The sequence below is a fragment of the Paenibacillus sp. alder61 genome, from assembly GCF_020179875.1.
Classification (GTDB): domain Bacteria; phylum Bacillota; class Bacilli; order Paenibacillales; family Paenibacillaceae; genus Fontibacillus; species Fontibacillus faecis.
Genome location: NZ_JAIUDG010000024.1, coordinates 1 through 99,290, shown reverse-complemented (window position 1 = coordinate 99,290; position 99,290 = coordinate 1). Strand labels below are relative to the sequence as shown.

Below are 99,290 nucleotides of genomic sequence, written 5' to 3'. Positions count from 1 at the left end.
GCTCCTCAGGTCCGGTTTCATCCAAGCTTCTCGGTGCTGAAAAACCGGATTTTGAGCTTTTTATTGAATGGGTAGCTCAAAATCCGGCTTTTGATCACGAAGTGGTTACTTGCGAAGTCAAGTCGGCGTCGAATCTTGAATTCAACCGGCCCTTCCGGTGCTCAAAATCCGGCTTTATATCGCTTGACAATGATTTGAGGAATATGTTAAAGTATTCAAGTGTGTTGCAATAACTGTTTTGGATTGCAAGCAGAGGCCATGGCTTCTCACCTGTCCAACGATCGTGTTGGCTGGTTTTGATCCAATGATTTATGAATAGACTTATTCATGAAGAATTGACGATCAATTTGGGATGCGGGCGTGGACCTGCATCCCTTTTTATTTTGAGCCATAACCCTCATTAAAGGGACAATAGAATTATTTGGAGGTGGAGAATTATCAGTAAGGAACATTTGATCAACGATGAGATACGGGCCAAAGAGGTACGTTTGGTGGGAGCCAACGGGGAACAGATCGGTATCAAACCGATCCGCGAGGCACTTCAAATGGCCATCGACCTGAATCTGGATCTGGTTAACGTGGCGCCGACGGCCAAGCCTCCGGTATGCCGGATCATGGACTATGGCAAATTCCGTTACGAGCAACAGAAGAAAGAGAAGGAAGCCCGTAAGAATCAGAAGATAGTGGACATCAAGGAAGTATGGTTCCGTGCGAATATCGAAGAACACGACTTCCAGACGAAGCTTCGCAATGTGATCAAATTTTTAAAAGATGGAGACAAGGTAAAATGTTCGGTCCGTTTCCGCGGACGTGAAATTACCCATGCTGACATCGGTAAGAAAATTCTCGATCGCGTCAAAGACGAGGTTGCGGAACTTTCCACGATTGAGCGCCATCCGAAATTGGAAGGCCGCAGCATGATCATGATTTTGGCACCTAAAAACTAAGCGCGAATCCCGGGCTTGACCGGTGAGCCGCGCAGCTCACAAACTTTGAGGGGGAAGTACAATGCCTAAAATGAAAACCCACAGCAGTCTGAAGGACCGCTTCAAAATTACCGGATCCGGTAAAGTAAGACGTTACAAAGCGAACCGCAATCACTTGCTGTCCCATAAGTCCAAACGCGCTAAACGTGTATTGGCAAACAGCCCTGTGGCTTATTCCGGTGACGTTAGCCGTTTGAAGCAACAACTTGCAAACTTGAAGTAATTTTTAACACAACTTATTGGGAGGTTTATTAATATGGCAAGAGTAAAAGGCGGATTCGTCGTTCGTCGTCGTCATAAAAAAGTATTGAAACTGGCTAAAGGTTATTTTGGTTCGAAACACCGCATCTTCAAAACCGCTAACGAGCAAGTGATGAAATCCTTGCTTTACGCATACCGCGACCGTCGCACGAAAAAACGCGACTTCCGCAGACTGTGGATCGTGCGGATCAACGCCGCTGCCCGCATGAACGGATTGTCCTATAGCAAATTGATGCACGGTTTGAAGCTGGCTGAAGTGAACATCAACCGCAAGATGCTTGCGGACCTGGCTGTTAACGATATCAATGCATTTAACTCGTTGGCTAGTGTGGCCAAAGAGAAAATCAACGCCTAATTAAGATGTTGAGACGGCCGTCGTAACTGGTTGAGAAATTACCGGAGACGACGGCCGTTTTGTGTTAAGAAACAGCATTTGGGGAAAAGCTATACATAGATAAAAACGGCCTGACCGAGGCCGGTAATCTTTGATATTTACACATAGCGAACGTTCTGTGGCAGTTATGGCAAAGGTAAGCGCTTCATTTCACAAAAAGGCGAAACTTATTTAACCTTCGGTCATTAAAAGTATGGATTTTACACTAATTTAAAGGTATAATCGGTCTGTACATGAAGCCTAGACAAGGTTAAAAATCATAAGGGGGATTTAACGTCAATGAACAGAGCCTTCAAATTTTCTTTAGTCATGGTCCTCGCGCTGATGATGATTCTGGCGGGATGCGGCAACAAAAAGGAGAACGCGGGCGGCAACGGCGCAGCGTCGAATACGGGAGCCGGCAATACCCAAACGAGCGATGAGGCGAAGAAAGGGGCCGATATCAAGGTAGGTCTTGTTACGGACATTGGCGGCGTAAACGACAAGTCTTTCAACCAATCGTCTTGGGAAGCTCTTGAGGCGCTGAGCAAAGAGCAAGGGATTCAACACAAATACCTGCAAAGTAACAGCAGCGCGGACTACATTCCTAACTTGAACCAGTTCGTGCAAGGCGGTTATAATCTGACATGGGCAATCGGCTTTGACCTTGGCGACGCTTTGAAACAAGTGGCGGACGCGAATCCAAACGCGAACCTGGCGATCATCGACAGCGTGGTTGATGCTCCTAACGTGGAATCCATTACGTTTGCCGAAAACGAAGGGGCCTTTCTGGTCGGCGTAGTCGCAGGGATGACGACAAAAACTAACAAAGTCGGGTTTATCGGCGGGGCCGAAAGTCCGGTAATCAAACGCTTTGAAGTCGGCTTCCAAGCGGGTGTAAAGGCAGTTAACCCTAACGCGGAAGTAATCCCTACTTACGCCGGCGCATATGACAAACCGGATGTAGGGAAATCGCTGGCGAGCCAGCTCTATAACGACGGCGCAGACATTATCTTCCCGGCGGCCGGACAAACCGGTAACGGCGTATTTAACGAAGCGAAAGCTCGCAATAACGCTGGCGGCACCAAAGTTTGGGTTATCGGCGTTGACAAGGACCAATCGCTGGAATTCGGCGACGACGTTACTTTGACTTCCATGATCAAACGGGTGGACGTTGCGGTTAAGAACGTAACTCAACAAGTCATCGACGGAACTTTCAAGGGCGGTACGGTAACTAATCTGACTCTGAAAGATGACGGCGTAGGTCTGCCTGAGACTTCCAAGAAAAATGTGAGCCAGGAAATTCTCGACAAAGTCGAAGAATACAAGCAAAAGATCATCAGCGGCGAAATTACGGTTCCCGCAGAGTAATCAAGCTCTGTAACGGAAGCTGCAATACGGCCGATAGTTTAATATGTACAAGCAGGCAAGGCCAGTGTTATCTTAGCTGGCCTTGTTGTTTGCGTAAATCCCATGATGGTGAGGGTGATTTCATGAGCACTGCGGCTACCGTAGTCGAGTTGAAGCAAATCACAAAATCTTTTCCCGGTGTTGTAGCCAATGATTCAATCAGCCTGACCTTGCGTAAAGGTGAAATCCATGCGCTGCTTGGCGAAAACGGGGCGGGCAAATCCACGTTAATGAACATCCTGTTCGGGCTCTACCAACCCGATCACGGCACGATCGAGATCAATGGGAAGCAGGTCACGATCGATAACCCGAACAAAGCGATCAAACTGGGCATCGGCATGGTGCATCAGCACTTTAAGCTCGTACAGCCTTTTACGGTCACCGAGAACATTATTCTCGGGATGGAACCGAAAAAGGGATTGAATATCGACTATAAATCGGCGTCCGCCCAAGTGGCGAAATTGTCGGAACAATACGGTCTTCAGGTCGATCCGAATGCCAAAATTCAGGATATCTCGGTTGGCATGCAGCAACGGGTCGAAATTATGAAGACCTTGTTTCGCGGCGCGGATATTCTTATATTTGACGAACCGACAGCGGTACTTACGCCGCAAGAAATTGTAGAGTTAATGGCGATTATGAAAAGGCTGGTTGAGGAAGGCAAATCGATCATTCTCATCACGCACAAACTGAAGGAAATCATGGAGATCTCCGACAGGGTGACGATTATTCGCCGGGGAAAAGTCATCGATACGGTCGACACGAACAACACGAACCCGAACGAATTGGCCGCCAAGATGGTGGGACGGGATGTTACGTTCCAAATTGACAAACAGGAGCCGGCTGCCGGAGAACCTGTTCTGCAGTTGAACGAGGTCAAGATGCAAAACAAGGACGGAATTCCGGTGTTGAACGGTCTGAACCTGCAGGTGAGAGCCGGAGAAATCGTCGGGATCGCCGGGGTGGACGGTAACGGACAAACGGAATTGATCGAAGCGATTACGGGGCTCCGCAAAATCAACTCCGGTTCCATCAAGTTATCGGGCAAGGAAATCGCTAATCTGCCCGTACGCAAAATAATCGAAAGCGGGTTGTCCCATATCCCGGAGGACCGGCACAAGCACGGACTGGTGCTCGATTTCTCCATCAGCGAGAACATGGTGCTCGAAACGTACTATAAGCATCCGTACAGCAAAAGCGGATTTATCGATCAGAAGACAGTAGACCGCCATGCCGAAGAGCTGGTGGAGCAGTTCGATGTGCGAACCCCCAGCATTTATACGAAAGCTCGTTCTCTGTCGGGGGGGAATCAGCAGAAAGCGATTATTGCTCGGGAAATAGACAAGAACCCGGATCTGCTGATCGCCGCTCAACCGACCCGTGGACTGGACGTGGGCGCGATCGAGTTCGTTCACCGGCAATTGATCGAACAGCGGGACAAAGGGAAAGCCGTACTGCTAATTTCTTTCGAGCTTGATGAAATTATGAATGTATCGGATCGCATCGCCGTTATTTACGAAGGCAGAATTGTCGGTGAGGTGCGTCCGCAGGACACGAACGATCAGGAGCTCGGACTGATGATGGCCGGTTTCATGGAACAGGGAGGTCAATCGCATGGATAAATTGCGCAAAATATTTTCGCTGGACAGCCTGATCGTTCCGCTTGTGGCCATTTTGCTCGGCCTGCTGGTCGGCGCGGTAGTCATGCTTCTCGGCGGTTACAATCCCCTGGTGGCCTACAGCGCATTGATTCAGCGCGTTGTGGGTAATCCGTATGATTTCGGGGAGACGATTCGTCAAATTACTCCGCTGATCTTTACCGGTCTTGCGGTCGCCTTTGCGTTTCGCTCCGGGATGTTTAATATCGGTGCGGACGGGCAGGTTTTGATCGGGATGACGACCGCCACCTCCGTATCCCTCTTAATGACGGGCGTATCCTCTAATATCGTCGTGCCGCTGGCCGTCATTGCCGGCGGGATCGCGGGCGGACTTTGGGCGGCGATCGCCGGTTATCTGAAGGCCAAGCGCGGCATTAACGAGGTCATCACGACGATTATGCTGAACTGGACGGCTTTATATCTTTCCAATTACGTGATTCGCCATTTCTTCCTGATGAAAGGTCAGAATCGCTCCGAAGATATCGGCGCTTCGGCGGCTATGACATTTTTGGGAGGCATTTTCAACAATGCGCGCGTTCACTGGGGAACGGTCATAGCCCTGCTGGCGGCTGTGTTCTTCTATGTTTATTTGTGGAAAACCAAACAAGGTTATGAAATGCGTGCGGTCGGCTTCAATGCGAACGCAGCGGATTATGCCGGGATGAATGTGGGCCGGAATGTCGTAAAGGCGATGTTCATCAGCGGTGTGTTTGCCGGTTTGGCCGGAACTTTTGAGGTGCTTGGGGTATTCCATTATCAATCCGTGTTCGCGGCATCCCCGGGCTACGGTTTTGACGGCATAGCCGTTGCGCTATTGGGGATGAATCATCCGTTCGGGGTTGTCCTGGCAGGTTCGCTTTACGGCGTGCTTACCTATGGTTCCGCCGGCATGAGCTTTGCCGCGGGGGTTCCGCCGGAATTGATCAAGATCATTATCGGCTCGATCATTTTCTTCATCGCGGCCCAGGGGATTGTAAGGTTTGTGTTGAAACCATTCTACCTCAAGCGCAAGAAAGAGAAGGTGTTGTAATATGGACATTCTTACGCTGCTTGGCCAGTTGTTGAATTCAACCCTTGTATTTTCAACAGCGCTCATATTCGCCGCGCTCGGAGGTATTTTCTCGGAACGGTCGGGCGTAGTAAACATCGGCCTGGAGGGCTTGATGATTTTCGGGGCGTTCGCGGCAGGCGTAGGCACTTATTATGCCCAGGAAGCCGGACTCGGCGGTATGGCCCCTTGGGTCGGTGTAATCGCCGCAGTCGTAGTGGGGATTCTTGGATCCCTCATTCACGCGGTCGCGACCATTACGTTTAAAGCCGATCAAACGATCAGCGGGGTCGTCATCAACTTTTTGGCGGCCGGATTAACGGTTTACATCGTCAAGCTGATTTTTAACGGCTCGGCCGAAACCCCGCTTATTGACGTGTTCGAGAAAAAAGCGATCCCGGTGCTTAGGGACATTCCGATTATCGGGGAAGGTTTTTTTAACTCGTATCCGACGACCTATCTGGCGCTTATCCTAGTCGGTATCGCCTACTATTTGCTGTTCAAAACGCCATTCGGCCTTCGCCTGCGCTCCGTCGGCGAATATCCTGGAGCAGCGGATACGCTAGGGGTAAACGTCTCGCGGATGCGCTATATCGGCGTTATGATCAGCGGTGCGTTGGCGGGGATCGGGGGCGCGACGATCACGCTCACCACGACAAGTACGTTTGCGCATAACACGATCTCGGGCCAAGGCTTTATCGCGATCGCCGCGATGATTTTCGGGAAGTGGAATCCGGTCGGCGCTTTGGGGGCCGCCATGTTTTTCGGATTCTCGCAAGCGATCCGCAACTATGTGCAGTTGTTCGAATGGTCCAGAAGCATTCCGCAGGAATTTATTTTCATGATTCCATACGTGCTGACGATCATCGTCCTGGTGAGTGCGGTGGGCCGTTCTTCGGCGCCGGCGGCATTGGGGACACCTTACGATCCGTCCAAACGATAGAACTTGAAAGAATAACGAAAAAGTGCGAGCCGGTAGGGGGATTTCTCTCCTACGGCCCGCGCTTTTTTTGTTAACGGGCCTATTTCTTATGGTGGAGAAGGCGATGGCGCAGGCGGAAACAAGGCGGGCCGAATATAGTGGTGTGAAGACGAATAGCCGGAATTATGGCTAGGGATCCCACACTGGAGGAGGGTTACCATGAGCAAAAAGGTAACAAGAAAGGACGCCGAAAAGTGGCTCGGCAAGTCGATTATCGCCTATAAAAAGGACGGTGGAATCGTAACGGGCAAGCTGGTCAAAATCAGCGGCAACCGTTTGATCGTGACGCAAAACTCCGGAAAAAAAGTCAAAACCAAAGCGATTATCCCGCTGGTTTTGTTCGATTTGCTCGCCATCGGAGCGTCCCCTTATAACTACGGCGGATATGGAGGTTACGGCCCATACGGACCGGGCCCGTACGGGGCGGGACCTTACGGATATCCTTACGGTGTAAACCCTTATTTTTGGTAAACGGCTAGCGCCGAACAAGCAGTCTTTTCTCCAGCTCAAAGCACGCCGAAGGCTGGATAAAGCGAACCGTACGGTATCCAAGTTTCCGGTAAAACTGATGAGCCCGGGTGTTGTCGCGGTCCACCAAGACTTTGGCCCGGGAACATCCGCGCGAACCGGCGAAATTTTCGGCATGGGCCAGCAGCGCTTTCCCATGCCGTTTGCGCCGGTGCGCGGGAGATACCGCCATCATATCGATATATAAAAGATCGCCGTGCACCATAAAGTGGATGAAGGCTACGGGATCGGATTCGTAACAGGGGGATACTACCAGCGTCACGCCTCTCGCCAGCCGCTTGGGCAGGTCTTTCAGTACGGCGTTTAATTCTTGCGGAGGCAGGTTGGAAAACGGGACAAGCTCCTTATGGATTAATTCGAAAATGACCGGATCATCCTGTTTGGGCCTTCTGTAGCGTATCATCCGCTCTTTTACCTCCTCCTAAGTATTTGTGAATGAAAGACGCGAACCCGAATAAAATTGGGCGCTTTACTCTATCATATGACGTAAGGAGGGCAAAGCGTTCCGGTAAAACCAACCGGATTTCAAGCGACCTCAAGAGCCGGACGTTATTCGTTGTCCGCCACCGACGCCAGGGGTCATTAAAAAACTGGCTCCAAATGGGTATTGACTCGGGATGTAAACTAATCATATAATGTTCCTAAACATTTTAACGATTACTTCAATCGGCAATCGGCGATGATGAGGACGAAGGTTTAAGGGCTCTTTGCTCAGAGAATGGATGGATTTGCTGAGACCATCCTGCATTATTCCCTTAAATGCGAGCTCACCTCGGAGCTGTTTCCCTGAAAAGCTGCAAGCGATCCTAGGTAAAGCTTGCGAACGGCGTATTAGGGGAAATCGTCAGGTCTGCGTTAAAGACCGCGGGTATGGGTTTATTGGGCCTGTACTCGTCAAGGTCCGGTACTGCGAAGAACCGGGTGAACATGGGTGGTACCACGGAAGCTAAACCTTTCGTCCCTCGGAATAGGAGACTATTCCGGCGGACGGAAGGTTTTTTTGTTGCATACAAATCAAAAAAAATCGAATTACCCATTCTTGGAAGGAGGATGACTGATGAGCGCGCAAATTCCAGCAGTGCGGTCTACAGAACAATTACGTGAGAAATGGATGAAACCGGAAGTCATTTCCGGGTCGGAAATCTTGCTTCGCAGTTTGCTTTTGGAAGGTGTCGAGTGCGTCTTCGGTTACCCGGGAGGCGCGGTGTTGTACATTTACGACGCCTTGTACGGTTTTACCGATTTTCATCACCTGCTGACGAGACATGAGCAGGGCGCGATTCATGCGGCAGACGGTTATGCCCGCGCCAGCGGTAAGGTTGGCGTTTGCATCGCCACCTCCGGTCCGGGAGCGACGAATACGGTGACGGGGATCGCGACGGCCTACATGGACTCGGTTCCGCTCGTCGTCATTACAGGCAATGTCGTTTCCAGCCTGATTGGGACCGACGCATTCCAGGAAGCGGACATCACCGGCATAACGATGCCGATTACGAAGCACAGTTACCTGGTAAGAAGTGTGGAGGAGCTGCCGCGGATTATCCACGAGGCGTTCCACATCGCGAATACCGGAAGAAAAGGCCCGGTGCTGATCGACATTCCGAAGGATGTTTCGGCCAATAAAGCCTTGTTCGAACCGGTACAATCCGTGAACCTTCGGGGCTACCATCCCACCGTTGTTCCGAATCGTCTGCAGCTCGACAAGCTTGCCGCAGCGATTCAGGAAGCGGAGCGTCCGGTCATTTTGGCCGGCGGGGGCGTGGTTTACTCGGGCGGTCACGAGGCGCTGTTGGAATTTGTAAACCGAACGGAAATTCCGATTACGACGACATTGCTCGGCCTCGGCGGATTCCCGAGCGGACATGAGCTGTGGATGGGCATGCCGGGGATGCACGGGACTTATACGGCAAACCAGTCGATTCAGCAGGCCGATCTGCTGATCAGCATCGGAGCGAGATTCGACGACCGGGTAACCGGACGGCTGGACGGCTTCGCCCCACATGCGAAAATCGCCCATATCGATATCGATCCGGCGGAAATCGGCAAGAACATAGCCACCGACATTCCGATTGTCGGCGATGTGAAGACGGTGCTGGAAATGCTGAATCCTTTGGTCGGACGGGCGGCAAAAGCGGATGCCTGGAGAGCGAATGTCCAGGAATCCAAAGCGAAGTACCCGTTCCGCTACAAGGATTCCGATACGGTATTAAAACCGCAATGGGTTATTGAGCATCTGAATGAAACGACCCGCGGGGAAGCGATCGTAACGACGGACGTTGGTCAGCATCAAATGTGGACGGCCCAGTATTACAAGTTCAATCAGCCGCGCTCCTGGATTACTTCCGGAGGGTTGGGGACGATGGGCTTCGGATTCCCGTCGGCGATCGGTGCGCAAATGGCCCATCCCGACCGGTTGGTTATCTCAATCAACGGGGACGGCGGGATGCAGATGTGCGCCCAGGAGTTGGCCATCTGCGCGATCAATAACATTCCGGTCAAAATCGTCGTTATCAACAATCAGGTACTCGGAATGGTAAGGCAGTGGCAGGAATTGATCTACGACAACCGGTACAGTCATATCGATTTGGCCGGCAGCCCGGATTTCGTGAAATTGGCGGACGCTTACGGCGTGAAAGGCCTGCGCGCCACCAACAAAGAGGAAGCCAAACAGGCGTGGAAAGAAGCGATGGAAACGCCGGGCCCGGTATTGGTGGAATTTGTGGTTGAAAAGGGAGAAAACGTGTATCCGATGGTACCTCAAGGTTCCACCATTGATCAAATGCTGATGGGGGACGATGAATCATGATAAAGAGCCATGCAATTTCCGTTTTGGTCAATGACCAGCCAGGTGTTCTGCAGCGCGTGTCCGGCCTGTTCGGCCGGCGCGGCTTCAATATCGAGAGCATTACGGTCGGGCAGTCGGAGGAAGAAGGATTGTCCCGGATGATTATCGTCACCCAGGGGGACGACAAAACCTTGGAACAAATCGAGAAACAGCTTTATAAACTGATCGATGTCATCAAGGTTGTAAATCTAAGTTCCAAGCCGATGGTCGCCAGGGAGCTGGCGCTGATCAAGGTAAAGTCGGAACCGGCGGAGCGCCCGGAGATTATGGGCGTTGTGGAAACGTTCCGCGCCGCGGTCGTGGATATCGGAACCAACAGTATGATGGTTCAGGTTGTGGGCGATACGGAGAAAATCGATGCGATGATCGAGCTGCTGCATCCTTACGGGATCCGCGAGCTTTCCCGAACCGGGGTTACGGCTATGATACGAGGAAACGCATAAAGATCAGGCCATACTAGTTTTATCCGATTCATCAACCTTCTCCGACCCGTTGGCGGGGGATTGATGAGGCCCGGGGCATAGCGAATGGAAACCCCTACCGCGAGGTCTCATGAATCACCCGTCAAACAGGCGGAGAACCAAATATAACAGGGACATGCGATACGCATACCCGCAATTTATGGGAGGGCATTAAAAATGGCAGTTACTTTGTACTATGAACAAGATGCAGAACTCAGCGTATTGAAAGGAAAGACCATCGCAATCATCGGATACGGCAGCCAAGGTCATGCCCATGCGCAAAACCTGCGTGAAAGCGGTCTTCAAGTCGTTATCGGCCTTCGTGAAGGCAAATCTTTCAACAAAGCGAAAGAGGACGGATTTGAAGTTCTTTCCGTAGCGGAAGCGACCAAGCGTGCGGATGTCGTACAAATTCTGATGCCGGATGAAACGCAAGCTTCCGTGTACAACAGCGAAATTGCGCCAAACCTGAAAAAAGGCGCAGCTCTGATGTTCGCCCATGGTTTCAACGTACACTTTGGCCAAATCGTTCCGTCTCCGGACAATGATGTGCTTTTGGTTGCGCCTAAGTCCCCGGGTCACATGGTTCGCCGTACTTATGTCGAAGGTTTCGGGGTTCCCGGCTTGATCGCGATCCATCAGGATGCCACAGGTAAGGCGAAAGAAATCGGACTGGCTTATGCCAAAGGCATCGGTTGTACGCGCGCCGGGGTTATCGAAACTTCGTTCCGTGAGGAAACCGAAACCGATTTGTTCGGGGAGCAAGCGGTACTGTGCGGCGGCGTAAGCGCGCTGATCAAAGCGGGTTTTGAAACCTTGACGGAAGCGGGTTATGCTCCGGAAATGGCTTACTTCGAGTGCTTGCACGAGCTGAAGCTGATCGTCGACCTGATCTATGAAGGCGGACTGGCAACGATGCGCGACTCGATTTCCAACACCGCGGAATATGGCGACTATGTAACAGGCCCTCGCGTAGTCACCGAGGAAACGAAGAAGGCGATGAAAGAAGTGCTTGCCGACATTCAACAAGGCAAATTCGCCCGCGACTTCATCCTGGAAAATCAATCGAACCGTGCTTTCCTTACAGCAACTCGCCGCAACGAAGCCAACCATCCGATCGAAGTTGTCGGCAAAGAGCTGCGCGGCTTGATGCACTGGATCAAGAAATAATAACTTTTTCGCAAGCCATTGCTTTAGAGCATTGCGGAATTAAAGAAATGAATCAGAACCTCCATTGTGGTACGCCGCATTGGAGGTTTTTTCTAGAGGCGTTATTCTTAAGCAGACGGACGTGGTTGCGCTTATCATCTCCCTTTTATAGTTAAAACCTATAACTCTAATAGATTCTATATCTTGGCTAAGCGTAATCAACCTATGATACAACTAAAACAGGAGTTTATTCGAGTGAGTTACCGAAGAAAGGGAGTAATCAACCATGGCAGAAGTTAAAAAAATCGCAGTGATCGCCGGGGACGGAATCGGCCCGGAGGTGGTCGCGGAAGCGGAAAAAGTGCTTAAGCGGACGGAAGAACTGTTTGGATATAGCTTCGAAACGGAACATGCTTTGTTCGGCGGCATCGCCATCGACCAGAAGGGAACGCCCCTTCCGCAGGAAACGCTGGACATTTGCCAAAAGGCCGACGCGGTGCTTTTGGGTGCGGTCGGCGGACCGAAATGGGACAACAATCCGAAGGAGCTTCGGCCCGAAACCGGATTGCTTGGCATCCGCAAAGCGCTGGGCTTGTTCTCGAACCTGCGTCCGGCCGTGGTATTCGATTGCCTGAAGGACGCGTCCACGTTGAAACCGGAAGTGCTTGAAGGGACCGACTTGATCGTTGTCCGCGAGCTGACGGGCGGCATCTACTTCGGCGAAAAATACCGCCGCGATACCGAGCATGGCCAGGAAGCGGTCGACACCTGCGCCTACAATGTGAGCGAAGTGGAGCGCATTGTGCGCCAGGCTTTCGAAATTGCGCAAAAACGCCGCAAAAAGCTGGCGTCCGTGGATAAAGCCAACGTGCTGGAAACTTCCCGATTGTGGCGCGAAGTTGTGAACCGGATCGCGCCGGAATATCCGGATGTAGAGCTGGAACACGTGCTGGTCGACAACTGCGCGATGCAGTTGCTGCGCCGCCCTGCAAGTTTCGACGTTATCGTAACGGAAAACATGTTCGGCGACATTCTGAGCGATGAAGCGGCGATGCTGACCGGGTCGATCGGGATGCTGTCCTCGGCTTCCCTCGGAGAAGGCAGCTTCGGTTTGTACGAGCCGGTACACGGTTCGGCTCCGGACATCGCCGGACAGAACCTCGCCAACCCGATCGCCACGATTCTATCGGTTGCGCTCATGTTCCGGATGACATTCGGCTATGCGGATGCCGCGGATGCGATCGAACGGGCCGTTGCCGATGTGCTGAATGCCGGTCATCGTACCGGAGACATCGCGGTGGACAAGAGCAAAGCGATCGGCACGACCGCCATGGGAGACCTCATTGTCGCCGCAATGAAGAAATAGTTTATAATAATTATAAATAAGAAATGATTACAATCTTGACTTTGAAAATTCCGAATGATACCATTTGAAATGTGGCCAAAAGCCGCAAAATAATCCTGTGATAGAGAGGCCTTTCGGGTTTCTTACATATTATAAAGGAGGATATTTCAAATGGCAGAACGATTGGTGGGAAGACCTGCTCCGGATTTTGACATGGCGATTGTAACGGGCGACGGTCAGGAGTTTGGGCGCAGAAGACTGTCCGATTATCGCGGCAAGTGGCTGGTATTCTTCTTTTATCCGCTCGACTTTACCTTTGTATGCCCGACGGAAATTACCGCTCTCAGCGAAGCTTACGCTCAGTTTAAGGAGCTGGATACGGAAATTTTGGGTGTGAGCATTGACTCCGAACACAGCCATAAGGCTTGGATCAACACACCGAAGGAAAATAACGGTTTGGGAAGATTGAATTTCCCGCTCGCTTCGGATATCACAAAGAGCGTGGCCCGCGACTACGGCGTTCTGATTGAAGAAGAGGGCGTAGCTCTGCGCGGATTGTTCATCATCGATCCGGAAGGCGAACTGAAATATCAAGTAGTGAACCACAATGACGTAGGCCGCAGCGTTGAAGAAACGCTGCGCGTGCTGCAAGCCTTGCAATCCGGCGGATTGTGCCCGATGAACTGGAAACCGGGTGACAAAACGCTTCAAGTTTAATAAGTAAATAGCCGTAAGGCCCCCTGTTGGCAAGTGTCCGCAACAGGGGGCCTTTTGCCCTCGTAATTTGCATTTAGGCAAAAGCAAATTCGCCTTAGGCAGGATTTATAGATCTAGGTCATTTTTCGTATTTTTTATAATCAACGGGTTCATCCTGTTAGCTGTAAAGGAATTTGCGGCCGTTGTCGAGAATAGATATAGGCAATCACAAATTATATCCATGGGACAGTTCGGAAACTTGAACGGGAAAGGGTGTCGGGAAATGAGTTTTTGCTGTGGCGCAAGTATGGTCGGGACCAAAGGAACATTGAAGCACTACCGCACCCAGGTTCATAATGTTCCGCTTCTTTTTTGCCCGGTTTGCCATAGAGTTGAAGTCCACTACAAAGTGGAGAACGAATATGAAGTGCTGGCGGAGTATGCTCACGGGGACGGTCTTTCCGAGATTGATTTCCAGGATTTTATTATGGAAGACGAGGACTCCATTTTTGGAAATTGCGTTAATCGGGAGGATGAAGAACCGATGGATCTCGTGCAGAACCAGATCGACATGGCGCTCGATCTGCTCTCCGTGGCCAAGCAAATCGGTGATGACAAGTGGGAGGATGAACTGAAAAAGCGCCTTGCGGTCATGAGCAGGCGCAGGGCGAGATTACTCCAACAAAATAGCTAGGCCATGAAACAGCTCTCCAATTCGGGGAGCTGTTTCTATTAAGAAGTACGACTTAACCTAAAATCCCCTTTTTTCGACAGGATCTCTGATTGACGATATTTGGAAGTCTTTACTATGATTGATTTAGGCCGTATTACATACGGCGGCCGCAGTTCGAAATTACATACAGGACGAGCTCATGGAATAGGAAACAAGGTGGATAGTTGTAGATTCATACTGTATGACAGGTATGAACATCCGCATAGTGATCGTTCGTTGTTGCAGAGGCAGAAAGATCATTCGGAGAAAAGGGGGAACCGACTTGTTGAGCGAATTCCAGGAGACACTGCTTCAGTCTGTGAAAGCGTATCAATCGACCCAGCTTGTGAAGAACAAGTACGAGAATGTACTCCAGCATCTTGACAGCGGCATTATGCTATTTGACAGCGATGGAGTTTTAACCTTTGTCAATGTTCAAATGGCCAGGCTGCTTGAAATTCCTCGCCATTCGCTTATCGGCTGCAATTTGCTTCAACTGCTCCGCCACCCTCATCTTAGCCGGTTTAAGAAGAAGAAGATCCTTAGACTTTATCGTGAAACCATCTTTTACCGCAAGAAAAATCATGAACTGGTTGATGAATACGGAAGATACTGGCTTACCACGGTGACATACGGAGACCAGATGGACGGCGATTTTTTGCTCAGCGTCAAGGATGTTTCCGACTTCAAACTTATAGAACAGACGGCTTATCAAAATGACAAACTTGCGATGCTGGGGAAAATATCGGCGGCGATCGCTCACGAAATCCGGAACCCGCTGACGGCAATCCGCGGTTTTATTCAACTGCTCCGGCCCCATTTGATTCAATTGGGGAGAGATGAATATGCCCGTATCATTTTGACTGAAATCGACCGGGCCAACGATATTATTTATGAGTTTTTAAACTCGTCCAAGCCCACCGCTCCGCAGAAAACGGTGATGAGCATTACCTCGCTGCTGAAAGAGGTCGTCTTGTTAACGGAAAGCGAGGCGCTGATGAAGGGATGCGAGATCCATCTGAAAGAAGCCGATACCGTCATGAACGTCTCCATTGACGTGAAGCAGATCAAGCAGGTACTGCTCAACATGATCAAAAATGCGATGGATGCCATCGAAGAAGTCGAAGGCGATCATGCGGGTGTGATCGATATCCATGTAAAACCGGAGGGCCGTTACGTCAACGTTACGATTCGCGATAATGGAAATGGGATGGATAAGGCTTTGCTCGCGCGCTTGTTTGATCCTTTCTTTACGACGAAAGAGAAGGGGACGGGCCTTGGGTTGTCGGTCAGCTACCGGATCATAAAGAATCACCGGGGCCACATTCACGTCGATAGTGTTAAGGGAGCCGGGACAGTCTTCGTCATCGCCCTGCCTTTGGTCATATAGTCGGGGCCCGTTGTCATTACGCTATAGATGCAAAAAGTGCTGGCAGCAAAGGATGACGCCTTTGCTGCCAGCACTTTTACTTTTTGGAACTCGGGGAAGGAGGTTCGGCGCATGCCATCGCGCAGGATTTGTTTTGCGCACAGGAAGCGCAAACGCCCTTCCGGCTTTTGCGGACCCCGCGATACAAAGCGATAGCGGCGAGGACAAACACGGTCCCGGCGATCAATATATCAGCCATATTTGGAAGCTCCCTTCAAGACGAATAGGTTGAGCAAGCTTAGATATACGCGTTATTAAAGCTATAGACCGAGCCATATTCCGCCTTGATAAATGATCAAGGCCACAAGATAGGCGAGAGTCAGGGAATAGACGATCGAAAACAGTGTCCATTTCCACGAGGCCGTTTCTTTGCGGAGAACCCCCACCGTGGCTAGGCAAGGCGTATACAGCAGGACGAACGCCATAAAACTGTACGCCTGGAGCGGCGTGAACGCCCCCGCGATTTGCCCTTGCAGCCCGGCCAGATCAGGCACATGATAGATGATATTCATCGTGGAAACGACGACCTCTTTAGCCATAAACCCGGTGATCAGCGCGGCTCCCGACTGCCAAGTGCCGAAGCCCAGCGGTTCCAGGATCCCGGCGAGCAGCCCCCCGACGGCGGCCAGGTAACTGTCGTCCATATCGCTTGCAATGCCCCCGGGTCCCAGGTAGGTCATCAGCCAAATCAGGACGGAACCGCCGAGAATAAAGGTACCCGCCTTACGCAGAAAGCCTTTGCCTTTTTCCCAAGTACTGCGGAAGAGAGTGACGGCCTGGGGCCATCGGTAAGGGGGAAGCTCCACCATAAAAAAGGACTTCTCTCCGCTGAAGATAAACCTGGAAAACAGTTTGGCCAGAAGAAGCGCGAGTACGATCCCCAGGACATAAAGTGAAAGGACGACTAACGCCTGGGACTTCGCAAAAAAGACTCCGGCAAACAGAGCATAGACGGGCAAACGGGCGGAACAGGACATCAATGGCGTCAGCAGCATCGTCAGCAGCCGTTCTTTCGGTTGTTCCAGACTTCGCGAGGCCATGACGGCCGGCACGTTACAGCCAAAGCCGATAATAAACGGAATGAGCGCTTTGCCGTTCAGCCCGACCATCTCCATCAATTTATCCATCATGATGGTGATGCGGGCCATGTATCCCGAGTCCTCAATAAAAGAAATGATCAGGAACATAATAAAAATCTGGGGAATGAAGACCAGCACACCACCCACGCCCCCGATAACTCCATCGATGATGAGCGCACGGGTGAAGTCCGAAGCCCCCACGGCTCCTAGGACCTGGATCGCCAAGCTGCTGACTGGGCCGGAAATAAAGCCTTCTAATATATCCGACAGCGGATTGCCGAGCCAGTCAAACGTAAGCTGAAAGGTCAGATACATGAGCAACAGGAAAAGCGGGACGCCCCAGACCGGATGCGCCGCAATTTTATCCAACTTTTCCGTCAGCGTGTGCGGTTTGGATTGGCTAAAATCGACCGTTTCCCGGCAAATTTGTTGAATCAGCGTTGTACGAACACTCCGGATATACTCTTGCAGCGAGGAATTATCTGTCCCCGTCAAGGATCTAAGCTGTTGTTCCGTCTGATCCCTGATCTTTGAAACGGTTGAGCGTACCCCGGCTTCAAGAAAGGGAGAGGATTCCATGACCACCGGGTTGTTCTCCAATATTTGAAGCGACAGCCAACGGGGGGATAGAGAAGGGAATAACCCGTTTACTTCCCGGGAAATAAGTTCAATCGCTTTTTCGACGACCTCTCCGTAGTCGACTCGGAATCCGGCGTTATCGCGCGCTTCCGCCCGGGACATGGCCAGCAGCAGTTCTTTGCTCCCGGCTCCGGTGCGGGCGATCAGCGGGACGACCTTCGACTGCAGCCGGGCTGCCAGCCTTGAGGTATCGATCGCCAATCCGCGGGATTCGGCCACATCCATCATATTTAAACCGATGATAACAGGCTTTCCGTACTCAAGCAGTTGAAGCGTCAGATACAAATTCCGCTCCAGCTGCGAGGCGTCGACAATGTTGATCAGCAGGGAGGGGGAATCGGTAAGCAAGAATTCGGAAGCTACGCCTTCATCCCGGGATAAAGGGTGGAGCGAATAAATGCCGGGCAAATCGGTCAGTATGCCGCTCTTGTCCTTAAGCCGGCCGACTTTTTTCTCGACCGTAACACCTGACCAATTGCCGACATATTCATAGGAACTTGTAAGCGTATTGAACAGGGATGTTTTTCCGGTATTCGGATTTCCGACCAGGACCGCATCGCTCATGAGACAGCCACCTCGATATGAACCGCGTCTTTCTTGCGGATCCCCAGGAGCTGACCGCTGCACTCCAGCACAACCGGCCCTCCCCACAGACAGTATTGTTTTACCTGAATCGCTGAACCCACCGAAATGCCCAGATCGGCCAGCCGGCGTTTGAGGACGGGATCCATTTGCCCGAAACGACAGATGGTTCCGGACTCCCCCGGCTTTAAATTCAATAAACAACTACGGCAAAAAGCCATTGGGCGTCACACCTTTCTTGCTCGGATATCGATACTGATAATCAATCTCATTTACACTAGGATTATAATATATCATGCCGTAAAAAAAGCCAACTGTGATAAATATCACTCAAAAATACGAAGCCCATTCTTTACTTTTGCTTTTACCTTCAAGTAAGATGGATATTAATACACGCAAGGGAAAGGGATCGGTAAAAGATGAAGACAAATCATTGTAAAATTGTCGATTGCACGATACGCGATGGAGGATTAGTCAACAACTGGGATTTTAGTGTGGAATTCGTTCAAAAATTGTATGCCGGTCTCAATGAGGCGGGCGTGGATTATATGGAAATCGGATATAAAAATTCGCCGAAGCTTCTGAAAGGGGCAGACCAAGCCGGCCCGTGGCGTTTTTTGGACGATGAGTTCCTGAAGCAAGTGATTCCGCAAAAAGGGAAAACGAAGCTTTCCGCCCTTGTGGATATCGGACGAGTGGATGAAAATGACATCCTGCCGCGTACGGAAAGCCTGCTGGATCTCATTCGGGTTGCCTGCTACGTCAAGGACGTGGATAAGGCGCTTAAGCTGGTGCAATTGTTCCACGATCGGGGATACGAGACAACGTTGAATATTATGGCCCTGTCCAACGTGATGGAGCATGAATTGCTCGAAGCTTTCGAATTAATCAAAGAAAGCGTCGTCGACGTCGTGTACATCGTCGATTCTTACGGCAGTCTTGACTATAAGGATATGGAGCATCTCGTGAACAAGTTTAAGACGCATCTGCCGAATAAACGGCTTGGCGTTCATACCCATAACAACATGCAGTTGGCCTTCAGCAACACGCTTGTCGCCGCTGATCTCGGCGTCGAGCTTCTCGATGCTTCGGTGTACGGCATGGGCCGCGCAGCGGGAAATTGCCCGACGGAACTGCTCGTAACGCATCTGAAAAACACCGATTACAAGCTTCGTCCGGTTCTCGAGGTGCTGGAGGAACTGTTGATCCCGCTCCGTGAGAAGGAGGAATGGGGCTATCTGGTTCCCTACATGATTACCGGTACGCTGGATGAACATCCGCGCTCGGCGATGGCGCTTCGGGCTTCGTCGGATAAAGATAAAGTCGTCGAATTTTATGATAAATTGACGACTCCGGAAGTCAGCTTCGAGAAGAAATCATAAACCGCTTTCCCTTAAACCCGGCCTGCCAAGCCGGGGTTTTTTCTATGCCGACACGCGGTCACCGTTTTTATTTATTTCATGCGGAGGCAAGCAGGAAAAGGTCGTTTTTTGTTGAATTGTACTAGTGTCACAGCTTCAAAGATACTTACCTCCGGGGGTTGAACACACAATGGGAATCAGAACAGAGGAGAGGGTAACCGTTATCCAAGGAGTGCTCGGTCTGGGGGTCATGCTGGCGGCTTTTATAACGTCCGCGGGAATTCCGGTGAAGCCGTCCTCCATTGAAGCGTTGAGAACGGTGCAATTGTTATCGGGTCTGATCTGCGGTGCGATATCCTTCGCGATCTTCACCCAAGGCTGGATCATGTTTACCGAGAAGCTATCCAGACAGCGGTTGTATTCGGCGGTGCTTTTCTTTCTATTGGGAGCCCTCGATGTGCTGTATACCGCGGGGATCGGACAAATTCGGCTGTTCGGCCTGGAAACCGGACCGGGCTTGACCGCGGCCCTTTTGATGATCGCCAATGCGGTGTGCCCGATCGGAATGCTGTTTATTTTCTCGGTTCCCGACCGGCAAATTTCGGGCAAACATAAGTTCATCGTACTGCTGGGAACCGCGCTGGTTAGCGCGGCCGGAATTGTATTGCTTTATACATATCAGAAATACCTGCCCGTTTCATGGTTGGAATCGCATCTTCAGGTCCCGGGAAGAATCGCGATATGCATCGCTGTCTTGGGTCTTCACGCGGCCGCAATCACCTCGATCCTTTACCGATATCGTCATGAGCGGCCGCCGGCGGCCATGATGGTCAACCGGGCTTTGATGTTTATGATGATGGGATTTCCGCTGTTGATGTTAGCCGATCCGGCCGAGGTTGGTTACATGCATGCCGTCGGGAGCGTTTATCTTGCCATTTCCTATTATTTCGTTTTAAAAGGGGTCTATCATCTGACGATCGACGAGCCGTTTCGCGTACAGCAGGCGGTGGAAGCGCGCATGGAATATATGGCTTATCATGACGATTTGACGGGCCTGCCGAATCTTCGCCGGTTAAAACAGATGCTGGCTGCGTTGATCGATTCCGATAATAAACACGAACCCGTTCGGGCCGGAGTCGCCGTGATCAACATCAATCGCTTCAAGGCCATTAACGATTCCTTGGGCTACAGCGCCGGAGACCAGCTCCTGAGAGAACTGGGCGACCGCCTGAAGGGACTGCTTCTTTCCGGAGAGGAAGTATTCCGGATGGGGGAAGACGAGTTTGCGGTTCTTTTTTCAGTGCCGGACGGGGTGTCCGGGTTTGAAAAGAGAGCGGAGCAGATGCTGGAATCGGTTAATCCCTCGGTCCGGATCGATGATACGGAATTTCACATCTCGCTCAGCATGGGGTTGTCGCTGTATCCCGAAGACGGCCAATCCGTCGACCAACTGATTCAATACGCCGATATGGCGGTGCATCATGCGAAGGAGCATGATCTCGTCTTTATCCGCTATACCGAGACGATGAAGAAGCGGACCCAATCGAAAGTCGAACTGGAGAATGATATGCGTAAGGCCTTGCTTCGGGGCGAGTTTTTTCTGGAGTATCAGCCTCAATTCAGCTTGAAAACGGGAAAGATGGTCGGGATGGAGGCGCTGGTCCGCTGGAATCACCCCAAACGCGGGCTGATTTCGCCTGGCGAGTTTATCCCGCTGGCCGAGGAATCGGGCCTGATCGTCCCGCTAGGGGAATGGGTGCTGCGAACCGCTTGCCGCGACACGAGAAACTGGCAAATCCAGGGGTATGAGCCGGTGTGCGTATCGGTGAACCTGTCGATGCGCCAATTCCGGCAGTATAATTTGGCCGACAAGGTGGATGCGATTTTGCGGGAAGTCGGGCTGGAGGCCGATTATTTGGAACTGGAAGTGACCGAGAGCATGACCTTCGATATCGAGACGGCGTTAAGCCAACTTCAGAGCCTGAAGCGCCTGGGAGTACATATCAGTATCGATGATTTCGGCACGGGATATAGTTCGCTCAATTATTTGAAAAATTTGCCGATCGACCGGCTTAAGATCGACCGGTCCTTTGTCAAGGAAGTCATGCTCGACGGCAATGATGCGGCGATCGTTTCCACGATCACTACGATGGCTCATCACCTTAAGCTGAAGGTGACGGCGGAAGGCGTCGAAAATGAAGAACAGCTGAACTTTTTGCGGGAGCAAAACTGCCATGAGGGTCAGGGATATCTCTTCAGTCGCCCGGTGCCCGCTGCCGTCCTGGAAAGCCAGTTCCTTAGCCGGTTGGCCGGCTAAGGAACTGGCTTTCGGCTTCCATTTCAAAAAACACTTGCAACCTTTTTTACAAAGTGTTAATATATATTTTGTCTTCGCGAGCGGGTTTACCGTGACGAAGCTTCGGGACGTAGCTCAGCTTGGTAGAGCACCTGGTTTGGGACCAGGGGGTCGCATGTTCGAATCGTGTCGTCCCGACCATTAAAGACTTGTTCATATGCGGGTGTAGTTCAATGGTAGAACTCCAGCCTTCCAAGCTGGTAGCGTGGGTTCGATTCCCATCACCCGCTTAGTTATAAGCAAACAAAAACCCTTGCGCAGCAAGGGTTTTTGTTGTTAGTGGCTTTAGCCAGTTGAGCACGCGAAGCGTGCGAAACAAAAAACACCTGCTATGCGGGTGGTGTAGTGATGCTTGCAGCAAAAAACCTGATGGGGGCGTTAGCATAGGAGTGTTCAAGCTTAGAGTGCTTCCAAACTCCCAACTCCAAAAAGATGCAAATCTGGAGGTATTCTATATGATCAAGGTTGCTGAAGGGGGACTAGTAATAAATAAGCGCACCCATTCAGGGGCAGGCAAAAGCGGCAACGGCATAGTAGCTTGGGTTATTTTACGTGTATGAGGCAGAGCTTGGGGCAAGTTTGATTCGTTTTGGATAAGGCCTCGTCAGTATAAAATTACACGCGTCAATAAACGAATGCGCATCATTTACACGTATACAAAATGTTTGTTGAAAAGTTTTGGAAGTTTGAACATCCGGCCAGCGGTTAATTATGTTCTGAACTCAATCTACATCAGGAGGTAATCGACATGGCCAAAAACAAAATTGTCGGCGTTTTTGCATCCGAACGAGATGCGTCGGAAGCGATTATGGACTTGCGGGGATTGGGGTACAAACCGGAAGAGATTTCGGTCATCGGAAAAAATAAAGAGGATATCCGGGATATTCATGAAGAAACGGGAACAAAAGCGCCCGAAGGAATCGCGGCCGGTGCGGCGACGGGCGGCTTGCTGGGCGGTGTCGCGGGGCTTCTCGCAGGTCTCGGCGCGTTGGCCATTCCCGGCATCGGCCCGATCGTGGCGGCCGGTCCGATCGCCGCGACCTTAACCGGCGCGGCCGTCGGTGCGGGTACCGGCGGATTGGTCGGCGGCCTGGTGGGACTCGGTATTCCGGAAGAAGAAGCCGAGGAATACGATGCTTTTGTAAAACACGGCAGAATTTTGGTTATGGTTGATGCGGACGAGCTTCAGGAGACGCGGGTTTACGGTATTTTCCGCAACCATCATTCCTTGAACGCCCATCATTACCGGGATGCCCAAACAACGGAAACCCGCGAACCCGCGGGTACCTTCTACCAGGAGATCGCCACGCTCGAACGGACTCCGGAGCCGCTTACGGAGGACGCTAGGGAGGAACGGCGCATGCCGCTTCGCGAGGAGCAGCTCGACATTTCCAAGCGCCGCGAGCCTGCGGGCGAAGTGAATTTACGCAAGGAAGTGGTGGAGGAGCAGCAAACGATCGACGTTCCCGTGAGCCGGGAGGAGGTCGTGGTCGAGAAAAAGGTGGTTCCCGAAACAGCGGGCGAAGCGATGGGGGAAGGGCCGATCGGGACCGGCGAGACCATCCGCATTCCGGTTTCGGAGGAACGTGTGGAAGTTACGAAGCGGCCGGTGGTCACCGGTGAGGTTGAGGTTCATAAGCGTGAAGTCCAGGACACGGAACAGGTGCGGGATACTTTGAGACGGGAGGAAGCCCGTTTGGACCGCACCGGGAATCCGCGAGTGACCGGGGATTCGGATCTGGACTAATAAATAGAAAGACGGACGGCCATCAAGGCCGTCCGTTTGCCTTTTAAACGATGGCGTCGCCGGATATAATCTGCTTTACCCGCCCCACCTGACCGTCCTGAAGCCGCACCTTGATTCCGTGAGGGTGACTCTGGGAATTGGTCAAAATATCCTTAACGATGCCGCGTGTCAGCCGGCCTGTCGGCTGGTCCTTTTTCAGAACGATGTCCACGGTGATCCCAGGTGTAATATTTTTGCGTAAGTTACCGTTCATAGCTATCATAGCTCCTTAGATGATTAGAGTTAACCTTCTGGAAGTATACACTCCAGTTTACGATACCATAGGTGGGACCGAAATCCAAAGCGGGGGCATCGGCTTGCCATAAGCGTTAACTTTGCATATAATAGCAGATAAGTCAAAAAGCAAATGCGATGATGGAGAAGAGTAGGCAGAAGCCTCCTTACAGGGAGGAGACGTCGTGGATTGAGAACGTCTCTACGGAAACAGGCTGCCGAAGTTCGCTCCGGAGCAGTTCCTTGAACCGCGCGGAAGCTTGAAGCAGCTTCTATGGCGTGCACTAGAGGATACCGGCCGCGACCCGTTACGTCGATGAAAGTGAGAGTCGATATTCCTCCGGTTACCGCCCGTTTAACGGCGGGAATCATGCGGCGGGAACGAAACTCTAACAAGGGTGGTACCACGGTCTTTTCGTCCCTTTTCGGGAGAAAAGGCTTTTTTGTTTTTCCGTGATGAATCCATCATTCATACAGCTTAAGGAGGATTTGCCGATGAAAGAACGATTGGAAGCACTCAAGCTTGAGGCGCTGGAGGAACTCGGCCGGACGGCCGATGCGGGACAGCTGAATGACCTGCGCGTCAAATATTTGGGCAAAAAAGGGGCGCTGACCGAAATTTTGCGCGGAATGGGCGCGCTTAGTGCCGAGGAACGCCCGGTGATCGGACAGGTCGCCAATGAGGTGCGCGGAGCGATTGAATCGCTGATCGATACGAAGCAGCAGGAATTCCAACGCCAGGAAACCGAACGCCGGCTCGCCGCCGAAAAGGTGGATGTAACGTTGCCCGGACGACCGATGAAACAGGGGGCGGTACATCCGCTGAACCAGGTGATTCAAGAAATTGAGGATATTTTTATCGGAATGGGTTACCGGATCGCGGAAGGACCCGAAGTGGAGACCGATTATTACAACTTTGAGGCGCTGAATTTGCCGAGAAACCATCCGGCCCGGGATATGCAGGATTCCTTTTACCTGACGGAAGAACTGCTGATGCGTACGCAGACCTCTCCGGTGCAAGCCCGCACCATGGAAGCGATGCAAGGCGAAGTGCCGATTAAGGTGATCTGTCCCGGACGCGTTTTCCGCCGCGATGATGACGATGCCACGCACTCCTTCCAGTTCCATCAAATCGAAGGCCTGGTCGTAGGCAAAAGAATCCGGATGAGCGACTTGAAGGGCACGCTTCTGGAATTCACCCGCAAAATGTTCGGCCCCAATACGCAAATTCGTCTGCGTCCGAGCTTCTTCCCTTTCACCGAGCCTAGCGTGGAGGTGGACGTCACTTGCGTGAAATGCGCCGGCAGCGGCTGCAGAGTCTGCAAAAACTCCGGCTGGCTGGAGATTTTGGGCAGCGGTATGGTGCATCCCCGCGTACTGGAGATGGGCGGCTACGATCCGGAAATCTACAGCGGCTTTGCGTTCGGCATGGGCGTCGAGCGGATCGCGATGCTGAAATACGGGGTTGACGACATCCGTCATTTTTATAACAATGATCTGCGCTTCCTGCAGCAGTTCGCCAGAATCTAGCCTCAAGAAGAAGGAAGGAGAACGAATATGAAAGTTTCCGCCGAATGGTTGTCGCAATATGTATCATTGGATCAGGTCGATGTGCTGGAATTGGCTGAGAAAATCACCCGTTCCGGGATCGAGATCGACTCGGTCGAGAACCGCAATAACGGAGTCACCCAGGTCGTGGTCGGCTTTGTCAAGAGCAAGGAAAAGCATCCCGATGCGGATAAGCTGAACGTTTGTCTTGTGGATGCCGGAACGGGCGAGGAACTGCAGATCGTCTGCGGTGCAAAAAACGTGGCGGCCGGTCAAAAGGTGCCCGTTGCCCTGGTGGGCGCGAAGCTTCCCGGCGGCCTGGAGATCAAAAAGGCCAAGCTGCGGGGCGTCGCTTCCATGGGGATGATATGCTCGGCCAAGGAGCTCGGCCTCAATGAAAAGCTGTTGCCGAAGGAGCAGCAGGAAGGCATTCTGGTGCTGCCCGAAGACAGCGAAGTGGGGACGCCGATTACGAAACTGCTGCAGTTGGACGACCAGGTCCTCGACTTCGATTTGACGCCGAACCGTTCCGACTGTCTCAGCATGATCGGCGCGGCTTATGAAGTCGCAGCGATCCTGGGCCGGGAAATCCGGCTTCCCGAACCGGAAAAAGAGCTGGTGGAAACCGCCGAGCCGGCCAGCGGCAAAGTTTCCGTTAGGAACGCTTCCCCTGACCTGTGCAGCCGGTATGCGGTGCGTTATATCTCCAACGTGACGATCGGGGCTTCCCCGCTGTGGATGCAAAACCGGCTGATGGCCGCGGGAATCCGCCCCATCAACAACATCGTCGACATCACGAATTATGTGATGCTGGAATACGGCCAGCCGCTGCACGCCTTCGACGCCGACCGGATTGCCGGAGGGGCCATCGGGGTTCGCACCGCAAAGGCGGGGGAAACCTTGGTGACCCTGGACGGCCAGGAGCGCAAACTTGAGCCGGGAGCCCTGCTGATTGTGGACGGGGAGGACCGTCCGGTCGGGCTCGCGGGCGTCATGGGCGGACTCGATTCCGAAGTGACGGAGAATACGCGGAATATCATCCTGGAATCCGCAAAATTCGACGGGGCGGTTGTGCGGAAGACTTCGCGCCAATTGGGGCTGCGATCCGAAGCTTCGCAGCGCTTTGAGAAGGAAGTGGATCCGGCTCGGGTTCTTCCGGCTCTCCATCGTGCGGCTTCACTGATGGCCCGCTTGGCCGGCGGCCATGTGCTGCAAGGCGTGGTGCAGTCCGTCGTTTCCGAGGAGCAGGAGCGGGTAATCGCCCTTTCCCTGGACAAATTGAACGAATATTTGGGAACGGAAATTTCGACGCTTGAAACGAAGGCGATATTGAGCCGATTGAATTTCGATTTCGCCGAAACGTCGGACCAGGTATTGGAAGTTCGCGTACCAACGCGCCGCGGCGATATTACCCGCGATGTCGACCTGATCGAAGAAGTGGCCCGTTTGTACGGCTACGATCATATTCCGACCACGGCGATTGAGGGACCGACGACGGCGGGCGGCTATACGAAGCCGCAGGCGCTACGTCGCGCGCTGCGCGGTACGCTGGTGCACGGCGGATGGCAGGAAACGATGGGGTACTCTTTTATCCGGGAAGGCGCCTCCCGCAAATTCCCCGAGCTTGGCGAAGGCGGCTTCGAGGTCAAGTTGGCCATGCCGATGAGTGAGGACCGCAGCGTACTGCGGAGCAGTCTGCTGCCGGGATTGCTCGATATGGCGCAGTATAACCGGAACCGCAAGCAGGAGGATCTGGCTTTGTTCGAGATCGGGACCGTTTTCCAGGGCACGGATCCTTCCATGACCGCCCAGCCTCGCGAATTATCCGTGCTCGGGCTGCTGCTGGCCGGCTCCCGCGGTGAAAAACGCTGGAATACCCCGGCCGAGAAGGTCGACTTCTATGATTTGAAGGGCGCGTTGGAAAGCCTGTTTGAATACCTGGGCCTCAACGAACAAGTCTCCTATGCGGCGGATCAGCCGCAGGGCTTCCATCCCGGACGGTCCGCTTCCATTTACCTGAACGGTTCCGGAGGCAACCGGAAGATCGGCACCCTCGGACAGCTTCACCCGGAAGTGCAGTTGGAGATGGATCTGGATGACACCTATGTGGCCGAACTTCTCCTGGAACCGCTGTACGAACAGGCGGGTGAGACGGTTTCCTACCGGGATCTGCCGCGCTTCCCGGCTATGCAGCGGGATATCGCTGTCGTGGTGGATGCCGGGATCGAAGCGGCCTCGCTGATGTCCGCGATTCGCGCGACGGGCGGATCGCTGCTTGAATCCGTCGAGGTTTTCGATGTGTTTACCGGCAGCAAGCTGGGCGAAGGCAAGAAGAGCGTGGCGTTGTCCCTGACTTACCGCGACATGGATCGGACGCTGACCGATGAAGAGGTCGCCGAGGTTCACGGTAAAGTTGTGGAGACGCTGGAGCAAACTTTTGGAGCCGAATTGCGAAAATAGCAGGAATTAAACAGAGTCACATCGAATCATTCCTTATGCAAATATTCGATGTGACTTTTGTTCAAATACAGACATCTGAGATGAAACCCCGACCGAAGGAGGCACTTGGCTGTGAATAACCCTGACCGTATTAGTGTAAATGTGGAAATATACGGCACTTCATATAAAATCGTCGGGAGTAATGCGGAATACACCAAGCAGGTAGCCCGGCGCGTCGACGAGCAGATGCGTTCCATCGCCAAGATGTATTCCCATCTCGATACCCCGCGGCTGGCGGTGCTCGCCGCCGTCCGTATGGCGGAAGAAGCGGTGCGAGCGGAGCAGCTCCAGGACGAACTGGACCGGACATTGCGTGAGAAGGCAAGCCTCGCCCAGGAAATTTCCGTGATGCAGGCGCTCCAGACGAAGCAGGAACATGATTATAAAGAATTGCAGGAGCAGCATCACCAGTTAAAAAGCGATAAGAAACAGCTTGAGGACAAGGCTAGCCGAGCCGAAGCCGGTTTGAAGGAACGCGACGAGGAAATCCGAAAGGCCACGGCCCGGATTCAGGAACTGGAGCGCCAGTTGGCCGAGCAGCGCGGGAGCAACGGGCAGCTTCAAGCGAAGCTGCGCACGGTGGAGCAGGATGCCCGCAAGGCGAAGGAAGAACGGGAGCAGTTGCAGCAGCAGCTCAAGGCGTCCGCGCAGCGGGAAGAGGCCGCCAAAACGGCGGAACAACGGGCGAAAGAGCACGGTATGAAGCTGGAGCAGCAGCTTAAGCTCGCGCATCAGTCGATTCAGGCGGCCGACGCGGAAGCCAAAAAGCATACCCGTTCGCTCCAGGAGGCCCAGGAACGCGAGAACAAGCTTCGCACGGAGCTGACGGCGGCCGTACAGAACGAGAGTTCCTGGCATAAACTGGCGGAGAAGCGAAACGATGAGCTAAGCCGGCTGGAGATCACTCTTTTGGAGGCGGAAGAGCGGACGAATTCGCTGGAGGAACAGCTTCGGACCGTAACCGGGGAACTGGAGGCGGCGAAAGAGCAGAGATTGTCCGAACAGGAGAAATCCGCGCAGCTGGAAGAGGATTTGCAATCTTTGAAGGCCAAGCTTTCGCAGGTTGAAGGCGAACGCCAATCCGCCAAGAAGGCGGCCGAACTGGCCGGCGAGGACAAGCGGCAGCTGGAAGAGGAGAGCAAGCGTCTGCGTTTGCGGCTTGAGGAAAGCGAGCGGGAAATGCAGGAATATGTTGCGCTCGCGGAGGAATTGGAGGAGTCCCGTAAAGCGGCCGAACGGCGCGAAAACGAATGGAGAGAGCAGCTTGCGGCCGCGCAGGGAGAATTGGCGTCCTGGCGGGAAACCGAGGCCGAATTGCAGCGTCAACTGGCGGAATGGCAGCAGGAATGCGCCGCCGGAGGCGAGCGGACGTTGACCCTCTCCGCGGAATACGGCGAGCTTGAGAAACAGAAGGAAGAGATCGCCGCACAGTTGCAGGAGATTACGGACAGTTACGAAATTATCTCCCATGAATATCGCTTGCTTCAGGCCGAGCGCGAAGTGGAACGCGAGAAGGTGCAGCAGCGGGAAGAGGAATACCGCCGCCTGAAAGACGACTACGCCAAGCTGCAGAACGAGTACAACGAATGGATCGAACTGATTGAGCAGGACCAAAATTAGGACAGGTAATGGCAGAGCCCCCGGCTGAAAACGCCGGGGGCTCTGTTTCTGCTATTCCACGATGATTTTGGAGATCATCGAGCCGTGTCCGCTACCGCACATGATAGAACAGGCTACTTCAAACTCTCCCGTTTCCTTCGGGATAATGACGGCTGAATCTTTCTTGCCATCCAGGTGGAGCTTGAGGCCCGGGACAAGAATGCCGTGATTGCCCTCCACATTTTTAAACGTGATTTTGACGGGAACATCTTTCTTAAGGCGATACTCCGCTTGATCAAACTTGTAGTTGGATGCTTCGATCACCAATTCGGCTTCCGGCTTTACATCGCTTGCCGCGCTGCTGTTTCCGGAACCGCTGCCTCCGCCGCAAGCAGCCAACAGGAGAATAAGTACAGAAGAAATTAAAACGGCAACTGTTTTTTTCACGCTAATCCCTCTCTGTATGACGTTTTTTTGACAATATCAAGAATTATTATAGCGTAGATAGACAGGAGGGAGTCGAACAAGATTTGAAGGAATCGTGAATTCGAACACGGGGAAACAGAACAAATCCGTCCGGGGAAGGGGACGGATTTGATTCGTTGGTCTCTATCGGGTTTGACTACTATTATTTTCCGGCGTCAAACGGCGTGGATACCGGAATGAACAGGTCGATGATCCCGATCACCAGCGCGGCCAGCAATGCTCCGATCATCGATACGGAGACGCCGGAGACGATAAACTGGGCCAACCATATCACCAAGGCGCTGGTGATAAAGCCGACGATGCCTCTTCCGAACGGAGTGACCCTTTTACCGAAGATTCCCTCGATCGCCCAGCCCAATAAAGCGATGACGAGCGCAAGGAGCAGGGCGCTGCCGAATCCGCCGATGCTGAATTGCGGAACGATCCAGCCGACAACAAGCAGAACGAGGGCCGAGACGATAAAGCGGACGACATGTCCCAAAAAATTCATGGCACTTGGCCTCCTTCTTCAAAATAACGTGTGATAATCCTCAATTATCTTGTTCCGGTCGGGACATTTTTATGTACGACGCCGGGGAAATGGCGAAAAATGGCCTCATTCGCTATAATGGGATCATAGCCCGAGGGGAGTAGTGAACGTTCTTGGACGAGAAAATTTTAAAAACAATGGAATATCCAAAAATTATAGAGCAATTGGTGAAGTATACGCAGACTCCAATGGGCAGGGAAACGGCGGAGGAATTGTCGCCCGTGACCGGCCTGGAGGATGTAAAGCGGTTGCTGCAGGCCACGGAGGAAGCCTTTACCGTCGACCGGCTCAAAGGTTATCCGGCCTTCGGCGGCATCGTGGATATCGTTCCCGCGGCGAAGCGGGCGCGAATCGGCGGAACGCTGAATCCCCATGAATTGCTCGGCATTGCCACCACGTTGGAAGGGTCTCGCCGAATCAAGCGCTTTTTGGCCAATATGCATGAGGAGCATCCGATTCCGCTTTTGTTTACGCTCAGCGATTCGCTGAGCGAGCAGAAGCCGCTGGAGGAAGCGATCAAACGCTGCATTGACGAAAGCGCGGAAGTGGTGGACTCGGCCAGTGCCGAACTCGCGCAAATCCGCCGCGAATTACGCGGCGGGGAGGTGCGGATCCGCGAGAAATTGGACGCGATGATCCGTTCCTCGAGCGTCGCCAAAATGCTCCAGGATCAATTGATTACCATCCGGGGCGACCGGTTTGTCATTCCGGTCAAGGCGGAATACCGGTCCCATTTCGGCGGGATCGTCCATGACCAGTCGGGCTCCGGAGCGACCTTGTTCATCGAGCCCGAATCGATCGTGGCAATGAACAACAAGCTGCGCGAAACCCGGCTGCGCGAAGAACGCGAGATCGAGGTGATCCTGCAGAAGTTGACCGCCCAGGTCGGAGAGCAGGCCGAACTGCTGCTTTATGACATCGATGTGCTGGCGCAGCTTGATTTTATTTTCGCGAAGGCCCGTCTGGCGCGCGGGATGAAAGCGGTCCTCCCGCGTATGAACGACCGCGGCTTTATGAAGCTGCGGCGGGGAAGGCATCCGCTGATTCCGGCGGAGCAGGTCGTGCCGATCGATGTGGAACTCGGCAACCAGTATTCGACCATCATCGTCACCGGTCCGAACACGGGCGGGAAGACGGTTACATTGAAGACAATCGGCCTGCTCAGCCTGATGGCGATGTCCGGGCTGTTCGTTCCCGCGGAGGAAGGAAGCCAGCTCTGCGTCTTCGATGCGATTTATGCCGACATCGGAGATGAGCAGAGTATCGAGCAGAATTTGAGTACCTTCTCCAGCCACATGACCAACATCATCTCCATTCTGAGCAAAATGACGCCGAAGAGCCTGGTGCTGCTGGATGAAGTCGGCGCGGGCACCGACCCGGCGGAAGGCTCCGCTTTGGCGATCGCCATCCTGGAGCATATCCATGCGTTGGGCTGCCGGATGGTGGCGACGACGCATTACAGTGAGCTGAAGGCCTATGCTTACGAGCGCAAAGGGGTCATCAACGCAAGTATGGAATTCGATGTCAACACGCTGAGTCCGACCTACCGGTTACTGGTCGGAGTTCCGGGTCGAAGCAACGCGTTTGCGATCGCCGAGCGGCTGGGGCTTCCCGGCAGCATTCTGGATTACGCCCGCGGCGAGATCAAGGAAGAGGACCAGCGGGTGGAGCATATGATCGCTTCGCTCGAAGAGAACCGAAACGTGGCCGAGCAGGAGCGGGAATCGGCGGAGAAGCTGCGCAAGGAGCTGGAAGCTCTGAGAAGCCGCCATGCTGCGGAGCTGGAGAAGCTGGAGCAGCAGAAGGACCGCAGGCTGGAAAAAGCCGAGGAAGAAGCTCGGGCGATCGTGGCCAGGGCGCGAAGCGAGGCCGAGAAGATCATCGACGAGCTGCGCAGGCTGGCGATGGAGGAAGGCGCCTCCGTGAAGGAGCATAAACTGATCGCCGCCCGGAAGCAGCTGGACGAGGCCGAACCTCAGCAGCGCAAAAAGGCGGCCGGGCGCAAAGCGGCCAAAGCGCCCCGGCAAATCGAGCCCGGCGATGAAGTTATGGTCTACAGCCTGAACCAAAAAGGGCATGTCGTCGAGCTGGCCGGCACCAAAGAAGCGCTCGTCCAGCTCGGCATTATGAAAATGAAGGTAGCGATCGATGATCTGGAACTGATCGGTTCGCCCGCACCGGCCAAACAGGCGCAGCGCACGGTTGCCAACGTGAAGCGGACGCGGGACGACCAGGTCCGCAGCGAGCTCGATTTGCGCGGATCCAATCTGGAGGAAGCGCTCATTGAAGTCGACCGGTTTATCGATGAAGCGTATTTGGCCAATCTGGGCCAGATCTACATCATTCACGGCAAGGGCACGGGGATTCTGCGCACCGGTATTTCGGATTACCTCCGGAAGCACAAGCATATCAAGAGCTACCGACTTGGAAATTACGGGGAAGGCGGAACCGGTGTGACGGTAGCCGAGCTGAAGTAAACGGGAGGGAAGCGATTTGAAGGAAACCATTGATCCGCTTCTGGAACAGCCGATCGGCCTAATGGCCGGGTATTTTTCGGTAGCGATAGTTGAATTGATCGTATTTCTTTCCTGCTTTGAACTCGTCACAAGGTACCGATGCTGGCATGAAATCAAGCGGGGGAATATGGCGGCTTCACTCGCCACGGGCGGCAAAATTTTCGGGCTTTGCAATATTTTGCAGTATGCGACCGCCCGTCCTACGATTTACGATTTCATGTCGTGGTCCTTTGTTGGAGCCTTTCTCTTGTTTCTGGCGTATGTCATGTTTGAATTTTTAACCCCGGTTTTCCATATCGACAAGGAAATCGCCGCCGGAAATACCGCCGTGGGATTCATTGCGATGGCCGTCTCGGTATCGGTATCCTTTGTGATAGGAGTATGTATAGCATAGGAGGAGAACGGCATGTTGAAGAACCTGGTCAGGGTTTTGTTCGTGGCGGCGATGCTGTTTCTGGCTGCCGGTGTCATTTTTTTGTGGAACGCTTAAAAAAAAACGCTTCGATATTTGGTGTAAAAGAAAGGAGGGGCCGTTCATGGAAACGACGATTTGCCCCTGGTGTCAAACCGAAATCGTGTGGGATGAGGAGCTTGGCCCGGAGGAAGAGTGCCCTTACTGTCATAATGAGTTGAAGGGCTACCGCACGCTTAATATCTCCCTCGGCTCCGCCGAGGAGCTGGAGGAGGAGGTAGAAGCGGACGAGGAGGCGGATACCGATCTCTGGGAAGAGGACGAAGAGAGCCATTTGAACGCGATCCGCCGGCTGGAGTCTTTCGCCGCTGCGGGCGGCGATCTGCTGGCCTATGAATCCGGCGTGGAGAAAATACTGGACGGGCAGGATGAAATTCCGGAGTGCCCGCATTGCCGGGAGTACATGATGTTCGCCGGAACCCAGCCGCTAGGGGCTGACTTTGAACCGGCCGGGCAGGAGGCGGTTGAGCAGCCGCTTGTGGCGGGTACGGCCAAACTCAACGTGTTCGTATGCTCCGCCTGCTTCCATGTGAGCAAATTTTTGTCGGAGGACGACAGAAACGCCTTGATTCGGACGGTGAGTGGCCAATAGAGGACGGCCCAAGGACCTTTTCGCGCATTTCCGGCGAAAAGGTCCTTTTTTGTGTTGGTTCCCTCCCTTTTGGGCATCTTACAGGATACACCTTAACGCTGGAGGAGCACACGCATGAAACGTTCGCTTAACGGCCAATCCCGGCTGCTCTTAGCCGTCAACGGGCTTTTCGTCCTGGCTGGAGCGTTATCGGGAACCTTCCTGAACGTCTATCTTTGGAAGGCCAGACAAGATTTCGCGATGATCGGCTGGTTCACGTTCAGCCAGCAGCTCGCGCTCGGACTGACGTTTTGGATCGCCGGCAAATGGGTGAAAGAGCGGGACAAAATGATTTCGCTCCGGCTCGGCATCGTCGTCTCCGGCCTGTTTTATTTGCTTGTCCTTTGGGCCGGTCCGCATACGGTCAACTACATCTGGCCGCTGGGTTTTCTGTTCGGAATCGGTTCAGGTCTGTTTTGGCTCGCCTTCAATGTCGTTTATTTTGAGGTCACCGATATGGAGACCCGAGATTTATTCAACGGTTGGATCGGCATTTTAGGTTCGGTGATCGGAATTTTGGGTCCATGGGCATCCGGGGGCCTGATTTCCATGTTAAAAGGGGATGTGGGCTATCGGGTCATCTTTACCCTTTCGCTCGTCGTCTACGGGATTGGAATCCTGCTTAGCTTTCGTCTGAAAAAAAGAAAACGGGGCGGCACCTACCGCTGGCTGGACCCCTTTCGCCATTTTCAAAAAAACAGTCCCTGGCGGCAAGCCGTGCCGGCCTCGGCGGCACATGGCCTGCGGGAGGGGGTATTTTCCTTCCTGGTCACTTTGCTGGTCTATATCAGCACCTCCGCGGAATGGAAAGTCGGGCAATTTTCGTTTGTGACTTCCTTGGTCTCCCTGGTCAGCTTCTGGGCGGTTGGAAAATGGTTGAAAATCAGTCACCGTTATTACGGAATGCTGATCGGCGCCTTATTGATAACGGGGGTGATCGGCCCGCTGCTTTGGAAAGTCAACTATTTTACGCTCATGTTGTTCGGGATCGGCACTTCTCTGTTTATGCCGCTGTATTTGCTGCCGGTAACCTCCTCGGTATTCGATTTGATCGGCAAAAACAAGGACAGCGTGGAACATCGGGTGGAACTGGTCGTTTTGCGCGAGCTGAGCATCATGGCCGGCCGGATTGCGGGCACCTTGCTGTTTATCGTTGTTTTCGGGCTGGCCCCCCGTATGACGACCGTCACTTGGCTGATGCTCGGGCTGGGAGCGACGCCCATCCTCAGTTGGATCGCGATCCGCAAATTGATTCGAGAACCGGTCGATGCGGCGTAAAGCAGCTCCTGCCGCTTGTAGCCGGGCTGCACGCTGCGCCGTAAGGGCTATGGTGGAGAAGGCTTGGTGCTTCGTGACAGCGAAAACCAGGCCATATCGGGCCGCGGCTTGCCTGTCAGAGCATCGGCGATCATCCGCGCGGCCATCATAGCGCAAACCGTTCCGTTGCCGCCGTAATTTTCGAGGAAATAGCAATTCGGGTAATCCGGGTGGGTTCCGATATAGGGGAAACCGTCCCGGGTATCGCCAAAGACGGCCCCCCAAGCGTAGGCGGCTTTGAGGCGTTTGGTCCAGGGAAAAAGAGCGTGGATCCGCTCCAAAAGCTTGCCGCTTTGATGAAACTCCCTTCCTTCCTGAAGGGTTCCGCCTTTCAACGGTTCGTCCAGCCCGCCGGCAATAATTCTCCCGTCGGACGTAGTCCTTAAATACAGGTAGGGCCTGGCCGTTTCCCAGATCATGGCTCGTTCATACCAGTCGCCGAGATGATTCGCAGGCTCGGTAACGACCGCATAAGTGGCGACCAGTGAAGCGCCGGGCTCTTTATGGATCATTTGCGTTTCATATCCCGTGGCGAAAATTACATGCCGCGCCCGGATCGTCATTTGACCGGTACGGCAAAGGACCCCGTCCTCTTTAAAATTCCATCCCGTTATGGGAGATTCCTCGAAAATTCGAACGCCGTTCGCCTCCGCCCGGCTTACCAAACTGTGCGTCAGAGCGAATGGATGAATCTCCGCGTCCCCCTGCGTGTAAATGGCGGCGGGCCTGCGGAACGGGAAACGTGCGGCCAAGTCCGCTTCCTCCCACCACTCCACCGAAAACCCGTGCTGTGTCAACGTTTCGTATTCCCGGCGGAGCAAGGCGACCTCCTCTTCCAGGCTGGCCAGGTACAGGCTGCTGCGTTCCTGAAGAGGAAACCCGGGAGCCAGTTCGCGACAGATTTCTTTCAGATCGACCAAGGCTTCCCGGCATAGCCGGTAAAAATGAACGGCCGCTTGTTCGCCGAACGTTTGAATGAGCGAGGTCAGTGTTTTGTCGTTGGCATATTGCAGGATACCGGTGTTCGCCAGCGTGCTGCCCGAGGCGATCCGTTTTTTTTCGACAAGAATGGAGCGAACTCCCCGATTCCCCAGAAGATAAGCGCACAGCGCGCCGCTGATTCCCCCGCCGATAATCAGGCAGTCGCAGGACAGGTTGCGGGTTACCGCCGGATATCGGGGGATTCGCTCCATATTCCGATGCCAATAGAAATGGCCCGTATGTAATTGCATTCGTGGTTCCTCCTCGATTTTGCCTTTCTCCATAAATTCACCGCGATAAGGAAAAATTAACCGGGCTGGAAATCTTCCATGCGACGGACGTTTTTCTTTGCAGGATGCCCAATTTCATGTAATATAAGTATTAAATTTAGATTCCGAGGGCACGAATTTAGGATAGACGGTCATCGGAACAGCGCTGGAGGATGAGGCATGAAACAATTGAGCGAATTGAAGCTGAAAGTGCTGGATCTTCTGAAAGAGGACGCCCGCCGGGATCCGAAACTGCTGGCAACCCTGCTCGGTGTAACCTCCGAAGAGGTTACGGCAGCCATCGCGGAACTGGAAGAGGATCATGTCATTGTAAAATACGCGACCGTCATCAATTCCAGTAAATTGGATGATGAGAAAGTGACGGCGCTGATCGAGGTACAGATTACACCCGAGCGGGGCCGGGGCTTTGAAGCGATTGCGGAACGGGTCTATCTTTTCCCGCAGGTCAAGTCCGTGTATCTCATGTCCGGTGCCTATGACCTGTTGGTCGAAGTCGAGGGACGCAATTTGAAAGAGGTGGCCAGCTTTGTTTCCGACAAGCTGTCTCCGCTGGAATCCGTACTTTCCACAAAAACGCACTTTATTCTTAAAAAATATAAGCAGGACGGCATCATTTTCGAAGACCCTGAAGAAGACCGCCGCCTGATGATCTCTCCGTAAAGGAAGTAATAGTATGAGTGTACAATCACAAGGACAGGCAGAAACGGCCGGCAAATCCATGACATCCTACCTGGCGCCGCGGGTAAGGGAAATTCAGCCTTCGGGCATCCGGCGTTTTTTCGATCTCGCCAGCGGCAATAAGGATATCATTACGCTGGGCGTAGGCGAGCCCGATTTTATCACCCCGTGGCATGTGAGAGAGGCGTGCGTCTACTCCTTGGAACGGGGGTTCACCAGCTATACCAGCAACGCGGGAACTCCTGAACTCCGCGAAGCGATCGCCGAATATTTGTATAACAGCTATTCCGTGAAATATGATCCGAAAGATGAAATTTTGGTAACGGTGGGGGCCAGCGAGGCGATCGATCTCGCTCTTCGCGCTTTAATCGTACCCGGGGACGAGATTCTGGTCCCGGTTCCTTGTTATATCTCCTATTCGCCGATCACCCAGGTCGGAGGCGGGGTTTCCGTGGAAATCGAAACCTTTGCCGAGGACAATTTCAAGCTGAGAGCGGAACAGCTTAAAGCCAAGATTACGCCGAAATCGAAAGTGCTGATCTTGAACTACCCGAGCAATCCGACCGGCGGAATCATGAGTTATGAAGATTGGCTGCCGATTGCCAAGATCGTCGAAGAGAACGACCTGATCGTGATTTCCGATGAAATTTATTCGGAATTGACCTATGGAGAGAAGCATGTCAGCTTCGCCTCCATTCCGGGAATGAAGGACCGGACGATCCTGGTGAACGGCTTCTCCAAAGCCTTTGCCATGACCGGCTGGCGCATGGGTTACGCTTGCGGACACCCCGATCTGATTTACGCCATGTTGAAAATCCACCAATACACCGTCATGTGCGCCCCAGTCATGGGGCAGGTGGCCGCGTTGGAGGCATTGAAAAACGGGCTGCAGGAGAAGGACCATATGGTCGAATCCTATAACCAGCGGAGAAGATTGATCGTGCAGGGGCTTCGGGATATCGGTCTGACCTGCCATGAGCCGCAGGGGGCGTTTTATGCGTTCCCGAGCATCGCATCGACGGGTTTGAGCTCGGATGAATTTGCGACGAAGCTGTTGTTGGAAGCGAAGGTGGCGGCCGTTCCGGGGAATGTGTTCGGTGCGGGAGGCGAAGGCTTCCTCCGCTGCTCGTACGCGACTTCCGTATCGCAGATCAGTGAAGCGCTGCATCGCATGGGCGAGTTTATTCACAAACTGAAACAAGGCTGAGTCGTAGCGAACCTGCCGGAGAAATGGGGCTAATTAACATTTCTTTCATTTTTTAATTGATCCCTGTCCAATTGGCATGGTATAATTTCTTTTTGGAAGAGGTTTAATTTCTCAGGGAGGGATACATTTGGGTTGTGGTGAATACAATATACCCCTTGAAATGGCCGGGATTGTGATCGCTGGAGGCAATCAATCGAACCAATGGATAGACGAAGTCGATCGCAAGGCTTCACCACAAGCAATTTCCTTGGAGGATGAAATCCATTTGCTGCGGAGTAAAATGGAGATGCTTTTTCAGCAGGAGAACTCGTTCACTTCGGATATCGTAATTGAAATCAGCAGCTTGCTGGATTTGAAGATCAATGAGTTTATGAAGATCCGCCGGGAGGGCAGATAGCCGTTTGCAGGCTGGCCGCGAACCGGAACATAGTGATATCCAAATCATACTAAAGAAGATCCTTCAAGGATCTTCTTTTTTAAATTTGTGGTATATTGGAACATAGGAAAAAGGGGGCTATCCATATGGCGATTTACACAAGAACCGGGGATCAGGGGCAAACCTCGGTGATCGGCGGACGGGTTGACAAGGACGATATCCAGGTTGAGGCCTATGGCACGATCGACGAATTGAACAGCTTTGTCGGCTTGGCGGGGAGCTATGCCGATGACACGTTATTTGCCGACTTGAAGCAAGATTTGGAGCAGATTCAGCAGGAATTGTTCGATTGCGGATCCGACCTTGCCTATGCCAAGCTCGGTGAGCGTCCTTATAAGGTCGGAGCCGATTTGGCGGAGCGGCTGGAGTCCTGGATCGATCGTTATCAAGCGGAGAATCCTCCGCTCGAGAAGTTTATTCTGCCGGGCGGGACGGCTTTATCCTCCGCGCTGCACGTATGCAGAACGGTCTGCCGCCGGGCCGAACGGCAAGCGGTGTCGTTGAGCAAGAAAATGGATGTGAACTGGGAAGCGATTAAGTATCTGAACCGCCTCTCGGACTTTTTCTTTGCGGCCGCCCGGACCGCCAATGCCCGCCAGCAGACCCCGGATGTGGAATACGTACGCAGTGCGAAGGTGTTCGGCAGAAAATCATGAGCGCTTACTATAAACCGATTACGTACACCGTGACCGAAAAGGAAGACGGCTGGCTGCTTAAAACCGTCCTGCAGCGGAAGCTCGGCGTTTCCCGCAAGCTGTTGTCGCGCATCAAACTGACGGAGCGCGGCGTCATGCTCAATGGAGAACGGGTTTATATCAGCGTCCCGGTCAAAGCCGGCGATCTGGTCGCCATCTCCCTGGAGCAGGAGGTGTCGGACGATATTTTGCCGCAGCCGATTCCGTTTGACATCGTATTTGAGGATGATGCGCTTCTGATCGTCAACAAGGCGCCCGGCGTGATCGTTCATCCGACCCACGGCCATTATACGGATACGCTGGCGAACGGAGTGGTGTACTATTGGCGGGAAAAAGGGGAGAAGGTCCGCTTTCGCCCCGTTCATCGGCTGGACCAGGAGACCAGCGGACTGGTGGCGATCGCGAAAAACGCCTATATCCATCAGCATATTTCCGAACAGCTCATCGCGGGAAAGGTGACCAAAAAGTATACGGCATTCGTTTACGGATGCCCGCGGCCGGACGAAGGGGTGATCGACGGTCCGATCGATCGGGATCCACAGGAGCCGCATCGCCGTATCGTGACTCCGGCCGGGTATCCGGCGGTGACCTTTTACAAGGTCTCCGAATGCTACGCGCTGGGCGCTATGGTGGACCTTCGCCTTGGCACGGGCAGGACGCATCAGATCCGCGTCCATATGACCTCGATCGGTCATCCCTTGATCGGGGACAAGATGTATACGGGAACCGGCGGCAGGGGCCAACTCCCTGTTGTTCAACCGCCCGGGGATTCCGGGCCGTTCGACGGCGTTATTCAACGTCAGGCCCTTCACGCTTCCGAACTGGGGTTTCGCCATCCCCTTACGGGGGAGGAGCTGCTTTTTCGCGTGCCCCTGCCCGAGGATATGGAGAACTTGCGGCGAAAGCTGCAGGATTTAGATAGTTAAGCAAGCAGGAGGAATCATTCGGATGAAAAAATTGAAGGTTTATCAATACCCGCCCTGCGGCACCTGCCGCAAAGCCGTGAAATGGCTGGAGGGCCAGGGCTATACGTTGGACTCGCGGAACATTAAGGAGACGCCTCCGAACGTGGAAGAATTGGAGGAAATGATTTCGCTGAGCGGTCTGGAATTGAAGAAATTTTTCAATACCAGCGGCGATGTCTACCGTGAAATGGGGCTGAAAGACCGGTTGCCCGCCATGTCGCGGGAAGAGCAGCTGGTCCTGCTCGCCTCGAACGGAATGCTGATCAAACGCCCGCTGGTGACGGACGGCAAGCAGGCGACCGTCGGCTTCAAGGAGGACATGTTCGAGAAGGCATGGGGATAGGCGTAATCATGAGACCAATTTACGAAGAAAGGAAGCGAGCGAAATCATGAACACCGGACAAAGCGGACGGGAGAGCATTCTGCTGGTTGACGGGATGGCCTTGATGTTCCGAGCCTATTATGCTTCGGCGGCCACGGGTTATATCCGGCGCACCAAAGCGGGGCTGCCTACGAATGCGGTTTATGGATTTATGCGGTATTTTTGGGACGCGGTCCAAAAGTTTTCCCCGTCGCATATCGCCTGCTGTTGGGATCTGGGCAGCAAAACGTTCCGGACGGAGCAGTTTGCGGCTTATAAAGGCAACCGCTCGGAGGCGCCGGATGAGCTGATTCCGCAGTTTTCGATCATACGGGACGTTATGGAAAGCTTGGGGATTCCCAATATCAGCAGCCCGGGTTATGAAGCGGACGATTGCATCGGTACGCTGGCCGCCAGGTTCAGCCCGGAGATGGAGGTTCTCATCCTCACGGGGGACCATGACATGCTGCAGTTGGTGAATGAGCGGACAAGCGTCATTATTATGAAAAAGGGCCACGGCAACTATATGGTCTACACGCCGGAAACCCTGATGGAAGAGAAACAACTGGCTCCCCGCCAGATTATAGATTTGAAAGGCCTGATGGGCGATACCAGCGACAATTATCCCGGCGTGCGCGGCATCGGCGAGAAAACCGCGCTGAAGCTTGTCCAGGAGCACGGGTCGGTCGAGGGGATTCTGGCCAACTTGGACGCTTTGTCCAAATCGGTCCGGACCAAGATTGAGAACGACTTGGACATGCTGCATCTGTCAAGACGGCTGGCGGAGATCCGCTGCGATGTGGAATTGGCGTGCGGCGTCGACGAATGCCGCTTTGTCATGAACGCGGCCGCGATCGCTTCCAAATTCGAGGAGCTCGAAATGTCCAGCATCGTTTCGTGGATGGGACTGGCGGCCACGCCATGACCTTGGACAAGTGGCAGACGTTTTTGGATAAATGAAAAGCAGCGATCCTTCCGTACGGAGGGGTCGCTGCTTTTTTACAAAAATAGGAATTGGTGTTGCGTTAGCCCGAAGGGTCTAATGGCCGTAATCGCCTCCCTTTGAAGCCTGGCGGGAGGATAAGGGTCATTTGCGGCCTTATTTTGTCGAATTCGTCCCTTCGCTCAGAAATAGCGGTCTTTTGGGGCCTTATTTTAGGGAAAACCGGGCAGAACCCCTGATTTTTGGACCCGCATCAGTGAAATAAGGCCCTTTTTGGCCGCTATTTTACCCGAAAACGCAAATCGGGTCGAAATAACGGCCCAAAACGCCGCTATTATAACAGGCGGCAAGAACGATTGCGGATGAGGCAGCACCCATATCAGTTTTAATGCAACGCTAGTGCCCCATAAAGTCCGCTATTCCTTCCGCATGAGCCGAATTCCACAAAATCCCGCCGCTTAAGGCGCTTATTCATCTTTATCTGTATGGCTTCAAAGGAAACAGGTCGTTGACGGTGGAGCACAGCATGAGCGTGATTTTTCTATCCATGTATTCATTGAGCTTCACTGTCGTATAAAACCTGGCCGCTTAAAGATAAATCATAACCTTGAAAGGAGCCCAGCTCCTGTCTGAATTCGGGGGATTTGACGGTATCGAGAAACCGCTCGATCCAGGCGGCCGTACTCTCCGTTTTGAGGACAACAAGGTCGTATCTTTCCTGGATTAATGGGATAAATTCGACTTCGCTGATGAGGGATACGGCGTTTTCGATGCCTACGCCGACATCGGCTTGTCCCGCCGCGACTTTGCCGGCCACCGCCAAATGGCTGGTCTCCACATCCTGATATCCATCGATCCCGGCTCGGGATATGCCGTGCAAGCGCAGCTGTTCGTCCAGGAGCACCCGGGCGCCGGAACCGATCTCCCGATTGATCAGCTTGATGTCCTTCCGTCCGAGGTCGCTCCAGGTTTCTAATTGTTTGGGGTTTCCGCGGCGGACGTAAAGACCGGCCTGACGCATCAGCAAATTGACCACGAGGTAAGAATGGCCGGTCAGAATTTTGGTGATATACGGCAAATTGTATTCCCCGGTGTTCCCGTCCAGCAGATGCGTGCTGACGATGTCGCTGTTCCCCTGGTACATGGAGATCAGCCCATCAAGGCTTCCGTCGTGCGAGCGCAGGGGGCGCAGCCCCGGCTGCGTCCGCTCGAGATGCTTGGCCAATAAATCGAGGCTCAGATCCTGGCCGGTAATGACCAGGGTTCCCGGAACCCGCGAAGCGTCCCGGGAAAGGCGCCGGTCCGAAGCCGCCGCCGGCTGCGGCGGAAGGCTCTGGCCGCCGACGGGGAACGGCTCGCTTTGAGGCCCGGAAGGGACAGCCCCGCTTTTGGCTACTCTTTTGTATTGCTCCAAATCATCCGCGTCGATACGCATTTGTTTCCCGACACGGTACGCGGGCAAGCTGCCCTTTTTGATCAGGTCGTAAACCGTTAATTTAGATACTTTCAACAGCTTGGCAACTTCTTCGGCTGTATATGAAATCTCGCTCATTCGGAGACCTCCAATGACGAATTTATGTCTAATTATAACTAGTTATATTCAAATATAACAAAATAGAATAAAATATATTTATCTAATTCTATGGGAGGCATACATAAATGCGGCATTTCTCTGGTTCCCGTTTCCGTGGAAGTACGCTTGTATTTATTTTAATGGTTGTCATCGGACTCCTAACCTCATGCGGCGTACCGTCCGATAAGGCGGCCACACAACAGGCGGCATCCGACTCCGAAACGGCAGCGACCGTTACGCTGACTATTTCGGCGGCGGCCAGTTTAAAAGAGAGTCTGGAGGAGATCGCTCCGCTCTTTGAAAAGGAACAGCGGAATATCCGGCTGACCATGAATTTCGGCGCATCGGGTTCGCTGCAAAAGCAGATCGAGCAGGGAGCGCCCGTGGATCTGTTTCTATCGGCAGGCCAAAAACAGATGACCGCCCTGATGGACAAAGGGCTCATCAAGCCTGAAAGCAAAACGGACCTGTTACGGAACCGGCTTGTTCTGGTTCGGCCAGCCGACGCTACGGGCGAGCTTTCCTCCTTGGCGGATTTGAAAAAAACGGATTTCGGGACGATCGCTCTGGGTGAACCCGAGGTGGTTCCCGCCGGCGCATACACCAAGGAAGCGCTGGAGCATACCGGATTATGGGAGGCGCTTTCGTCCAAAATGATATTCGCCAAAGATGTTACACAGGTGCTCACCTATGTGGAATCGGGAAACGTGGATGCCGGCTTCGTTTATGAGAGCGATGCGAAAGGTTCTTCGAACATCCAAACCGGGCTCGTGGTCGATGAAGAAAGCCACGCTCCTATTCTTTATCCGGCAGGCGTGGTGTCCGCCTCCGAGCATCAAGAGGAAGCCGGCCGGTTCTTGCAATTTCTGCAATCCCGGGAGGCTCGTCAAGTGTTTGTTGACCACGGGTTCACGGTACCGGAGTAAGCGGCATGATGCATGCTTCGTTTTGGTCGCCTGTTCTGCTTTCCCTTAAGGTATCCCTTCTCGCCGGAACCTTGGCCTTTTTGCTTGCCGGATGGTTGGCCTGGCTTATGACGGGACGGAAATTTCGCGGGAAAATTGTGCTTGAAACGATCATTATGCTTCCTATGGTACTGCCGCCTACCGTAGTCGGGTTCCTGCTGCTTATGGCCTTCGGACGCAGGAGCTTTATCGGCCGGTGGTTTGAAGCGCTGTCCGGCCTGCCGATCGTCTTTACTTGGGGGGCCGCCGTCCTGGCGGCCGCCGTCGTTGCTTTCCCGCTGGCGTATCAGTCGGCCAAAGCCGGCTTCGCTTCCATCGATCGGGATCTGCTGGCCGCCGGCCGATCGCTGGGGGCCTCCGAGCCGCAGCTATTGCTCCGGGTCGCTATCCCGCTTGCCGGACGTTCCCTGACAACCGCGTTTGTGCTGTCTTTTACCCGGGCTCTTGGCGAGTTTGGAGCGACGCTGATGCTGGCCGGCAACATTCCCGGAAGAACCCAGACGCTGCCGACGGCCATTTACATGGCTGTGGAGTCGGGCGATACCGGAGCGGCCTGGGCTTGGGCGGGCTGGATGGTGCTGATCTCCTTCCTGCTGCTGGCCTGCTTCGGCCCCCGAACGGAACGGAAGGAATAAGCGGATAAGTAAAGACCGTTAATCCGTAAAATAGGCATCTCCGACAACCTGGTACAAAAAGCTGCGCAGTTCGCCGCCCTCTTCCTCATTCAGGGCGAATACATGCTCCAGGTAACCTTCTTCCTCAAGGTCGTCGGTGCCCAAGATCGCGGTTTTTCCGTTCTGGAGATCGGTCACAAGTTTCTTGCCGTAAAAACGGTTTGTCGTGGTGACAGCCAGGTCAAAACGTTTGAGGGAGTTTCCGATAAAAGTGACAAAACGGGTGGATGTGCTCTCCGTGCTGTCGGATAAAAAGTCCAAATCCTGATTTGATGCGGTCATAAGCTGTGCCTCCTATAAAACGAGTTGTCTCCTGTCATTATAGCGGATATTCGGTCGCTCGTGGAAATGGCGATGAAAATAATCCGGATTGACAATCTCCGAAAAAATGGTACTATTAGTAACAACAGTATACGACTAGAGGAAGCACCTCTCTTGAATCATTCGGGAGAGGTGCTTTTTTTGCGTTTTTGGATTGAAACGCCTGTCGTTGCTGACAGTCGAAGGAGGTAGAAGGGATGCGGATTGTTTTTCTGAACAGCCTGGAGAAGAAGGATGGCGGGGCCACCGCCGGCGATGCCCAGGTATGGATCGGCGAAGAGGACGGGGTTTGGAGGATGGGGTGGAACGAATCGACGGGAGAGGAGGAAAGCGAGACAATTTGGTACGAAGGCGGTTCATGGTCTGAAATGCTCCATATTTATCGGCATAGGCTGGTCATCAAGCTCGGCGAAGGCTACCGTCCGGTGATCGAAGGGATATGGGATGAGAGGGAGGAGTTTCACGGAAGGGGCATGGCCGCGCAGCGGCTGATTTGTTACAGCGAACTTCACGAGAACGAAACGCTGTACAATGAGCTGTGCGGTTGGCGGCGGAAGAAAGCTTCCGCCGAACGCAAGGCCCCCTATCTTATCGCCAGCAACCGGCTGCTTCGCCTGATCAGCGTATTTCGGCCGCATACGGTGGACGAATTACTGCAGCTGCCTGGAGTAGGAGAGAACAAGGCGGCCGAATACGGGACCGAATTGCTTGCGTTAACCGCGGCGCAGGCTGGAGAACGGCCGGGCGAGTTTCCGCTCGATTGGGTGGAACGGGACATCGACGACGATACCTTTCGTTCCTGGATGTATAGGCAGAAGGAAGCTAAATTCCGCATGGAGATGGAGAAATTCAGCCTGCGCCGTCAAGCGCTGGAAGCGATGGCCCAAGGCGGCAATTTGGAAGGAATCTGCGAACGGACAGGTCTCGAACGGAGGGATGCCGTCGAACTGCTCGAGCAATTCGAGAAGGACGGGTACACGACCGAGGCGCTCGTTCAGTTGGAGTTGCAGGACATGCCGGCGGAGGAGAAAAGCTCCATCTGGCAGGCCTTTGAGGAACTCGGGGACGCCTTCCTCAAACCCGTGCTGCAGCGGGCTTACGATCAGGAAACGATAGAGACGGCCAATCTGGATCGGCTTTATGAACGAATCCGCCTGCTCCGCCTTTCCTATCGTCGGCATAAGGATCAGGCGCAGAAAGCCGGATAACTCCTAAATAAACAAAACAGCGCGTTTTCTCCGTTCAGCCTCAAGGGAAGGCGTAGATGGAGAAAAGGCGCTGTATTTTTTAAAAGCCGCGCTTATTGTACTAAATCCAGTCCCGCTTGCGGAACAGATAGAACATGCCTGCGCCGAGGACGATCATGACGCCCAGGACGACATAATATCCGTATTTCCAATGGATTTCGGGCATGTGTTCAAAATTCATCCCGTATATCCCTGTAATCAGGGTCAACGGAATGAAAATCGTGGTGATTGCGGTGAATACGCGCATGATTTCATTGGCCCGGTTGGCGATCGCCGCTTGATAAGCTTCTCGCAAGTTTCCGATCAATTCTCGAAAGGTGTCGAAGTTTTCGGAGATTTTAACGGCATTTTCGTAAATATCGCTGAAATACTTTTGCAGCTGATCGTCGATCAGTCGCAAGTCTTTCTTATTTAAAATATTGATAACTTCCTTTTGAGGGCCAAGCACTTTCTTCAACCACAAAATTTCGCTTCGCAGACCGATGATCTCGTTCAGGTGCGAGCGTTTGGTGTGCATCAATATATCTTCTTCCAGCTTTTCGATTTTGACTTCGATGCGGTCACCGACAATGAAGTAGTTGTCGACCACGAGGTCGATGAGAAAATAAAGAAAGCGGTCGGGTTCGCTGACTTCCTGTTCCCAGAGAATCGGCTTGACGGCCCGCAGTTCGTTAATTTTCTGCTTCGTCACGGTGATGATGTAGTGTCTTCCCAAGAAGATGTTTAGCGCCCGCAGAAAAATTTCCTCATCATCATAACGGATGCTGTTAACTACAATAAAGTAATGGTTGTCGTAGGTTTCGATTTTCGGACGCTGCTCCTCCTCGGTGAGGCAGTCCTCAACGGCAAGATCATGCAGCGAGAACAGCGGTTGAAGCAGCGCCAGGTCATCAACGTCCGCGTCAATCCAGTAGAAGCCTTCCTCAGGCGGGGTTGTCGTGAGTTCCACGTCTTCGACCGGCTTAAATACACCGGCCACCACATGACGGATTTTCATACCAATCACTCCCTTTTCCGGCCTAGGCAGCCGGGATATGCTCATTTTTGGTTTGAGCACAGGAAAGGATCAGCACGGCGAACGCCGAAAAAGGCGTTTTATGAAAACACCGGGAAAAGAAAGTGCCCGTTACCCTCCACGTGGCGCCTGCTGATCGGTTTCCTATGCGGTTGTTTCTTCAGGTCCATGCGCTGCGGACTCGGGTCGCCTTCCATTTCTCGGATTCACCTCTTTATCATGAGTTTATGGGTTGCCTTTTTAGCACTTGTCTAGTATAACGCCGGGGGTTGAAATGTTTCAAGCCAAAAAGTTGTGGATAAAAAATGGCGTACGCCTTGTTAAAAAAGAGAATTCATGTATAATGAAATCAACCTGATTCAATTAGAATTTTAACAACAGAATATTTAGACGATTTTCTTATCAAGAGTAGGTGGAGGGACTGGCCCGATGATACCCGGCAACCGGCGATACGTCGCACGGTGCTAATTCTTGCAGAGCTTGGGAGCATGATGTGATGCTCTTAGGTTTCTGAGAGATGAGAGAGGCGCATTCAGGAATAAATGATGACCTTTCTCTTTGGAGTGAGGTCTTTTTCTTGTTATTGCCCGCTTTCACGAGGTAACCCAGTAAAATCCCCAAAAAAAAGGAGTTGGAATGTAATGCCGATTAAAGTACCGGATCATCTGCCGGCCAAGGAAGTGCTTGCGAACGAGAATATTTTTGTAATGGATGAGAGCCGGGCCTACCAGCAGGACATTCGGCCCCTCAGAATCGCCATTCTGAACCTGATGCCGACGAAAGAAACGACGGAATCGCAAATTTTGCGTTTGCTCGGCAACACGCCGCTCCAGGTGGAGATCGTATTGCTCCACCCCCGTTCCCATATTTCGAAGAATACGTCGGCGGAGCATTTGGAGATGTTCTACAAAACCTTCGACGAGATCAAGAGCCGGCGGTTTGACGGCATGATCGTGACGGGCGCGCCGGTCGAGCAACTGGCTTTTGAAGAAGTCAACTATTGGGAGGAACTGAAAGAGATCTTCGAATGGAGCAAAACGCATGTCACTTCGACCATGCACATCTGTTGGGCTTCCCAGGCCGGTTTATACTACCACTACGGGGTCCGCAAAGTCCCGCTCGAGAAAAAATGCTTCGGCATCTTCTCCCATACCGTCAACAACCCCCGCGTAAAATTAATGCGGGGCTTCGACGAAGTGTTCCAGGTTCCGCATTCCCGTCATACGGACGTATCCCGGGAGGATATCGAGCGGTCCCCGGAGCTCGAGATTTTGGCCGAATCGGAGGAAGCCGGTATCTACCTCGTCGCTTCACGGGACGGGAAGCAAATTTTTGTGACCGGACACTCGGAGTATGATGCGGGTTCCCTGAAGTGGGAATATGATCGTGACGTCGCCAAAGGGCTGGAAATCGAGCTTCCGGTGAACTATTATCCGAACAACGATCCCTCCAAGCCCCCGCGTTCGACTTGGAGAGCGCATGCCAACTTATTATTCTCCAACTGGCTGAACTACTATGTGTATCAGGAAACACCGTATGATATCGATGAAATGGCCGAACTTATATACCATATTTGATTAGTGGAGGGGTACGCAGTGGCAAAAAATAAAAAATGGCATTTGGACAGCAGGCTGGCTCAAATCGGATCGATCGAGGAACCGGTCACCGGAGCGGTTACTTATCCCATCTATCAGGCGACCGCTTTCCGCCATCCCCGGCTCGGGCAGAGTACCGGGTTTGACTATTCGCGGACGAAAAGTCCGACGCGGACCGTGTTGGAAGAGGCCGCGGCCGCCCTGGAAAGCGGAGATGCGGGTTTCGCCTGCAGTTCGGGCATGGCGGCGCTTCAGACGGTTTTCAGCCTGTTCTCGCAAGGGGATCATCTGATCGTCTCCTTGGACTTATACGGCGGAACTTACCGGCTGCTTGAACGGATTCTTTCCCGGTTCGGAATCACATCCTCCTATGTCGATACGAACGATCTGGACGCCTTGGAAAGCGTGCGGAAACCGAACACCAAAGCCGTCTTCATCGAGACGCCGACCAACCCGTTGATGATGGTGACCGATCTTGAAGCCGTAGGGCTGTGGGCCAAGCGCCATGGGCTGCTTACGGTGGTGGACAATACACTGCTGACCCCTTATTTTCAACGTCCGCTGGAACTGGGTGCCGATATCGTCGTACACAGTGCGACGAAATACTTGGGCGGCCATAACGACGTGCTGGCCGGACTGATCGTGACTAAAGGGGAGGAACTCTCCCAGGAAGTCGCCTTTTTGCATAATTCGATCGGGGCGGTGCTGAGCCCCTCCGACTCCTACCAGCTTATGCGCGGCATGAAGACATTGGCACTGCGGATGGAGCGGCATGAAAGCAACGCGCTGGCGATGGCCGAGTTTTTGCTGAAGCATCCGCAAATCGCCGAGGTATTTCATCCCGGTTTGCCCGATCATCCGGGCCATGACATCCAGAAACGGCAGTCCAGCGGTAATACGGGCATCTTTTCCTTTAAGGTTACGGATGCCCGTTATGTGGAACCGGTGCTGCGGAACCTTGAACTGATCGCTTTCGCCGAGAGTTTGGGCGGCGTGGAATCGCTCATGACCTATCCGGCCGTTCAGACGCATGCGGATATTCCGGCCGAAATCCGCGATGCCGTCGGGGTGGATGACCGGCTGCTCCGCTTCTCGGTCGGGATCGAGCACCCCGCCGACTTAATCGAAGATCTGGGCAGAGCCTTGGAAGCGGCCCGCCGCGAAGTGGAAGAGGGGGGCGCGAAATGAACGACCGGAACCGGGAAGAACGGCAATCTCCGAAATTGGACACCCGGCTGATCCATTTTGGCAGCGAGGTGGATCCGGCAACCGGAGCCTCCAGTGTCCCGATTTACCAAGCTTCGACTTTTCATCACCACGATATTTTTAATCCTCCAACGCATGATTACAGCCGGTCGGGCAATCCGACCCGCCAGGCGTTGGAAGATTATATCGCGGTCCTGGAAGGCGGAGTGCGCGGCTTCGCCTTCGCCAGCGGCATGGCCGCCATTTCATCGACCTTCATGCTGTTTTCGGCCGGCGATCACCTCATCGTGACGGAGGATGTTTACGGGGGTACATACCGGCTGCTTACGCAGATATTAAGCCGGATGAACATCGAGACGACCTTCGTCGATATGACGGACCTGGAAGCGGTCAAGGCCGCACTCCAGCCCAATACGAAGGCCGTATATATGGAAACGCCGTCCAATCCGACGCTGAAAATTACCGATATCGGGGCGGTCGCCGAATGGGCGCGGGAGCACGATCTGATCAGCATCGTGGACAATACGTTTATGACGCCGTATTATCAACGCCCGATCGAGCAGGGGGTCGACATCGTGCTGCACAGCGCGACCAAATTTCTCGGCGGGCACAGCGACGTGCTGGCCGGGCTTGCGGTGGCCCGGGACGACGCGTTGGCCGATCGTTTGAAATACGTACAGAACGGCCTCGGCACCGTACTCGGAGCCCAGGAATCCTGGCTGCTTATGCGGGGGATGAAGACGCTGGGGGCTAGAATGGCGCACAGCGAAATCAGCGCCCGCAAGCTGGCGGACTGGCTTGCCCGCCGCCAGGACATCGCGGCCGTTTATTATCCGGGTCTCGCGGAGCATCCCGGCCGTGAAGTCCAGGAAAAGCAGTCCAAAGGTTACGGCGCCGTCGTTTCGTTCGATGTCGGTTCCGGCGACCGGGCCAAACGGGTGCTCAGCCGAGTGAAGCTCCCCCTCGTCGCGGTCAGCCTCGGTGCCGTTGAAAGCATCCTATCCTACCCGGCGATGATGTCGCATGCGTCCATGCCGCCGGAAGTCCGGCTCGAACGCGGGATTACCGACGGTCTGCTGCGCTTCTCCGTAGGCCTGGAGGATATCGGCGATTTGCTCGCCGATTTGGAACAGGCTTTGGAGGCTTAAACGGCAAGGCCGCCGTATTTAAATACCGAGCACGAACAGCACCCGAAATGGATCGGGTGCTGTTTTTATGCGGATGAATATGTTACGATTTGAATATTGAATGTTTTGACATTTTATTGACTTATATATTCAGGAGACGCAAGGAGGCAGCGAAATGACTGCAATCAACCCTATATTAGACAAGGCGTTACGTGGCGAGCGTCTGGATCTTGAAGATACGATCGCATTATTCGAGTCGGAGGAAGTCGAGAAAATCGGCCATGCGGCAAATGTTCTGATGGAGCGTAAGCACCCCGATCCCATTACGACCTTTGTCATCGGACGGAACGTAAACTATACGAATGTCTGTGATGTATACTGCCGGTTTTGTGCGTTTTATCGCCGCCCGGGTTCGGAGGAAGGATATGTCTTGCCGGATGAGGTCATTTTCCAGAAAATCCAGGAAACGATCGATGTCGGCGGCACGGAAATTTTGATGCAGGGCGGAACGAACCCGAATCTGCCGTTCAGTTATTACACGAACCTGCTGCGAGCGATCAAGGAACGGTTCCCGGACATTACGATGCACTCCTTCTCTCCGGCGGAAATCATGAAAATGAAGGAAGTCTCGGAGGGGCTCTCGCTGGAAGAAGTGCTGCGGGAAATCCATGCCGCCGGCCTGGATTCGCTGCCGGGAGGCGGAGCGGAGATACTGGACGACCGCACCCGCCGCAAAATCAGCCGGCTGAAAGGCTCCTGGCGGGATTGGATGGACGTGATGCAGACGGCTCACAAAATCGGGATGAACACAACGGCGACGATGGTCATCGGTTTCGGCGAGTCGATGGAAGAGCGCGCCCTCCACTTGCTGCGCGTCCGGGAAGCACAGGATGAGTGCCTCCAAAACGGCTATCCTTCGGAAGGGTTTCTGGCCTTCATCCCTTGGACGTTCCAGCCGGACAACACGAATCTCAAGGCGGAGCGCCAAACGCCGGAATCCTATTTGAAAACGGTGGCGATCAGCCGCATCGTGCTGGATAACATCAAGAACCTGCAGTCTTCCTGGGTCACGATGGGACCCGAGGTCGGTAAGCTGTCGCTACAGTACGGCTGCAACGATTTCGGCAGCACGATGATCGAGGAAAATGTCGTTTCCTCGGCAGGGGCGACTCATAAGGTGAACATCGAATCGATTCTGTCGATTATCCGCTCTGCCGGCAAGACACCGGCCCAACGGAATACGAAGTACGAAATTTTGCGCGTATTCGATCAAAATTCCAGCATCGAACGCGACTTTATCATGCAGAATTAAAGACTGTTTCTTTTGGCAGTTCTGGCTATCTTTCCATAAGTCCGCCTCGTATATCCGTATCCTTCCCGCCATATACTTTGGGAAGGATACGAAAGGGGGAGGACTTATGGATTTTTTTTCGCTACACATGGCCACCCGCGGTTTACCAACGGAACGACGATTCTTGGATTATATTTGCGATGAGGAGAGTGCGGTACATAAAGGGGCTGCCCGGATAAAGACGCATTATGCTCCCGATGGATCCGGTCTGCTCGTTGTATTGTCGGCAACCGGAAAAGAAGGAACCAATACGGATGAAGTACGGCGTCAAGTTATAGAGGATCTCGCCCGAGGCATTTCCCGTTTTATTGTGGAGGTCAAGGAAGTTGAACTGGCTGGTGAGGAGGCCTCCAAACGGTATCGATTCTCCTCCCGCGAGGAGGAAGAGGCGGTGGCGGGATTTTGCGCCAAAATGCTGTCCGGTGAAGAAGAGGGGGATCGGGCGGCTCAACGGTACAGGATGAACGAGATTCGGACGGCGCTCGCCTCCTACTTGGAGGAAGCGCGCTATTTGGACATCGACGGATTCATCGAGTTTCGCTTAAAAGCTTATAAGGACAAGCTGCGGGAAATGGTGGACCTGGCGATGGAAGAATATCTTCTGGATCAGCAGTATGAGGAATTTATCCACCTGCTGCAGTATTTCGTTCATTTTCAGGAGCCGTTGACCCAGCTCGTTCATCTCATTCACAAGGATGATCAAGAATTCGGGATATATAATGAACAGTTTGCCAAAATAACACCGCCTTCTGTCGGCGGCGTCATTGCTCAAATGGCGGATCAGGAGATGGAGATGGAGGATATGGTCGTCAGCGCTTTAATTTCGTTGTCGCCACAGCGAATACACATTCATACATCCCGTCCGGAAGCCCAGATCATCGCCACGATTACCCGGATTTTCGGAGAGCGGGTACAATTGTGTCTGCAATGCGCGCATTGCATTTCGCTCAGCAAGGAATCCAGGCCGAAGAACCAGGAAACTTCGGGTTCTTGACGTCTCCCGAAGGAAGGCTTATAATTTACAGGTAATTCGATTTGACATTTCATTATGAAGATTCATTTGCAAAAAAGCGTCGACAAAGACATGAACCGAAATGACAGGACATTTCCAGAGAGAGGGAACCCGGCTGAAATTCCCTTGTGCACCGGTTTTGGTTTACCCCTTTGAAGCTGTGGTTTTGAACCTGCCGCATCCGGCAGCATTAGAAATCACCGGGTCATTTCCGTTACCAAATGCTTATTAAGGGCCATTCCGACAATACGGAACGACCGAATAAGGGTGGAACCACGGGTAAATAAATGCTCGTCCCTTTTCAGGGACGGGCTTTTTTTGTTGCCCTAATAGAAATATTATGCTTAAGGAGGATATAAATATGGCAATTCAAGTATCGCTGCCGGACGGTTCCGTCCGGGAATATGCGGAAGGAAGCACACTGGAGGATGTCGCGGCTTCGATCAGCAGCGGCCTGCGCAAAAACGCGGTGGCCGGCAAAATCAACGACAAGGCGGTTGACCTGAACACCAAACTGTCGAATGGGGATAAGGTGGAAATCATTACGCTCGATTCCACAGACGGCCTGGAAATTATGCGTCACAGTACGGCCCACTTGATGGCGCAGGCGGTCAAACGGCTGTTTGGCGGCAAGGAAGTCAAACTCGGCATCGGCCCGGTGATCGAAGACGGCTTCTATTACGACATGGATTTGGAACACCCGTTGAATCCCGAGGACCTGCAAAAGATCGAGAAGGAAATGGAGCGGATTATCGGGGAGAATCTGCCGATTACCCGCCGCGAGGTCAGCCGTGAAGAAGCCGTGGCGATTTTTACCGAGCTGGGCGATCCTTACAAACTGGAGCTAATCCGGGATTTGCCGGAGGACAGCGTTATTTCGATTTATGACCAAGGCGAGTTTTTCGATCTTTGCCGCGGACCTCACGTGCCTTCGACCGGCAAGATCAAAGTGTTCAAGCTGTTGAGCGTAGCCGGCGCGTACTGGCGCGGAAACAGCAACAACAAAATGCTGCAGCGGATTTACGGTACGGCCTTTGTCAAAAAAGCCGAACTGGACCACCACCTGCACATGCTGGAGGAAGCGAAGAAGCGCGATCACCGGAAACTGGGGAAAGAGCTGAACATCTTCACTTTCAACAATTTAGTGGGACAAGGCCTGCCGATCTGGCTGCCGAAAGGGGCGACGCTGCGCCGTACGCTGGAGCGTTACATCGTCGATATCGAGGAACGTCTGGGATATCAGCATGTGTACACGCCGGTGCTGGGGAACGTGGATCTGTACAAAACGTCCGGCCACTGGGAGCACTATCAGGAGGATATGTTCCCGGTCATGGCCATCGACGTTGAAGAATTCGTCCTTCGGCCGATGAACTGTCCTCACCACATGATGGTGTACAAAAGCGACCTGCGCAGCTACCGCGATCTGCCGATCCGCATCGCCGAGCTCGGCATGCAGCACCGCTACGAAATGTCGGGCGCATTGACCGGCCTGCACCGCGTTCGTTCCATGACGCTGAACGACGCCCATATTTTCTGCCGTTTGGATCAAATCAAGGGTGAGTTTAAACGGGTACTGGATCTGATCAGCCAGGTGTACCGCGATTTCGGCATCGAGGAATACCGTTTCCGCTTGTCCTACCGGGATCCGCAGGATACCGAGAAGTACTTCCCGAACGACGAGATGTGGAATACGGCCCAAGGAATGCTGCGTGAAGTCGTAGAGGAAGCGGGCCTGCCGTTCTTCGAGGCGGAAGGAGAAGCCGCATTCTATGGGCCTAAGCTGGACGTGCAGGTCAAGACGGCGCTGGGGAAAGAAGAGACCCTTTCCACCGTGCAAATCGACTTCCTGCTGCCGGAACGCTTCGAGCTTGAATACGTCGGGGACGACGGTCAGAAGCACCGTCCGGTCGTGCTGCACCGCGGGATTCTGGGGACGATGGAGCGGTTCTCCGCGTTCCTGCTGGAGAACTTCGCCGGGAACTTGCCGCTGTGGCTGTCTCCGGTTCAAGCCAAAGTCATTCCGGTTTCGGGCGCTTTTGAAGAGTACGCCCGTGAGGTGGAAGACAAGCTCCGGGCCGGTGGCATTCGTGCGGAGAGCGATTTGCGCAATGAAAAGCTCGGCTATAAAATCCGCGAAGCCCAGCTTGAAAAAATTCCTTATATGTTCGTTGTCGGCGAGAACGAGAAAAGCAGCGGCAGCGTATCCGTCCGCAAGCGCGGAGAAGGCGATCTAGGCGCAAAATCGGTAGACGAGGTGCTCGTTCTACTCCAAGACGAAATCCGCAATCACAAGATTTGAAACGTTTAAGGCTATCGTTTTCAACAAGATAACGAACGTAAATGTATAAACGAAGGCGCATGTGGAAACCCTTCCGAATAAGGGGGAGGTTTTCATATGCGCCGATTTATTTTGTGGCGGAGAACCGTCATAATATTTATAGTTTCGGTTCTCACGATCCAAGGATTAACCATGGAAAGCAAAATTTACGCCAAATCAGCTCAGGCCGCCAAGATGCAGTATGAGCGTTATTTATTCCGGCAATACCAGCGGCATTTCCAGCGGCTGGAGCATTCCGAAATGCGCGGTACACCGGAGAACCTGCTGGTTCAGCAGCGGTCGAAGCGGAGTGAGGAACCCAAAGCGGCCAAAAAGACCGTAAAAACGGTAAAAGTTGTGGCAACCGGGTATACGGCCGGTTATGAGTCCACCGGGAAGCATCCGAACCATCCGCAATACGGAATAACGTATTCCGGCGTCAAAGTGCGCAGGGACAAGGATACCGTCTCGACGATCGCCGCGGATCTGAAAATTTTTCCGCTGGGCACCATTCTCTATATTCCGGGCTACGGTTACGGAGTTGTGGCTGATAAGGGGTCCGCGATCAAAGGCAACAAGATCGACCTTTATTTTGCGACGACCAAGCAGGTGTTCAAGGAATGGGGCAAGAAGGAAGTGGAGGTCCAGGTCATCCGGAAAGGTGACGGCAAGCTGACGGAAGCGATGTTAAACAAGCTGGGCAAAGCGATGGAAGTCAGCAAAGAAATTCCTGAAAATGTATGGGATCAGGCGATTTGATTCACCGCATATTTGCGCCTGCCCGGAAGCATAATACGAAAGGCGGCAAGAGTCGCAACTCGCTGCCGGATAACGTACGTAAGTACGTGTTATGCAAAGGGAGGTGAATCTCATGCCAAATCAAAAAAACAAAGCGGCTTCTCCTGGTTATAAAACGCCAAACGAGAAGTATAATGAAGAGTTCGCTGAAGAATCGATGGCTACGGTTGCCCAAAAAGCAAAAGCTTCCCGTAACGCCGTAACTAACCCGACTGCCGGACAACAAAATCAACAATAAACAAGCGAGGCTGTTCCCAAGGTTTGGGAGCAGCCTCTTTTATGTCCGCCGAGGGTTGGTTAAAAATGGAACCGCCTCGGTCCCGGGACCGAGCCGCATTTCCAACCCGCGGCGCTGTTGTCCGCCCTTTGTTTAAGGTAAACTGAATTTAAACATTGAGCGAAGAACAATTGGAGGGAACTGCACATGCGAAGCGGATTAGGCGGAAGGCTGATCGGTGGATTGGTCTTGATCGGAATCGGAGCCTTGTTTTTATTGAATCAGTTGGGAATTACAGATCTGAGTCTGGGCTATTTGTTTGCGACCTATTGGCCGGTATTTTTGATTCTGGGCGGGATCGCCCAGCTGTCGAACGGAGGGTGGAGGGGCTCCAGCCTGATCGGGAGCGGAATTCTGATCGCGATCGGCGGTTATTTCCTGGCACGTAATATGGGGCTGATCTATTTGTCGCCGGGCGATTTCTTCAAGTTCTTTTTCCCGGTCGCCCTGATTATCGGGGGGATTGCGGTTTTGTTTAAGCCAAGGAGCGAAGCGAAGGACCGGAACCCGGATTTTCCCCCGCCCGCGCCGCCCAGACCGCCCGTACCGCCGCTTCATGACGACTATATTCCGGAAATGGAATCCCCGCTCGATTCGATCTTTGGCGATATGGAAGAGAAGGACCAGCCGAAAGAGACGAAATCGAAAACAAAACCGAAGTCAAAGCATGGCAACAAGCATGATTACGACTATCATTACAACTCCTACGGCATGGGAACGGGAGACGCTTCCGGCAAACGGGAAAAGATCAACAAGTCGGGCTTCATCGGCGACGTTCATCTGGGTCAGGATTATTTCGAGCTGCATCCGACGAATATCTCCCATTTTATCGGCGACACGATTATCGATTTGACGAAGGCGCAAATTCCCTACGGAGAAACAAAGATTAACGTATCCGCTTTTATCGGGGACGTTAAAGTGTTCGTACCCGAGGACATGGATATCGGTATTTCCGCGGAATCCAGCGCATTTATCGGCGATTTGAAAGTGCTGAACGAGAAGCGCGGGGGCTTTATGACCAACGTGCAGGTACGATCGCCGCACTATAGCGAAACCAGCAAGCGCGTCAAGCTCGTGGTCAGCGTATTCATCGGTGACGTGAAAGTGAACATGGTGGGGTAACGCGATGATCGTACAGCGGATTTTGAAAAATACGAAATGGGAACTGCTGCTCTTTTTTCTGATGACGGGCAGCCTGGCGGCGATCGTCCGCTATGTCGGCACTGTAACCGGGGTCATTGTGGTTCTCGAACCCCGGCTATGGCTTTACGACATGGTGGGTGTCGTCGTTTTGACGCTCATTATCGGGTACATCGCCGGAAGGCGTATCCAAGGCCGGATCGACCTGCTGCACTTAAATATGCTCCAAGTGGCCAAGGGCAATTTGTCCGTCCGCATGCCGGAAACGGTGGACCAGACGTTTGCCGGCGCCTATCAGGAATTCAACAATATGATGAATGCGATGGAGAAAAAGCTCCAGTTGCTGCAGCAGCTCGGCGAGAAGGAAGTCATGGAGAAGGAGCAGGCCGCAGAGATGGCTGTGCTGGAGGAGCGGCGGCGGCTGGCCCGCGATTTGCACGATACGGTGAGCCAGCAGCTTTTTGCCATTCACATGGCCGCCTCTTCGCTTCCCAAGGTGTTGGAAAATAACGAGCAGCAGGCTCAAGCCGTAATGGATCAACTGATTCAAATGTCCAATACGGCCCAGAAGCAAATGCGCGCGTTGATCGCGCAACTGCGTCCGATGGAGCTTGTCGGAAAGACCCTTTCGGAGGCGCTGGACGCGTGGTTCCCGGACTACTGCCGCCAGAACGGCTTGAAGGGAATCAAGGATATGGATTTGCAGGGCGATATGTCCGAGGCGAAGGAGCATCAGTTGTTTCTGATTATCCAGGAGGCGATGGCGAATATCGTCAAGCATGCCGGAGCCCAGCTCGTCAGCCTGTCCCTCAGGGAAGGGCCGAGGCAGGTTGTGCTCAGCATCAGCGATGATGGCCAGGGCTTTAGCGGGACCTCCCAAAAACAAGGTTCCTACGGACTGACGACGATGAGGGAGCGGGCCGAAAAACTGGGCGGACAAGTCGAAATCATCAGCAAGCCGGGAGCGGGGACGACGATACGGGTACATATACCAAAGTTTGAGGATGCCAAAGGGGAGAGCGGGAATGAACGGAAAGATCAAAGTGATGATCGTTGACGACCATGACATGGTCAGAATGGGGCTGAAAACTTATTTGATGCTGGATCCGGGTTTTGAGGTGATCGCCGAGGCCGGTAACGGGCAGGAGGCGCTGGACGTGCTGCAGCGGGAGGAGCAGCGACCCGATATTATTTTGATGGATTTGATGATGCCGGTGATGAACGGAGCCGAAGCGACAAAAGAAGTGCTGAGCCGGTTTCCCGGGCTGAAAATCGTCATTTTGACCAGTTTTCTCGAAGACGAGCTTGTGGTTCAAGCCGTGGAGGCCGGAGCCGTCAGTTACGTGCTGAAAACCGTCTCCGCGGAGGAGCTGATCTATGCCCTGCAAGGAGCTTATCGGGGAATGCCGGTGATGACCGGGGATGTTGCCCAAGCTTTGACGCGGGGACTCCGTCAGCGTTCGGTGCAAGGAGACGACTCCGGCTTGACCGAGCGGGAGAAGGAAGTGCTCCTGCTGATTGCGGAAGGCAAGACGAATAAGGACATCGCCGAGGAGCTTCATATCAGCATCAAAACCGTGAAAACGCATGTCAGCAATCTGTTGATGAAATGCGAGCTTGAGGACCGGACACAGCTTGCGATATATGCCCACAGGCAGGGTTGGGTAAACCAATAACTTCCCCGGATTTCCTTCATGGTCGCTTACTCTATCGCTTTTATCTCCTTTTTAATTGTTTTTAATGTACCCTTAAGGTTTATAGTACAAAATAAAGACAAGAAAACAAGAGAACCCCCTGAATACCGGGGGAAGGAGGGGTTAACATCATGGATGAGGAAAAATTCAAACAAGGTCAACCTTTCGGAGGGGACGGCGGTAGCGGTTCAAGCCACAAAGATCATCATACAGACGACAACTCGAATCCATACGGCGGACAGCCGGAAAATGCGGGTTCAACCTATTATTATTCGTACGGCCCCTTTCAATCTTATGGGAAAAACGGGGAGAACGGCAGGGACGCGGGCGAGTATCGCCGCCAGCCGGAGGAAGTGGAGATCATGCGGTCCGAGCCGATCAAGCCGGCTCCACCCATTTACGAGCTCAGCCAAGTTACCGGCAGTCCGCTGGGCGGCGGGTCGAACGCGGAGGGACAATCGGCCGCTCCCGCGGCTAAAAGCACGGGGAACTGGCAGTTTAACAAGCCGCCCAAGCGCTCGTCCTTCAAGTCGGTGATCGCCGGCGCTTTGGCCGGGATGCTGATCATAACGGGGGCCATGGTATTTGCGGATCGCCAGAACCTGTTCACCCCGGGCGCGCCGACGACGACGGCATCCGCACAGGTTAATTCCTCAGGCGGTAATTCCGCACAGGGAGCCGCAAATGGAAGTTCCGCTTCTTCGAAGGCGACGCAGGCGCTCTACCCGATCACCGATCAGGGAGAGGTCACGAATGTGGTCAAGCAGGCGGGACCGGCGGTTGTCAAAATCGAAACGCTCGTCAAGTCCAGCAAACAGGGAACGCGCAGTAATCCGTACAGCAACGATCCGTTCTACCGTTATTTCTTTGGTGACGATTTTTCCGGCGGATCCGAAGATTCCGGCAACGGAGGCTCCTCGTCCGGCTCGGATCAACTCGTCCCTACGGGGATCGGTTCCGGCTTTATTTTCGACAAAACGGGATATATACTGACCAACGAGCATGTTGTGCATAACGCCGATGTGGTACAGGTGACGGTTCAGGGTACGGAGAAGCCCTATGAGGCGAAAGTACTCGGAACGAGCTATGAGCTGGACCTTGCCGTCCTGAAAATTGAAGGAAGCAACTTCCCTTCGATTCCGCTGGGCAACTCCGGCAACACGCAAGTCGGCGAATGGCTGGTCGCGATCGGAAATCCTAAAGGTTTTGACCACACCGTAACGGTAGGGGTGCTCAGCGCGAAGGAACGCGGACCGATCACCATTCCTGGGGAGAATGGGGAGAAGGACCGGGAATACGAGCATTTGCTGCAAACGGACGCCTCGATCAACCCGGGGAATTCCGGAGGTCCGCTGCTGAACTTGAACGGCGAAGTGATCGGCATTAACGTGGCGGTCAGTTCGGATGCCCAAGGGATCGGGTTCGCCATCCCGACCAGCACGATTACGGAAGTGCTCGACAAGCTGAAGAACAATGAGAAGATCCCGCAAAAACCGGTACCGTTTATCGGTGCGACATTGATGACGATGACCGATGAGGTGGCCAAACAAATGGGGACCGATGTGAAAGAAGGCTCGATCGTTTCCGACATCGTGTTTAAGTCCCCGGCTTATAACGCGGATCTTCGTCCCTATGACATTATCACCGGGGCGGACGGCAGTAACTTTGCCACCAAAGAAGGCCTGATCGAGTACATTCAAAAGCAGAAGGTCGGCAATGAAGTCACGTTCCATGTGGTTCGTAACGGCAAGAAGATGGATCTGAAGATCAAGATCGGCGATAAAAATGAATTTGCCGATATCGGGTAACCGAAGGAAAGGCTATAAACAAGTTCAAGACGGCAGGGCGTGTCCCGGCCGTCTTTTATTAAGCCTGATCGAAGAGCTCACGGGATGCGCGAATCCCGGATCTTTTTGCTAAAATAATAGGTAAAACAGTTTTGTCGAAGGAGAGATGACGGTTGAGATCCTCGATTCTGGTCATAGATGACGATGAAAAAATTACCTCCATGCTGCGGCGGGGCCTCGCTTTTGAAGGCTATGACGTCCATACGGCGAGGAACGGAGCGGAAGGGTTGTCGATGGTGATGTCGGCCGACCCCGATTTGATTATCCTGGATGTCATGATGCCGCAAATCGACGGGTTCGAGGTTTGCCGGCGGCTGCGCGAAGGGGGTAGCGGTGTCCCCGTTCTGATGCTTACCGCCAAGGACGAGGTCGAAAACCGCGTCAAAGGCCTGGATACGGGGGCGGACGATTACCTGGTCAAACCCTTTGCTTTGGAAGAACTGCTCGCGCGGGTGCGTGCGCTGCTCAGACGCAGAGAACCGGCGGGCGATACTCCGGAACATCGGCTTGTATTCGAGGATATCGTGATGGACATGGATTCCCGGGAAGTGCTCCGATCCGGGCAACGATTGGAACTGACGGCGAAGGAGTTTGATTTACTGCATCTGTTTATGCAGAATCCGAAGCGCCTGCTGACCCGGGACCTCATCATGGATAAAATTTGGGGATATGACTACAGCGGTGAATCCAATGTGCTGGAGGTATATATAGCCATGCTCAGACAAAAAACGGAGGAGCACGGCGGAAAAAGAATCATTCAGACCATTCGCGGCGCCGGCTACATTCTGAGAGGAGAGTCCTAGAAATGTCGATACGGTGGCGGCTGACAGCTTGGTATACCGGTATTTTGGCCATCACATTAATCCTGTTCAGCACCTTGATTTACTATATTGTGGAGTACAACATTTTTAGCGAGGTCCGGAAAAAGGTCGACGACCAGGCGGATCAAATCCTCAGTTCCCAGAACGTGACCCTCTCTCAAGGATGGGATCTCCAGTTGAACCGGAGCCAGGTGATCAGGCTGGAGGATGCCCGGATATTCTGGCAATTGAACAACTATGTCATGGGCGTGATGCGCCGTTCGCCCGGCCTGCAGGAGCGGGAGATTTCCTTTCCCGTCCCCGACTTGGAGGACATCGGCAAAAATAATGTCTTTCAAAGCATTATTTTAAACGGCAAATCTTATATTCTTTATGAGCGTCCGGTCTATTATGAGAATACGATCATCGGATTGCTTCAGCTTGGCGCCGATACGACCGCGGAAAATCGGATGCTGGCTCAAATGAAGACGGTGCTGTTATTCGGTTCCTTTATCACGCTTGTGGTTGCCAGCACCTTCGGCCTGTTTCTGGCCCGTAAATCGATAGCTCCGATCAGCAAAGTGATCGAGGCCGCCAACGGGATCCAGACGGGCAACGATCTCAGCGTCCGGATCGATTACGACGGGCCAAACGATGAAATCGGGCGTTTAATCGGGACGGTAAACAGCATGCTCGCCCGGACCGAAGGCTTTTATAATGAGTTGAGCGAAGCCTACTCGGCGCAGCGCAGGTTTGTTTCCGATGCGTCCCATGAGCTGCGGACTCCACTTACCACGATTCGCGGCAATGTGGACCTGTTGAAGAAGGTGTGGTCATCCTCCGAGGATACGGGGCGGCAGGGATTGGACGAGGAGTCGCTGCAAAAATTATCGTTGGAGGCGGTCTGCGACATCGCGGATGAGTCCCAGCGGATGAGCAGGCTGGTCAACGACATGTTGTCCTTGGCCCGTGCCGATGCAGGCCAGACCCTCGAGTTGGAACCGCTGCCGCTGCGTCCGCTGGTGGAGGAAGTGATTCGCCGAGCCCAATTTCTGCCGCGCAACGCCGCCTGGCTCCAGGGCGATCTGGACGCGATTGAAGGCGCCTGCGTCCGGGGGAGCAAGGACTATCTGCAGCAAATGCTGTTTATTTTTATCGAGAACGCCTTTAAATACACTCCAGAAGGCAGCGTGAAGATCGATGCGGTTCGGGCGGGCGACCAGGTAGGCATCCGGATTGCCGATACCGGCATCGGCATGGATCGCGGCGAGGTTCCGTTGATCTTCGAACGTTTTTACCGGGCCGACCCCTCCCGCGGGGTAACGCCGGGTACCGGACTAGGCCTGTCGATCGCAAAATGGATCATCGACGAGCATCAAGGATCGGTTGAGGTGATGACCAAGCGCGGCGAAGGCACCACATTTGTGATCTGGCTCCCCGCTGTCTTTAATGCGCTTCCCGAATAGGCTATAATAATAGGGATTCCCTTTAGAGCAAGGAAAACCGGGAACAGAAAGCAGGGAGAGCAAATCATGGAAGTCATTAAAATATCGCCGCGCGGTTATTGTTACGGAGTTGTCGATGCGATGGTGCTGGCCCGGCAGGCGGCCAAGAACCTCGATCTGCCGCGTCCGATTTATATACTTGGCATGATTGTGCACAACAGTCATGTGACCCACTCGTTTGAGGACGAAGGGATTATCACCCTGGATGGCCCGAACCGGATGGACATTTTGCGGCAGGTGGAGAAAGGGACCGTTATTTTCACGGCTCACGGCGTGTCGCCGGAAGTGCGAAAGCTGGCCCGGGACAAAGGGCTGACGACGGTGGACGCGACCTGCCCGGACGTCACCAAGACGCATGTGCTGATCGAAGAAAAGGTGGCGGACGGATACGAGGTCATCTATATCGGGAAGAAGGGGCATCCCGAGCCGGAAGGCGCCGTAGGCGTTGCGCCGGGGAAGGTTCATCTGATCGAGAAAGAAGAGGAAATCGCGGACCTTCAAGTGTCCGCCGACCGCATTGTCATTACGAATCAGACCACGATGAGCCAATGGGATATCAAGCATATTATGAAAAAGCTGCTGGAGAAATTTCCCGGAGCCGAGGTGCATAATGAAATTTGCCTCGCCACCCAGGTACGTCAGGAAGCCGTGGCGGAGCAGGCGGGGCAGGCAGATCTGGTTATTGTCGTCGGGGATCCGCGAAGCAACAACTCCAACCGTTTGGCTCAAGTTTCCGAGGAAATCGCCGGGGTGAAGGCTTACCGGATCGCGGATATTACCGAGTTGAAGACCGAATGGCTGCAAGGGATCCAAAAGGTGGCGGTGACGTCCGGCGCTTCCACGCCGACGCCGATTACGAAGGAGGTCATCGCTTATCTTGAGCAATATGATCCCGAGAATCCGGCGACTTGGGAAATCGTCCGTACGGTCAATATGAAGAAGCTGCTGCCTCCGGTAAAGGAAGGCGTAAAGACGAAATCTTAATCCCTTTGCTCACACAGGTGGAATAGGTTTTCCAACTTTTGCGGGGTCCTTCCGGGAAAGAATTCTGTTATACTCCTCTTAGAAAGGTTACAGAAGTGTAACCAAATGACTTCAGAGGAGATGACATCATGAAATCAAACCGGAAGAACAAACTGTGGATGGCCGGAGGATTAACGGCCGTCCTCGCCGCGGCGCTGATTCTGCCTAACGGAGCTTCGGCTCAATCTTACGGCAATTATACCGTTAATGCACAAAATACAACGACCTGGAAGACTTACTTCTATACGATACCTTGGAACGAATTTTATAAGCAGCCTTCATCCGAACCTCAAACCGCTCAGCCGGCCAATCCGGTACAACCTGCTCAGCCAGCGAAGCCTGTTCAGCCAGTTCAGCCAGTTCAGCCAGCGAAGCCGATTGAGCAGACTCCATCGGTGAAGCCGACGCAGCCGGCGCAGACTCAAAACGGTACGGCTGTGGACAAATCCCAGTTCGCCACCCAGGTGATCACCCTGGTCAACCAGGAACGGGCCAAACAAGGCCTCAAACCGCTGTCCGGGGATGCCGCCTTGAACAAGATGGCATTGGCCAAGGCCCAGGATATGAGCCAAGGCAACTATTTTAGCCATACGTCGCCAACCTACGGTTCGCCGTTTGATATGATGAAGCAGTTCGGCATCAGTTACCGTTATGCGGGCGAGAATATCGCCATGGGCCAGAAAACGCCGGCCGAGGTTGTGAATGCCTGGATGAACAGCGAAGGGCATCGCGCCAACATTTTGAGCCCCAATTTTACGCTGATCGGCGTCGGATACTATAACGGGTACTGGGCGCAGGAGTTTGTAGGGAGATAAGGTTTTAGATAGCGATTGAACAGGAGGACCGAATTCACTTCGGGCCTTCTGTTTTTTTTATAGCGTTAGATAACCAATCCGATTAATTAAAGGTAAAACCCCCCCTGTTAATGTAGCGCTCCTTGCATTTATCCGAGGGGACCAACGGCTGTAACAGCCTCCCATTGAGCTGGACGGGTCAATAAGGGCCATTTGCGGCGCTATTTTGTCGAAATTGTCCTTTCGGTGTGAAATAGAGGTCATTTGAGGCCTTATTTTAGAGAAAGTCGAGCAAAAACGGATTTTTGAGCTCGTGCCACAGAAATAAGGCCGATTTTGGCCGCTATATTACCCGCGAAAGCGAATCAGCGCGAAATAACGGCCCAAAACGCCGCTATTATGACAGGCTGCAAAAGAGATTGCGGGCAGGCAGCACCGGATCAGGTTTAATGCAACGCCAATGCGGCTAAAGCCCCTCTGCGGTCGAACAAGCACCAAAATACCGGGAATAATTCCCTTTATGTTAGGCTGCGGCCCGCTTCGCTCATTCCTGGAACAAAGCATAAATAAGGGCCATCACAAACGCCGCCATTATGCCCAGCAATAGAACGCCGCAGCGGATGATGATCCGTAACCACCACGGCTTCCTTACAATCCATTCATTGACGCGTTCCATGTACAAAGCCCCGCCCGCAATCAACAAGACCAATCCGTTAAAAAAATAATCTCCGAAAGTCCGGGGGTTAGGCGTATAGGAAGCGATTCCGGTCTTGCTTCGCATTACCTCATTTCTTGGAAAAACCGCCATGATGGCCGCCATCAGGATTTGGAGAAGGTAAAAGTAATAACAGACCTGGAGTAATAGTGCCATATTGCCTCCTCGTTTCATGGAATACAGCTGCCCCGCCTCATCTTTTATTTTGCCATGATTGCGGTAAGGGCGCCACAGAAGCTGCTGGGTAAAAGAAAAAGGTTGACGCACAGGAAGCAATCGGGTATAGTTGCTTTAATGGATAAAAGCTTAAAAGCGAACAAGCGTTTAAGCGCGATAGTGATCGCGCTTGATGAATAAGAAAGGATGATTCATTCATGATCGTAATTACGTCCAATCAAACACCCGAGGAGCGGGTGCAGGAAATTATCGCCGTGATTGAGAAGGAAGGACTGCAAACGCACGTCTCCCGCGGCAAGGACCGTACGGTAATCGGACTCATCGGATCGATTGAACCGAAATTGGCCGAACACCTTCGTCAGATGAAAGATGTGGAAAATGTCGTTAAAATATCGAAGTCGTACAAATTGGCCAGCCGGGACTTTCATCCGGAAAATACGGTTATCCGGATCGGTGACGTGCAGATCGGCGGCGGTGATCTCGTTATTATGGGCGGCCCCTGCGCCGTGGAGTCTCCCGAGCAGATCGATGAAATCGCGGGCCTAGTTAAAGCGGCAGGCGGCCAGGTGCTGCGCGGAGGAGCGTTTAAACCGCGTACGGGCCCTTACAGCTTCCAGGGCATCGGTGTAGAAGGCCTTGTCATGATGGCCGAAGCAGGCAAAAAACACGGCCTTCTGACGATCACGGAGGTGATGACGCCGGAATACGTCGACGTGTGTGCCGAATACGCCGATATTTTGCAGGTCGGTACCCGGAATATGCAAAACTTCGATTTGCTGCGCAAGCTCGGCGCTTGCGGCAAGCCGGTGCTGCTGAAACGCGGCTTCAGCGCGACGTACGATGAATTTTTGAATGCCGCCGAGTACATTTTGGCGGGCGGCAACCCGAACGTTATGCTGTGTGAGCGCGGAATCCGCACCTTTGAAACCTACACGCGGAACACGCTCGATCTGTCGGCGATCCCCGTGTTGCAGGGCCTCAGCCATTTGCCGGTGATCTCCGATCCGAGCCACGGCACCGGGCGTCGTGAGCTGGTGGAGCCCATGACCAAGGCATCCGTGGCTGCGGGGGCGGATGGACTCATCATCGAAATGCATACGGATCCCGATAATTCGATGACGGGAGACGGGGTGCAGTCGTTGTTCCCGGATCAGTTTGCAGCCTTGCTGCAGGATTTGGAGAAGCTGGCTCCGCTGGTCGGCAAACGTTTTGATACGCCGAAAGCAGCCCTCCAACGGTAAGAAAGCAAGGGCTTATCCACCCCAAAATCAAGCTCTCCCGTATGGATAACGGGAGGGCTTTTATACTTTTTGTCGTATAATTTGTACTTAGTGTAATAATAGCTGACATGAGATATAAAAATACCTTACATAGCTATTGACGACAAGACGTGTCAGTTCTATAATGACGACAGTATAAACATAAAGGATGAACATTAAACAATATTAAGTGTTTTAATGTTCGTGATTTGGGGAGGAAGTCATTATGTCAGCAGAGTTGGTTATGAAAACAATTCAGGAAAAGCAAATTGAGTGGGTCGATTTTCGTTTTGTTGACTTGTCCGGCCGTTCGCATCATATTACCCTGCCGGCAAAAGAAGTAGACGAGAATACATTTATTAACGGCGTCGCTTTCGACGGATCTTCCATTCCGGGATTCCGTGGAATCGAAGAGTCCGATATGGTTATGATGCCGGACCATGGCGCGGTTTTTGTGGATCCGTTCACGGCGCATCCGACATTGAACGTGTTTTGCGACATCTATACCCCCGACGGTGAAAGATATGAACGAGATCCGCGCAGCATCGCAGTCCGTGCGGAAGAATATTTGAAAGAGAGCGGTGTAGGGACGGCGGCTTTCTTCGCTCCCGAGTCCGAGTTCTTCATTTTCGACGACGTCCGCTATGAGAGCGGAATGAACAAAACCTACTATTCCGTAGACTCGGAAGAAGCGAACTGGAATACGGGCCGCAGCGAGGAAGGCGGCAACCTGGGATACAAGATTCCGGTAAAAGGCGGGTACGTGCCGGTAGCTCCGGCTGACAAGCAGCAGGACATCCGCAGCGAAATGTGCCGGCTTCTGGAAGAGGCGGGCCTCCGCGTCGAGCGCCACCATCACGAAGTGGCTACGGCCGGCCAGGCGGAAATCAACTTCCGTTTCGACACGCTGCTGAAAACCGCCGACAACCTGATGGTCTATAAATACATCGTGCACAACACGGCGATCCAGTTCGGCAAAACGGCGACCTTTATGCCGAAACCGCTGTTCGGCGACAACGGCAGCGGGATGCACGTGCACCAATCGATCTTTGACGGGGATACTCCATTGTTCTACGAAAAAGGCGCATACGCCAACTTGAGCGAAACGGCGCTGCACTATATCGGCGGGATTCTCTACCATGCACCGGCTTTGATCGCGTTCACGAACCCAAGCACGAACTCCTTCAAACGTCTGGTTCCGGGTTATGAAGCTCCGGTCAACCTGGTTTACTCCAAAGGAAACCGTTCGGCGGCTGTGCGGATTCCGGTTGCGGCGGTTACCCCGAAAGGATGCCGGATCGAATTCCGTACGCCGGACTCGACCGCGAATCCGTACCTGGCCTTCTCCGCGATGCTGATGGCCGGCCTCGACGGAATCAAGCGTAAAATCGATCCGAGAAAAGAAGGCTACGGTCCTTTCGACAAGAACATTTATGAGCTTTCGAATGAGGAAAAAGCGGAAATCCGCAGTGTTCCGGGGTCTCTCGACGAGGCGCTCAGCGCCCTGGAGAACGACTACGAGTTCCTGACCGAAGGCGGCGTGTTCACGAAAGCTTTCATCGACAACTTCATTGAATTGAAACGCGCTGAGGCAAGATCCGTGGCAATCCGGGTTCATCCTTACGAATTCGGTCTCTACTACGATCTGTAAAAATAACAAAGCAACGGCTGGACGGGAACCTCGGTTCCTTTCCAGCCGTTTTTTTGGGCATAAAGAAGGACACTCCCGCTTAGATGCAGGGGTGTCCTATTATAGTGCTTAAACAGTGATCTTGCTCCCGCAAGATTCGCGAATGACCAGTTCGGGTTCGACCACGACGTTGCTGGTTTCCGACTGGGAGTTGATGAGGTCGAACAGCAGGGACGCGGCCAGACGGCCGATTTTGTCCTTGTTCTGACGGATTGTTGAGAGAGCCGGGGTTGTGTACTTGCAGGCTTCGATATCATCGCAGCCGATGATGGCGATATCTTGGGGAATTTGAAACCCGCGTTCCCTCAAGGCTTTCATCGCACCGATAGCCAGCAGATCCGAAGCCGCAAATATAGCGCGCGGCAGGTTCGCACCCGAGTCGATCATTCGGCTTACGGCTTCATAGCCGCTCTCCTCGAAAAAGTTCTCCCCGTTCACGAACCAGTTCTCCGTAATCGGAAGCCCGAAGCTTTCGATCGCGTCCTTGTAGCCCTTCTCACGCATATTCGAGATATCCGATTCGGAAGTGCTTCCGATATAGCCAAGCTCGCGGTACCCCTGCAGATAAAAATGCTCGACGACTTTGTAAGACATTTTATAATTGTCGGACATAATATAACCGGAACTTTTGCCCTTTAATTCGATATCGACGCCGATGCAGGGGATTTCGCTGTGATCCAGTTCGCTGATGGACGGCTCGACCTGCTGGCCGGTTACGATGATGCAGCCGTCTACGTGAAAATGGCGGCATCTGGCCAAATAATCGCCATCGATGGCATGGGACTTCTCATTCGAGAAGAACAGCAAATCGTAGCCCAGGAAACCCATCTGCTTCTTAAAAGCGTTCAACACCTCGACGAAGAAAGGATGCGTAAAGTCGATGTTCAATTTTCCTGCGAAAATGACCCCGATCAAATTTGATTTCTTGGTGGCTAATGTTTTCGCGGAATTTGAGGGAACATAGCCGGTTTGTTTCATAATTTCGAGGACTTTCGTCTTAGTTTCTTCGGAAATATCGCTATAATTATTAATGATTTTGGATACGGTGGATACGGAGACGCCCGCCATTTCCGCAATCGTTTTAATATTGATCGTCAAAAAGAAAGCCCCCTTCGTTTAAAACGATTTCTCAACATCGTCGTTTTCCTGGTTTTCAAACAGCGAAACGACTTTCGTAAAATAAGTTTACATTCTTCACCTTCATCAAGTCAATGAAAAATGTCGGACAGAAGGGGGTGAAAAAACAGCACTTTATGTAGGATTATTGCGGAATTAGAGCATCCGTCTCCTCATGTCGCAAGCGGAATCCTATTGTTTAAAGCGGCGAAAAAATCCTCTTTACAAACTTCGTTTTTGATGTAATAATGTGTTTTGACGAAACCGCTTTCGGAAAGGTGACGAAGAATTCGCTTCGATAGAGCGAAATTTACGAAAATTTAGCGAAAGATCTTTTCGAAAACGTGGCCCGTCGAACTATTTACCATTATTAGGGGGTAACAACATGGTCAAGAGAATTTCAGCCTTGGTACTTGCGGGTGCTCTTACGCTTAGCCTCGCGGCTTGCGGCGGCGGCAACAAAGGCGGCAACGCGGCGCCGGCGGGTGAAAGCGGTGGCAATGCCGCAACCGGGGAGAAGAAAGTGATCAAGATTCTCCATTGGAAACAAGAGAACATCAACAAGGCAATGGAAGAAATCAACAAGAAATTCGAAGAAAAGTATCCGGAGTATAAAGTGGAATACACGACCACCGGGCCGGACGACGAATATAAACAAGCGCAAAGAGCGCGGATTACGGCTAACGACGTAGATATTTTGGCCGACCTTTCGGGGATGAGACTTTCGCCTCAAGAATGGACTCCAGGAGCGAAAACGCCGGACTGGCAGCAATGGATCGACGCGGGCCTGATCGCGGATCTGTCCGACCAGCCGTTCGTGAAAAACTGGAACGCCAACGACATTGAAAAAGCCGGTACATACAACGGCAAAGTGTACGCGATTCCTACCGGTAAAGTGGCGATGTCCGGTTTGTTCTACAACAAGCAAATTTTTGAAGAAAACGGACTGAGCGTGCCTAAAACCTGGTCCGAATTCATCAAACTTAACGATGCTTTGAAAGCGAAAGGCATCACGCCGATCGCGGTTGCAGGTAAAGACGTATGGCCGTTGAAGCTGCCGGTATTCGCGCTTCAGTCGAAAATTCTGGGCGGCGGCAACCAGCAAAAATGGATCGAAGGCGTTTGGAAAGGCGAAACCGCGTTTAACGACGCTGAAGCGATCGAAGTGCTGGAAAAAGCAAAAACGATTCAAGACAACTACATGATCGACGGATTCATGGGTATCGACTACGCTTCCGTTCCATCCATCTTCGCGGCCGGTAAAACGGCGATGCTGGCTGACGGATCGTGGGACGCTCCGACGATTGCGACAGCGAATCCGGATCTGAAATTCGGATACTTCCCGCTTCCGGCTACTGAAGACGCCGCGAAAAACGCTTCGTTCGTAGGGAAGTACGATGTGACCTGGTATGCCGCGGAGAAAGGCCCGAACAAAGAGGGCGCGCTCAAATGGCTGGAGTTCTTCTCCGAGCCTGAGAACTACACGACATTCGTCAAAGCCGCAGGGTTCATTCCTACCCAGGACAACATCTCTACGGACAGCGAGTTCATCGACAAAGAGCTGACTCCTTACCTCGGCGACTTTGAATTGGCTTATGAAATCATGATGATCAACCGCGAAAACGTGGGCGAACATTTGGCTGCCGAAGGTGTCCACACGGAATACCTGGCACCGGGCGGACAATTCAAGACCGCTAAAGAACTGGCTGACGTACAACAAAAAGAATGGGAAGCCGCAGCTCCAAAATAATGTAGAGAGAAAATTATAAAGACCATACTGCCCTCGGGGTCTGCGTAGGCAGACCCCGATAATTATTTGATTTGGACCTGCGAGGTGAGAGAGATGTATCCATTTGGCAAAGGCTTTTCGCGATATTTACCTTATTTATTGCTTCTGATTCCTATGGCTTTGTATCTGATTTTCTATTTCGGACCTTCCGTCATGACCGTTATTTACTCCTTTACGGACGTGAAAAATGTTCCGGGAAGCTCCATGAATTTTGTAGGCCTGGACAACTATCATGATTTATTCTACTCCGGAAACTCTGGAGAACGCTGGCGCTCCATTTTAAATACATTAATCTTCATGTTTGTCGTGACGATCGTTCAGAACGGGGTCGCCTTGTTTGTCGCCGTACTGATTAACCAACGGCTACGCGGGGATTACTTCTACCGCGCCGTCTTTTTCCTCCCGGTCGTCCTGGGGGTGGCCGTTGTCGCTCTGATCTGGAGCATGATGTTCGATCCGATGAGCGGACCGGTCAACATGCTGTACGACAAGCTGTTCGGCTATAAGGATATGTTTTTTGCCAGCTTTACGCATGCGTTCGGTTACATCATCTTCGTACAAATCTGGATGTACATGGGCTATTCCATGCTGATCTTCCTGGCGGGGCTGCAATCCGTGCCGAAAGACTTGTATGAAGCGGGACACATCGACGGAACCAACAAATGGCAGGCTTTCCGCCATATCACGTTCCCGTTGATCGCTCCGTCCTTCACCGTGAATATGCTGCTTTCGATTATCGGCGCGATGTCGACCTTCGATATTATCCTGGCTACGACCGACGGTAAATTCAACACCAGAACGATGGCCTATGACGTGTATAAAGAAACGTTCCGCGGAAGCCTGGAGATGGGCTTGCCTTCGGCCTTGTCCGTCGTGCAGTTCCTGATTATCCTGGTGTTCGTCATCGTGGCTGTCAAACAGACGCGTAAGAGAGAGGTGGAATATTAATTATGAAAAATTCCAAATCGTTTACGATTCTCTCATATACCGTCATCGCCGTTCTTTTGGTGCTCTATGTGGTTCCTTTGATTTTGGTGCTGAACGTATCCATCAAATCGTATCCCGAGTACTTGATGAATCCGATCGGGATCGTAAAAGAAGCTCAATGGGAAAACTACGTCACCGCTTGGACGGAAGGCAACTTCGCCAATTACTTCCTGAACAGTGTGCTCTACACAGGGATCGCGACCGTTCTGACGATCATCGTCTCCGTCATGGGCGCCTTCCCGGTTGCGCGCGGTTATGTGAAATGGAGCGGGTTTATCTATCTGTTCTTCCTGCTCTCGCAGTTCCTGCCGAATCCGATGGTCGCCCAGTACAAGCTGATGCTTTCGCTGCGGGAGAGCCTGAGTTTCTTCGGTTATGATACGAAGCTTGGCTATATTATCCTGAAAACCTCGGGAACCGGCGTCGTATTTATGATGTTCGTCGGATATATCAAGGCGATCAGCCGGGAGCTGGACGAAGCCGCGGGGATCGATGGATCGGGTTATTTTCGCTATTTGTTCCAAATGATCATGCCGCTCATGAAGCCGGTCATCGCGACGGGCGTTATCTTGACGGCGATCGGGATTTGGAACGACTTCGTCGGACCGATTATGTACCTTCCGAGTAAGGCGAACTATCCGATCACCTTCGGCCTGAAGGAGTTTAAGGGGCAATACGGCAACAACTGGCCGCTTCTGGCCTGCGGCATTTCGATCGTAGCCGCTCCGCTGATCCTTCTTTATACGTTCATTCAAAAATACCTCGTTGACGGTGCTCTTGCGGGTGCCGTGAAGTCCTAAACAACTCATAAGGAATCCCGTGTACCTTCGGGGAGCGGGATTCATTTATGCCAATTTACAGGATTTTGACTAGAGAAAAATAAAGAGAGAGGGAGAAAGGGAAGATGACATACGAAAGTTGGAAGTTTCTTGGCAAGAACGGCGAGTTCCGGTTGGAGCAGCCGGAAAAGAGCAGTTTTTTATATTTTCCTCTGGTAAACGAAGCGGGCATGATGTCCGCGATCACGCCAAACCTGCATGGAGAAATGACGTCAAGCCATAATACATTTCTGATGGAACCGGTTTCGGTGATGGATCTCCACAATTCCAAGGCATCACGGAATTTCTGGGTTCATATCGAAGGTGCCGGGGCTTGGTCGGCCAGCGGCAATTCGGCGAAACAAAATGCCGAGCTGTTCTCGAACGGCAAAGAAAACAGCGCGGTGGAAGCCGGGTTCCTCTGGCATAAAGTGATCCGCGAGAATGCGGAAACGGGGCTGCGTGCGGAAACGGTCAATTTTGTCCCGGTTACGGAAGATAAAATCGAGCTTATGAAAGTGACGCTGACGAATACGGGCAAGAGCGTGCTTCGACTGACGCCGACAGCGGCGGTACCGATCTACGGGCGTTCGGCCGACGATCTTCGCGACCATCGTCATGTGACATCCCTGCTTCACCGGGTGTTCACCTCGGATCACGGGATCGAGGTTCAGCCTGCGCTGTCCTTCGATGAGCGCGGACACCGGGTGAATAAGGTAACTTACAGCGTGTTCGGATCCGGTGCGGCGGGGGAAGCTCCCGTCGGGTTCTTTCCGGAAACCGAAGTGTTCGCCGGAGAAGGCGGAGCCTTGGATTGGCCGGAAGCGGTGGTGGCCAATCTGGAACCGACCGTGCAATCCGGCGCGTCCCTGGAAGGCTACGAAGCGATCGGCGCTCTTCGTTTTGCCCCGATTCAACTGGAAGCGGGACAATCCGCGTCTTATATCGTAGCCATGCTGATTACGGACGATCGGACCCGCCCGCAGCAAATCGCGGAGCGTTATTTGTCCGCGGCCCGGTTTGACAGTCTCCTCGCGGACAATCAGCGTTACTGGCAAGAGAAGCTCGACACCGTGTCCTTCCATTCCGGCGATACCGAGCAGGACTTGTGGATGAAATGGGTCACGCTGCAGCCGATTTTGCGCCGTCTCTACGGCAACTCCTTCCTGCCATACCACGATTATGGCCGGGGCGGACGCGGCTGGCGGGATTTGTGGCAGGATTGCCTGGCGCTGATGGTCATGGAGCCGGCGGAAGTAAGACATCTGCTGCTTAACAACTATGCGGGCGTACGGATCGACGGAAGCAACGCGACCATCATCGGAACGAAACCCGGTGAATTCGTCGCCGACCGCAACAACATCCCGCGCGTCTGGATGGACCATGGCGCATGGCCGCTTCTGACGACGCTGCTGTATATCCATCAAAGCGGCGACCTGGAGCTGCTCCTGCAGCCGCAGACCTATTTCCGGGACGTATTCGTGAAGCGGTGCAAGGACCGGGACCTGAACTGGACTCCGGAGCAAGGCAACAAGCTGTTGACCAAGGAAGGAAAGGTCTACGAGGGCTCCATCCTGGAGCATATTTTGCTGCAAAATATGACGACTTTCTTCCATGTCGGCGAGAACGGCAACATCCTGCTTGAAGGAGCGGATTGGAACGACGGCCTGGATCTCGCGCCGAACCGCGGCGAAAGCGTTGCGTTTACCGCTTTTTATGCGAGCAACCTGCTGGAGCTCTCCAATCTGCTGCTTGCCCTGCGGGAGAAGAAAGGTCTGGCGTCGCTGGAAGTCGCCGAGGAAATGGCGGTCCTGTTCGATACCCTCACGGCGCCGGTCTCCTACGACAGCATTGCGGATAAACGCGCCCTGCTGGGCCGTTATTACGATGCGATCGTACCGACCGTTTCCGGCGTGAAGGTGAAGCTGGATCTTGAGCAAGCGGCCGAGGACTTAAAGCGCAAAGCCGAGTGGATGATCGGGCACCTGCGCAAAAACGAATGGATTAAGAGCCAGGAAGGCTACGAATGGTTCAACGGATATTACAACGATCACGCCGAACGGGTGGAAGGCGATCATCCGCAAGGGGTCCGCATGACGCTTACCGGCCAAGTCTTCAGCATTATGGGCGGCGTCGCGACCGAGGAGCAGGTCGGCAAAATAACCGCAGCCGTCGATCGATACTTGAAAGACGAGCGGATCGGCTACCGGCTGAATTCCCGCTTTGGCGGAATTCAACAGGATTTGGGCCGCGCGTTCGGGTTTGCGTTCGGTCACAAAGAAAACGGCGCGATGTTCAGCCATATGACCGTGATGTACGCCAACGCGTTGTATAAACGAGGCTTTGTGAAAGAAGGCTTCGAAGTTTTGGACTCCATTTACCGCTTGTCCGTCGATTTCGGGAAGAGCCGGATGTACCCGGGAATTCCGGAATACATTAACGAGAAAGGCCGCGGCATGTACCCATACTTGACGGGTTCGGCGAGCTGGCTGCTGCTGACCCAATTGACGGAAGTATTCGGCGTAAAAGGGGTGTACGGCGATCTGATGCTCGAGCCGAAGCTGGTGAAGCCGCAGTTCGACCAGGACGGCAAAGCATCGGTGGAGACGCTGTTTGCGGACCGGATGTTCCGTATTGTTTACAGCAACCCGGAAGGCGCCGACTTCGGCGGCTACCGCATCAAGGGCGTGACGTTGAACGGACAACCGGCGGCGTGCGATCTGAGCGGGAACGGGTGCCTGATCAGCCGCTCGGTACTGGAAGCTCTGCCGAAGGACGGGGTTCATCAGCTCGAAGTTCTGTTGGGCTAATCCGCGGCTGTCGGAATCCGAATCGTACTTGAAGAAAGAAAACCCTGCCGCTTAATCTCTTAAGCCAGGGTTTTCTATTTATATGAAGGGATGCATGACCTCTATGGCATATCAACTAAAGAATGAACATTTAAGCGTCGAAATTGCCGAACCGGGGATGTATCGCGGTTCACGTTTTGATTGGACCGGTTTTATAACGGGGATTATCCTGCTCGACGGAAATCATACCTTCTGCGTTCCGGAAAGTCTGATTCCCGGACAGGGAACCGGAGGCGCCGGATTATGCAACGAGTTCGGAATCGAAACCGCCCTGGGCTATGACGATATCGGTCCGGGCGGGCATTTCCCCAAACTGGGGGTCGGATTGCTGACCCGGCTTGATGATCGAAAGTACGAGTTCTTCCGGGAGTATCCGATACACCCCTTTAAGGTAAGCGTTGTCCGTGAAAATGAAGCCAGTCTGACCTTCCACAGCTTCCCCGAGGATTGCAACGGCTTTGCCGCCAGCTTATCCAAACGGATTTCCGTTGCCGGAAACCGGCTTGAGGTGGAATATCATCTGCGGAATACGGGGATAAAGGAATTGTCGACCGAGGAGTACTGCCACAACTTCCTTGGCATCGACGATCATTTCATCGGAACGGATTACGTGCTGCGTTTCCCGTTTGAATTATCCCCAACGGCGGACGAGGAAAAGACGCTGTCAGGCTTGAGCTTCAATCGGGGGGAAGTCCGTTTTGCGGACCGGCCGACCGTGCCGTTTTATTTCCGCCTCCCCGGCTTCGATGGCGGACAGTATCCCTGGATCTGGGAGCTTCTTCATGAGCCGAGCGGCGCGGGCGTCAGGGAACTCAGCCAATTCCCCGTTTCGAAGGCGGCGGTATGGGGGGAAGGGCACGTCGTTTCGCCCGAAATATTCATCAAGATCGAGTTGGCGCCGGGAGAAGAGAAGCGGTGGGCACGGAGCTACGAATTTTTTGTAAAATGAGCCTACTTTTCTTTTGTCAAATAAAGCGTTAATGTGTCAATTCTGTAAACTGTGGATTTTGACGAAATATCAGCTTGCTGGAAAAAAGAATAGTTGCTATGATAGTCCTTATCAAACTTCGAACCTGACTAGAGATGGAAGAGAAAGGATGGGGAGTAATGAGCAAGAGAGCTTACAACTTCAATGCCGGACCGGCAGCGCTGCCGCTGGCCGTACTGGAACGCGCCCAGGCGGAATTCGTCGATTTTAAGGGGACGGGAATGTCCATTATGGAGATGTCCCACCGCGGTAAAGTGTACGAGGAGGTTCATAACGAAGCGGCCAGCCGCCTGTTGAACCTGCTGGGGAACCCGGGAGGGTATAAAGTGCTGTTCCTGCAAGGCGGGGCGACGACCCAATTCGCGATGCTCCCGATGAACCTGCTGACCGAAGGCAAGAAAGCCGGTTACGTCAAAACGGGCAGCTGGGCGAATAAGGCGATCAAAGAGGCCAAGCTGATCGGTGAAACGTTCGTGGCCGCTTCTTCCGAGGAGGACAAGTATATGTCCATACCGGATCTGGGCAACCTGGTGCTCCCCGAGAACACGGCTTACCTGCATGTGACCTCGAACGAAACGATCGAAGGCACCCAGTTCCAAAGCTTCCCGGATACCGGCAGCGTACCGCTTGTGGCGGACATGTCCAGCGACATTTTATGCCGCCCGTTTGACTTGACGCAATTCGGACTCATCTATGCGGGCGCCCAGAAGAATCTGGGACCTTCCGGCGTCACGGTAGTCATCGCCAGAGAAGAACTGCTGCAAAATTCGCCGGCTCATTTACCGAGCTATTTCCGCTATGATACGCATGCGGAGAACAACTCTCTTTACAATACACCGCCATCCTTCGGGATTTATATGGTGAACGAAGTACTGAAGTGGATCGAGGAGCAAGGGGCCTTGGAAGGGATCGAAGCGAAGAACCGGGAGAAGGCGAACCTGCTGTACCAGGCGATCGACAACAGCGGCGGTTTCTATCGCGGCGCGGCGAAGGCGTCGGACCGCTCGCTGATGAACGTCACCTTCCGCCTCACTTCCGAAGAGCTTGAGAAACAGTTTATCAAGCAATCGGAGCAAGAAGGTTTCGTCGGGCTCAAGGGCCATCGCAGCGTAGGCGGACTTCGTGCTTCCATCTATAACGCAGTACCTTATGACAGCGTGAAGGCGCTGGTAGACTTCATGGGCGAGTTCCAGAAGGCGAACGGCTAAGGACCACGGGCTCGTACCCAATATACGAACCAAGAAACGGCGGCAGAGGAACCCTCTGTCCGCTGTTTTTTATTTGTGGCTTTAGCCAGTTGAACTCGCGAAGCGTGCGAAACAAAAAAACAACTGATGGTTCGTTATCATAGGAGTGTTCAAGCTACAATGTGTAATGAAAGGAAAAGGTGGCTTAATGGTTAATGGAAGTGATATGTCACCTACAAAGGGCGCCTAGTGTGCTTCCAAGCTTCCAACTCCAATAAAGATGCAAATCTGCAGGTATTTAAGCCGATTCCCGAGAGAATGCGAAAAAAGATGCAAATCTGCAGGCATTTCCAGCGACTTTAGAGAAACGAGCCGGTTTCGTCGAAAATTCCTGCAGATTTGCAGGGATTTTGAAATTTTGGGTCCCGAACAAGAAAAAACATGCACATATGCAGGAATTTTATGTTATCAAGGTTGTCTAAAGGGGTACTAGCAATAATCGCACCCCTTCAGGGGGAGGCAAAAGCGGCAACGGCGCATAGTACCTTGAACGAAGTGAAAGCTAGCGCTTTTAGACGCGAGCCGGTAATAAAGTCTTATAGCCTAAGAGCAAACCACCCGTTTGACGGTGGGTATGATTTGTGGTGTCGCTGCGGGACAGAGAAATCGAAAAACTGGTATAATATTTAGATAGCTATTCCGTACGGCTCGGCCGGACGGCGAAAAAAAACGACTCGAGGTGTTTGACAAAATGGCTTTGCATATCGTGCTGGTGGAACCGGAAATTCCGGCCAACACCGGAAACATTGCAAGAACTTGCGCGGCAACGGGCATCCATCTTCATCTGGTGCGACCGCTCGGTTTTCGGACCGATGACGCTACGTTGAAGCGGGCGGGTTTGGATTACTGGTATGCGGTGAATATCGAGTACCATGATTCTTTCCGCGAGGTAGAGGAGAAGTACAGCGGCAGCCGGTTTTTCTTTGCGACGACGAAGGCCCGGAAACGCTACACGGATTTCAAGTTTCAGGACGGCGATTTTTTCGTGTTCGGCAAGGAGACGAAAGGCCTGCCCCCGGAAATTCTGGAGGCTCATCCGGACACATTGATGCGGATGCCGATGACGGATAAGGTCAGATCGCTCAATCTGTCCAATTCGGCGGCGATCATCGTATATGAAGCGCTGCGGCAGCTTGATTTTCCCGGAATGGAATAGGTGGAGAGTCACAAGCATAAACCATAGGAAGAAGGAATCAGCATGCCTCAATTGAAAACGGAAAAAGAAAAGATGCTTGCCGGAGAGTGGTATGATGCGAGCGACGCGGAGCTTACGGCGGATAGACAGAGAGCCCGTCAATTGACGCGCCTGTATAACCACACGACGGAGGAGGAGCGGGAGAAGCGGACCGCCATCCTCAAGGAACTGTTCGGTTCCACAGGAGAGCATATTTATATCGAACCTACATTTCGCTGCGACTACGGATCAAACATCCATGTAGGAAATAACTTCTTCGCCAATTTCGATTGCGTCATTCTCGATATTTGCGAAGTGCGTATCGGGGACTATTGTTTTATGGCGCCCGGCGTGCATATTTACACGGCCGCCCATCCGCTGAATCCGGCGGAACGCAATTCGGGAGCGGAATTCGGCAAGCCCGTGACGATCGGCGACAACGTTTGGATCGGCGGCCGGGCGGTGATCGTTCCGGGGGTAACGATCGGAAATAATGTCGTTATCGCCGCCGGAGCGGTCGTAACGAAGGATGTTCCCGACGGCGCGGTAGTCGGCGGAAATCCAGCCAAAATAATAAAATACGTCGAGATGTAGGAGAACAGCAGGAATCCTGAAAAAAATAGCGAAATAAATAGGCATAGGTATTTGGTTCTATTTTTACATATTATTTTTTTCAGGAGAGGTGTACGTTTTATGAAACCTGCTGGTGTGGTCCGAAAAGTGGATCAGCTGGGAAGAATCGTTCTGCCCAAATCGTTGCGAAAGAGATATCAAATGAATGAAGGGGACCCTGTCGAGATTTTGGTGCAGGGCGATCATATTATCCTCGAAAGATATCGCCCCAAATGCGTGTTCTGCGGTTCTATGGAACAAGTGAGCGATTTCAGAGAGCGTTGCATTTGCAACCAATGTCTGATTGAAATGAACCGATTGACCTAGCCCGACGGGCGCCGGCGCGACCGCCGGGACGCAAGTACCTTCGGTTTAGCGTCGGTCAACTCTAGGCCTGCAAATAAATAAGCCTCCCGGAGGGGAAGCTCATTTATTTACAGGCCTTTTGTTTTGTCGTCGTTGTAAGACGCGGTCAGGATGCCGCACAGGAACATGGCAAACACGAGTGTGATAATCCAGAATGTCAGCGAGAAAGTCAAGGTGAACACCTCCATGTCACGGATAATTCCTGCTTACATTATACCCGTCCCTTGCGCAAAAATAAATCTTAATATGATTTATTTCATTGACAAGAGAGAGGTTGCTTTATTTGAAAAATAAAAAGTGCGTAGGCACGGGACGAAGCTGTCCATCCGACGGGTGGTTGATGACCTCCCCGTTGACCACGAGGGAGGAGGAGCCGCCTCCATCCAGGTTATAGGCGTCTTGGACGCCCATGTTTAGCAGTTTATTTTGCAGCTCGGTCAGCGTCGCTCCGGAACTTCCGTTCTCGTCGCGTCCGTCGATGACGAGGATAATCAATTGATCGTCCTTGTAGTTCCCGATAATGGTTCGGGGAGCGCGCAGCGGAGAGGTCAGCCATTTTGACGGAATGGTTGTCTTTACTCCGTTATTCAGCAGCACCGGCACAAAGGATGCGCCGAAGGAGGGCTGCAGCCGGTCCAGGTCCGCTTTGTTCCGGAACTTCCCGCCGATCAGCTTGCCCGAACGGTTCAAACCGACGAAGAACAGGTCTTTATAGGAAGGTTCAAAGCCGGTTACATATTTGCCTTCCACTACGGTCGTGCTGAGCGGATAGCGTTTCCCTTGGGAATCGGCGAATCCGCCGGCGTTGATCCCGGCGACTGCCCCGTGGCGCTGTGCGGCTTTGAGCGTCGTTTCCGCCCCGCCGAGGATGTCCTTGCCCAGCGTCATCTTCATGGCGTCCGGCGATTTCAGCTTGACCTTCATCGCGTAGCCCTTGTAAGTTCCGGGGTTGACCTTATACAGCTCGATCCGGATTTTGTCGCTCTGAATCGTCTGGAAGGGAGTCCCCAGCTTCAACGTGATTCTCCGGTTGTAGATCTGTTCCGGCCGTTTGGCTGAAGTTTGGGCCGTATTGACGATGGACGACATGGTGGACGTCGTTTTCCGGTAAAGCTCGGCGGTCTTCTTGAGCGAAGAAGACGTAAGTCTTGCCGCGCTTTCGGCCTCGTCCAGCTTCTTGCCGATTTCGCCGGTTACCCGGGGAATGTCGGAAGCTGGTGCGAACGGGACCTTCTCCTCTTGCCAACTCAGGGCGGAGCCGCTGACGAACATGGCGATCAAAAGACCGATCAACGGACCCGTCGCAAGCAGAAAAAAACGGTTGATTCGTTTAATCGGTGTAATCATTTCAGCAAATCCATCTTCTTTTGCAGCTCGGCGAGCTGTTTTTTGACTTCGTTCAATTGCGTGTAAAGCTTGTTGCTGTTGTCCGTCTTGTTCGTCGTATTGTCCTTCGTGAATTCCAGCAGTTCATTAAACGTCTGCACCTTGCTCTGCAGCGTGGCGATTTCGGTATTCAGGGCGGACAGTTGAGCGGAATAATCGGCTTTGAGCTCCGCCGTCTTGGCCTGGATGCGGGCATCCATCTGCCGGACCATAGCGTCCTTCAGATGATTGCTGTATACATAAGCGGAGGCCCCTCCCGCTCCAATGAGCAGAATCCAGATCAGGACAATCCCTTTCGCGGACGGCTTGCGGGTTTTCCTGCTGCGGTTTGGTCCGGTCGCGAGCTCCGTGTCGTAAGACATGTGATCACCTCGGTGTTCTTATTTCCAGACTACATTCTATCATGGGGTTTCTATTATCGCAAAAATCGCTAGAATTCGAACGAATATCGATTTCGGTCGAATTCCGCTGCCGCCGCAACCGCATTTCGGGTCATTGCCGGAAAAATTTGTCCTCCTGTAAAATCGCTTCAAGAGACTGATTTGAAAAGGAGCGGAACCCAGGATGACGGAAGGAAAAACGGAGCTGGACCGGCTCGTCAAGAAGCTGCCTCCGCTTTTGAAGGAAGAGGCCCAAAGATACATCGACGGGCAGGATTTCATTTCATTTCTAGGCGAGAAAGGGACTGTCGGCGAAGGAGAGGTATTGGAGATTCACAATATCTTTGGTACGGAGAATGGAACGGGCAGAGAGGGCGAGTCGGGAGGAGAAGGAGTTGGAGCAGGGGGAGGCCGGGTTTCTCCGCCCTTCGGCTTCGGCGAGCGGCTGATCCTGCTGCTGCCGCCAGGGCTGCCGGCCGAAGCGCTGCTGAAAGCCAGCCTGCCGAAAGGAGTTGCCTTTCGGCAGGCTGGCAATGCGGCGTGGGGCGGGGCGGCTAAGGCAGAGGCGGCGGAGGCGGCGGAGGAGGGCCGCGAAGCCATCGCGCTCGACCTCGCCGCGCAGCCGCCGGAGCGGATCCGGGAGGGCTTGTCCCGGATCGCGGCCGCCCTCGCGGAGTTTACCGCGCGCTCGGGCGGCGGTTAATTTGCGCTCGGGCGGTCCGGCGGCTCCGCGGGGGACGGTTCCTCCGCCTCCGCCGCGCTCGCAACTCGCGCCCAGCCATCCGTGACGCCGCTGTACAGGGCCAGGCCCTCGCGGCCTTCCGGCGTCAAGGCGTAGCGGCCGCGCGCGATGCGGCGGAACCACCCGTAGTAGTTCCGCTGCAGGATGGCCGCGGCGCTGCCGACGCCGCTGCGCTCGCGGACCTCGCGCGGCGCCAACTCGCCGCCCTCCAGGAGGGCGAGGGCCACGCGCAGCGCTCTCTCGCGGTAGGCGGTGACGAGCTTCGTGCCGTGGCTGCCGCCGACGTTGTAATCGCCGCTGCGCTCGTTGAATTCGGTGATGAGCCGGCTGGCCCGCGTCTTGATGATCTTGGCCGACGGCACGATCACCTTGTCGCCCGGCGAGCAGAGGATTTCCACGAACGGCGCCTTGGTCTTGTAATGCGTCACGGTGATCAGCCCGAGCCCGAGCCGCCGGCACAGCAGCGTGATTTCGCTCCAGCGCTGATTATGGGCGCCGCGCTTCGTCCGGTTGCGTTCGACGGCCAGGTAAACCTCGGCGCTCAGCTTTTGGCGCTCCAGACCCTGCAGCAGCAGGGGGAGGTTGAAGGTCTTTTTCATCTCCACGATGAGCGGCTGGTCGCTCCCCGGCCGAATCCCCACCAGATCGCAGTGCCGCACCTCGCTTTTGATGCTGTATCCCCGCTCCTCAAAAAACTTTTTCAAAGGCGGGTATAATTCCGTCTCATGCTGAACAGCCATCGGGATCTTCCTTTTCCACATTTTTAAGCGATTGATCTTATCCTATCCGAAAATTATATCATACCCGCAGGTCAACTTATCCGCCCTTTTCGCATAGGTATGTAATACACTTTTTCCAAAAATCGCGGTGATGGACTGCCGCGCCGGCAACGGTGTAGAGCTAGGGGACAGGAGGTACCGAACATGGATATTTTTGAACGTATAGCGGCATACCGGGCGGAAAGCGATTCGCTGGCTTGGAACGGCACATTCAAACAATATATCGAGCTGCTCGCCAAAGATCCTGCGCCTGCCATGACGGCCCATGCCCGGGTATATGAAATGATCGAGTCTTACGGCGTGGAGGAAGTGAACGGCCGGAAGCGGTATAAATTTTTTGAGCAGGAAATTTTCGGCCTGGACCGTGCCATTGAGAAGCTGGTGGAAGAGTACTTTCATTCCGCCGCAAGGCGGCTGGATGTCCGCAAGCGGATATTGCTGCTCATGGGTCCGGTCAGCGGCGGCAAATCCACGCTGGTTACGCTGCTAAAACGGGGGCTTGAAAAGTTTTCGCGGACGGACAAAGGGGCGGTGTACGCCATTTCCGGCTGCCCGATGCACGAGGATCCGCTTCACCTGGTCCCGCACGACCTGCGGTCCGAAGTGGAGAAGGAGCTCGGCGTGCGCATCGAAGGCAATCTTTGCCCCGTATGCCAAATGAGGCTGAAAACGGAATATGACGGCGATATTGAAAAAGTGGCCGTGGAACGGGTGCTTTTGTCCGAAGACGGACGTATCGGCATCGGCACGTTCAGCCCGTCCGATCCGAAGTCCCAGGACATTGCCGATTTGACGGGAAGCATCGATTTCTCGACGATTACGGAGTACGGCTCCGAGTCCGACCCCCGCGCATACCGGTTTGACGGGGAACTCAATAAAGCCAACCGGGGGCTCATGGAATTTCAGGAGATGCTGAAATGCGATGAGAAGTTTTTGTGGAACCTGTTGTCTTTAACGCAGGAAGGGAATTTTAAAGCGGGCCGGTTTGCGCTCATCAGCGCGGATGAGATGATCATAGCTCACACGAACGAATCCGAGTACAAGGCCTTTATCGCCAATAAAAAGAACGAAGCTCTCCAATCCCGGATGATCGTGATGCCGATCCCCTACAATCTCAAAGTGTCCCAGGAGGAGAAAATCTACGCCAAACTGATCGGTCAGAGCGACATGAACCATGTCCACATCGCCCCGCACGCTTTGCGTTCCGCGGCTATTTTTTCTATTCTCACCCGGCTGAAGGAGACGAAAAAACAGGGTGTAGACCTGGTGAAAAAGATGCGGCTCTACGACGGTGAAGAAGTGGAGGGCTATAAAGACGCCGACTTAAAGGAGCTCCAGAACGAGTATCTGGAGGAAGGGATGTCCGGAGTCGACCCGCGGTATGTTATCAACCGGATCTCCAGCGCGCTGATCAAACAGGATTTGCACTGCATGGGCGCGCTCGATATTTTGCGGGCGATCAAGGACGGTCTGGACCAGCATGCTTCCATCACAAAAGAAGAACGGGAGCGGTATCTCAATTTTATCGGGATCGCCCGCAGGGAATATGATGAACTGGCCAAGAAGGAAGTGCAGAAGGCGTTTGTGTATTCGTTCGAAGAATCGGCCAAAACGCTGTTCGAGAACTACTTGGACAATATCGAGGCTTTTTGCAATTGGACGAAAATCCGCGACCCCTTGACGGACGAGGAGATGGACCCCGACGAGCGGCTGATGCGGTCGATCGAAGAGCAAATCGGGATTTCCGAAAACGCCAAAAAAGCGTTCCGCGAGGAGATTTTGATCCGGATCTCGGCCTACTCCCGCAAGGGCCGGAAATTTGAATATCTTCACCACGACCGTCTGCGCGAGGCGATCGAGAAGAAGCTGTTCGCCGACCTGAAAGATATCGTGAAAATAACGACCTCCACGAAAACGCCGGATGAAAATCAACTGAAGCGCATTAATGAAGTCAGCAAGAGGCTGATCGACGAACACGGGTACTGCCCGGTTTGCGCGAATGAACTGCTCCGGTATGTGGGAAGTTTGCTGAACCGGTAAGGTAATTAAGGTACAGTCATCTGTATCGCGCCTTGAAGAGAAGTCCAATAAAAGAGAAGAGCAGCCGATCCGTTGAGGAAATGGCTGCTCTTTCTTTGGAGGCGTGGTTACGGCAAATTTCGGCCGCGCGTGCCGATATAAAGGGAATACCATTCCTCCCGGGTGAGGCGAAGCTCCATAGCGTCGCGGCAGGCGCGGATCCGGTCGGGATTGATCGTTCCGATGACGGGCTGAATGCCGGCCGGATGGGTCATCAGCCAAGCCAGCACGATGGCTTCCGTGGTCGTGCCCTTTTCGTCGGCAAGCTTGCGGACAAGCTCCGCCGTCTTGACGACGCTCTCGCTCTGTCCTTCGAGCGAGCGTCCCGAATACAATCCCTGGGCAATGGCCCCCAGGATTGAAGCTGAATATTTTCCAGGCGGCAGAACTCCAAAGTGCCCTCCGGGAACACGTTGTTTTTGGCCTCCTCCTGATTGACATGCGTGCCGACCTCCAGGAAGCCGTACTTATGCAGACTCATTTCGAGCTGGTTGACGATGAACGGTTCCTCGCAGTAGGCCTGCAGCAGTTTGATCTGCCCCTGGCTCATGTTCGATACACCGAAATGCCGGACTTTTCCCGAGGCCTTCAACCGATGGATCGCGCTGGCCACTTCTTCCGGCTCCACCAAAGCGTCGGGCCGATGCAGCAGCAGAATATCGAGGTATTCCGTGCCGAGCCGCTCCAAAATGCCGTCCACACTGTTTAAAATATGCCGCTCGGAAAAATCGAACCGATGCGGGCTCGTCCCTTCCGCGAAGCGGATGCCGCATTTGGATTGGTATCGCTTTCACATTCATTTTCACGAGTCATCCTCCCGTTACCTGTGCAACCTTCATGATGAAGCAAATTCATGGATTAGACAAAGCTATTATACCAAGCTCGGCCGGGAAGCACCAAATCCGTTGCGACAACGAGTTAATTCTGCCAGTTTACCGTCACGGTTCCAGTCCCGTTGGAAGGAGCGGTGTAAGTATGGTTGTTGCCGCCTTCCCAAGTAAGGGTTTTGCCGTTTGTTTTTACAAACTTAAACTCCAACTTCGCTCCGGCTGGTACGCTGACATCGTAGTACCATGTCGGGTATTTGGCTATGACCTGGTTATACATCGGACCGATTACCTGTTTCTCGTCCCAGGCCCCAAGCTCGGCCACATTTCCGACGAGGTAGACGTTCTCTCCCAGGCTGGTTGTCGCATTGTTCACCAGGAAGCGTACCGTGACTTGCTCGGCCGTCAATATATTGAAATTGTGGAACGGCTCACTTGTCGCACCCGCAGCGGTGTTCACGGTCACGTCGGTCTCGCCGGGGGATGCGGTAGCGGGAATGATCGCTCGGATTTGGGTATCCTCCCAGCTCAAAATATCCGAACCGGTGGCCGCCACGGTGCCGAAGTTAACCTCACCTTTGTCGTTCCCGAAGCCCCGGCCGTCAATCGTTACCGTATTTCCCGCCTTGCCCATGGTCGGACCGACATTGCCGATGATCGGCGCGGTTTCCGCAGCGGTATGCTGCCAAACTGCGGTTCCGCCGGCCGCCAGCGTGAAGGGGGTTACGGTACCGCTGCCGTCCACGGTGATCGAATTGCCGTTAAGCAGGCCGTTCAATTCATCCGAGTAAGTACCGGCAGGCAGCGAGGTCAGTAATTTCGAGATCGGATAGGATTTGGATTCGCTGCGATTGAGGGCAACGACGGCGGTGTTGTTCCCGAACTTCCGCTCAAAAATATAGACATCCTCATTCACCCAGCGTTCCTGAGTCGTTCCGTAGGCGATGGCCGGGTTTGATTTGCGCAGCGGCGCCAATGTCTGAATGAGCTTGTAGGCCGTCGTGGAAGTGTCGAACGAAGGCATCATGCCCCGGTTATTCGGATCGCCATTTCCTGTCGCATACTGCTCCGTTCCGTAGTAGATGGCCGGAACGCCACGGGAGGTCAGCGTCAGCGCCAATGCTTGTTCGGTAGGACGCTTGCTGGCGCCGGAAACCTGGAAACGGTCCATATCGTGGTTGTCGATAAAGGTGACCAGGTTATTGTCGAATTGATAAACCGCCGCCGTATCCTCGATAACCGCGTTGAGGTCCTTCATCGTTTCGGACTTATCCCGCAACACTTCGCGCACTTGCTGCGCATAAGCGAAATCCAGCAGATGCATGCCGCTTTCATTGGCAAAGCGGATGTTGTCCGTGCTGGTTTCGTCGGCGCCCAGGAACCACTCGCCGAAGGTGAACACCGGGTGTTTGCTGCTGTAAATGGAGGAGACATAGCTTTTTTGCCAGCCAAACGGCATATGTTTCACGGCGTCGAAACGGATGCCGTCAACCCCCATGTCCAGCCAGAGCTGGATCGCGTCTTTGAAATAGGTGTCGATCAGATTGTTGTTGTGATTAATGTCCGCAAGGTCATAAAGGTTGCGATAAATGCCGTCTTCAATCGTGGAAAAATCCGTGCCGCCATGATGATGGAAAAGCTGGTTGGTATCCTTCATGTAGGTGCCGAGCAATTTTCCGTTATCATACAAGGCGCCGTTCTCGGCAAAGTTGGCGTCGGTCGAAGAGGCCGGGCTGGTGTGGTTGGGGGCAAAGTCAATAATGACCTTGATGTTGTTCTCGTGCGCCGTCCGAATCAGATTCTCAAAATCGGTAAAATTGCCGAAAGCCTCATTGGTGCGCTTGAAGTCGCGCGGCCAATAACCGTGGTAGGATGTATTTTTTGTTCCGGAGTAATCGATGACCGCGGTAATGTTCTCCACAGGTTGGGAAATCCATAAAGCGGTAATCCCCATTCCGGTCAAATAGCCGTCATTGATTTTGTCGATAATTCCCTGCCAGTCCCCTCCAAAATACAGTTTCAAATTGGATTTGTCGCCGCTCGAGGCTCCTCCAGCTGGATTGTTGGCAGGATTACCGTCCATAAACCGGTCGGTCACGATTTGGTAAACCACGTCGGTGCTGTAATTCAGCTTGTTCTCAACGCTTGTATCCGATGAAGCCCATGCAGGTAATGAGGTCCCCAGCGCCATGCTCAGGGATAGAGAGAGTGCCGTCAATAGTTTGGTTCGCTTGTTCATTTGTCCGACTTCTCCTTTCAGACATGCAAGATTGAGTTTCTTCGAAATCTGGCCTGGCTTGAATCGAATGCGCCTTAACGTAAAGACTGGAAGGGGTTGAAAATAAAACGCTTCCAACTTGAATGAAATCATAATACAGCTGAATTTCCACGGAAGATACTTAAAAACGAAGAAACCGGTTTCCTCACCAAGAAAATAACATTCTCACTTTATGTAAGTCAATACCTGAATTGGAATTATTTAAAATTCATACCGCGACCGGAGTTCATTCGTATGGGTTGTCGAGCCGGACATTTCCTTTGCATCAGGAAAGGAGATAGGCTAGAGCCTATCCCCACTACAGCATTTTCCGAAAATGCTTCTCCCCGTCATAGCTGAACATGGCCGGCTTCTCTTCGACCACGGTTTGCAGATGAACCGGTCTTCCCCAAAGCCGGTACACATAGGGGAGCGTGCGCTCCAGGTACTTCAGGTCAAGCTCGATCCCCTCGTATTGATGCTTCAGCAGCAGCTCCCCGCTGCGCAGGTAGTCGCCGTCCTGGACGACGATGTACGGGGCGCCGCCGTTCACGCGGGAGGCGACCAACTGATCGCGGATATGCTCCCAGGTTTTATCGGTGATTTTCCATTCCGGCCCCTGTTTCTCGAAGATATAGAGGTCCAGGTCGCGGACCAGATCTTTGGTCAAATAGCTGCGGATAAAAGAAAGGTCCGAATCCAGCTCGCGGACTTCGAACATTTTCTCCCGTCCTTTGCCCGGCTCCCGGCCATAGCGGCGGACCTCCTCTTCCGTCGGATGGTCCCAGCGCCGTTCGATATCCTCGAAGATTTTTAAGCCGAGATAGTAGGGATTCAGGCTCTGCCGGGAAGGCTGTACGACGGAGGCGTTCAGCTTCGCGAACTCGATCGTCTCCTCGCTGGTGAGGTCCATCTCGCGGAGGATCCGCTGATGCCAGTAGGAGGCCCAGCCTTCATTCATAATTTTGGTCTCCATCTGCGGCCAGAAGTACAGCATTTCCTCCCGCAGCATGCTCATGATGTCGCGCTGCCAGTCCTCCAGGGATTCGGAGTATTCCTGGATAAACCACACGACATCCTTCTCCGGCTCCGGCGGAAAGGGAAGAGGGGCCTCCGGCTTCGCAGCGCTACCCGCCCTGGATCCCGCCCCGGATCCAGCTCCCGCCCCCGCTCCGGTTCCCGAAGACCCGCCCGTCCCGAGGCCGTCGAGCTCCCACAGGTCGTCGTAGGCTCCGCCGCGCGGCGGCTTCGACTGCGCCTCCTTCATGCGCCGCAGCTTCTCCTCCGTCTGCCTGCGCTTATCGTACCGCAGCGGCTTGATCAACTGCGGATCGACATGCTCTTGAATGCCGAGGACCGCGTCGATGAAGGACTCGACGGTTTCGGCTCCATAGAGCAGCTCGTATCTGCCGATCCGCTCCGCCGTCGCCGACATGCTCTCCACCATATCGCGGTTGGTGTTGCCGAAGCGCAGGTTGTTTTTGAAGAAATCGCAGTGCGCAAGCACATGGGCGATGATGAGCTTGTTCTGGATCAGCGAGTTGCCTTCGAGCAGGAAGGCGTAGCAGGGATTCGAATTGATGACGAGCTCGTAGATTTTGCTGAGTCCGAAATCGTACTGCATTTTCATCTTGTTGAACATCTTGCCGAAGCTCCAATGCGAAAACCGGGTAGGCATGCCGTAGGCTCCGAACGTATAAATGATGTCGGCCGGACAGATCTCGTAACGCATCGGATAATAATCCAGTCCGAACCCGTCGGCGATTTCCATGATTTCCGCAATGGCGTACTCCAGCTGGGCGAGTTCGTTGGTCATGAACGTGCCTCCTTTTCCCGCTTATGAAAAAAGTGCTTCAAGGCGCGGTAGACTTCCCCTTTTTCCTTGATCACGTAGTACATAAACCGGTCCTGCTTCAAATTCCGGTAGGCGGACATCAGTGTGCTTCCGCGGTTGTATTGGTTGACCTCCCCGTATCCGAACATATTGCTGCGTTCCAATAATTCGCCGATCAGCCGGATGCAGCGGTCGTTGTCGGAGGTCAGGTTGTCGCCGTCGGAGAAGTGAAAAGGGTAAATATTGTAGCTGGAAGGGGGATAGCGCCCGTCGATGATGTCCAGCGCTTTTTGATAGACCGAGGAACAGATCGTACCTCCGCTTTCTCCGCGGGTAAAAAAGTCCTGCTCGCTGACTTCCTTGGCTTCGGTATGATGAGCGAGAAAGACGATTTCCACCTTTTCGTATTGACGGCGCAGAAAGCGGGTCATCCAGAAGAAGAAGCTGCGGGCGCAGTATTTCTCGAACGCTCCCATCGAGCCCGAGGTGTCCATCATCGCAATGATGACGGCGTTGGATTTCGGAAGACGCACATCCTCCCAGGTTTTGAAGCGGAGATCGTCCGGAGAAATTCCGTGAATGCCCCGAACCCCCGATATCGCGTTGCGGCGGAGATTCTCCAGAATGGTGCGCTTTTTGTCGATATTGGACATTAAGCCCTTTTTGCGGATGTCGTTGAAGCGGAAGGAGACCGATTCGAGTTCTTCTTTATTTTTATCCTCAATATAAGGAAGCTCCAGTTCATCGAAAATCAAGTCCTCCAGGTCCTCCAGACTGATTTCGGCTTCCACCACATCGGCCCCGGGCTGATCGCCGGCTTTTCCTCCCTTCCCGGCATCCTTGGGGGAATCCTGCGCCAAAACATCCCCCACTTCACTGTCCCCGTCTCCTTGGCCGACATGTTTCTGTTTCTGAAAATTATGAATAAAGCGGTATTCCTCCAGATTGCGGAGGGGAACCTTGATAATTTGTTTTCCGTCCGACATGATAATGTTCTCTTCCGTGACCAGATCGGGCAAGTTTTGCTTGATGACCTCTCTGACCTTCTCCTGGTGCCGCTGCTGATCCTGGTAGCCTTTGCGGTGCAGCGACCAATCCTCTTTGGAAACGATAAAATTGGCTTTGTCCGGTTGAAACGATGACATCGTGCACACCTCCCCAAATCGCATGCTTGAACGGTGATCAGTTGTAAATAAAGTATATTCACGCGCAGCCGTGTTATGTGAGCGGGCGCTTGGCGGTTTTTGAAACCGGCTTTTTTGGGGGGAGTTTACCGGGACGATTCTAGGCATATCGACCCTACCCATCTTTTTCGGGAATCAGGTAGAATGAAGGGTGATGCAAAACTAACTTGGTGAATCTATTCTAGAAGAAAAGGAGCCGTCAACCGTGCCAAAGGATAAATGCGGACTACTAAAGCAGCTCATTTCCGAGGATAGCACTTACAAGTTACTGTACGATAACCTGCCTGACGCGATTTGTATTATCGATGCAAATGGAAACTATGTGGAAGTGAATCGCGCGACCGAAACAATGACCGGATATCCGGCTTCCCATTTTGTACATTTGTCGCTGGACGAGCTGTTTTGCGAACAGGGGAGAAAGAAAAAAGAAGAGTATTTTCTGAAAGCGCTAAACGGAGAAACCGGGACCTTCGAGATCTCTTTCAGACGGAAGGATGGGGAGATCCGGGACGGTTATACGACATATATTCCGATCCGGCATGAAGCTGAAGTCGTCGGCGTGTTCTCGATCACCAGGGACATTACGGCCGAGAAAGCCAACCAGGTTAAAGGCATGACGGAGAAGCACCGGATGGAGGAAGCTTTGCGCGAAAGCGAAGGGCAGTATCGGTTGATTTCCGAGTATTCCATGGATTTGATCTCCAGGCATACGGCCGATGAAAAGAACATCTATCTCTATGCGTCTCCTTCTTCTTACGCCCTGCTCGGATACGAGCCCGAGGAGATCATCGGCACGAGCGCCTACGATTATTTGCATCCCGAAGATGTCGATTCGGTCCGGGAATATATGCGAACCAGCATGAATTCCCGGAGCGTCTATACGCTATCCTATCGGGTCCGCCATAAAGACGGCCGGTATATCTGGTTTGAGAGTACGGGAAGATACCGCTATCTGGATTCCGGTGAAATCGGAGAGATCATCTCCATCTCCCGGGACGTAACCGAGCGAAAGCAAAGCGAACGCCGTCTCCAGGAGAGCCAGCAGCGTTACCGCTCCCTGTTCGAGTACAGTCCTTCCAGTGTGTATTCGATGGATTTGAACGGCAGGTATACCTCGTTAAACTCCAATTTGGAAGCCTTGCTCGGTTATGGCCGCGAAGAATTGCTGGGGATGGACTTTCAGCAGATCATTGACCGTGAAGACCTGACCCCGACACTCTATCATTTCGAGCAGGCGAAAAAAGGCAATCCGCAAAATTACGAAACGACCGTCATCCGCAAAGACGGTAGCCCGATGGAGATTGCGGTCACCAACGTGCCGATCATCGTGGACGAGCGGGTCGTCGGCGTTTTCGGTATAGCGACCGATATCACCGAAAGAACGCGGTATGTCGAGCAAATCGAAAAACTCAGTTACCTGCATGCCTTGATTTTGGGCTCGGTTTCCGAAGGGATCTACGGGCTGGACGAAAATGGAAAAACCGTGTTCATCAATACCGCTGCCGCCGAAATGCTGGGGTATGAAGTGTCCGAATTTATCGGCCAATCCAACCACGCGTTGATTCACCACACCAAAATCGACGGGGCGGCTTACCCGATGGAGGAATGTCCGATTATTCAGACCTTGAAGGACGGAAAGCCGCGTGTGATCAAGGAAGATGTGTTCTGGAGAAGGGATGGCTCAAGCTTTCTGGTGGAATATCGGGTAAATCCGATGATCGAACGGGGCCAACTGATCGGTGCCGTCGTTGTCTTCAACGATATTACCGGCGAACGGGAGATCATGAGAGCTAAGGAATCGGCGGAGAAGGCCACTCAGGCGAAATCGGAGTTTCTGGCGATGATGAGCCATGAGATCAGAACGCCGATGAACGGGGTCATCAGCATGACGGATTTGCTGCTCGAGACGCAGTTGGACGAGGACCAGCGATACTACGCGGAAGTGATTTCCAGCAGCAGCCGGGCGCTGTTGTCCATCCTGAACGATGTGCTCGATTTCAGTAAAATCGAGGCCGGCAAAATGGCGCTGGAATACGAGACGTTTCATCTGGAGAGTTGTGTCGCAGCCGCGGTGGAGTTGTTCTTGCCGGAAGCCGCCAAAAAAGGAATCGAGCTGGGCTATGCTATCGCGCCCGATGTCCCTTCGCAAGTCTATAGCGATCCTTCCCGTCTCCGTCAGGTGTTGGTCAATTTAATCGGGAACGCCGTGAAATTTACGGAGCGGGGTGAAATCCGCGTGGAGGTCAAACGATCTTCGGGACATGAATCGGCGGACTTGCTGGAGTTCCGTATCTCCGATACGGGCATCGGCATTCCGTCCGGCAAGCTGAACCGCTTGTTCCAATCCTTCTCCCAGGTGCATCCGATCATGAACCGGAAATATGGCGGAACAGGTTTGGGACTGGCCATCTGCAAGAAGATCGTGGAGATGCTGGGCGGAACGATCGCCGTGGACAGCGTCGACGGTGCCGGCTCCACGTTTACCTTCACCCTGTTTGCCGATCGTTCTAAACAAGATTTCTCGGAAGAAAAACGGTTTGGCGCAGGGGAGGAAGTCGCCGCAGGAGCCCAAGGAAGTGCAAGTGCGGACGGGCAATGGGGAATCGCCTCGAACGCGGCGGACACCGCGGACACCGCGGACACCGCGGACACGGAGAACGGAAAAGCCGGCCTTTCGATTCTGGTGGCGGAGGATCATCCCGTCACCTGCCAGGCCTTTGCCCAGCTGTTTGAGCAAATGGGGTATAAGCCCGACATCGTGCACAATGGCATGGAGGTCATTCAGGCCGTCACGGAGAAACAGTATGATCTGATCTTCCTGAATATCGAGATGCCCGTCATGGACGGAATCAAAACGGCCAGGCTCGTTCGTCGGCTGCTGCCGGTAGACAAGCTTCCCCTCATGATCGGACTTAGCTCCTGCGGAGGTACGGAGAAGCGGGAGCGTTGTCTGGCCAGCGGGATGTCCGCCATTCTGAGCAAACCCGTCAACGAGGAAGAGATTCGCAAGCTGCTCGCGAGCTGGAGCGGGGAACTGGATCAAACGGAGAGAATTCCGATTCACAATGAATCCCGATCAGAAAATCCTTCCGGGAACCTGTAGCAAAAAGCCTCGCCGCATAGGCGAGGCTCTTTGCTAACCGGTTACACGGCCTTGGTGTACAGAATGCCGATCGTTTTGGCGCCGCAGTGGCTGGAGATGACGCAGCCGGCGCTGGAAATGGCGACTTCTCTTGCTCCGGTTCTGGCCTGGAGTTCTTTTTGCAGCAGAAGCGCATCTTCATCCGCCAAAGAATGCGTGACGAAGATCAGGTCCTTATCCATTTCGCCGACCCGGCTGAGGGCGTTGTTCAGCAGCTGGTCCAGCGCTTTTTCCCGGCTGCCGCGGATTTTGTAGGCCGGCGTCATTTTGCCGTCGATGACCTTGATCACCGGACGGATGCGAAGCAAGCTGCCGACGAGGTTTTGCATGCCGGAGCAGCGACCGCCTTTGTATAGATAGTCGAGCGAATCGATGACGAACTCGGTTTCCACCTTGGGGCGAATCCGCTCCAGAAGCGAGACGATTTCGGGCACCGTTTTTCCCTCGTCGGCGGCTCTGACCGCCTTCATGACCTGCAGGCCGATCCCGGTGGACAGGTTGAGTGAATCGAACACCGTCACCTGGCCGTCGGGAAATTCACCGGCGGCAATCAAGGCGTTCTGGTACGTCGAAGACAGCTCCGAGGAAAGGCTTATGTAAAGGATCTGTCTGCCTTCGTTCACATATGGAGCAAACGCCGATATAAAATCGGCCGGGGAAGGGGCCGCCGTCTTCGGCAGCTTTCCGGTGGCGTCTACTTTTGCGTAAAGCTGTTCGGTCTTCAGGTCGACGCCGTCCCGGTAATTCGTATCCTCGAAGGTGACATAGAGCGGAACGATTCCGATTTCATGGTCGTTGATCCATGAAGGAGGCAGGTCACAGGTGCTGTCCGCAAAAATTTTAATGGCTCCCATTAGAAAATCCCCTTTCGGTTTTTCGCTAAACGAAAGATTTAAGCGGGAATGTTTTTTCGGGTATACATAATGGCTACGGTGCCAGGTCCGCAGTGGCTGGAGATCACGCAGCCCGCTTCGGAAATCGCTACTTCCGAGCCGGTCCGTTCCCTCAGGATCGCGGCAAGACGGCGAGCGTCGTCCTCGGCGTGCGTATGGGCGACGATGATCAGATCCCCGTCCATGTTCGCGATATCGGAAAGGGCGTTGTCGAGCATCTGCTGGACGGCCTTTTCTTTTCTGCCGCGCACCTTATAGGCGGGGATGATATTCCCCTCCACCAGCTTGAGTACCGGCCGGATTTGAAGCAGGCTGCCGATGAAGTTCTGCATGCCGGAACAACGTCCGCCTTTATAGAGGTATTCCAGGGTATCGATGACAAATTCGGTTTCCACCCGGTCCCGGCATTGCTCGAGAAGGGGGACGATCTCCCGGGCGGCCAACCCTTGCTGCGCCGCTCTCACCGCCTTCATGACGAGGAGGCCGATCCCGCTGCACAGGTTGAGCGAGTCGACGACGTGCACCCGGTCCTCCGGAAATTCACCGGCGGCGATCAGCGCGTTCTGATAGGTGGAAGAGAGCTTGGAAGACAGGCTGATGTAGACGATGTCCTCCCCGCGATCAATATAAGGAGCAAAGGCGTCCATAAAATCTTTCGGCGAAGGCGCCGTCGTTTTCGGAAGACTGCCGCCGGTCTCCACCTTGCGATAAAGCTCGGTCGGGGTCATATCCACACCGTCTTTGAACGTTTCGTCCCCAAAGACGACGTAGAGCGGAATGATGCCGATCCGGTATTCGGTAAGCCAAGCTGCGGGCAAATCGGAAGTGCTGTCGGCGAAAATTTTGACCTTTGACATAAATATCTCCTTAGATTCAGTTAGTCCAGCTTATATTCTATCAAAAAGCTTCACCGTTTAACATCTTTTGAGAGCGGGAGGGCGAGACGAACACAAAAAAATACCCGGGGCTGCCGGGTCGTCGAACGAAGCTTGGGGATCTGGGGCTCCGAACTGCTTAAACTATTAACCTATAATTTACCTATATAGGTTGCTATTGATTTGCATATTATTCAGCGGTGCAGAGGGTTCTTTTCACACTCTTGGTCTGCAACTACATCTTTGGTTTGAGAATTAAAGGGAATTCTTCCCGTTAAATTGGGTACGTAAGCGGCTACAGAGGCGAATTAGCCGGAAAACCTCCCGCTAATTCGCCTGAAATGGTGTATATCGGCAATAGGGCCGTGAAATAGATGGAACTTTTCCAGCTAACTCTGATCGAAAAGCCAAGGGCGGTACATTAACAGGATATTTTCCCGTTATTGATGTAGACTCCGACGGTGAGACTTTATATCTGCAATTGTGGATGTTGGCAACGTATATCCGAAACCCTGTCACATCCTTCTCAACGCCAATTTTTTGGTTCAACCTAGTATCGTGCTTCATCAGACAACGTGGATCACAATGAATTCCTGCATATCTGCATGTTTTTTTCTTGTTCGGAACAAAAACTTCAAAATTCCTGCAAATCCTCTAAGGCCCCCTAATTAAACTGGAGTCTCCCTGCCCAATAATTTAAACTTAGGACAAAGGGAGATGATCGGTATGGGAAAAAGGTTGAATGAAGAAAAACGTTTAAAAGTTGTGAAA

General features: G+C 53.2%; 87 protein-coding genes, 2 tRNA genes, 1 pseudogene, 1 riboswitch and 1 other annotated feature. Of the genes and pseudogenes, 68 read left to right on the top strand and 22 right to left on the bottom strand.

The genetic code is table 11. The annotated features are described in order from the left end of the window. The 9 genes from LBW89_RS22475 to LBW89_RS22435 form a co-directional block, all read left to right on the top strand. The coding region (locus LBW89_RS22475) for a hypothetical protein (protein WP_225040448.1) at positions 1-233 on the top strand (233 nt) is incomplete at its 5' end. 219 nt (positions 234-452) lie between these two features. Further along, positions 453-947 (top strand): translation initiation factor IF-3, encoded by a 495-nt coding sequence (gene infC, locus LBW89_RS22470; RefSeq protein ID WP_148450662.1) that lies wholly within the window; start codon positions 453-455, stop codon positions 945-947. A 61-nt stretch (positions 948-1,008) separates the two neighbouring features. Then, positions 1,009-1,209 carry a 50S ribosomal protein L35 gene (gene rpmI, locus LBW89_RS22465; RefSeq protein WP_044477582.1) on the top strand — a complete coding sequence of 67 codons (201 nt, stop codon included), beginning with the start codon at positions 1,009-1,011 and terminating at the stop codon, positions 1,207-1,209. 33 nt (positions 1,210-1,242) lie between these two features. Then, complete coding sequence (rplT, locus tag LBW89_RS22460; RefSeq protein ID WP_148450661.1) at positions 1,243-1,602, top strand: 50S ribosomal protein L20; 360 nt, start codon at positions 1,243-1,245, stop codon at positions 1,600-1,602. A gap of 318 nt (positions 1,603-1,920) precedes the next feature. Next, the gene (locus LBW89_RS22455; protein ID WP_148450660.1) at positions 1,921-2,991 is read left to right on the top strand and encodes a BMP family lipoprotein; all 1,071 of its coding nucleotides are present in this window, start codon (positions 1,921-1,923) and stop codon (positions 2,989-2,991) included. A gap of 122 nt (positions 2,992-3,113) precedes the next feature. Continuing rightward, complete coding sequence (locus LBW89_RS22450) at positions 3,114-4,652, top strand: ABC transporter ATP-binding protein (protein ID WP_148450659.1); 1,539 nt, start codon at positions 3,114-3,116, stop codon at positions 4,650-4,652. Then, on the top strand, positions 4,645-5,718 hold the full coding sequence (locus LBW89_RS22445; protein ID WP_148450658.1) for an ABC transporter permease: 1,074 nt from the start codon (positions 4,645-4,647) through the stop codon (positions 5,716-5,718). The genes LBW89_RS22450 and LBW89_RS22445 overlap by 8 nt, the downstream gene beginning before the upstream one ends. A gap of 1 nt (position 5,719) precedes the next feature. After that, complete coding sequence (locus LBW89_RS22440) at positions 5,720-6,679, top strand: ABC transporter permease (protein ID WP_148450657.1); 960 nt, start codon at positions 5,720-5,722, stop codon at positions 6,677-6,679. 198 nt (positions 6,680-6,877) lie between these two features. Continuing rightward, a complete protein-coding gene (locus tag LBW89_RS22435) occupies positions 6,878-7,189 on the top strand; it encodes a hypothetical protein (RefSeq protein WP_148450656.1) in 312 nt (103 codons plus the stop codon). 4 nt (positions 7,190-7,193) lie between these two features. On the opposite strand, the gene LBW89_RS22430 is transcribed toward LBW89_RS22435, so the two are convergent. Then, the gene (locus LBW89_RS22430; RefSeq protein WP_148450655.1) at positions 7,194-7,649 is read right to left on the bottom strand and encodes a GNAT family N-acetyltransferase; all 456 of its coding nucleotides are present in this window, start codon (positions 7,647-7,649) and stop codon (positions 7,194-7,196) included. A gap of 654 nt (positions 7,650-8,303) precedes the next feature. Between LBW89_RS22430 and ilvB the strand changes: the two genes are divergently transcribed. From ilvB to LBW89_RS22395, 7 genes are all read left to right on the top strand, one after another. Next, positions 8,304-10,052: a biosynthetic-type acetolactate synthase large subunit gene (gene ilvB / locus LBW89_RS22425; protein WP_148450654.1), complete on the top strand. Its 1,749-nt coding sequence runs from the start codon at positions 8,304-8,306 to the stop codon at positions 10,050-10,052. Continuing rightward, entirely contained in the window at positions 10,049-10,534 is a 486-nt protein-coding gene (ilvN, locus tag LBW89_RS22420; RefSeq protein ID WP_148450653.1) for an acetolactate synthase small subunit, read from the top strand. Before ilvB ends, ilvN begins: the two co-directional genes overlap by 4 nt. Positions 10,535-10,729: 195 nt before the next feature. Further along, positions 10,730-11,722 (top strand): ketol-acid reductoisomerase, encoded by a 993-nt coding sequence (gene ilvC, locus LBW89_RS22415; RefSeq protein WP_148450652.1) that lies wholly within the window; start codon positions 10,730-10,732, stop codon positions 11,720-11,722. Between the two features lie 265 nt (positions 11,723-11,987). Next, positions 11,988-13,067: a 3-isopropylmalate dehydrogenase gene (gene leuB / locus LBW89_RS22410; protein ID WP_148450651.1), complete on the top strand. Its 1,080-nt coding sequence runs from the start codon at positions 11,988-11,990 to the stop codon at positions 13,065-13,067. A gap of 150 nt (positions 13,068-13,217) precedes the next feature. Next, on the top strand, positions 13,218-13,763 hold the full coding sequence (locus LBW89_RS22405) for a peroxiredoxin (protein WP_148450650.1): 546 nt from the start codon (positions 13,218-13,220) through the stop codon (positions 13,761-13,763). Between the two features lie 262 nt (positions 13,764-14,025). Beyond that, a complete protein-coding gene (locus LBW89_RS22400; RefSeq protein WP_148450649.1) occupies positions 14,026-14,436 on the top strand; it encodes a hypothetical protein in 411 nt (136 codons plus the stop codon). 301 nt (positions 14,437-14,737) lie between these two features. Continuing rightward, on the top strand, positions 14,738-15,844 hold the full coding sequence (locus tag LBW89_RS22395) for an ATP-binding protein (protein WP_148450648.1): 1,107 nt from the start codon (positions 14,738-14,740) through the stop codon (positions 15,842-15,844). A 76-nt stretch (positions 15,845-15,920) separates the two neighbouring features. Here the strand turns inward: LBW89_RS22395 and LBW89_RS22390 are convergent, their stop codons facing one another. From LBW89_RS22390 to LBW89_RS22380, 3 genes are all read right to left on the bottom strand, one after another. After that, a complete protein-coding gene (locus LBW89_RS22390; protein ID WP_148450647.1) occupies positions 15,921-16,082 on the bottom strand; it encodes a FeoB-associated Cys-rich membrane protein in 162 nt (53 codons plus the stop codon). Between the two features lie 61 nt (positions 16,083-16,143). After that, positions 16,144-18,165, bottom strand: coding sequence for a ferrous iron transport protein B (feoB, locus tag LBW89_RS22385; RefSeq protein WP_148450646.1), 2,022 nt, complete (start codon positions 18,163-18,165; stop codon positions 16,144-16,146). Next, the gene (locus LBW89_RS22380) at positions 18,162-18,404 is read right to left on the bottom strand and encodes a FeoA family protein (RefSeq protein ID WP_148450645.1); all 243 of its coding nucleotides are present in this window, start codon (positions 18,402-18,404) and stop codon (positions 18,162-18,164) included. Before LBW89_RS22380 ends, feoB begins: the two co-directional genes overlap by 4 nt. Before the next feature lie 198 nt (positions 18,405-18,602). Between LBW89_RS22380 and LBW89_RS22375 the strand changes: the two genes are divergently transcribed. The 5 genes from LBW89_RS22375 (at position 18,603) to LBW89_RS22355 (ending at position 23,647) form a co-directional block, all read left to right on the top strand. After that, positions 18,603-19,565 carry an aldolase catalytic domain-containing protein gene (locus tag LBW89_RS22375; RefSeq protein WP_148450644.1) on the top strand — a complete coding sequence of 321 codons (963 nt, stop codon included), beginning with the start codon at positions 18,603-18,605 and terminating at the stop codon, positions 19,563-19,565. 169 nt (positions 19,566-19,734) lie between these two features. Next, a complete protein-coding gene (locus LBW89_RS22370) occupies positions 19,735-21,861 on the top strand; it encodes a putative bifunctional diguanylate cyclase/phosphodiesterase (protein WP_148450643.1) in 2,127 nt (708 codons plus the stop codon). 103 nt (positions 21,862-21,964) lie between these two features. Then, positions 21,965-22,041: transfer RNA gene (locus LBW89_RS22365), tRNA-Pro, on the top strand. 18 nt (positions 22,042-22,059) lie between these two features. Further along, positions 22,060-22,130, top strand: a tRNA-Gly gene (locus tag LBW89_RS22360). 518 nt (positions 22,131-22,648) lie between these two features. Continuing rightward, positions 22,649-23,647, top strand: coding sequence for a YsnF/AvaK domain-containing protein (locus LBW89_RS22355; protein WP_148450642.1), 999 nt, complete (start codon positions 22,649-22,651; stop codon positions 23,645-23,647). A 43-nt stretch (positions 23,648-23,690) separates the two neighbouring features. On the opposite strand, the gene LBW89_RS22350 is transcribed toward LBW89_RS22355, so the two are convergent. Continuing rightward, positions 23,691-23,900: a YwbE family protein gene (locus tag LBW89_RS22350; protein ID WP_148450641.1), complete on the bottom strand. Its 210-nt coding sequence runs from the start codon at positions 23,898-23,900 to the stop codon at positions 23,691-23,693. Positions 23,901-24,049: 149 nt separating this feature from the next. Next, positions 24,050-24,346, top strand: a binding site (T-box leader). 69 nt (positions 24,347-24,415) lie between these two features. Between LBW89_RS22350 and pheS the strand changes: the two genes are divergently transcribed. From pheS to zapA, 3 genes are all read left to right on the top strand, one after another. Then, positions 24,416-25,450 (top strand): phenylalanine--tRNA ligase subunit alpha, encoded by a 1,035-nt coding sequence (gene pheS, locus LBW89_RS22345; RefSeq protein ID WP_148450640.1) that lies wholly within the window; start codon positions 24,416-24,418, stop codon positions 25,448-25,450. Between the two features lie 27 nt (positions 25,451-25,477). Next, positions 25,478-27,928 (top strand): phenylalanine--tRNA ligase subunit beta, encoded by a 2,451-nt coding sequence (gene pheT, locus LBW89_RS22340; RefSeq protein ID WP_148450639.1) that lies wholly within the window; start codon positions 25,478-25,480, stop codon positions 27,926-27,928. Positions 27,929-28,039: 111 nt separating this feature from the next. Beyond that, positions 28,040-29,587, top strand: coding sequence for a cell division protein ZapA (gene zapA, locus LBW89_RS22335; protein ID WP_148450638.1), 1,548 nt, complete (start codon positions 28,040-28,042; stop codon positions 29,585-29,587). Between the two features lie 51 nt (positions 29,588-29,638). On the opposite strand, the gene LBW89_RS22330 is transcribed toward zapA, so the two are convergent. Together LBW89_RS22330 and LBW89_RS22325 are read right to left on the bottom strand one after the other, a co-directional pair. Continuing rightward, the gene (locus tag LBW89_RS22330) at positions 29,639-30,013 is read right to left on the bottom strand and encodes a cytochrome C oxidase subunit II (RefSeq protein WP_148450637.1); all 375 of its coding nucleotides are present in this window, start codon (positions 30,011-30,013) and stop codon (positions 29,639-29,641) included. Between the two features lie 181 nt (positions 30,014-30,194). Beyond that, complete coding sequence (locus LBW89_RS22325; protein ID WP_148450636.1) at positions 30,195-30,542, bottom strand: phage holin family protein; 348 nt, start codon at positions 30,540-30,542, stop codon at positions 30,195-30,197. A 152-nt stretch (positions 30,543-30,694) separates the two neighbouring features. Between LBW89_RS22325 and LBW89_RS22320 the strand changes: the two genes are divergently transcribed. The 4 genes from LBW89_RS22320 to LBW89_RS22305 all read left to right on the top strand — a co-directional run bounded on the left by LBW89_RS22320 (position 30,695) and on the right by LBW89_RS22305 (position 35,478). Beyond that, positions 30,695-33,058 carry an endonuclease MutS2 gene (locus tag LBW89_RS22320; protein WP_148450635.1) on the top strand — a complete coding sequence of 788 codons (2,364 nt, stop codon included), beginning with the start codon at positions 30,695-30,697 and terminating at the stop codon, positions 33,056-33,058. 16 nt (positions 33,059-33,074) lie between these two features. Beyond that, the gene (locus LBW89_RS22315) at positions 33,075-33,491 is read left to right on the top strand and encodes a DUF350 domain-containing protein (RefSeq protein ID WP_225040447.1); all 417 of its coding nucleotides are present in this window, start codon (positions 33,075-33,077) and stop codon (positions 33,489-33,491) included. Positions 33,492-33,633: 142 nt separating this feature from the next. Further along, entirely contained in the window at positions 33,634-34,161 is a 528-nt protein-coding gene (locus tag LBW89_RS22310) for a hypothetical protein (protein WP_148450634.1), read from the top strand. Positions 34,162-34,275: 114 nt separating this feature from the next. Next, on the top strand, positions 34,276-35,478 hold the full coding sequence (locus tag LBW89_RS22305; RefSeq protein WP_225040446.1) for an MFS transporter: 1,203 nt from the start codon (positions 34,276-34,278) through the stop codon (positions 35,476-35,478). Between the two features lie 47 nt (positions 35,479-35,525). Here the strand turns inward: LBW89_RS22305 and LBW89_RS22300 are convergent, their stop codons facing one another. Further along, positions 35,526-36,749: an NAD(P)/FAD-dependent oxidoreductase gene (locus LBW89_RS22300; protein ID WP_225040444.1), complete on the bottom strand. Its 1,224-nt coding sequence runs from the start codon at positions 36,747-36,749 to the stop codon at positions 35,526-35,528. Between the two features lie 198 nt (positions 36,750-36,947). Here LBW89_RS22300 and LBW89_RS22295 point away from each other — a divergent pair, with 198 nt between their 5' ends. The 7 genes from LBW89_RS22295 to LBW89_RS22265 all read left to right on the top strand — a co-directional run bounded on the left by LBW89_RS22295 (position 36,948) and on the right by LBW89_RS22265 (position 42,055). Beyond that, positions 36,948-37,448, top strand: coding sequence for an Lrp/AsnC family transcriptional regulator (locus LBW89_RS22295; RefSeq protein ID WP_148450632.1), 501 nt, complete (start codon positions 36,948-36,950; stop codon positions 37,446-37,448). Positions 37,449-37,461: 13 nt separating this feature from the next. Beyond that, positions 37,462-38,673, top strand: coding sequence for an aminotransferase class I/II-fold pyridoxal phosphate-dependent enzyme (locus LBW89_RS22290; protein WP_148450631.1), 1,212 nt, complete (start codon positions 37,462-37,464; stop codon positions 38,671-38,673). A gap of 127 nt (positions 38,674-38,800) precedes the next feature. Next, entirely contained in the window at positions 38,801-39,070 is a 270-nt protein-coding gene (locus LBW89_RS22285; protein WP_225040442.1) for an aspartyl-phosphate phosphatase Spo0E family protein, read from the top strand. Positions 39,071-39,195: 125 nt separating this feature from the next. Further along, entirely contained in the window at positions 39,196-39,765 is a 570-nt protein-coding gene (locus LBW89_RS22280; protein WP_148450630.1) for a cob(I)yrinic acid a,c-diamide adenosyltransferase, read from the top strand. After that, positions 39,762-40,730 carry an RluA family pseudouridine synthase gene (locus LBW89_RS22275; protein WP_225040440.1) on the top strand — a complete coding sequence of 323 codons (969 nt, stop codon included), beginning with the start codon at positions 39,762-39,764 and terminating at the stop codon, positions 40,728-40,730. Before LBW89_RS22280 ends, LBW89_RS22275 begins: the two co-directional genes overlap by 4 nt. 22 nt (positions 40,731-40,752) lie before the next feature. Beyond that, positions 40,753-41,112, top strand: coding sequence for an arsenate reductase family protein (locus LBW89_RS22270; RefSeq protein ID WP_225040438.1), 360 nt, complete (start codon positions 40,753-40,755; stop codon positions 41,110-41,112). 46 nt (positions 41,113-41,158) lie between these two features. Then, on the top strand, positions 41,159-42,055 hold the full coding sequence (locus LBW89_RS22265; protein WP_225040436.1) for a 5'-3' exonuclease: 897 nt from the start codon (positions 41,159-41,161) through the stop codon (positions 42,053-42,055). Between the two features lie 571 nt (positions 42,056-42,626). Here the strand turns inward: LBW89_RS22265 and LBW89_RS22260 are convergent. After that, complete coding sequence (locus LBW89_RS22260; RefSeq protein ID WP_148450626.1) at positions 42,627-43,625, bottom strand: helix-turn-helix transcriptional regulator; 999 nt, start codon at positions 43,623-43,625, stop codon at positions 42,627-42,629. Positions 43,626-43,732: 107 nt separating this feature from the next. Between LBW89_RS22260 and modA the strand changes: the two genes are divergently transcribed. Then, entirely contained in the window at positions 43,733-44,572 is an 840-nt protein-coding gene (gene modA / locus LBW89_RS22255) for a molybdate ABC transporter substrate-binding protein (RefSeq protein ID WP_148450625.1), read from the top strand. Positions 44,573-44,577: 5 nt separating this feature from the next. Next, positions 44,578-45,246 (top strand): molybdate ABC transporter permease subunit, encoded by a 669-nt coding sequence (gene modB / locus LBW89_RS22250; protein ID WP_225040434.1) that lies wholly within the window; start codon positions 44,578-44,580, stop codon positions 45,244-45,246. Positions 45,247-45,264: 18 nt separating this feature from the next. Here the strand turns inward: modB and LBW89_RS22245 are convergent, their stop codons facing one another. After that, on the bottom strand, positions 45,265-45,567 hold the full coding sequence (locus LBW89_RS22245; RefSeq protein WP_148450623.1) for a DUF3055 domain-containing protein: 303 nt from the start codon (positions 45,565-45,567) through the stop codon (positions 45,265-45,267). A gap of 236 nt (positions 45,568-45,803) precedes the next feature. Here LBW89_RS22245 and LBW89_RS22240 point away from each other — a divergent pair, with 236 nt between their 5' ends. Next, entirely contained in the window at positions 45,804-46,814 is a 1,011-nt protein-coding gene (locus LBW89_RS22240; RefSeq protein WP_148450622.1) for an HRDC domain-containing protein, read from the top strand. A gap of 100 nt (positions 46,815-46,914) precedes the next feature. Here LBW89_RS22240 and corA read toward each other — a convergent pair whose 3' ends face one another. Next, complete coding sequence (gene corA, locus LBW89_RS22235) at positions 46,915-47,850, bottom strand: magnesium/cobalt transporter CorA (RefSeq protein ID WP_148450621.1); 936 nt, start codon at positions 47,848-47,850, stop codon at positions 46,915-46,917. Positions 47,851-48,264: 414 nt separating this feature from the next. Next, a riboswitch (SAM riboswitch) is annotated at positions 48,265-48,392 on the top strand. A 117-nt stretch (positions 48,393-48,509) separates the two neighbouring features. Here corA and metA point away from each other — a divergent pair. From metA to LBW89_RS22155, 16 genes are all read left to right on the top strand, one after another. Further along, on the top strand, positions 48,510-49,445 hold the full coding sequence (metA, locus tag LBW89_RS22230; protein ID WP_148450620.1) for a homoserine O-acetyltransferase MetA: 936 nt from the start codon (positions 48,510-48,512) through the stop codon (positions 49,443-49,445). Positions 49,446-49,463: 18 nt separating this feature from the next. Beyond that, complete coding sequence (locus LBW89_RS22225; RefSeq protein WP_148450619.1) at positions 49,464-50,651, top strand: PLP-dependent transferase; 1,188 nt, start codon at positions 49,464-49,466, stop codon at positions 50,649-50,651. After that, positions 50,648-51,817: a trans-sulfuration enzyme family protein gene (locus LBW89_RS22220; protein WP_148450618.1), complete on the top strand. Its 1,170-nt coding sequence runs from the start codon at positions 50,648-50,650 to the stop codon at positions 51,815-51,817. Before LBW89_RS22225 ends, LBW89_RS22220 begins: the two co-directional genes overlap by 4 nt. A gap of 154 nt (positions 51,818-51,971) precedes the next feature. Further along, complete coding sequence (gene mqnC, locus LBW89_RS22215; RefSeq protein ID WP_148450617.1) at positions 51,972-53,108, top strand: cyclic dehypoxanthinyl futalosine synthase; 1,137 nt, start codon at positions 51,972-51,974, stop codon at positions 53,106-53,108. Positions 53,109-53,214: 106 nt separating this feature from the next. Then, entirely contained in the window at positions 53,215-54,141 is a 927-nt protein-coding gene (gene ytxC / locus LBW89_RS22210) for a putative sporulation protein YtxC (protein WP_148450616.1), read from the top strand. Positions 54,142-54,520: 379 nt separating this feature from the next. Continuing rightward, a complete protein-coding gene (gene thrS, locus LBW89_RS22205) occupies positions 54,521-56,458 on the top strand; it encodes a threonine--tRNA ligase (RefSeq protein ID WP_148450615.1) in 1,938 nt (645 codons plus the stop codon). A gap of 279 nt (positions 56,459-56,737) precedes the next feature. Continuing rightward, positions 56,738-57,235 (top strand): 3D domain-containing protein, encoded by a 498-nt coding sequence (locus LBW89_RS22200; protein WP_412067022.1) that lies wholly within the window; start codon positions 56,738-56,740, stop codon positions 57,233-57,235. Between the two features lie 112 nt (positions 57,236-57,347). Continuing rightward, positions 57,348-57,512: a hypothetical protein gene (locus LBW89_RS22195; RefSeq protein WP_170287030.1), complete on the top strand. Its 165-nt coding sequence runs from the start codon at positions 57,348-57,350 to the stop codon at positions 57,510-57,512. 186 nt (positions 57,513-57,698) lie between these two features. Beyond that, positions 57,699-58,673, top strand: a complete 975-nt coding sequence (gene liaF, locus LBW89_RS22190; protein WP_148450614.1) for a cell wall-active antibiotics response protein LiaF — start codon at positions 57,699-57,701, stop codon at positions 58,671-58,673. A gap of 4 nt (positions 58,674-58,677) precedes the next feature. Next, positions 58,678-59,748, top strand: coding sequence for a sensor histidine kinase (locus LBW89_RS22185; protein WP_148450613.1), 1,071 nt, complete (start codon positions 58,678-58,680; stop codon positions 59,746-59,748). Next, complete coding sequence (locus LBW89_RS22180; protein WP_148450612.1) at positions 59,717-60,367, top strand: response regulator; 651 nt, start codon at positions 59,717-59,719, stop codon at positions 60,365-60,367. Before LBW89_RS22185 ends, LBW89_RS22180 begins: the two co-directional genes overlap by 32 nt. A 149-nt stretch (positions 60,368-60,516) precedes the next feature. Beyond that, a complete protein-coding gene (locus LBW89_RS22175; RefSeq protein ID WP_225040430.1) occupies positions 60,517-62,193 on the top strand; it encodes a S1C family serine protease in 1,677 nt (558 codons plus the stop codon). Between the two features lie 152 nt (positions 62,194-62,345). Further along, positions 62,346-63,035, top strand: a complete 690-nt coding sequence (locus LBW89_RS22170; protein WP_148450610.1) for a response regulator transcription factor — start codon at positions 62,346-62,348, stop codon at positions 63,033-63,035. Positions 63,036-63,037: 2 nt separating this feature from the next. Continuing rightward, positions 63,038-64,498, top strand: coding sequence for a sensor histidine kinase (locus LBW89_RS22165; protein ID WP_148450609.1), 1,461 nt, complete (start codon positions 63,038-63,040; stop codon positions 64,496-64,498). Between the two features lie 66 nt (positions 64,499-64,564). Continuing rightward, entirely contained in the window at positions 64,565-65,521 is a 957-nt protein-coding gene (locus LBW89_RS22160; RefSeq protein ID WP_148450608.1) for a 4-hydroxy-3-methylbut-2-enyl diphosphate reductase, read from the top strand. Positions 65,522-65,649: 128 nt separating this feature from the next. Then, positions 65,650-66,375, top strand: coding sequence for a CAP domain-containing protein (locus LBW89_RS22155; RefSeq protein ID WP_225040428.1), 726 nt, complete (start codon positions 65,650-65,652; stop codon positions 66,373-66,375). 523 nt (positions 66,376-66,898) lie between these two features. Here LBW89_RS22155 and LBW89_RS22150 read toward each other — a convergent pair. Then, complete coding sequence (locus LBW89_RS22150; protein ID WP_225040426.1) at positions 66,899-67,225, bottom strand: hypothetical protein; 327 nt, start codon at positions 67,223-67,225, stop codon at positions 66,899-66,901. Between the two features lie 218 nt (positions 67,226-67,443). Between LBW89_RS22150 and aroF the strand changes: the two genes are divergently transcribed. Then, a complete protein-coding gene (gene aroF / locus LBW89_RS22145; protein ID WP_148450605.1) occupies positions 67,444-68,487 on the top strand; it encodes a 3-deoxy-7-phosphoheptulonate synthase in 1,044 nt (347 codons plus the stop codon). Between the two features lie 244 nt (positions 68,488-68,731). Then, a complete protein-coding gene (gene glnA, locus LBW89_RS22140; protein ID WP_148450604.1) occupies positions 68,732-70,156 on the top strand; it encodes a type I glutamate--ammonia ligase in 1,425 nt (474 codons plus the stop codon). 108 nt (positions 70,157-70,264) lie between these two features. On the opposite strand, the gene LBW89_RS22135 is transcribed toward glnA, so the two are convergent. Next, a complete protein-coding gene (locus LBW89_RS22135) occupies positions 70,265-71,287 on the bottom strand; it encodes a LacI family DNA-binding transcriptional regulator (RefSeq protein WP_148451189.1) in 1,023 nt (340 codons plus the stop codon). 409 nt (positions 71,288-71,696) lie between these two features. On the opposite strand from LBW89_RS22135, the gene LBW89_RS22130 reads away from it, so the two are divergent. From LBW89_RS22130 to LBW89_RS22090, 9 genes are all read left to right on the top strand, one after another. Then, the gene (locus tag LBW89_RS22130) at positions 71,697-73,061 is read left to right on the top strand and encodes an ABC transporter substrate-binding protein (RefSeq protein ID WP_225040424.1); all 1,365 of its coding nucleotides are present in this window, start codon (positions 71,697-71,699) and stop codon (positions 73,059-73,061) included. Between the two features lie 93 nt (positions 73,062-73,154). Then, a complete protein-coding gene (locus LBW89_RS22125) occupies positions 73,155-74,048 on the top strand; it encodes a carbohydrate ABC transporter permease (RefSeq protein WP_148450602.1) in 894 nt (297 codons plus the stop codon). A gap of 2 nt (positions 74,049-74,050) precedes the next feature. Further along, entirely contained in the window at positions 74,051-74,887 is an 837-nt protein-coding gene (locus LBW89_RS22120) for a carbohydrate ABC transporter permease (RefSeq protein WP_225040422.1), read from the top strand. A gap of 104 nt (positions 74,888-74,991) precedes the next feature. Next, complete coding sequence (locus LBW89_RS22115; protein ID WP_225040420.1) at positions 74,992-77,715, top strand: GH36-type glycosyl hydrolase domain-containing protein; 2,724 nt, start codon at positions 74,992-74,994, stop codon at positions 77,713-77,715. A 103-nt stretch (positions 77,716-77,818) separates the two neighbouring features. Continuing rightward, positions 77,819-78,703: a hypothetical protein gene (locus LBW89_RS22110; RefSeq protein WP_148450599.1), complete on the top strand. Its 885-nt coding sequence runs from the start codon at positions 77,819-77,821 to the stop codon at positions 78,701-78,703. 158 nt (positions 78,704-78,861) lie between these two features. After that, positions 78,862-79,950 carry a 3-phosphoserine/phosphohydroxythreonine transaminase gene (gene serC / locus LBW89_RS22105; RefSeq protein ID WP_148450598.1) on the top strand — a complete coding sequence of 363 codons (1,089 nt, stop codon included), beginning with the start codon at positions 78,862-78,864 and terminating at the stop codon, positions 79,948-79,950. Positions 79,951-80,680: 730 nt separating this feature from the next. Then, entirely contained in the window at positions 80,681-81,145 is a 465-nt protein-coding gene (gene trmL, locus LBW89_RS22100; RefSeq protein WP_148450597.1) for a tRNA (uridine(34)/cytosine(34)/5-carboxymethylaminomethyluridine(34)-2'-O)-methyltransferase TrmL, read from the top strand. 51 nt (positions 81,146-81,196) lie between these two features. Next, positions 81,197-81,757, top strand: coding sequence for a maltose acetyltransferase domain-containing protein (locus LBW89_RS22095; protein WP_148451188.1), 561 nt, complete (start codon positions 81,197-81,199; stop codon positions 81,755-81,757). Between the two features lie 99 nt (positions 81,758-81,856). Further along, entirely contained in the window at positions 81,857-82,102 is a 246-nt protein-coding gene (locus tag LBW89_RS22090) for an AbrB/MazE/SpoVT family DNA-binding domain-containing protein (RefSeq protein ID WP_148450596.1), read from the top strand. Positions 82,103-82,420: 318 nt separating this feature from the next. Here the strand turns inward: LBW89_RS22090 and LBW89_RS22085 are convergent, their stop codons facing one another. Both LBW89_RS22085 and LBW89_RS22080 read right to left on the bottom strand, forming a co-directional pair. Continuing rightward, the gene (locus tag LBW89_RS22085; RefSeq protein ID WP_148450595.1) at positions 82,421-83,488 is read right to left on the bottom strand and encodes a phosphodiester glycosidase family protein; all 1,068 of its coding nucleotides are present in this window, start codon (positions 83,486-83,488) and stop codon (positions 82,421-82,423) included. Further along, on the bottom strand, positions 83,485-83,889 hold the full coding sequence (locus LBW89_RS22080) for a hypothetical protein (RefSeq protein WP_148450594.1): 405 nt from the start codon (positions 83,887-83,889) through the stop codon (positions 83,485-83,487). Before LBW89_RS22080 ends, LBW89_RS22085 begins: the two co-directional genes overlap by 4 nt. Before the next feature lie 202 nt (positions 83,890-84,091). On the opposite strand from LBW89_RS22080, the gene LBW89_RS22075 reads away from it, so the two are divergent. Then, positions 84,092-84,610 (top strand): hypothetical protein, encoded by a 519-nt coding sequence (locus tag LBW89_RS22075; protein WP_148450593.1) that lies wholly within the window; start codon positions 84,092-84,094, stop codon positions 84,608-84,610. Here the strand turns inward: LBW89_RS22075 and LBW89_RS22070 are convergent. Next, positions 84,607-85,389 (bottom strand): DUF2161 family putative PD-(D/E)XK-type phosphodiesterase, encoded by a 783-nt coding sequence (locus LBW89_RS22070; RefSeq protein ID WP_148450592.1) that lies wholly within the window; start codon positions 85,387-85,389, stop codon positions 84,607-84,609. The two genes, LBW89_RS22075 and LBW89_RS22070, sit on opposite strands and share 4 nt — an antisense overlap. A 183-nt stretch (positions 85,390-85,572) precedes the next feature. Between LBW89_RS22070 and LBW89_RS22065 the strand changes: the two genes are divergently transcribed. Continuing rightward, complete coding sequence (locus LBW89_RS22065; RefSeq protein WP_148450591.1) at positions 85,573-87,468, top strand: PrkA family serine protein kinase; 1,896 nt, start codon at positions 85,573-85,575, stop codon at positions 87,466-87,468. A 107-nt stretch (positions 87,469-87,575) separates the two neighbouring features. On the opposite strand, the pseudogene LBW89_RS22060 reads toward LBW89_RS22065, so the two are convergent. The 4 genes and pseudogenes from LBW89_RS22060 to yhbH form a co-directional block, all read right to left on the bottom strand. Continuing rightward, positions 87,576-88,288 (bottom strand): annotated as a pseudogene (locus LBW89_RS22060) (aldo/keto reductase); the annotation flags it as partial. Positions 88,289-88,425: 137 nt separating this feature from the next. Next, positions 88,426-90,573 (bottom strand): alpha-amylase family glycosyl hydrolase, encoded by a 2,148-nt coding sequence (locus LBW89_RS22055; RefSeq protein WP_148450590.1) that lies wholly within the window; start codon positions 90,571-90,573, stop codon positions 88,426-88,428. A 337-nt stretch (positions 90,574-90,910) separates the two neighbouring features. Continuing rightward, a complete protein-coding gene (locus LBW89_RS22050; protein ID WP_148450589.1) occupies positions 90,911-92,407 on the bottom strand; it encodes a SpoVR family protein in 1,497 nt (498 codons plus the stop codon). Then, positions 92,404-93,570 carry a sporulation protein YhbH gene (gene yhbH, locus LBW89_RS22045; RefSeq protein ID WP_148450588.1) on the bottom strand — a complete coding sequence of 389 codons (1,167 nt, stop codon included), beginning with the start codon at positions 93,568-93,570 and terminating at the stop codon, positions 92,404-92,406. Before yhbH ends, LBW89_RS22050 begins: the two co-directional genes overlap by 4 nt. A gap of 244 nt (positions 93,571-93,814) precedes the next feature. Between yhbH and LBW89_RS22040 the strand changes: the two genes are divergently transcribed. After that, complete coding sequence (locus LBW89_RS22040) at positions 93,815-96,712, top strand: PAS domain-containing hybrid sensor histidine kinase/response regulator (protein WP_148450587.1); 2,898 nt, start codon at positions 93,815-93,817, stop codon at positions 96,710-96,712. 41 nt (positions 96,713-96,753) lie between these two features. Here LBW89_RS22040 and LBW89_RS22035 read toward each other — a convergent pair whose 3' ends face one another. Together LBW89_RS22035 and LBW89_RS22030 are read right to left on the bottom strand one after the other, a co-directional pair. Continuing rightward, a complete protein-coding gene (locus LBW89_RS22035; RefSeq protein ID WP_148450586.1) occupies positions 96,754-97,605 on the bottom strand; it encodes a DegV family protein in 852 nt (283 codons plus the stop codon). A 38-nt stretch (positions 97,606-97,643) separates the two neighbouring features. Next, the gene (locus LBW89_RS22030; RefSeq protein WP_148450585.1) at positions 97,644-98,501 is read right to left on the bottom strand and encodes a DegV family protein; all 858 of its coding nucleotides are present in this window, start codon (positions 98,499-98,501) and stop codon (positions 97,644-97,646) included. Positions 98,502-99,290 lie beyond the last annotated feature (789 nt).

Coding starts and splice junctions, on each gene's coding strand:
- LBW89_RS22080 (WP_148450594.1), bottom strand. CDS start 83,889: ATGTCTTACGACACGGAGCTCGCGACCGGACCAAACCGCAGCAGGAAA.
- LBW89_RS22350 (WP_148450641.1), bottom strand. CDS start 23,900: ATGAACGGTAACTTACGCAAAAATATTACACCTGGGATCACCGTGGAC.
- LBW89_RS22390 (WP_148450647.1), bottom strand. CDS start 16,082: ATGGCTGATATATTGATCGCCGGGACCGTGTTTGTCCTCGCCGCTATC.
- LBW89_RS22090 (WP_148450596.1), top strand. CDS start 81,857: ATGAAACCTGCTGGTGTGGTCCGAAAAGTGGATCAGCTGGGAAGAATC.
- modA (WP_148450625.1), top strand. CDS start 43,733: ATGCGGCATTTCTCTGGTTCCCGTTTCCGTGGAAGTACGCTTGTATTT.
- LBW89_RS22270 (WP_225040438.1), top strand. CDS start 40,753: ATGAAAAAATTGAAGGTTTATCAATACCCGCCCTGCGGCACCTGCCGC.
- LBW89_RS22445 (WP_148450658.1), top strand. CDS start 4,645: ATGGATAAATTGCGCAAAATATTTTCGCTGGACAGCCTGATCGTTCCG.
- aroF (WP_148450605.1), top strand. CDS start 67,444: ATGATCGTAATTACGTCCAATCAAACACCCGAGGAGCGGGTGCAGGAA.
- rplT (WP_148450661.1), top strand. CDS start 1,243: ATGGCAAGAGTAAAAGGCGGATTCGTCGTTCGTCGTCGTCATAAAAAA.
- LBW89_RS22125 (WP_148450602.1), top strand. CDS start 73,155: ATGTATCCATTTGGCAAAGGCTTTTCGCGATATTTACCTTATTTATTG.
- LBW89_RS22430 (WP_148450655.1), bottom strand. CDS start 7,649: ATGATACGCTACAGAAGGCCCAAACAGGATGATCCGGTCATTTTCGAA.
- mqnC (WP_148450617.1), top strand. CDS start 51,972: ATGACTGCAATCAACCCTATATTAGACAAGGCGTTACGTGGCGAGCGT.
- LBW89_RS22370 (WP_148450643.1), top strand. CDS start 19,735: ATGGGAATCAGAACAGAGGAGAGGGTAACCGTTATCCAAGGAGTGCTC.
- LBW89_RS22240 (WP_148450622.1), top strand. CDS start 45,804: ATGCGGATTGTTTTTCTGAACAGCCTGGAGAAGAAGGATGGCGGGGCC.
- LBW89_RS22455 (WP_148450660.1), top strand. CDS start 1,921: ATGAACAGAGCCTTCAAATTTTCTTTAGTCATGGTCCTCGCGCTGATG.
- trmL (WP_148450597.1), top strand. CDS start 80,681: ATGGCTTTGCATATCGTGCTGGTGGAACCGGAAATTCCGGCCAACACC.
- LBW89_RS22380 (WP_148450645.1), bottom strand. CDS start 18,404: ATGGCTTTTTGCCGTAGTTGTTTATTGAATTTAAAGCCGGGGGAGTCC.
- ytxC (WP_148450616.1), top strand. CDS start 53,215: ATGGATTTTTTTTCGCTACACATGGCCACCCGCGGTTTACCAACGGAA.
- yhbH (WP_148450588.1), bottom strand. CDS start 93,570: ATGTCATCGTTTCAACCGGACAAAGCCAATTTTATCGTTTCCAAAGAG.
- LBW89_RS22130 (WP_225040424.1), top strand. CDS start 71,697: ATGGTCAAGAGAATTTCAGCCTTGGTACTTGCGGGTGCTCTTACGCTT.
- LBW89_RS22355 (WP_148450642.1), top strand. CDS start 22,649: ATGGCCAAAAACAAAATTGTCGGCGTTTTTGCATCCGAACGAGATGCG.
- liaF (WP_148450614.1), top strand. CDS start 57,699: ATGCGAAGCGGATTAGGCGGAAGGCTGATCGGTGGATTGGTCTTGATC.
- LBW89_RS22220 (WP_148450618.1), top strand. CDS start 50,648: ATGAACGACCGGAACCGGGAAGAACGGCAATCTCCGAAATTGGACACC.
- LBW89_RS22295 (WP_148450632.1), top strand. CDS start 36,948: ATGAAACAATTGAGCGAATTGAAGCTGAAAGTGCTGGATCTTCTGAAA.
- LBW89_RS22195 (WP_170287030.1), top strand. CDS start 57,348: ATGCCAAATCAAAAAAACAAAGCGGCTTCTCCTGGTTATAAAACGCCA.
- LBW89_RS22175 (WP_225040430.1), top strand. CDS start 60,517: ATGGATGAGGAAAAATTCAAACAAGGTCAACCTTTCGGAGGGGACGGC.
- LBW89_RS22450 (WP_148450659.1), top strand. CDS start 3,114: ATGAGCACTGCGGCTACCGTAGTCGAGTTGAAGCAAATCACAAAATCT.
- LBW89_RS22120 (WP_225040422.1), top strand. CDS start 74,051: ATGAAAAATTCCAAATCGTTTACGATTCTCTCATATACCGTCATCGCC.
- LBW89_RS22110 (WP_148450599.1), top strand. CDS start 77,819: ATGGCATATCAACTAAAGAATGAACATTTAAGCGTCGAAATTGCCGAA.
- leuB (WP_148450651.1), top strand. CDS start 11,988: ATGGCAGAAGTTAAAAAAATCGCAGTGATCGCCGGGGACGGAATCGGC.
- LBW89_RS22265 (WP_225040436.1), top strand. CDS start 41,159: ATGAACACCGGACAAAGCGGACGGGAGAGCATTCTGCTGGTTGACGGG.
- LBW89_RS22160 (WP_148450608.1), top strand. CDS start 64,565: ATGGAAGTCATTAAAATATCGCCGCGCGGTTATTGTTACGGAGTTGTC.
- LBW89_RS22305 (WP_225040446.1), top strand. CDS start 34,276: ATGAAACGTTCGCTTAACGGCCAATCCCGGCTGCTCTTAGCCGTCAAC.
- serC (WP_148450598.1), top strand. CDS start 78,862: ATGAGCAAGAGAGCTTACAACTTCAATGCCGGACCGGCAGCGCTGCCG.
- ilvN (WP_148450653.1), top strand. CDS start 10,049: ATGATAAAGAGCCATGCAATTTCCGTTTTGGTCAATGACCAGCCAGGT.
- LBW89_RS22030 (WP_148450585.1), bottom strand. CDS start 98,501: ATGTCAAAGGTCAAAATTTTCGCCGACAGCACTTCCGATTTGCCCGCA.
- LBW89_RS22155 (WP_225040428.1), top strand. CDS start 65,650: ATGAAATCAAACCGGAAGAACAAACTGTGGATGGCCGGAGGATTAACG.
- LBW89_RS22200 (WP_412067022.1), top strand. CDS start 56,738: ATGCGCGGTACACCGGAGAACCTGCTGGTTCAGCAGCGGTCGAAGCGG.
- LBW89_RS22050 (WP_148450589.1), bottom strand. CDS start 92,407: ATGACCAACGAACTCGCCCAGCTGGAGTACGCCATTGCGGAAATCATG.
- LBW89_RS22300 (WP_225040444.1), bottom strand. CDS start 36,749: ATGCAATTACATACGGGCCATTTCTATTGGCATCGGAATATGGAGCGA.
- LBW89_RS22115 (WP_225040420.1), top strand. CDS start 74,992: ATGACATACGAAAGTTGGAAGTTTCTTGGCAAGAACGGCGAGTTCCGG.
- metA (WP_148450620.1), top strand. CDS start 48,510: ATGCCGATTAAAGTACCGGATCATCTGCCGGCCAAGGAAGTGCTTGCG.
- LBW89_RS22310 (WP_148450634.1), top strand. CDS start 33,634: ATGGAAACGACGATTTGCCCCTGGTGTCAAACCGAAATCGTGTGGGAT.
- LBW89_RS22435 (WP_148450656.1), top strand. CDS start 6,878: ATGAGCAAAAAGGTAACAAGAAAGGACGCCGAAAAGTGGCTCGGCAAG.
- feoB (WP_148450646.1), bottom strand. CDS start 18,165: ATGAGCGATGCGGTCCTGGTCGGAAATCCGAATACCGGAAAAACATCC.
- LBW89_RS22405 (WP_148450650.1), top strand. CDS start 13,218: ATGGCAGAACGATTGGTGGGAAGACCTGCTCCGGATTTTGACATGGCG.
- LBW89_RS22185 (WP_148450613.1), top strand. CDS start 58,678: ATGATCGTACAGCGGATTTTGAAAAATACGAAATGGGAACTGCTGCTC.
- LBW89_RS22290 (WP_148450631.1), top strand. CDS start 37,462: ATGAGTGTACAATCACAAGGACAGGCAGAAACGGCCGGCAAATCCATG.
- LBW89_RS22065 (WP_148450591.1), top strand. CDS start 85,573: ATGGATATTTTTGAACGTATAGCGGCATACCGGGCGGAAAGCGATTCG.
- LBW89_RS22375 (WP_148450644.1), top strand. CDS start 18,603: ATGAAGACAAATCATTGTAAAATTGTCGATTGCACGATACGCGATGGA.
- LBW89_RS22275 (WP_225040440.1), top strand. CDS start 39,762: ATGAGCGCTTACTATAAACCGATTACGTACACCGTGACCGAAAAGGAA.
- ilvB (WP_148450654.1), top strand. CDS start 8,304: ATGAGCGCGCAAATTCCAGCAGTGCGGTCTACAGAACAATTACGTGAG.
- LBW89_RS22440 (WP_148450657.1), top strand. CDS start 5,720: ATGGACATTCTTACGCTGCTTGGCCAGTTGTTGAATTCAACCCTTGTA.
- LBW89_RS22070 (WP_148450592.1), bottom strand. CDS start 85,389: ATGGCTGTTCAGCATGAGACGGAATTATACCCGCCTTTGAAAAAGTTT.
- LBW89_RS22055 (WP_148450590.1), bottom strand. CDS start 90,573: ATGAACAAGCGAACCAAACTATTGACGGCACTCTCTCTATCCCTGAGC.
- LBW89_RS22035 (WP_148450586.1), bottom strand. CDS start 97,605: ATGGGAGCCATTAAAATTTTTGCGGACAGCACCTGTGACCTGCCTCCT.
- LBW89_RS22325 (WP_148450636.1), bottom strand. CDS start 30,542: ATGAATTTTTTGGGACATGTCGTCCGCTTTATCGTCTCGGCCCTCGTT.
- LBW89_RS22260 (WP_148450626.1), bottom strand. CDS start 43,625: ATGAGCGAGATTTCATATACAGCCGAAGAAGTTGCCAAGCTGTTGAAA.
- glnA (WP_148450604.1), top strand. CDS start 68,732: ATGTCAGCAGAGTTGGTTATGAAAACAATTCAGGAAAAGCAAATTGAG.
- LBW89_RS22400 (WP_148450649.1), top strand. CDS start 14,026: ATGAGTTTTTGCTGTGGCGCAAGTATGGTCGGGACCAAAGGAACATTG.
- thrS (WP_148450615.1), top strand. CDS start 54,521: ATGGCAATTCAAGTATCGCTGCCGGACGGTTCCGTCCGGGAATATGCG.
- corA (WP_148450621.1), bottom strand. CDS start 47,850: ATGAAAATCCGTCATGTGGTGGCCGGTGTATTTAAGCCGGTCGAAGAC.
- ilvC (WP_148450652.1), top strand. CDS start 10,730: ATGGCAGTTACTTTGTACTATGAACAAGATGCAGAACTCAGCGTATTG.
- pheS (WP_148450640.1), top strand. CDS start 24,416: ATGAAAGAACGATTGGAAGCACTCAAGCTTGAGGCGCTGGAGGAACTC.
- pheT (WP_148450639.1), top strand. CDS start 25,478: ATGAAAGTTTCCGCCGAATGGTTGTCGCAATATGTATCATTGGATCAG.
- LBW89_RS22075 (WP_148450593.1), top strand. CDS start 84,092: ATGACGGAAGGAAAAACGGAGCTGGACCGGCTCGTCAAGAAGCTGCCT.
- LBW89_RS22165 (WP_148450609.1), top strand. CDS start 63,038: ATGTCGATACGGTGGCGGCTGACAGCTTGGTATACCGGTATTTTGGCC.
- rpmI (WP_044477582.1), top strand. CDS start 1,009: ATGCCTAAAATGAAAACCCACAGCAGTCTGAAGGACCGCTTCAAAATT.
- LBW89_RS22180 (WP_148450612.1), top strand. CDS start 59,717: ATGAACGGAAAGATCAAAGTGATGATCGTTGACGACCATGACATGGTC.
- LBW89_RS22245 (WP_148450623.1), bottom strand. CDS start 45,567: ATGACCGCATCAAATCAGGATTTGGACTTTTTATCCGACAGCACGGAG.
- LBW89_RS22280 (WP_148450630.1), top strand. CDS start 39,196: ATGGCGATTTACACAAGAACCGGGGATCAGGGGCAAACCTCGGTGATC.
- LBW89_RS22150 (WP_225040426.1), bottom strand. CDS start 67,225: ATGGCACTATTACTCCAGGTCTGTTATTACTTTTACCTTCTCCAAATC.
- LBW89_RS22085 (WP_148450595.1), bottom strand. CDS start 83,488: ATGATTACACCGATTAAACGAATCAACCGTTTTTTTCTGCTTGCGACG.
- modB (WP_225040434.1), top strand. CDS start 44,578: ATGATGCATGCTTCGTTTTGGTCGCCTGTTCTGCTTTCCCTTAAGGTA.